General features: G+C 71.5%; 95 protein-coding genes, 3 tRNA genes and 1 pseudogene (2 of these 99 cut by a window edge). 42 read left to right on the top strand and 57 right to left on the bottom strand.

The annotated features are described in order from the left end of the window. The 3 genes in view from ACZOOI_RS19595 to ACZOOI_RS19585 are tightly spaced (at most 23 nt apart) and all read right to left on the bottom strand, a layout consistent with a single transcriptional unit that may run on beyond the window. A protein-coding gene (locus tag ACZOOI_RS19595; RefSeq protein WP_465277074.1) for a type ISP restriction/modification enzyme crosses the window boundary here: on the bottom strand, window positions 1–142 show its start. Its footprint begins 1031 nt before the window's first position; only the first 142 of its 1173 coding nucleotides appear in the window; it begins with the start codon at window positions 140–142; its stop codon lies beyond the left edge, outside the window. Further along, window positions 124–1587: a carboxylesterase/lipase family protein gene (locus tag ACZOOI_RS19590; protein ID WP_465277073.1), complete on the bottom strand. Its 1464-nt coding sequence runs from the start codon at window positions 1585–1587 to the stop codon at window positions 124–126. Before ACZOOI_RS19590 ends, ACZOOI_RS19595 begins: the two co-directional genes overlap by 19 nt. 23 nt (window positions 1588–1610) lie before the next feature. Then, window positions 1611–2156, bottom strand: coding sequence for a TrmH family RNA methyltransferase (locus ACZOOI_RS19585; RefSeq protein WP_465277072.1), 546 nt, complete (start codon window positions 2154–2156; stop codon window positions 1611–1613). 289 nt (window positions 2157–2445) lie between these two features. Here ACZOOI_RS19585 and ACZOOI_RS19580 point away from each other — a divergent pair, with 289 nt between their 5' ends. Continuing rightward, a complete protein-coding gene (locus ACZOOI_RS19580; protein WP_465277071.1) occupies window positions 2446–3756 on the top strand; it encodes a metallophosphoesterase in 1311 nt (436 codons plus the stop codon). Window positions 3757–3808: 52 nt separating this feature from the next. On the opposite strand, the gene ACZOOI_RS19575 is transcribed toward ACZOOI_RS19580, so the two are convergent. Then, complete coding sequence (locus ACZOOI_RS19575) at window positions 3809–4576, bottom strand: SDR family NAD(P)-dependent oxidoreductase (protein ID WP_465277070.1); 768 nt, start codon at window positions 4574–4576, stop codon at window positions 3809–3811. A 96-nt stretch (window positions 4577–4672) separates the two neighbouring features. On the opposite strand from ACZOOI_RS19575, the gene ACZOOI_RS19570 reads away from it, so the two are divergent. Both ACZOOI_RS19570 and ACZOOI_RS19565 read left to right on the top strand, forming a co-directional pair. Then, window positions 4673–5269: a 3'-5' exonuclease gene (locus tag ACZOOI_RS19570; protein WP_465277069.1), complete on the top strand. Its 597-nt coding sequence runs from the start codon at window positions 4673–4675 to the stop codon at window positions 5267–5269. 148 nt (window positions 5270–5417) lie between these two features. Continuing rightward, window positions 5418–7046: an amidohydrolase gene (locus ACZOOI_RS19565; RefSeq protein WP_465277068.1), complete on the top strand. Its 1629-nt coding sequence runs from the start codon at window positions 5418–5420 to the stop codon at window positions 7044–7046. Window positions 7047–7088: 42 nt separating this feature from the next. On the opposite strand, the gene ppgK is transcribed toward ACZOOI_RS19565, so the two are convergent. The 12 genes from ppgK to ACZOOI_RS19505 all read right to left on the bottom strand — a co-directional run bounded on the left by ppgK (window position 7089) and on the right by ACZOOI_RS19505 (window position 20706). Further along, window positions 7089–7817 (bottom strand): polyphosphate--glucose phosphotransferase, encoded by a 729-nt coding sequence (ppgK, locus tag ACZOOI_RS19560; RefSeq protein WP_465281238.1) that lies wholly within the window; start codon window positions 7815–7817, stop codon window positions 7089–7091. Between the two features lie 115 nt (window positions 7818–7932). After that, window positions 7933–10584: a right-handed parallel beta-helix repeat-containing protein gene (locus ACZOOI_RS19555; protein WP_465277067.1), complete on the bottom strand. Its 2652-nt coding sequence runs from the start codon at window positions 10582–10584 to the stop codon at window positions 7933–7935. Window positions 10585–10754: 170 nt separating this feature from the next. Further along, a complete protein-coding gene (locus ACZOOI_RS19550) occupies window positions 10755–11738 on the bottom strand; it encodes an LCP family protein (RefSeq protein WP_465277066.1) in 984 nt (327 codons plus the stop codon). A gap of 416 nt (window positions 11739–12154) precedes the next feature. Further along, window positions 12155–12808: an ACT domain-containing protein gene (locus ACZOOI_RS19545; protein WP_465277065.1), complete on the bottom strand. Its 654-nt coding sequence runs from the start codon at window positions 12806–12808 to the stop codon at window positions 12155–12157. Between the two features lie 299 nt (window positions 12809–13107). Further along, a complete protein-coding gene (locus ACZOOI_RS19540; RefSeq protein ID WP_465277064.1) occupies window positions 13108–14673 on the bottom strand; it encodes a tetratricopeptide repeat protein in 1566 nt (521 codons plus the stop codon). A gap of 142 nt (window positions 14674–14815) precedes the next feature. Beyond that, a complete protein-coding gene (locus ACZOOI_RS19535; RefSeq protein ID WP_465277063.1) occupies window positions 14816–16177 on the bottom strand; it encodes a YhgE/Pip domain-containing protein in 1362 nt (453 codons plus the stop codon). Next, on the bottom strand, window positions 16177–16836 hold the full coding sequence (locus ACZOOI_RS19530; protein ID WP_465277062.1) for an ATP-binding cassette domain-containing protein: 660 nt from the start codon (window positions 16834–16836) through the stop codon (window positions 16177–16179). The genes ACZOOI_RS19535 and ACZOOI_RS19530 overlap by 1 nt, the downstream gene beginning before the upstream one ends. Window positions 16837–16998: 162 nt before the next feature. Further along, window positions 16999–17301, bottom strand: coding sequence for a DUF397 domain-containing protein (locus ACZOOI_RS19525; protein ID WP_020550640.1), 303 nt, complete (start codon window positions 17299–17301; stop codon window positions 16999–17001). Window positions 17302–17465: 164 nt separating this feature from the next. Beyond that, window positions 17466–17541 (bottom strand) — tRNA-His (locus tag ACZOOI_RS19520). A 141-nt stretch (window positions 17542–17682) separates the two neighbouring features. Next, window positions 17683–18294, bottom strand: a complete 612-nt coding sequence (gene orn, locus ACZOOI_RS19515) for an oligoribonuclease (RefSeq protein WP_391582984.1) — start codon at window positions 18292–18294, stop codon at window positions 17683–17685. 4 nt (window positions 18295–18298) lie between these two features. Then, a complete protein-coding gene (locus ACZOOI_RS19510; protein ID WP_465277061.1) occupies window positions 18299–19594 on the bottom strand; it encodes a GlxA family transcriptional regulator in 1296 nt (431 codons plus the stop codon). A gap of 185 nt (window positions 19595–19779) precedes the next feature. Continuing rightward, complete coding sequence (locus ACZOOI_RS19505) at window positions 19780–20706, bottom strand: LysR substrate-binding domain-containing protein (RefSeq protein WP_465277060.1); 927 nt, start codon at window positions 20704–20706, stop codon at window positions 19780–19782. Window positions 20707–20717: 11 nt separating this feature from the next. Between ACZOOI_RS19505 and ACZOOI_RS19500 the strand changes: the two genes are divergently transcribed. The 3 genes from ACZOOI_RS19500 to ACZOOI_RS19490 all read left to right on the top strand — a co-directional run bounded on the left by ACZOOI_RS19500 (window position 20718) and on the right by ACZOOI_RS19490 (window position 24360). Then, window positions 20718–21830, top strand: a complete 1113-nt coding sequence (locus ACZOOI_RS19500) for a YeiH family protein (RefSeq protein ID WP_465277059.1) — start codon at window positions 20718–20720, stop codon at window positions 21828–21830. Window positions 21831–22490: 660 nt separating this feature from the next. Beyond that, window positions 22491–22988: a universal stress protein gene (locus tag ACZOOI_RS19495; protein WP_020550635.1), complete on the top strand. Its 498-nt coding sequence runs from the start codon at window positions 22491–22493 to the stop codon at window positions 22986–22988. Between the two features lie 175 nt (window positions 22989–23163). Next, entirely contained in the window at window positions 23164–24360 is a 1197-nt protein-coding gene (locus ACZOOI_RS19490; protein ID WP_465277058.1) for a MerR family transcriptional regulator, read from the top strand. Between the two features lie 22 nt (window positions 24361–24382). Here ACZOOI_RS19490 and ACZOOI_RS19485 read toward each other — a convergent pair whose 3' ends face one another. Beyond that, a complete protein-coding gene (locus ACZOOI_RS19485) occupies window positions 24383–25048 on the bottom strand; it encodes a TetR/AcrR family transcriptional regulator (protein WP_465277057.1) in 666 nt (221 codons plus the stop codon). A gap of 175 nt (window positions 25049–25223) precedes the next feature. On the opposite strand from ACZOOI_RS19485, the gene ACZOOI_RS19480 reads away from it, so the two are divergent. After that, complete coding sequence (locus ACZOOI_RS19480; protein ID WP_465277056.1) at window positions 25224–27689, top strand: beta-glucosidase; 2466 nt, start codon at window positions 25224–25226, stop codon at window positions 27687–27689. A 192-nt stretch (window positions 27690–27881) separates the two neighbouring features. Here ACZOOI_RS19480 and ACZOOI_RS19475 read toward each other — a convergent pair whose 3' ends face one another. Beyond that, a complete protein-coding gene (locus ACZOOI_RS19475) occupies window positions 27882–28085 on the bottom strand; it encodes a hypothetical protein (protein WP_465277055.1) in 204 nt (67 codons plus the stop codon). A 210-nt stretch (window positions 28086–28295) separates the two neighbouring features. Here ACZOOI_RS19475 and hemC point away from each other — a divergent pair, with 210 nt between their 5' ends. Then, complete coding sequence (gene hemC, locus ACZOOI_RS19470; protein ID WP_465277054.1) at window positions 28296–29195, top strand: hydroxymethylbilane synthase; 900 nt, start codon at window positions 28296–28298, stop codon at window positions 29193–29195. Between the two features lie 101 nt (window positions 29196–29296). Here the strand turns inward: hemC and ACZOOI_RS19465 are convergent, their stop codons facing one another. Continuing rightward, window positions 29297–29773: a hypothetical protein gene (locus tag ACZOOI_RS19465; RefSeq protein ID WP_465277053.1), complete on the bottom strand. Its 477-nt coding sequence runs from the start codon at window positions 29771–29773 to the stop codon at window positions 29297–29299. Window positions 29774–30124: 351 nt separating this feature from the next. Between ACZOOI_RS19465 and ACZOOI_RS19460 the strand changes: the two genes are divergently transcribed. Further along, complete coding sequence (locus ACZOOI_RS19460; RefSeq protein WP_465277052.1) at window positions 30125–30673, top strand: hypothetical protein; 549 nt, start codon at window positions 30125–30127, stop codon at window positions 30671–30673. Window positions 30674–30726: 53 nt separating this feature from the next. Here ACZOOI_RS19460 and ACZOOI_RS19455 read toward each other — a convergent pair whose 3' ends face one another. Further along, window positions 30727–30969 (bottom strand): hypothetical protein, encoded by a 243-nt coding sequence (locus tag ACZOOI_RS19455; protein ID WP_465277051.1) that lies wholly within the window; start codon window positions 30967–30969, stop codon window positions 30727–30729. A 132-nt stretch (window positions 30970–31101) separates the two neighbouring features. On the opposite strand from ACZOOI_RS19455, the gene ACZOOI_RS19450 reads away from it, so the two are divergent. Then, window positions 31102–31308: a hypothetical protein gene (locus tag ACZOOI_RS19450; protein WP_465277050.1), complete on the top strand. Its 207-nt coding sequence runs from the start codon at window positions 31102–31104 to the stop codon at window positions 31306–31308. Here the strand turns inward: ACZOOI_RS19450 and ACZOOI_RS19445 are convergent. Next, on the bottom strand, window positions 31299–32462 hold the full coding sequence (locus tag ACZOOI_RS19445) for a nucleoside 2-deoxyribosyltransferase domain-containing protein (RefSeq protein WP_465277049.1): 1164 nt from the start codon (window positions 32460–32462) through the stop codon (window positions 31299–31301). The two genes, ACZOOI_RS19450 and ACZOOI_RS19445, sit on opposite strands and share 10 nt — an antisense overlap. A 164-nt stretch (window positions 32463–32626) precedes the next feature. On the opposite strand from ACZOOI_RS19445, the gene ACZOOI_RS19440 reads away from it, so the two are divergent. Continuing rightward, entirely contained in the window at window positions 32627–34297 is a 1671-nt protein-coding gene (locus tag ACZOOI_RS19440) for a serine/threonine-protein kinase (RefSeq protein ID WP_465277048.1), read from the top strand. A gap of 15 nt (window positions 34298–34312) precedes the next feature. Here ACZOOI_RS19440 and ACZOOI_RS19435 read toward each other — a convergent pair whose 3' ends face one another. Continuing rightward, complete coding sequence (locus tag ACZOOI_RS19435) at window positions 34313–36034, bottom strand: class I adenylate-forming enzyme family protein (RefSeq protein ID WP_465277047.1); 1722 nt, start codon at window positions 36032–36034, stop codon at window positions 34313–34315. A 164-nt stretch (window positions 36035–36198) separates the two neighbouring features. On the opposite strand from ACZOOI_RS19435, the gene ACZOOI_RS19430 reads away from it, so the two are divergent. Both ACZOOI_RS19430 and ACZOOI_RS19425 read left to right on the top strand, forming a co-directional pair. Next, on the top strand, window positions 36199–37056 hold the full coding sequence (locus tag ACZOOI_RS19430) for an enoyl-CoA hydratase-related protein (protein WP_465277046.1): 858 nt from the start codon (window positions 36199–36201) through the stop codon (window positions 37054–37056). Window positions 37057–37243: 187 nt separating this feature from the next. Next, entirely contained in the window at window positions 37244–37741 is a 498-nt protein-coding gene (locus ACZOOI_RS19425) for a MarR family winged helix-turn-helix transcriptional regulator (protein WP_465277045.1), read from the top strand. A 206-nt stretch (window positions 37742–37947) separates the two neighbouring features. On the opposite strand, the gene ACZOOI_RS19420 is transcribed toward ACZOOI_RS19425, so the two are convergent. Together ACZOOI_RS19420 and ACZOOI_RS19415 are read right to left on the bottom strand one after the other, a co-directional pair. Next, window positions 37948–40206: a RelA/SpoT family protein gene (locus ACZOOI_RS19420; protein ID WP_465277044.1), complete on the bottom strand. Its 2259-nt coding sequence runs from the start codon at window positions 40204–40206 to the stop codon at window positions 37948–37950. A 243-nt stretch (window positions 40207–40449) separates the two neighbouring features. After that, window positions 40450–41586: a phosphotransferase family protein gene (locus tag ACZOOI_RS19415; RefSeq protein WP_465277043.1), complete on the bottom strand. Its 1137-nt coding sequence runs from the start codon at window positions 41584–41586 to the stop codon at window positions 40450–40452. Window positions 41587–41829: 243 nt separating this feature from the next. Between ACZOOI_RS19415 and ACZOOI_RS19410 the strand changes: the two genes are divergently transcribed. Together ACZOOI_RS19410 and ACZOOI_RS19405 are read left to right on the top strand one after the other, a co-directional pair. Beyond that, window positions 41830–42642, top strand: coding sequence for a phosphatase PAP2 family protein (locus tag ACZOOI_RS19410; RefSeq protein ID WP_465277042.1), 813 nt, complete (start codon window positions 41830–41832; stop codon window positions 42640–42642). Window positions 42643–42918: 276 nt separating this feature from the next. Further along, window positions 42919–43584, top strand: coding sequence for an HAD family hydrolase (locus ACZOOI_RS19405; protein WP_391583005.1), 666 nt, complete (start codon window positions 42919–42921; stop codon window positions 43582–43584). 255 nt (window positions 43585–43839) lie between these two features. Here ACZOOI_RS19405 and ACZOOI_RS19400 read toward each other — a convergent pair whose 3' ends face one another. Then, window positions 43840–44859, bottom strand: a complete 1020-nt coding sequence (locus ACZOOI_RS19400) for a transcriptional regulator (RefSeq protein ID WP_465277041.1) — start codon at window positions 44857–44859, stop codon at window positions 43840–43842. A 373-nt stretch (window positions 44860–45232) separates the two neighbouring features. Between ACZOOI_RS19400 and ACZOOI_RS19395 the strand changes: the two genes are divergently transcribed. Beyond that, window positions 45233–45670, top strand: coding sequence for a hypothetical protein (locus ACZOOI_RS19395; RefSeq protein WP_360307626.1), 438 nt, complete (start codon window positions 45233–45235; stop codon window positions 45668–45670). A 384-nt stretch (window positions 45671–46054) separates the two neighbouring features. Then, window positions 46055–46390: a hypothetical protein gene (locus ACZOOI_RS19390; protein WP_026218229.1), complete on the top strand. Its 336-nt coding sequence runs from the start codon at window positions 46055–46057 to the stop codon at window positions 46388–46390. Between the two features lie 60 nt (window positions 46391–46450). Here the strand turns inward: ACZOOI_RS19390 and ACZOOI_RS19385 are convergent, their stop codons facing one another. The 4 genes from ACZOOI_RS19385 to ACZOOI_RS19370 all read right to left on the bottom strand — a co-directional run bounded on the left by ACZOOI_RS19385 (window position 46451) and on the right by ACZOOI_RS19370 (window position 52396). Then, a complete protein-coding gene (locus tag ACZOOI_RS19385; RefSeq protein WP_465277040.1) occupies window positions 46451–47800 on the bottom strand; it encodes an AAA family ATPase in 1350 nt (449 codons plus the stop codon). Next, the gene (locus ACZOOI_RS19380; RefSeq protein WP_465277039.1) at window positions 47791–49326 is read right to left on the bottom strand and encodes a serine/threonine-protein kinase; all 1536 of its coding nucleotides are present in this window, start codon (window positions 49324–49326) and stop codon (window positions 47791–47793) included. Before ACZOOI_RS19380 ends, ACZOOI_RS19385 begins: the two co-directional genes overlap by 10 nt. Beyond that, window positions 49323–50522 (bottom strand): hypothetical protein, encoded by a 1200-nt coding sequence (locus ACZOOI_RS19375; RefSeq protein ID WP_465277038.1) that lies wholly within the window; start codon window positions 50520–50522, stop codon window positions 49323–49325. The genes ACZOOI_RS19380 and ACZOOI_RS19375 overlap by 4 nt, the downstream gene beginning before the upstream one ends. Before the next feature lie 80 nt (window positions 50523–50602). Beyond that, a complete protein-coding gene (locus ACZOOI_RS19370) occupies window positions 50603–52396 on the bottom strand; it encodes a helix-turn-helix transcriptional regulator (RefSeq protein WP_465277037.1) in 1794 nt (597 codons plus the stop codon). 256 nt (window positions 52397–52652) lie between these two features. Here ACZOOI_RS19370 and ACZOOI_RS19365 point away from each other — a divergent pair. After that, a tRNA-Lys gene (locus ACZOOI_RS19365) sits at window positions 52653–52726 on the top strand. Between the two features lie 200 nt (window positions 52727–52926). Here ACZOOI_RS19365 and ACZOOI_RS19360 read toward each other — a convergent pair. From ACZOOI_RS19360 to ACZOOI_RS19345, 4 genes are all read right to left on the bottom strand, one after another. Then, window positions 52927–53592, bottom strand: a complete 666-nt coding sequence (locus ACZOOI_RS19360; RefSeq protein ID WP_465277036.1) for a hypothetical protein — start codon at window positions 53590–53592, stop codon at window positions 52927–52929. Between the two features lie 805 nt (window positions 53593–54397). Continuing rightward, on the bottom strand, window positions 54398–55414 hold the full coding sequence (locus ACZOOI_RS19355) for a ComEC/Rec2 family competence protein (RefSeq protein WP_396005194.1): 1017 nt from the start codon (window positions 55412–55414) through the stop codon (window positions 54398–54400). Between the two features lie 47 nt (window positions 55415–55461). After that, the gene (locus ACZOOI_RS19350; protein WP_396005193.1) at window positions 55462–56178 is read right to left on the bottom strand and encodes a response regulator; all 717 of its coding nucleotides are present in this window, start codon (window positions 56176–56178) and stop codon (window positions 55462–55464) included. A 12-nt stretch (window positions 56179–56190) separates the two neighbouring features. Then, window positions 56191–58350, bottom strand: a complete 2160-nt coding sequence (locus ACZOOI_RS19345; RefSeq protein WP_465277035.1) for a sensor histidine kinase — start codon at window positions 58348–58350, stop codon at window positions 56191–56193. A 316-nt stretch (window positions 58351–58666) separates the two neighbouring features. On the opposite strand from ACZOOI_RS19345, the gene ACZOOI_RS19340 reads away from it, so the two are divergent. Beyond that, a complete protein-coding gene (locus tag ACZOOI_RS19340) occupies window positions 58667–59881 on the top strand; it encodes a cytochrome P450 (RefSeq protein ID WP_465277034.1) in 1215 nt (404 codons plus the stop codon). Window positions 59882–59931: 50 nt separating this feature from the next. Here ACZOOI_RS19340 and ACZOOI_RS19335 read toward each other — a convergent pair whose 3' ends face one another. The 5 genes from ACZOOI_RS19335 to ACZOOI_RS19315 all read right to left on the bottom strand — a co-directional run bounded on the left by ACZOOI_RS19335 (window position 59932) and on the right by ACZOOI_RS19315 (window position 64204). Further along, a complete protein-coding gene (locus ACZOOI_RS19335; RefSeq protein ID WP_465277033.1) occupies window positions 59932–61242 on the bottom strand; it encodes a cytochrome P450 in 1311 nt (436 codons plus the stop codon). Beyond that, on the bottom strand, window positions 61239–61862 hold the full coding sequence (locus ACZOOI_RS19330) for a GTP-binding protein (RefSeq protein ID WP_391583014.1): 624 nt from the start codon (window positions 61860–61862) through the stop codon (window positions 61239–61241). Before ACZOOI_RS19330 ends, ACZOOI_RS19335 begins: the two co-directional genes overlap by 4 nt. Beyond that, window positions 61843–62202 carry a DUF742 domain-containing protein gene (locus tag ACZOOI_RS19325; RefSeq protein WP_391583015.1) on the bottom strand — a complete coding sequence of 120 codons (360 nt, stop codon included), beginning with the start codon at window positions 62200–62202 and terminating at the stop codon, window positions 61843–61845. Before ACZOOI_RS19325 ends, ACZOOI_RS19330 begins: the two co-directional genes overlap by 20 nt. After that, window positions 62199–62663, bottom strand: a complete 465-nt coding sequence (locus ACZOOI_RS19320) for a roadblock/LC7 domain-containing protein (protein ID WP_465277032.1) — start codon at window positions 62661–62663, stop codon at window positions 62199–62201. Before ACZOOI_RS19320 ends, ACZOOI_RS19325 begins: the two co-directional genes overlap by 4 nt. An 83-nt stretch (window positions 62664–62746) precedes the next feature. Then, window positions 62747–64204 (bottom strand): sensor histidine kinase, encoded by a 1458-nt coding sequence (locus tag ACZOOI_RS19315; RefSeq protein ID WP_465277031.1) that lies wholly within the window; start codon window positions 64202–64204, stop codon window positions 62747–62749. A 1125-nt stretch (window positions 64205–65329) separates the two neighbouring features. Between ACZOOI_RS19315 and ACZOOI_RS19310 the strand changes: the two genes are divergently transcribed. The 4 genes from ACZOOI_RS19310 to ACZOOI_RS19295 all read left to right on the top strand — a co-directional run bounded on the left by ACZOOI_RS19310 (window position 65330) and on the right by ACZOOI_RS19295 (window position 69578). Then, window positions 65330–66589 (top strand): L,D-transpeptidase, encoded by a 1260-nt coding sequence (locus tag ACZOOI_RS19310; protein WP_465277030.1) that lies wholly within the window; start codon window positions 65330–65332, stop codon window positions 66587–66589. Window positions 66590–66773: 184 nt separating this feature from the next. Continuing rightward, window positions 66774–67958, top strand: a complete 1185-nt coding sequence (locus ACZOOI_RS19305; RefSeq protein ID WP_465277029.1) for a L,D-transpeptidase — start codon at window positions 66774–66776, stop codon at window positions 67956–67958. Between the two features lie 46 nt (window positions 67959–68004). Beyond that, the gene (locus ACZOOI_RS19300; RefSeq protein WP_465277028.1) at window positions 68005–68712 is read left to right on the top strand and encodes a class I SAM-dependent methyltransferase; all 708 of its coding nucleotides are present in this window, start codon (window positions 68005–68007) and stop codon (window positions 68710–68712) included. 200 nt (window positions 68713–68912) lie between these two features. After that, window positions 68913–69578, top strand: coding sequence for a DUF6629 family protein (locus ACZOOI_RS19295; protein WP_465277027.1), 666 nt, complete (start codon window positions 68913–68915; stop codon window positions 69576–69578). 65 nt (window positions 69579–69643) lie between these two features. Here ACZOOI_RS19295 and ACZOOI_RS19290 read toward each other — a convergent pair whose 3' ends face one another. Both ACZOOI_RS19290 and ACZOOI_RS19285 read right to left on the bottom strand, forming a co-directional pair. Then, complete coding sequence (locus ACZOOI_RS19290) at window positions 69644–70660, bottom strand: S-adenosylmethionine:tRNA ribosyltransferase-isomerase (protein WP_465277026.1); 1017 nt, start codon at window positions 70658–70660, stop codon at window positions 69644–69646. Continuing rightward, the gene (locus ACZOOI_RS19285; protein WP_465277025.1) at window positions 70657–71361 is read right to left on the bottom strand and encodes an SDR family NAD(P)-dependent oxidoreductase; all 705 of its coding nucleotides are present in this window, start codon (window positions 71359–71361) and stop codon (window positions 70657–70659) included. The genes ACZOOI_RS19290 and ACZOOI_RS19285 overlap by 4 nt, the downstream gene beginning before the upstream one ends. 134 nt (window positions 71362–71495) lie before the next feature. On the opposite strand from ACZOOI_RS19285, the gene soxR reads away from it, so the two are divergent. Next, window positions 71496–71969, top strand: a complete 474-nt coding sequence (soxR, locus tag ACZOOI_RS19280; RefSeq protein ID WP_465277024.1) for a redox-sensitive transcriptional activator SoxR — start codon at window positions 71496–71498, stop codon at window positions 71967–71969. Window positions 71970–72202: 233 nt separating this feature from the next. Here soxR and ACZOOI_RS19275 read toward each other — a convergent pair whose 3' ends face one another. Then, window positions 72203–73465, bottom strand: a complete 1263-nt coding sequence (locus ACZOOI_RS19275; protein WP_465277023.1) for a polysaccharide deacetylase family protein — start codon at window positions 73463–73465, stop codon at window positions 72203–72205. 283 nt (window positions 73466–73748) lie between these two features. Here ACZOOI_RS19275 and ACZOOI_RS19270 point away from each other — a divergent pair, with 283 nt between their 5' ends. Continuing rightward, on the top strand, window positions 73749–74543 hold the full coding sequence (locus ACZOOI_RS19270) for a YoaK family protein (protein WP_465277022.1): 795 nt from the start codon (window positions 73749–73751) through the stop codon (window positions 74541–74543). 230 nt (window positions 74544–74773) lie between these two features. Further along, complete coding sequence (locus ACZOOI_RS19265; protein WP_465277021.1) at window positions 74774–76399, top strand: ABC-F family ATP-binding cassette domain-containing protein; 1626 nt, start codon at window positions 74774–74776, stop codon at window positions 76397–76399. Window positions 76400–76775: 376 nt separating this feature from the next. On the opposite strand, the gene ACZOOI_RS19260 is transcribed toward ACZOOI_RS19265, so the two are convergent. Then, window positions 76776–77273 (bottom strand): pyridoxamine 5'-phosphate oxidase family protein, encoded by a 498-nt coding sequence (locus ACZOOI_RS19260; protein ID WP_465277020.1) that lies wholly within the window; start codon window positions 77271–77273, stop codon window positions 76776–76778. An 81-nt stretch (window positions 77274–77354) separates the two neighbouring features. Between ACZOOI_RS19260 and ACZOOI_RS19255 the strand changes: the two genes are divergently transcribed. From ACZOOI_RS19255 to ACZOOI_RS19245, 3 genes are all read left to right on the top strand, one after another. Next, the gene (locus tag ACZOOI_RS19255; protein WP_465277019.1) at window positions 77355–78329 is read left to right on the top strand and encodes a helix-turn-helix transcriptional regulator; all 975 of its coding nucleotides are present in this window, start codon (window positions 77355–77357) and stop codon (window positions 78327–78329) included. Between the two features lie 333 nt (window positions 78330–78662). Beyond that, a complete protein-coding gene (locus ACZOOI_RS19250) occupies window positions 78663–79421 on the top strand; it encodes an ABC transporter ATP-binding protein (RefSeq protein WP_391583089.1) in 759 nt (252 codons plus the stop codon). A gap of 22 nt (window positions 79422–79443) precedes the next feature. Continuing rightward, window positions 79444–82008, top strand: coding sequence for an ABC transporter permease (locus ACZOOI_RS19245; RefSeq protein WP_465277018.1), 2565 nt, complete (start codon window positions 79444–79446; stop codon window positions 82006–82008). 171 nt (window positions 82009–82179) lie between these two features. On the opposite strand, the gene nfi is transcribed toward ACZOOI_RS19245, so the two are convergent. Next, window positions 82180–82944, bottom strand: a complete 765-nt coding sequence (gene nfi / locus ACZOOI_RS19240) for a deoxyribonuclease V (protein WP_465277017.1) — start codon at window positions 82942–82944, stop codon at window positions 82180–82182. Between the two features lie 98 nt (window positions 82945–83042). Continuing rightward, window positions 83043–84050 (bottom strand): acetamidase/formamidase family protein, encoded by a 1008-nt coding sequence (locus tag ACZOOI_RS19235; protein WP_465277016.1) that lies wholly within the window; start codon window positions 84048–84050, stop codon window positions 83043–83045. Window positions 84051–84246: 196 nt separating this feature from the next. Here ACZOOI_RS19235 and ACZOOI_RS19230 point away from each other — a divergent pair, with 196 nt between their 5' ends. Continuing rightward, on the top strand, window positions 84247–85467 hold the full coding sequence (locus ACZOOI_RS19230) for an amidohydrolase family protein (protein ID WP_465277015.1): 1221 nt from the start codon (window positions 84247–84249) through the stop codon (window positions 85465–85467). Window positions 85468–86068: 601 nt separating this feature from the next. Further along, on the top strand, window positions 86069–86614 hold the full coding sequence (locus tag ACZOOI_RS19225; protein WP_465277014.1) for a hypothetical protein: 546 nt from the start codon (window positions 86069–86071) through the stop codon (window positions 86612–86614). Here ACZOOI_RS19225 and ACZOOI_RS19220 read toward each other — a convergent pair. Next, window positions 86601–88028, bottom strand: a complete 1428-nt coding sequence (locus ACZOOI_RS19220) for a DHA2 family efflux MFS transporter permease subunit (RefSeq protein ID WP_465277013.1) — start codon at window positions 88026–88028, stop codon at window positions 86601–86603. The two genes, ACZOOI_RS19225 and ACZOOI_RS19220, sit on opposite strands and share 14 nt — an antisense overlap. A gap of 191 nt (window positions 88029–88219) precedes the next feature. On the opposite strand from ACZOOI_RS19220, the gene ACZOOI_RS19215 reads away from it, so the two are divergent. The 3 genes from ACZOOI_RS19215 (at window position 88220) to ACZOOI_RS19205 (ending at window position 90407) form a co-directional block, all read left to right on the top strand. Beyond that, on the top strand, window positions 88220–88780 hold the full coding sequence (locus ACZOOI_RS19215; protein ID WP_465277012.1) for a TetR family transcriptional regulator: 561 nt from the start codon (window positions 88220–88222) through the stop codon (window positions 88778–88780). A gap of 315 nt (window positions 88781–89095) precedes the next feature. Further along, window positions 89096–89479 carry a BlaI/MecI/CopY family transcriptional regulator gene (locus ACZOOI_RS19210; RefSeq protein ID WP_391583037.1) on the top strand — a complete coding sequence of 128 codons (384 nt, stop codon included), beginning with the start codon at window positions 89096–89098 and terminating at the stop codon, window positions 89477–89479. Between the two features lie 4 nt (window positions 89480–89483). Then, window positions 89484–90407, top strand: a complete 924-nt coding sequence (locus ACZOOI_RS19205; RefSeq protein ID WP_465277011.1) for a M56 family metallopeptidase — start codon at window positions 89484–89486, stop codon at window positions 90405–90407. A 289-nt stretch (window positions 90408–90696) separates the two neighbouring features. Here the strand turns inward: ACZOOI_RS19205 and ACZOOI_RS19200 are convergent, their stop codons facing one another. The 8 genes from ACZOOI_RS19200 to ACZOOI_RS19165 form a co-directional block, all read right to left on the bottom strand. Further along, window positions 90697–91032: a type II toxin-antitoxin system Phd/YefM family antitoxin gene (locus ACZOOI_RS19200; RefSeq protein WP_465277010.1), complete on the bottom strand. Its 336-nt coding sequence runs from the start codon at window positions 91030–91032 to the stop codon at window positions 90697–90699. A 251-nt stretch (window positions 91033–91283) separates the two neighbouring features. Beyond that, a complete protein-coding gene (locus ACZOOI_RS19195; RefSeq protein ID WP_465277009.1) occupies window positions 91284–91694 on the bottom strand; it encodes a hypothetical protein in 411 nt (136 codons plus the stop codon). 1 nt (window position 91695) lies between these two features. After that, window positions 91696–94263, bottom strand: a complete 2568-nt coding sequence (locus ACZOOI_RS19190; protein WP_465277008.1) for an Hsp70 family protein — start codon at window positions 94261–94263, stop codon at window positions 91696–91698. Continuing rightward, a complete protein-coding gene (locus tag ACZOOI_RS19185; RefSeq protein WP_465277007.1) occupies window positions 94260–95498 on the bottom strand; it encodes a hypothetical protein in 1239 nt (412 codons plus the stop codon). Before ACZOOI_RS19185 ends, ACZOOI_RS19190 begins: the two co-directional genes overlap by 4 nt. Next, window positions 95498–95971, bottom strand: coding sequence for a hypothetical protein (locus tag ACZOOI_RS19180; protein WP_465277006.1), 474 nt, complete (start codon window positions 95969–95971; stop codon window positions 95498–95500). Before ACZOOI_RS19180 ends, ACZOOI_RS19185 begins: the two co-directional genes overlap by 1 nt. A gap of 7 nt (window positions 95972–95978) precedes the next feature. Then, window positions 95979–97253, bottom strand: coding sequence for a hypothetical protein (locus ACZOOI_RS19175; RefSeq protein ID WP_465277005.1), 1275 nt, complete (start codon window positions 97251–97253; stop codon window positions 95979–95981). Then, the gene (locus ACZOOI_RS19170) at window positions 97246–99276 is read right to left on the bottom strand and encodes a Clp protease N-terminal domain-containing protein (RefSeq protein WP_465277004.1); all 2031 of its coding nucleotides are present in this window, start codon (window positions 99274–99276) and stop codon (window positions 97246–97248) included. The genes ACZOOI_RS19175 and ACZOOI_RS19170 overlap by 8 nt, the downstream gene beginning before the upstream one ends. A gap of 53 nt (window positions 99277–99329) precedes the next feature. Continuing rightward, window positions 99330–100634, bottom strand: coding sequence for a hypothetical protein (locus ACZOOI_RS19165; RefSeq protein WP_465277003.1), 1305 nt, complete (start codon window positions 100632–100634; stop codon window positions 99330–99332). A 206-nt stretch (window positions 100635–100840) separates the two neighbouring features. Here ACZOOI_RS19165 and ACZOOI_RS19160 point away from each other — a divergent pair. Further along, window positions 100841–100914: transfer RNA gene (locus ACZOOI_RS19160), tRNA-Lys, on the top strand. Window positions 100915–101794: 880 nt separating this feature from the next. On the opposite strand, the gene ACZOOI_RS19155 is transcribed toward ACZOOI_RS19160, so the two are convergent. The 3 genes from ACZOOI_RS19155 to ACZOOI_RS19145 form a co-directional block, all read right to left on the bottom strand. Further along, a complete protein-coding gene (locus ACZOOI_RS19155; protein WP_465277002.1) occupies window positions 101795–103846 on the bottom strand; it encodes a UvrD-helicase domain-containing protein in 2052 nt (683 codons plus the stop codon). 123 nt (window positions 103847–103969) lie between these two features. Beyond that, entirely contained in the window at window positions 103970–105019 is a 1050-nt protein-coding gene (locus ACZOOI_RS19150) for a DUF4328 domain-containing protein (protein ID WP_465277001.1), read from the bottom strand. 182 nt (window positions 105020–105201) lie between these two features. Beyond that, a complete protein-coding gene (locus ACZOOI_RS19145; RefSeq protein WP_465277000.1) occupies window positions 105202–105762 on the bottom strand; it encodes a polysaccharide deacetylase family protein in 561 nt (186 codons plus the stop codon). Between the two features lie 11 nt (window positions 105763–105773). On the opposite strand from ACZOOI_RS19145, the pseudogene ACZOOI_RS19140 reads away from it, so the two are divergent. From ACZOOI_RS19140 to ACZOOI_RS19125, 4 genes and pseudogenes are all read left to right on the top strand, one after another. Next, window positions 105774–106163 (top strand): annotated as a pseudogene (locus tag ACZOOI_RS19140) (response regulator transcription factor); the annotation flags it as partial. Further along, window positions 106160–107332, top strand: coding sequence for a sensor histidine kinase (locus tag ACZOOI_RS19135; RefSeq protein WP_465276999.1), 1173 nt, complete (start codon window positions 106160–106162; stop codon window positions 107330–107332). The pseudogene ACZOOI_RS19140 and the gene ACZOOI_RS19135, both read left to right, overlap by 4 nt. Window positions 107333–108097: 765 nt before the next feature. Then, window positions 108098–109221, top strand: a protein-coding gene (locus tag ACZOOI_RS19130; RefSeq protein WP_465281237.1) for an IS3 family transposase whose coding sequence is annotated in 2 segments (ribosomal slippage) — window positions 108098–108302 and window positions 108302–109221 — 1125 coding nt in all. Because the reading frame shifts where the segments join, the coding sequence is not laid out codon by codon here. 249 nt (window positions 109222–109470) lie between these two features. Continuing rightward, window positions 109471–110058, top strand: a complete 588-nt coding sequence (locus tag ACZOOI_RS19125; protein WP_465276998.1) for a nucleotidyltransferase family protein — start codon at window positions 109471–109473, stop codon at window positions 110056–110058. Window positions 110059–110265: 207 nt separating this feature from the next. On the opposite strand, the gene ACZOOI_RS19120 is transcribed toward ACZOOI_RS19125, so the two are convergent. Continuing rightward, window positions 110266–110796: a cell division protein SepF gene (locus tag ACZOOI_RS19120; protein WP_465276997.1), complete on the bottom strand. Its 531-nt coding sequence runs from the start codon at window positions 110794–110796 to the stop codon at window positions 110266–110268. Window positions 110797–111349: 553 nt separating this feature from the next. Between ACZOOI_RS19120 and ACZOOI_RS19115 the strand changes: the two genes are divergently transcribed. The 3 genes from ACZOOI_RS19115 to ACZOOI_RS19105 form a co-directional block, all read left to right on the top strand. Then, window positions 111350–112096 carry a hypothetical protein gene (locus tag ACZOOI_RS19115; RefSeq protein ID WP_465276996.1) on the top strand — a complete coding sequence of 249 codons (747 nt, stop codon included), beginning with the start codon at window positions 111350–111352 and terminating at the stop codon, window positions 112094–112096. A gap of 64 nt (window positions 112097–112160) precedes the next feature. After that, window positions 112161–114770, top strand: coding sequence for a protein kinase domain-containing protein (locus ACZOOI_RS19110; RefSeq protein WP_465276995.1), 2610 nt, complete (start codon window positions 112161–112163; stop codon window positions 114768–114770). 239 nt (window positions 114771–115009) lie between these two features. Further along, window positions 115010–115343 carry the 5' portion of a DUF6325 family protein gene (locus ACZOOI_RS19105; RefSeq protein ID WP_465276994.1) on the top strand. 107 nt of this gene lie beyond the right edge of the window, so the window shows 334 of its 441 coding nt (coding positions 1–334); the start codon lies at window positions 115010–115012; its stop codon lies beyond the right edge, outside the window.

Here is a 115343-nt window from a genome sequence, read left to right as displayed (position 1 = left end):
CCAACCGGGCCCAGCGCCGACGCAGCGTCTCCCGTTCGGGCGCGTACACCCACGTCCGTCCCGTGCCGATCCCGCTCGTCCCCCACGGCATCAGGTCCGCGAGCGCGGCCGTCCCGACCGGGCTCACATCGCGTGGTCCCACACCCGCCGCTCCTCCCGATCCGGATCCCCGACCACCGTCGCCGGCACGTCGAGCAGCATCGTGTGCCGCTCGATCGGGTCGTACCCGGGCCACTGCGGCAGCCCGTCGGCCACCGGCGGCCCGCCCCGGACGAACGCGGCCCACGCCTGCTGGATCAGGTCGGACAACTCCCGCGCGGCGGGCGGCACACCCCCGGTCAGCCAGCGGCCGAGCGGCGTGTCGAGCGTGCCGAACACGAACGGGATGTCGATCGCGTGCGGCGACCCGAGTCGTTGCGGATGCGCCCTGGGCGCCCAGCGGAAGCGGTACATGTAGGCCGTGCCGCCGGCCGCGAGCTGCGCCTCGGCGAGCCGGACGGTCGGTATCCCGTAGGACTCGGCGGTGAGCAGCCGGATCCGCCGCGAGCGCCCGTTCAACTCCGGGTACAGCTCCGCGTACGTGCGCACCAGGTCGGCCAGCGCGTCCGGACGACGCAGATTGGCCAGGTCGGCGGGTACCGGCTCGGATGCGTCCGTGCCCTCCGTGACCACGAACATCTGCTCCTCGTCCTGGTTGGACCCGAGCAGGATCGGCACGTCGCCCCGGATCGCCCGCAGCGGGGCCACCGGCAGCGGTCCGGCGGGGTCGACCACCGGCCGGAACACGAACCGCGCCGTGCCGCGCCCGATCGCCTCGGCCTGCGCGTCGAGCAGGTCGGCCACGGGCACCTCGATCAGCTCGGCGGCCCGGTCCGGGGTGATCCCGAGCGCGGCCAGCACGTCGCCGGTGGCCTGCTCGGCCTCGGGCACGCTGCGCAACGTCTGCGCCCCGCCGCTCTGCACGATCGCCCGCCCGAAGAGCCCGCGCGCGGCGGGCAACGCGAGCAGGTTGGCGGTGAGCTTGGCCCCGGCCGAGACCCCGCCGAGGGTGACCCGGCCGGGATCCCCGCCGAACGCGCCGATGTGCTCGCGCACCCAACGCAGCCCTTGCACCACGTCCAGGAGCGCATTGGCCGAGGAGGCGGCGTACTCGTCGCCCAACAGGTGCCGCAGGTGCAACAGCCCCAGTACGCCGAGCCGGTAGGCGAGCGTGACCACCACCACGCCGCGCCGGGCGAACCCGCTGCCGTCGTAGACGCCCTCGAACGACGCGCCGCCAGTGTATCCGCCGCCGTGCACCCACACGAGCACCGGATGCGGGCCGGGTTCGGCGGGCGCGTGGATGTTCAGGTACAGGCAGTCCTCGTCGATGGCCACCGGTGCGGCCCCGTACTGGCCCATCGGCTGCGGCGCCGCGCGGGCGAACTCGCGGGCGTCCCGGTCCCCGTCCCAGGCCGCGGGCGGCCCGGCCGGCCGAAACCGGGCCGGTCCCAGCGGCGGCGCGGCGAAGGGCACCCCCCGAAAGATCCGGACCCCGTCCGACTCCTCGCCGATCAGGCCGCCCAGCGACGTTCGTACACGCACCATGGCACCGAGCATAGGACCCGCCGTCAGAGCAGGCCCGCGAGCTTGTACGCGACCAGGGACCCGGCCACCGCGACGTTGAGACTCGTGCCGGTGCCGATCATCGGGATCTCCACCATCTCGTCGAGGTGGGCCAACGCCTCGGACGGGATGCCGTCGCTCTCGTGGCCGAGCACGGCGATGGTGGGGCAGCGGGCGGGTTCGAGGTCGGCGAGGCGGACCGCGCCGTCGGCGAGTTCGACACCGACCACCCGGGCGCCGCGCTCTCGTCGGTTGCCCAGCCAGGTGAGCGGATTGCCGACCCGATGCACGCAGGTCGGTCGGCGCAGCGTGTTGCCCCGGGCCAGGGCCTCGGGGACCCAGGGCAGCCGCGGGACGACGAGGCACGCGCCGACCGCGTCGCACGTGCGCAGGAGGGTGCCCAGGTTGACGCCGTGCTTGGGCCACAGCGGCGCGAGGTAGAGGTGGTCCCAGCAGCCGTGCGCCCGGGGGCGGCGTTGCCGCTTGAGCTCGGCGCGGGTGTTGACGTGGAACGCGGGGTCGGCGGGGCGAATCCCGCCGCGCCCGGTCATCGCTCCCGGGAGGAGCGCCTCCCGTCGGCGTGCGGTGCGGTCCGACCGATGCGGTCGGACATGCCGTTGCTTCGCTGTATGCGCTTCGGACGCTTCATTCGCTTCACGCGTGGGCCACTTCGCGGCGTGGCCGGGCCATCGTCGGGTGTCGCTACCGCGTCAGGATACGGCGAACGGCGCCGCATTGCGCCCACGGGAGCAGGCTCGGATACTCCGCGAGCCGGATGCCGGTGCCGGCGCGGGCGTGACACGCTTCCCGGGAAACATCCATTCACCCGGGAGTCCTGCCTTGACCGTTGTCCTGGTGATCGTCGCGGCCGTGGCCGTGCTCGCGCTGCTGGTCGGCGTGCACCTCTACGTGTGGCGGCGGCTCGTGCGCGACACCACCCGGTCGGGGCTCGTGCGGCGGATCGGCGCGGGCGCGGTGATCGCACTCGGACTGTCGATGGTGGGTGCACTGGTGCTGCCCAAGGCGTTCGGCCCGCGCGGCACGGAGTGGATCGCGTGGCCGGGCTTCGTCTGGATGGCCCTGCTGTTGTACGTGGTGCTCGCACTCGGGGTGCTGGAGGTGCCCCGGGTGCTCGCGCTGCGGGCGCTGCGGCGGCGCGCGGCGGCCGAGCCGGTGTCGGCCGAGCGGTCGGCCGAACTGCCGGTCGCGGTGCCCGTCGGCGCGGACGGGCCGGATCCGGACGGCGGGGAGCCCGCCGCACCGGCTCCCGCGCCACCGGCTCCCGCGCCGCCGGCCGCCGCCGCGGGCACGCCCCTGGGGCCGGATCGCCGCCTGGTGCTGAGCCGGTCGGTCGCGCTGTTGGCGGCGGGCACCTCGCTGGGCACCGTCGGCTACGGGATGACGCAGGCCCTGGGCGCGCCGCGCACGGTGCGGGTGCGCATACCGGTCGCGCGGCTGGATCCGCGGCTGGCCGGATTCCGGATCGCGGTGGTCGGCGACATCCACCTGGGTCCGCTGCTCGGGCGCGCGCACACCACGCGGGTGGTGGAGACGATCAACCGGACCAATCCGGACCTGGTCGCCATCGTCGGCGACCTGGCCGACGGCACGGCCGGGCAACTGGGCGACGACGCCGCGCCGTTGCGGCGGCTGACCAGCCGATACGGCAGCTTCTTCGTCACCGGCAACCACGACTACATGTCCGGCGCGGCGGACTGGGTCGCCGAACTCGCCGAGTGGAACGTACGCACGCTGGCCAACGACCGGCTGGAGATCGCCCGGGGCGGCGCCGCCTTCGACCTGGCCGGAGTCAACGACGTCACCGGCAAGTCCCACCACGACGGCCCGAACTTCGCCAAGGCACTGGGCAATCGCGACCCGTCCCGCCCGGTGGTGCTGCTCGCCCACCAGCCGGTCCAGGTGGACGACGCCGCCAAGTACGACGTCGACGTGCAACTCTCCGGCCACACCCACGGCGGCCAGATGTTCCCGGTCCAACTCCTGGTCAAGCTCGACCAGCCGGCCGTCGCCGGCCTGCACAGGGTCGACGACACGATGCTCTACATCACCAGAGGCGCCGGCTTCTGGGGCCCACCCGTCCGCATCGGCGCACCCCCGGAGGTCACGATGGTGGAACTCCACCCGAAGTAGACGGGCGGTCGCGGGGTCCTCGAGTGGGCGCCGCGACCGCCGGGAGGTGGGCTCAGACCGTCTCCGTCATGCCTCCGTCGACCATCAAGTGTGTACCCGTGACGAAGGAAGCCTCGTCGCTGAGGAGGAAGCGGACCGCGCCGGCGATTTCCTCCGGGCGGCCCAGCCTGCGCAGCGGGGAGCTGTTCTCCATCCGCTCCCGGGTGCCGGGGCGGGCGAAGGAGCGGGCGAGCATCGGCGTCTCGATGTAGCCGGGGCAGACCACGTTGCTGCGGATGTGGTACTCGGCGAGCTTGGCGGCGATCGAGCGGTTCAGGCCGAGCATGCCCGACTTGGATGCGCAGTAGGACGGGTTGAGCGCGTTGCCGACGATCGCGTTGAGCGAGGCGATGCCCACGATCGCGGACCCGGCGTGTTCGCGCAGGTGCGGGGTCAGGGCCTGGACCAGCAGCGCGAACGAGCGCAGGTTGACGTCCAGGACGCGGTCCCAGTTCTCCGCGGTGACCTCGGTGATCGGGGTCGAGTCGACGATGCCCGCCGCGTGCACGAAGCCGCCGATCGTGCCCAGCGCCTCGGCCGAGGCGTGGATCGCGGCCGGATGGGCCTCGGTGTCGGTGACGTCCAGGGCCAGACCGAGCGCCGGCACCCCGTGCTCGGCCTCGATCTCCTTGGCCGCCTCCTCGACCGGGCCCGCGGCGATGTCCCACAGCGCGACCGGTCGGCCGGTCGCCGCCAGCGCCCGCGCGGTGGCCCGCCCGATGCCCGAGGCACCGCCGGTGATCACGACGCCGGTATCGGGTGATGTCTTGTGCGTACCCATTTCGAACTCCTCCGTGGACGGGTGGACCAAACATCTGACGTACCGTCAGAACAAAACCAGTGGTAGCACGCCCACCGAGGTGTTGTGCTGACCGGCATGGCAAAACGACTGATGGACCTGCTGCTGGTGATCGACGTCGAGGCGACCTGCTGGGACGGCCCGACCCCGGAGGGGCAACGCAACGAGATCATCGAGATCGGCCTCGCCACCCTCGACATCGCCACCGGCGAGCGCGTCGACCGGCACGGCATCCTGGTCCGACCCACCCACTCCACCGTCGGCGCGTTCTGTACCGAGCTGACCACGCTGACCCAGGCGGATGTGGCGACCGGCCACACCTTCGCCGACGCATGCGCCCTGCTGCGCGGGGAGTTCAGGGCCCACCAGCGCGTGTGGGCGAGCTGGGGCGAGTACGACCGGCAGCAGTTCGAGCGCCAATGCGCCGCCGAGGGCGTCCCGTATCCGTTCGGCACCCGCCACCTCAACGCCAAGTCGCTGTACTCGCTCGCGCACGGCCTGGATCGCGAACTCGGCATGGCCGCCGCCCTGGAGCACGCCGGCCTCCCGTTGGAGGGCACCCACCACCGAGGCATCGACGACGCGTGGAACATCGCCGCGCTGCTGGGCGGCATACTGCGTGCTTCGCGCCGGGATCGACCGGGTACCCGATCGGTGGCACCATCCGCCCCGTAGACCACACCCGCCCCACCGGGCCCACGACCCCGGCGCACCGACCACCGCCGAGCCCACGCCGGATCCCCCGGATCCCCCGGATCCTGAAGGTCCCGAGATCGCCCGGGATCTCGAAAGTTCCGAAAGTCCCGACAGGAGCAGCCGCACCATGGCCCAGGACACCCCGAGCGCCGACCTGGTCCTGACCGGAACCGTGATCACGGTGGACGAGGACCGACCCCGCGCCGAGGCGGTGGCGATCGGCGCCGGTCGCATCCTGGCCGTCGGAGACGCCGCCGACATGCCGATCGGGCCCGCCACCCGCGTGGTCGAGTTGGGCGAGCGCTGCGTGCTCCCCGGCTTCGTCGAGGCGCACGGCCACGCGGTGGCCGAGGCACTGCTGTTCGGCAAGGGATCCGTGGCGGACATCCGGGCCGCGTCGATGGACTCCGCCGAGGCCGTGCTCGCCGCGATCCGGGCGGGCGTCGCGAACGGGCACGAGCTGATGTACGGCTGGGACCCGCTCTCGTTTCCCGATCTGCCGCTCGCCGACCAGGACTTCCTGGACCGACTCGCCCCCGATCGCCCGCTGGTGGTGGTGCACCACTCGGGACATCTGGCCTGGTACAACCGCGAATCCGGCCGTCGACACGGCATCGACCGGAACACCCCGGACCCGCCCGGCGGCCGATACGGGCGCGACGCGCACGGCGAGCCGGACGGCTCGGCCTACGGCATCGAGGCGATCGCCGAGATCACCACGCCCACCGGACCGCTTTCCGGCAGCCGCGACGTGCTGCCGCCCGGCCTGGCCGACACCCTGGCCCACATGAGCGCCGTCGGCCTGACCATGGCCGGCGAGATGGCCTGTCTGCCGCCGTGGCGCGACGCGCTGCTCGACCCGGCCCGCAGGCCCGCGCCGAGCACCCGACTGCGCCTGTACGAACCGGCCTCCGCCGCCCTGCGCAGCACCGGCCGACCCGACGCCGGTGACGACCTGATCCGGCAGAACGGCATCAAGGTGTGGGTCGACGGCTCGCCATGGGCGGGCACGATCGCGGTGTCCTTCCCGTACCTGGACACCGAGCTGACCCACCGACTCGGCGGCGGCGAACGCCCGCACGCGAGCACCAACTACACGTGGGACCAACTCGCCGAGGTGGTCGAGGCGTACTTCCCGCACGGCTGGCAACTCGCCTGCCACGCGCACGGCGACCTCGCCATCGACATGATCCTGGACGTGTACGAGAGCGTGCTCACCCGCTACCCGCGCCCGGACCACCGGCTGCGGATCGAGCACGTCGGCGCGATGCGCCCGGACCAGTTCACCCGCGCGGCGGCCCTCGGGGTGACCGCGAGCGTGTTCATGGACCACGTGTACTTCTGGGGCGAGGTGCTCACCGACGAGCTGTTCGGCCCCAAGTACGGCGCCCGCTGGGCGGCGGCCGGCTCCGCGGTGGCCGCCGGCATGCGGATCTCGCTGCACAACGACCCGCCCAGCACGCCGGAGAACCCGCTGCACAACATCACCGTCGCCACCACCCGACGCTCGCGCCGGGGCAGGGTGCTCGCCCCCGAGGAGCGGCTGACAGTGACCCAGGCGATCCGCGCGCAGACCCTGGACGCGGCCTACCAGCTCTTCGCCGACGACATCGCGGGCTCGATCACCCCGGGCAAGTACGCCGACCTGGTGGTGCTGTCCGCCGACCCGTACACGGTCGCGCCGAGCGCGATCACCGACCTCGACGTGCTCGCCACCTTCCTGGCCGGCGAGCAGACCCACGGCGATCCGCTCTGAGTGCGTCGGGCGCGTACGGCCCTCGGCGTCAGTCGTCAGTCGTCAGTCGCCGGTGACCAGCATCGCCGCGCCTACGATGCCCGCGTCGTTGTGCAGCTTCGCGGGCACCAGGTCGGCGCGGACCTTGATGTACGGCAGGAACTTCTCCGGCTTCTTGCTGATCCCGCCGCCGATGATGATCAACGACGGGGAGAAGAGCATCTCCACGTGCCGCAGGTAGTCCTGTACCCGCCCGGCCCACTTCTCCCAGGACAGTGCGTGCGTCTCCCGGGCCACCGCCGAGGCCCGGTGCTCGGCCTCGTGGCCGGCCAGCTCCAGGTGGCCCAGCTCGGTGTTGGGCACCAGCCTGCCGTCCACGAACAGCGCGCTGCCGATGCCGGTGCCGAAGGTCAGCATCAGCACCGTGCCGCCCTGCCCCGCGCCCGCGCCGAAGCGCATCTCGGCCACCCCGGCCGCGTCCGCGTCGTTGACCATCGAGACCGGCCGGCCCAGCGTCGCGGTGAACAGCGCGTCGGCGTCCAGGTCGATCCACGACTTGTCCACGTTCGCCGCGGTGCGCACGATGCCGTCCCGGATCACGCCCGGGAAGGTGATGCCGACCGGCCCGTCGGTGTCGGCGAACTGTTCCAGCACCTCGCGGACCACACCGATCACCGCCTGTGGCTCGGACGGCTCGGGCGTGAGCAGCCGCACCCGCTCGTGGGTCAGCCGTCCCGCGTCGGTGTCCACCGGCGCGCCCTTGATCCCGGTCCCGCCGATGTCGATGCCCATGACCGGCACGTGAGGCTCCTTCGCCGTCGCAAACCATCCACAACCTTGCGCCCCATCCCCCTGCGGCGCGGGGCAACCGCACTCATCGGCCGTTACCCCGCCCACGCGGGCCGATTCACCGCAACTCGGGGAGATCCTCCGGATGCAACGTGCGCAACTCCTCCATGCCCGCGCCCGGCAGTTGGGCCAACCGGGTCGCATGCCGCTCGATCATCGCCTCGAACGTACGTCGCGCCTCACGCGCGTTGCCGAACGCGGCGCCGCGCGGCAGCCGGCGGAAGTAGCCGAGCAGCGCGTCGCAGGCGTCGTCGGTGAGCACGTACTCGTGCTCGCTCACCTGCTTGCGGGTGATCTCGACCAGTTCGTCGGCCGAGTAGTCCTGGAAGGTGATGGTGCGCGAGAACCGGGACCCGAAGCCGGGGTTGGCGCCCAGGAAGCGTTCCATCTCGTCGGTGTAGCCGGCCACGATCACCACGACGTCGTCGCGGTGGTCCTCCATCATCTTCACCAGCGTGTCGATCGCCTCCCGGCCGAAGTCGCGCGAGGGATCCGGCGGAGCCAGGCTGTAGGCCTCGTCGATGAACAGCACGCCACCGCGGGCCCGATCGAAGACCTCCTTGGTGCGCGGCGCGGTCGAGCCGATGTGTTCGCCGACCAGGTCGACCCGGGAGACCTCGACCAGGTGGCCCATCCGCAACACGCCGAGCGCCTGCGCGATCTCGCCGTACAGCCGGGCCACCGTGGTCTTGCCGGTGCCCGGGGAGCCGGTGAAGACCAGGTGCCGGCGCAGCGTCGGCGCCTTGAGGCCGGCCTCCTCGCGCCGCCGGCCGACCGAGATCAGGTCGATCAGGTTGCGCACCTCGGTCTTGACGCCGGCCAGCCCGACCAGGCCGTCCAACTCGGCGAGCAATTCGTCCACGGTGCGCCCGGACGTCTCGGTGACGTGTTCGTCGGCGGCCGCGCCGTCGCGCGCGCCCGGGATCGGCAGCGTGGCGGTGAGTTTGGCCACCCCCTGCGGCTGCGCGCCGGCCGCCGCGACCGGGCTCGGCGTACCCAGAATCCCGCCGGCGGCCGGTGTCTCGGCGCCGCCCCCGTCCCCCTGCGACGTGCACTCGACCGCCACCGGGCCCGGGCCGGCGAACTCGAAGCCGCCCTTGGCGTTGTCGCGCGTGGTGCAGCGGGTGAACACCGGGTGGCAGCCCTCGCGCACGTTGACGCCGTAGCCGCGCCCGCCGAGCACCTCGCAGTCCTCGAAGTCGCCGCGCCCGCCGCCGGAGACCCGAATGCCCTCACCGCTCGCCCGGTCCACCCGGACCCGGCGCACGGTGGGACCGGCCGCGCCGGTGACCGAGACGCCGTCGGTGGTGTCCTCGATCGTGCAGTCGGCGATGATGCCGCCGCAGTCCGACTCCATGAACCACACGCCGGTGGTGGCCTTGCGGACCTTGCAGGACTTGACCGAGACCACCGCGCCCGCGCCGATCCCGATGCCGGTCTCGTCCACGTCGTGGATCTCGCAGTCGTGCATGGACAGGCCGGTGCCGGAGCCGGCCACCTTGACCCCGTCCAGCACGTCGTGGATGCGGCACTCGCCCAGCGCGGCGTCGGCACCGTCGGCCACCCACACGGCCGGCTTGCCGCCCGTGGAGTCGTGGAACTCGCAGTCGATCGCGGACGCGCGGGCGCCGTGGTCGGCGAGGGAGAGGCCGTTGCGGCCGAAGCTGCGGATCGTGCAGCCGCTGAGGGTGACCTCGGAGTGGCCGTGCACGTCGACGCCGTTGCGGCCCATGTCGCGCAGCCGACAACCGACCAGGGTCAGGTTGGCCCCGCGGTCGACCGATACGCCGTTGCCCTCGGCATCGCGGATCGTGCAGTCGTCGAGCGAGAACGTGGCCAGGTCGTCGGCCTGGACGCCGGTGCCCTTGACCGAGGTGATCTCGGTACGCGAGAGCGATCCGGCGCTGCCCTGCCCGCCGACCGAGATGCCCGCCCAGCCGACCCGCTCGATCCGCGAGTCGGCGATGATCGGCGCGGCGCCGCCCGCGACGCAGATGCCGCCGCCGCCCACGTCGTGGATGTGCAGGCCGGTCAGGTGTGGCGAGGCCTGGTCGCCGACGAACACCGCGGGCTCCGCGTCGGAGCCGTCGTGGATCTCGCACTCCTGCACGCTGCCGGTGGTCCCCGGGCCGGTGAATCGCAGCCCGTGCCCGGACGCGTCGCGCACTCGCCCGCGACGCAGGATCGGCGCGCTGCCCTCGCGCACGTCGAAGCCCTCGCGACCGGTGTCGCCGATCTCGCAGTCCTCGAAGGTGCCGCGCGAGCGGCCGGTCACCCCGATGCCCACCCCCTGCGGGTTGCTCACCCGGCAGCGGCGCACCATCGGGTCGGCTCCCGCGCGCAGTTCGACGCCGACCACCGAGGCGGCGCGGACCACGCACTCCTCCAATATCGGCGCGCAGCCCTCGATCACGATGGCCGGCGACAACACGCCGGCGCCGCCCTCGACGACCAAACCGTGAACGGCCGCGTCCGACGTGATCGTCAGCGCGATGCCGTCGGCTGCGGTCAGCACCACCGTCCCCGGGCCGTCCGAGCCGACCACCGTCACCGGGACGGCGATCGACACGTCCTCGCGGTACGTCCCGGGCGCGACCAGGATCGAGTCGCCCGCCGCCGCGGCGGAGACCGCGGCCCCGATCGAGGTGTACTCACCCGCGCGCCGTCGCCAACGAGTGCCCTGCACCACCTGAAGAACCCGACCCGTCATGGCGCCCCTGCCACCAGCCCCTCGGTCCGCACCCAGCACCCTCGCGAGTCCACCGTAAAGCGTCGCGGGCGGCCCCATTACCGGGTCTGCCCCGAGGGCCCGGACGCTGCGTCGTCGGTGGACCCCTGCACCGTACAGTTCAACGACCAGGGGTCACGGCCGGGTGACGGTTAACGTCCCGCAGTGCCCTGATTCGTGCTACCCGGCGCAGCCGTTCCGGGCGCCACCGGGATGGGCGCCGGCGCACCGTCGCGAAGCCGGGTGAACAATTGAGCCCCGTCGGGCTGCTTGAGCGCGACCCGGTTGGGGTCCGGCGCGTAGTCGATCAGCGGTGTGGTGGTGAACTCGATCCGGTCCAACGGGATGCTGCGCAGGCCGTTGGCGAAGTCGTACAGGCTGACCAGCGAGTTGATCCCGGAGTCGGTGGTGATCGCCTTGGTCGCGGCATCCATCACGTTGTACGCCCTGGCCGGGTTGGTCAGCAGGTTCTCGTCCTGGACCTTCTTGATCAGGGCTTTGAGGAACTCCTGCTGACGGGCGATGCGCTGGATGTCGCTGCCGTCGCCCATGCTCTTGCGCACCCGCACGAAGCCGAGCGCCTGCTCGCCGTTGAGATTGACGTCGCCCGCGGGCAGTTGCAGATGCGCGGCCTTGTCGTCGATCGGCTGGTCGATGTGCATCGGCACACCGCCGAGCGCGTCCACGACCTTCTTGAAGCCGGTGAAGTCGACGGTGATCTGGTGGTCGATGCGGGCGCCGGTGAGCCGTTCCACGGTGGCCGCCACGCACGGCACGCCACCGACCTCCATCGCGCTGTTGAACTGGCCGAAGTAGGCGCGCTGGGTGCCACCCGCCGTGGTCCGACAGGCGGGCACGTTCACCATCAGGTCACGCGGGAAGCTGACCGCGATCGCGGTCTTCCGTCCCTCCGGCACGTGCAGCAGGATCGTGGTGTCCGAACGCTGGGTGCCGCCCTCGTCCCGGCCGTACTCGGCGTTGTCGCCGGCGCGCGAGTCGGAGCCCACGAGCAGCACGTTCATCCCGCCGGTGGGCGGCGGTCGATCGGTCAGCTGATCGGCGAAGTCCTGGGTGCGGATGTTGCCGTTGAGATGGTCGTACAACCACCAGCCGAAGCCCCCCGCGGCAAGCAGCACGGTGACGAGCCCTGCGGCGGTCCACGCGAGGATGCGACGACGTCGGCGCCGCCGATCCCGGACGCGCCGTTCTATGCGACCCGGGCCCCCCGGCCCCGGCTCCCCACCCGACGCTCCCGGGACGGCGTCGGCCGCCGGGGACGTCCCATCCTTGTCCTGCACGTCGTCGTCGCCTTCGTCGGGCCCCCGCGCTCGATGTGCGCTCGGCTCGATGCCCGAAGTGCGCGCACGATTACACAATCATAGTTGTTCCGATCGTTACACGCCGAATAGCGGCAAATGGTTCCCACCCAGGCATCCCAAAAACTCGCGAAGGCGGCCCGGAAGGCGGGCGTCGGGCATGGTGCCGGGCATGTAGGCGGCAGGGCCCGCCCGCCCTACCGCTCTGCCCGAGGTGCCCTGCCCCGACCGGGCTCCTACCCGGTGCCGCCCGCGGCCTTTGCCGCGCCGCGTTCGCCGAGGACGCCCAGGGCGACGTCCACGATGCGACCCAGGCGTTCGAGTTCGGTGCGGTGGAAGGCGGGGCCCTCGTGGCGGACCACGTACAGGGTCAGCCAGGATGCGCCGATCGGCGCCGCCGCGCCGTGACCGATCGCGTCACCCTCGTAGGCGAAGGCCAGCGGCCGCATCGGGGTGAGCGCGGGCAGCGCCGGCGCCTCCGGGGCCCGCCAACTCTGGTGTACCAGCTGCCGGCCGCGACCGCCGCGCGTGGCGACCGCCCAGTCGGCGTGGAAGAGCGTGGGCGCCGCGTCGATCAGGGTGGCCACCGCCCGTCCCGGATCGCGCGCCACCTGACCCAGCACGTCCAGCTCCGGCGCGGATCCCGGCACCTCGCCGGCCGCCCAGCAGCCCTCGACGCGAACCCCCACGGAGCGCTCCATGGCCGCGATCAGCGCGGCGATGTCCCGCTCACCACCCCAGGAGAGCGTGAACTCGTCGACCGCGCGGCCGCCGAGCTGTTCGAGCACGGTCATCTGCATCACGTCGGCGCCCGCCGCACCCAGCAACTGCGTGACCCGCGCGAGCGATCCGGGCCGATCGGGCAGCGACACCCTCAGTCGGTACAACACGCGACACCTCCTCCATTACCTGTCCTGCATCCTGACCTTTCCCCGTTTCGATCAGGTTGCGTACATATGACGGCCTCAAGTGATCATTACGGGCGCAAGGTTCTCGGCCGGAAGACGTCGGCGCACACAGCCGATCGGTCGGCGGACACAGGCGAACGGCTCCCGCCGCCGCGCAATCCGCGCGGCGGAGCGCCGGGTCGGACGAACCGGCCGCGACGGACGACCGAACACGTGTGTGGGGCGCCGGCGGATGACTCCGCCGGCGCCCCACACACGTCGTGACCCACTTCGTCTCGCGACTACTTCTTCTCGCCGGCCCTCTCGCCTGGTGTCTCGTCCGGCTCTTCGTCGCGTCCCCCGGCCGATTCCCCGACCGGGGTGACCTCATCCGCCGAGCCGGCCGAGGCAGCACCGGCCGGCGCCGACGTCGGCCGCGCCGGCGGACTCACGTGCGTCGGCTCGTCGTCGGGCGCCACGTTCGACACCCGAGTCACCGCACTCTCCGGCGCCTCGTCCCGCGCGGATGCGGATGCCCCGGCCGGCCGACCCGAATCGGGCTCCGGGGCCGTCTCCTCGGTCGGGAGGGGCCGCGCGGCCGGCGCCGCCGACCCGGCCGACACCGCTGCGTTCTCCTCGGTGTCCGAGGTGAGCCCGGCCACCGGCGCGAACGCGGTGACGTCCCCGTCCGGCTCCCCGGGAGGCGGCGGTACGACGCCCCCGGCCCCGACCGAGACCACCTCGGTCGGCGCGGCCGATGCGGCCGGCAACGGCGACGCGACGTCGGCCGACGGAATCGGCCCGCCGGCCTCCCCGGCCGGCTCGGGCCGCTTCGCCTTCGCCTTCGCCAGTCGAGCAGGCTTCGGCACCTTCGCCGCCTTCGCCGCCTTTGCCGGCTTCGGTGGCTTGGGCTCCTTCGCCGGCCGCCCCGCCCGCACCGAGCTGTTGCCCACCGCCGTGGCGAACGTGGGCGCCGGGTCGTTGGCCTTGGGCCCGTAGGTCCACCACATCAGCCCGCGTCGAGCGTTCTCGGTGTCCGGGTGCTGCTCGCCGAGCACCCGCGTACAGTCCGCGACCAACTGGGTCAGCAACGTCCGGGCGCCCAGCGGGTCGCCGGACTCGCCGGTCCAGTGCGCGTGGTTGTGCCGTATCACCAACGTGTCGTGGTGGTCCGGCCCCAGCACGCGCGTCGCATCCTCGACAAGGTGCATCAGCGCATCACGGGCCACCGACACATCGCCGGCCTCGCCCGCCCACATCGCCCGGTCGTGCCGTGCCGTCAACGCCGCGGGGTCGTCCGGCTCGTGCACCTCGCCGCGCTCGTCCGCGATCGCCGCCATCAACCGGGCAGCCTGGATCGTCTCGCCGGACCGGCCCACCCAGTGCGCGTGCTGGTGTCGGATGGTCAGCGTGTCCGGATGCACCGGACCGAGCGCGTCGGTCGCCTCCTCCACGATCGGCCGCAACATCCGGGCCGCGCCCGCGGCGTCGCCCGACTCGCCGATCCATCGGGCCCACCCGGCACGCACGTTGAGCGTCTCGGGATCGTCCTGACCGAGCACCAGGACACAGTCGGCCGCGACGTCGCGCGCCAGCGATTCGGCGGTGACCGCGTTCCCGGACAACCCCAGGCAGTAGGCATGGTTGTGCCGGGCCAGGAGCGTGTCGGGATGCTGCGGGCCGAGCACGCGCGCGTAGTCGCCCGCGAGCTCGCCGAACATCCGAGCGGCCTCTGCGGGCCTGCCCTCGTCACCGACCACCCGGGCCCATGCGGCGCGCGCGTCGAGCGAACCGGGGTGCTCGGGCCCGAGTTCCCGCACCCGGGTCTCGGCCTCGGCCCTCAGTTTCTGTATCTCCTGCTCGTTCATCGCCGCTGATTCTCCCTCCTCCACCACAGGTGGCAAACCCGCGGTACCCCCTGATTGTGGGCGACGTGCACGGAGCGGGCGTGGTTGCGCTCCCCGGGTACAACCGTACGGGGGAGCGAATTGACCCATCGGTAGTGCGTGCTCACAACTCCACGGCCGGTTTCAGCGACGCCATCGTCCACATCCGCCGATGCCGGACCACGAACACGGTTGCGATCAGCGCCACCACCAGATAGCCGCCGAGGACCGCGAAGGCGACCGCCAATCGTTCGCCTTCACCACCCGTGAGGGTGACCCGCAGACCGTTCACCAGGTACGTCATCGGCATCACCGGATGCAGCGCCTGGAACGGCTCGGGCGTCGTGGTGACCGGATACAACCCGCCGCACGAGGTGAGCTGGAGCATCAGCAGGACCAGGATCAGCACATCCCCCACCGCGCCGAGCGCGGCCCGCAGGAACTGCGCGATGGCCACGAAGGTGACCGCCGCCAGGGCGATCAACAGCAGGCTCAGTCCCGGATCGTCGGCGTCCAGTCCGAGCCCGAGCTGCACCACCGCGTACAACACGAACGCACCCGCCACGCCGAGCGCGGCTGCGGGCAACCAGCCGGCGAGGGCCACCTTGACCGCGCCCGCACGCCCCGCGAGCGCATGCGGGTTGTACGGTCGCAGGAGCAGGAAGCCGACCAGCCCGAACACCCACAGCGCGATGCCGAAGAAGAACGGCGCCAGCCCGCGGCCGTACAGGTCCGCCGAATGCAGGTTCGTCACCTCGATCGTCACCGGCGCGCCGAGCACCCGCGCGTCCTCGCCCGCGGCCTGCGCCGGCGGCGGAGCCGGCACCGCCTCGTTCAACCGGGTCAGGCTGCCGGCGAGCTGCTCGGCTCCCTCCCGGAGCTGATCCGGCGGCGCGGTGCCGACGCCGCCGGCCAATTGCCGCGCGCCGTCGGCGGATCGGGCCAGCTGGTCCTTGAGCTCCCCGGTCTGCCCGTACAGCTGCTGCACCAGGGTGCTCTGCGTGGTGGCCGAAACCTGCTGCTGGAGGCGGGTCTTGGCCACCTCGGCCATCTTGCCGATGATGAAGCCGTTGGCGTCGTCGAGGGTCATGAACAACTTCGCCTGCCTGGGCTGCGCCGAGGCCGTGGTTGCCAGCGTCGCGCTGAAGTCCGGCGGCACGGTGACCACGAAGTGGTAGTCGCCGTCCTCCAGGCCCTTGCGGGCCTGCTTCGCGTCGGTGACCTTCCACTTGAAGTTCTCGTCCGTGCGGATCACCTCGGTCAGCCGGCCGCCCGCGTCGATGTGCTGCCCTCGCACGTCCACCGGCCGGTCCTCGTTCACGAACGCGACCGGGACCTGGTTCAGCCGACCGTACGGGTCCCAGTTGGACCACAGGTACAGCGCGCCGTACAGGGTCGGCACCAGCATCAGCATGACCGGGACCAGCCGGGGCAACGGGCCCCGGAAGCGCCGTAGTTCGAGCCAGGCCAGGCGCAGCACACCCATCAGGCGGTACCGCCTCTCGGGTACAGGTGGTGTCCGGGCAGGTCCACCACCACGTCGGCGCCGCGCGGCGCGTCGGTCGCGGTGGCGACGACGGTGATGCCGGTGTCGGCCAAGTCGCGCAGGGCCCGCCACGCGCGCAGCAGGTCGGCGCCCGCGATGCCGCTGTCCACGTCGTCGACCAGGACCGCGCCGGGTCGGTCGGCCGCGGCCAGCGCGACCGAAAACAACAACTGGTCCACGGCGGCCAGATGCTCGACCAGGACCCGGTCGGGCGGGTCGATCCGCAACAACTCGTACATCCGGGCCAGCGCCGGTTCGGTGGGCCGGCCGCCGCCGACGGCCCGGCGCTCGGCGACCGTCTCGGCGACGAACAGGTGGGGTTCCAGGTCCAGGCCGGGCCGGGCGCGGGCCACCGCGGTGTGTGCCCGGGCGGTCGCGGCGCTGCGGCTGCCCGCGACCGTCACACTGCCGGCGTCGGTGCGGAACCGGCCGCCGAGCGCGAGCAAAAGCGAGGTGCGGCCGGCGCCGGCGGGCCCGACGAGCACGGTCAGGCCCGCCGCGGGCGCGGTCAGCCGGACGTCGCGAAAGATCGTGCCGTCCGGTCCCGATGCCGCCAGGCCGACCGCGCTGATCTCCACCCCGGAGGTGGTTGTGGACACGGATCTCCCTCGTCGGTGGGACGTCCACCGAGGGATAACCGATACACGGATTGCCAAACGGGCGAAACGGATGACGCCCGTGGGCCCGCCGTCCTGACGATGCGTCAGGTCAACCGCCGCGCGGGCGTCGGACGGCGTCCGGAGCGAACCTCGGCGAAGGCGTCAGCCGCGCTGTTCCGGCAGCGGCTCGGCGAGCCGGTCCAGGTCGAACTCGCCGTCGCGCACCCCGAGCACGAACGCGGTCCACTCGCCCTCGGTGAACCGCAGGATCGGCCCCTCCGGGTGGATCGAGTTGCGCATCGCCATGCCCCCACCGGGCAATTCGGCGGTCTCCACGATGCCTTCGCCGGTGGTGTCCTCGCCGTAGCCGATCCACGTGACACCGCTGATGTCCATGGCGTACAGCGCGGCCTTCTCGTCGTCCAACTGCTGCCGCGAAGGCTGCTCGGACTCGCCGGTGCTCATGATCGAAACCCTCCCGATGACGCATGCGTAACCCTCAGGTGACCGCACGCTACGCCGCGCGCGGCGCCGCACACAACGCGAACGGCGACATCGGGCACATCGAGGCGACAACCGGCGCAAAACGAGCGAGGTCCCGAGGCACTCGCGTGCCTCGGGACCTCGTCTGGGGTGAGTGACGGGACTTGAACCCGCGACTTCCTGGACCACAACCAGGTGCTCTACCAGCTGAGCTACACCCACCATCGCCGGGGCGTTCCGTCCCGGCGAGGAAAAGTGTACAGGTTCGGGGAGGCTGCTCGCCGCAGGGTTTCCGCGAGGCCGATCCGGCGCCCCGCGCGACACCGATTCCGGGCCCGGTCCGGCGGATCCGCCGGACACGGCCTAGGCGTGTTCGGCCGGCTTGTGGCCGTACTTGGCTGCGATCGCCTTGGCGGTGTCGCTGTCCGGACCGGGGTCCGGGACGAAGATCGCCTCGCGGTAGTACCGCAGTTCCTCGATGCTCTCGTGGATGTCGGCCAGCGCGCGGTGGTTGCCGGCCTTCGGCGGGCTCTGGAAGTAGACCCGCGGATACCAGCGGCGGGCCAGTTCCTTGATCGAGGAGACGTCGATCACCCGATAGTGCAGGAAGGCTTCCAGGTCGAGCATGTCCCGGGCCAAAAAGCCCCGGTCGGTGCCGATCGAGTTGCCGCACAACGGTGCCTTGCGCCCGTCCGGGACGTGCTTCCTGATGTAGGCGAGCACCTCGGCCTCGGCCTCGGCCAGGCTGACGCCCGCCTCCAGCTCCTCCAGCAGACCTGAAGCGGTGTGCATTTTGCGCACCACATCGGGCATGCCGGCCAGCGCCTCGGCGGGCGGACGGATCACGACGTCGACACCGTCGCCCAGGATGTTCAGCTCGGAGTCGGTGACGAGGGCCGCCACCTCCACCAACGCGTCCCGGGACAGGTCGAGTCCGGTCATCTCACAGTCGATCCAGACCAAGCGGTCGTTCATAGGGTCACCCTACGGCCCGGGCACACACCTCCTCGTCGCCGGTCTCCTCCGGGCTGCGGGTGCGGAAGGTCTCCCGATAGGAGGCCGGTGGGACACCCAGTTGTTTGCGGAAATGACCGCGCAGCGCGACCGGCGAGCGGAACCCGCACCGGCGGGCGATCTCCTCGACCTGGAGGTCCGTGGTCTCCAGCAGTCGCTGGGCCTGGAGCACCCGCTGGGTGAGCAGCCATTGCAGCGGAGCGCTGCCGGTGAGCGTGCGAAAACGCCGGTCGAAGGTGCGCCGGCTCATGTACGCGCGAGTCGCCAACTGCTCGATGTCGAAGCGCTCGGCCAGGTTCTCCAGCGCCCACGAGATGACGGTGGCCAGCGGGTCGCCGCTGATCTCCTCGGGCAGGGTCAAGTCCATGTACTGCGCCTGACCGCCGATCCGGTGGGCCGGCACGACCAGTCGGCGGGCGAGCGCGTTGGCCGCGTCCGGGCCGTGGTCGAGGCGGACCAGGTGCAGGCACAGGTCGATGCCGGCCGCGGTGCCGGCGCTGGTGAGGATGTCACCGTCGTCGACGTACAGCTCGCGGGGGTCGACCCGGACCTTCGGGTAGCGCTTGGCCAGCGCGGGCGCGTACATCCAGTGCGTCGTCGCCGGACGGTCGTCCAGCAGGCCGGCCGCGGCGAGCACGAACGCGCCGCCGCACAGGCCGACGATCCGGGCTCCCTCGCGGTGCGCCCGGCGCAGCGCCTCCAGCACGGGCGGCGGTGGCATCCGGGACGGCGAGTGCCACGCGGGCACGATCACGGTGCCCGCCCGGGCGAGGGCGTCGAGGCCGTACGGCGCGATCAGTTCGACGCCGCCGGTGGTGCGGAGCGGTCCGGGTTCGGCCGCGCACACCAGTAATCGGTAGTTCGGTACGCCGGCATCGCGTCGATCCACCCCGAACACCGATATCGGGATCGAACTCTCCAGGATCGGCGAGTTCGCGAACAGCAGCACCGCGATCGTGTCCGGGCGGCGTCGCCCGAGCAGCGGGCGCTCGCGTCCCGGAGCCAGGACGCCCTCGGCGTCGGGGTCGTACTCGCCGTCGAAGTCGATGTCGTCGGTGAGGTCGCCGTCGTCCTCGATCGAGTCGCTCTCGGGCGGAGCCTCGGACAGCACGGTGGACGCCGCGACGATCACCACCGCGTCCGCATCGCCGACCGGGACGGCATCGACGCCGTCGATCGCGGCGACCTCGGCCGGGTGGTCGGCATCGACCACGCGGGCTCGCCCTCGTCGCCGGTCCTTACGGCTGTCGATCCTGCTCATGGCCCCGATCGCCCCCTTCACCCCTCACGCCCCAGTAGGTCACAGGCGTCACTCACGTAACCCAAGATCGGAACTTACTCTCTCTTACCTTGTCTATGCATGGTGTTCTCTACGTGACGTTATGTAGATATGCGTGTTTGTGACGGTGGTCACATCGCGGAACTTATCGACATTAGCCGGAGCCGTCAGGCCCCGGGGCGCCTGCGGGCCGCGTGCAGCAGGTGCAGGGCCGCCTCCGGCAGCTCCCGACCGCGCGGCCAGACCGCCCGCAGGATCCGGTCGAGGGCGGGCAGATCGGCCATCGGCACGGCCACCAGACGCCCGTCGGCGAGGTCCTCGCGGACCGCGAGATCGGACAGCACCGCGGGCGCGGACCCGGCGATCGCCGCCGAGCGCAACGGCGCCGTCGCACCCAACTCCAGCGCCGGCACGGCGACTCCGTCATAGCCGGCGAGGGCCCGCTCCAGCGTCTCCCGGGTGCCCGAACCCGCCTCGCGCAGCAGCAGCGGCGTCGCGGCCAACTCGGCCGCGGCGATCGGGCGCCGCCGCCGGGCCCACGGGTGGGTCGGCGCGACCACCACCACGAGTCGATCCCGGCCCACCTCCGCGGACTGCAGATCGCGCGGGACCCACGGCCCCTCGACGAAGCCCAGGTCCGCCTCGCCCGCCCGCAGAGCCTCGATCACGTGCAGGCTGTTGGTCACCTGAAGGCCCACGTGCACTCCGGGCACCGCCTCGCGCAGCGCGGTCAGCCACCCGGGCACCAGGTGTTCGGCCACGGTCAGGCTCGCCGCCACCCGCAGCCGGTCCTCCTGCCGGGCCTTGAGCGCGGCCGCCCCCTCCACGAGCGCGTGCGCCTGGTCGAGCACCCCGCGGGCCCAGTCGGTGATCACCAGACCGGCCGCGGTGGGCACCGAGCCGGTGGTGCTGCGCTCCAGCAGTCGCACCCCGAGCCGCCGCTCCAGCGTGCGCATCCGCGCACTGGCCGAGGGCTGGCTGATGCCGAACCGGCGGGCCGCGCTGCCCAGGCTGCCGCTCTCGGTCACCGCGACGAGCAGTTCGAGCGTGTACAGGTCGGGCAGTCGGTCCGAGGGGCGCGCCGGCGAGGTCATAGTCAAACCCTATGACCTACCAGGCAATCGACCGCTACCCGGACGAGTGCGCCGGGTCGAGGGTGGTGGTCATGACCCTGACCGCCGCGCACCGCACGCACCCCACGCAGCTTTCGGCCGGCGCCGAGCCGGCGAAGCCGCGATTGTGGCCGGGGCTGCTGGCGGCGGTGCTCGCGGTGGCCGCGAGTTGGGGTGCGCATCGGATCTGGCCCGGCCTGCCGATGCTCACGGTCGCCGTCGCCCTGGGCATCCTCGCCGCCAACGTGCGTGCGCTGCCCGCCGCGACCGCACCGGGGCTGGGCTTCGCGGGCAAGCGGCTGATGCGCGCCGGGGTGGTGCTGCTGGGCCTCAAGCTCGCCCTCGGCGACATCGTCGGGCTCGGTTTCGCGCCGGTGGCGATGGTGATCGGGGTGGTCGTCCTGACCTTCTTCGGCACTCGGTGGCTGGGGCGGCGGATCGGTCTGCCCGGTGATCAACCGCTGCTGATCGCGACCGGCTTCTCGATCTGCGGCGCCTCCGCCGTGGCCGCGATGAACGGCGTCAGCGACAGCGACGAGGAGGACGTGGCCACCGCCGTCGCGCTGGTCACGCTGTGCGGGAGCCTGGCGATCGTCGCGCTGCCGCTGCTGCGGGCGCCGCTGGGCCTGGACGCGGTGCGGTACGGCGGCTGGGTCGGCGCGAGCGTGCACGACGTCGGCCAGGTGGTCGCCGCCGGGGGCGTGGCCGGGCCGGTCGCGCTGCACACCGCGGTGGTGGTCAAACTGATGCGGGTGCTGTTGCTCGCGCCGATCGTGGTGGGCACCGGGTACGCGCTGCGCCGCCGGGCCGCGCGAGCCGGCGACACCGGGTCTGCGGGGGCCCGGCGGCCGGCCCTGATGCCGCTGTTCGTGGTCGGCTTCCTGGCCATGGTCGGCGTGCGCAGCACGGGTCTGCTGCCGAACTCGGCGCTGGAGGTCGCGGGCACCGCGCAAGACCTGCTGTTGGCCGCCGCACTGTTCGGCCTGGGCAGCATGGTCGACCTGAATCGGCTGGTGCGCACCGGTTGGCGGGCGTTGCTCCTGGGCTTCGCGTCCTGGGTGCTGATCGCCGGCGCGGCCTACGGCGGCGTGTTGCTGACCATGTGAGCCCGCGAACCGGCCCGCCGGCGGACGAGTGGAGGCCGCCGACAGGCACGCGCGTCCGGGAGTACGTCGAACCCGCCGACGGCCCGGCGCGTGACGGGCCGTCAGACAGGTTCGACGTCGGCGCCGCGGCGCGGGTCGGCGTGAGGGAGGGTCGGCGTCCAACCTGCGGATCGCCGCCCGTTTCGACGCGGTCGCCCGGACGCACGGTGTCGTCCTGACCAACGCTCGGGCGGGGCCCGGGGTAACGCCCGTTCCCTCCTGCGGCGTCAGCGCGCACCCTCGAACGGACCCGAAGCCGCCCCGTGCCGCCCCCGCCGCCGGGCCCGAACGAGCCCGGCAACCGGCCCGAACCGGGCCGCCGACCGCCCTCGGTGAGCGCCGGGAACCGCCTGCGACCGGATCACAATCACCCACACGGCCGGCCGGGTCTCCCCATTCACGGCGTTGTCCGGCTAATGTGCGTGTCTCGCCGAGGCTTTGTCGGGGGCGCCATCCCCGTGCGTGGTCCGGCGAACCGCACCAAGCCCCGACCTGCACGCGTCGTGGTGTCGTTTTTGTCCGGGAGAACCCCGGTCGACACTTCGAATGTGCGGGTCGGCGCAGTAATCTGGTACCAGGAAGCCCCGAGGCGCCCCTCCACAGCAAAGACGCCCGATTCCCATGGCTGCTTTCGAGTTCAGTGACCTTCCGGACGGCACTCCGTTGCTCCGTCCCGACTCTCCTCATCAGCGCGATCCTGCGTTCCAACACCCCGTCGTGGTCGGTTTCGACGGGTCCGAGTCCAGCGAACGTGCCCTGGCGTACGCGTCCGGCATGGCGCGCAGGCTCGGCGGCGGGCTGGTGATCGTGCATGTGGCCAACCGGATTCCGGCCACCGTGTGGGCCGGCTGCGAGCCACCGGTCTTCATCGACGTGCCGGACAGCCGCTCCGAGGCCCTGGGCCTGGAGCTGGCCTGTGCGGATCACCTCAGCGACGTGCCGTGGATCCTGGTCGAGCGCGGGGGCGACATCTGCCACGAGATCGAGGACGTCGCGCGCGAATTCACCGCCGACGCGATCGTGGTCGGCGGGTCCACCGGGTTGGCCAGCCGGATCTTCGGTTCGGTCGCGTGCCGCCTGGTCAAGCACGCCAAGCGACCGGTCGTGGTGATTCCCTGACGGTCCCCGCGCGCCCGATCCAGGCTTCGCCGTGATCTCGCCGCTCGTTTCCGTGTCTTCCGGCGCCCTTCTCGGCGTCCCGTGATCGAACCTCGATCGGATCCGCATCGAACCTCGAACACATCTGCATTACGTTGGCCGCTGACACGGGGCACGAGGATCGTGAGGCACGAGGTTGGCGGAGTACCGGATCGAGGACCTCGCCCGCGAGGGGGGCACGACCGTACGCAACGTACGCGCGTACCAGGATCGCGGGCTGTTGCCGCGGCCGAGGCGACAGGGGCGGGTGTCCCTGTACGACGACGGCCATCTGGGCCGGCTCCGGCTGATCGGCCAGTTGCTGGAGCGCGGCTACAGCCTGGTGAGCATCAAGGAACTGCTCGACGCGTGGGACGGCGGGCGCAGCCTCGGCGCGGTGCTCGGGCTGGTCGCCGAGGCGAGCGGGCCGTGGAGCGACGAGACGCCGGAGCGGATGACCCGGGCCGAGCTGATCGCGATGTTCGGCGGCCTGTCCGATCCGGTCGCGCTCGCCGCGGCGGTGCGGCTGGGGCTGCTCGAACCCGAGGACGACTCGCTGACCGTGTTCCGGGTGCCCAGTCCGCGCGAGCTCGCGGTGGGCGCCGAGCTGCACGCGGCCGGCGTACCGGTGGCCGCGGTCACCGAGCAGTTGCGGATGTTGCGTGCGGCGATGGAGCACGTGTCCGAGGGGTTCGGTCGGCTGATGGAGTCGCATCTGCTGCCCGCCGACGGCGACGCGGACGAGACGGCGGAGATGATCCGCCGGATGCGACCGCTGGCGCTGCGGGCCGTGGAGGCCGAACTGGCCCGGGCGATGCGCCGTACGGCCGCGCGTCGGCTCGGCGAGGAACTCGGGAAGGTGCTGCGCGAGGAGCCCGAGCCGACCCGGGGCGGGCCGGAGCCGGTCGGCGACGAGGAGCCCGCGCTCGATCGGCACCCGTTCATGTCGGACGCGTGGATCGCGGCGGTGTCCCGGCTCAGCCGGCTGATCACGCCCGATCCGGAGAAGCGCACGCCGCATCCGGCGATCGTGGACATCGTGGTGAGCGACGTGCCGGATCGGGACGACCCGGCCGAGCTGCACCTGGACGTCTTCCAGGGCCGCGTGCTGGTGCGCCCGGGGTTGTTGCCGGGCCCGGATCTGGTGGTGCACATGGACTACGACACCGCGCGCCGGGTGATCCTGCTCAACGACCGGCACGCGCCGCGCGAGGCACTGGCCACCGGTCGGATGACCGCCCGGGGCGATCTGTTCGGGCTCACCGTCTTCCGCGAGGCGCTGGCCGGCCTGTCCAACTGGGACCTGGGCGCGGTGCTGCGCGAGCTGACCGCGGGCGAGGGCACGACCGCGTAGCCGGGCTCGGGCCGGGCTCGGATCAGGCCCGGATGCGGCGCAGCAGGTGCTCCACGTAGTCGCGGAACAGCGTTGCCATGTCCACGTGTTCGGGGTCGAGCAGCCATTGCAGTTGCAGGCCGTCCATCATCGCGAAGACCTGCGCCGCGACCGCGGGCGGATCGACGTCCGCACGCAGCTCGCCGGATGCCCGGCCGGCCTCCAGCGACGCGGTGATGCTCGATCGCAGCACCGCGTAGCGATCCTGGGCCCAGTCGTGTGCGGGGTGGTCGGTGGTCACCGCTTCGCCGGTGAGCACGGTGAAGAGCTGGACCAGCCCGGGGATGTTGCGGTTGTGCTCGGCGAGTTCGGCGAGCTTGCCCAGGGCCGCCTCGCCGCCGGGCGGAAGCACGCCCAGGTCCAGATGCTCCATGTCCATCCGGTCGCGCAGGTCGAGCACCGCCACCAGCAGCTCCTGCTTGCTGCGGAAGTGGTGCAGCAGGCCGGCCTGGGTCAGTTCGGCGCGCTCGGCGATCCGGGCCAGCGAGGTGCCGCGGTAGCCGTTCTCGGCGAACTCCTGGAGCGCGATGTTGAGGATGCGGGTGCGCCGGGCATCCCCGGACGCGTATCCGCGACCGCGCGGTCTGGCCCGGGCGGCCCGGCTCGGGGTCGGCGGGTTGACGGGAAGGTCCTCCGGTTGTGCGTCCATGTGGTCATCCTGCCGTGTCCCTGCGGGAGCCTGTCGAGGTGTATGTCACGTCGCCATAACAAAGCTACCGTGCCATAGGTTTTTGTGGCTACCGTACGACGGGATCCTCCGGGCGACTCGTTCGGCGGGTCGCCCGGACCGCGGGTCTATCGGCTACGCAAGCGGAAGGCAGACGATGGCGTCTCACAGCACCCCCACCGACAACGAGCCCGGCGACGACGAGCTGCGCGACCTGGTGACGCGGCTGACCCTGGAGGAGAAGCTCTCGCTGATCGTCGGCGAGGACTTCTGGTCGCTTCCCGAGATCCCGAGCATCGGCCTGCGCAAGCTGCGCGTCTCCGACGGCCCGGTCGGCGTCCGCGGCGTCACGTGGGACGAGCGCGACACTTCGCTCCTGTTCCCCAGCCCCACCGCGCTCGCCGCCGCCTGGGATCCCGAGGTCACCCGCCGAGCCGGCTTCGTGATGGGCGCCCAGACCCGGGACAAGGACATCCACGTCCTGCTGGCACCGACGGTGAACCTGCACCGCAGCCCGCTGGGCGGCCGGCACTTCGAGTGCTACTCCGAGGACCCGCTGCTGACCGCGCGGATCGCGACCGCCTTCATCGAGGGCGTGCAGTCCGCCGGTGTCGGTGCCACGATCAAGCACTTCGTCGGCAACGAGACCGAGGACGACCGGATGTCCTACGACTCGCGGATCGACGAGCGCTCGCTGCGCGAGGTCTACCTGGTGCCGTTCGAGGAGGCCGTGCGCACCGGTCGGGTCCGGCTCGTGATGAGCGCGTACAACCGGGTCAACGGCGAGACCATGACCGAGAACTCGCGCCTGGTCAACGGCGTGCTCAAGGACGAGTGGGGCTTCGACGGGGTGGTGATCTCGGACTGGATGGCGGTTCGCTCCACCGAGGCCGCGGCCGCCGGCGGCACCGACATCGCGATGCCCGGTCCGACCCCGGCGTGGGGCGAACCACTGCTCGCCGCCGTGCGCGAGGGCCGGGTCGCCGAATCGCTGATCGACGAGCGGGTCACCCGGATCCTGCGCCTCGCCGCCCGGGTGGGCGTGCTGGGCGAGCGCACGCCGGCCACGACCACCACGCCCGCGGACGCGGTCGCCACGCTGCGCGCGATCTCCGCGCAGGCGATGGTGCTGCTGGGCAACGACGGGACGCTCCCGCTCGACCCCTCGGCGCTCTCCCGCGTCGCGCTGATCGGCCCGAACGCGCTGCGGCTGTCCGCGCAGGGCGGCGGCAGCGCACACGTGAACCCCGCGCACGTGGTCTCGATCCCCGAGGGCCTGCGGGCCGCACTCGGTGAGAACGTCGAACTGACGCTGACCGAGGGTGCGTTCACCCATCGTGCGCTCGCCGACCTGTCCCTGGACACGGCCGTCGACCCGGAGAGCGGCGAGCCGGGTCTGCGCGCCGAGTTCCTCGACGCCGCGGGCACCGTGCTCTCCTCCGAGCACCGGTTGGGCTCCAGCCTGATGTTCTGGCCGGACAACATTCCGGCCGGGGCCGCGGTGATCCGGCTGCGCACGACGGTCACCCCGACGGTGTCCGGGACCAACATCCTGGATGTGCGCGGCGCGGGCCGGTTCGAGGTGAGCATCGACGGCGCGACCCGCACGGTGGACATGACCGCTCCCGAGGGCACCGACGTGATCGAGATGATCATGCGCCCCGAGGCCACCCGCATCGAGGTCGAGGCGACGGCCGGCACGCCGATGCAGATCCGGGTCGACTTCAGCCAGGGCGAGCAGTTCTTCATGGCCGCACTCGGTCTGGGCTGGGCGGATCCGCGCCGGTCCGAGGAGGCCGAACTGGAGGCCGCGGTCGAGGCCGCGCGCGCCGCCGACGTCGCCGTGGTCGTGGTCGGCACCACCGACGACATCGAGTCCGAGGGCTTCGACCGGGAGAACCTGGCGCTGCCGGGCCGCTCGGACGAACTGGTGCGCCGGGTCGCGGCGGTCAACCCGAGGACCGTCGTGGTGGTCAACGCGGGCTCGCCCGTGCTGATGCCGTGGCGGGACGAGGTCGCCGCCGTGCTGTGGGCGTGGCTGCCCGGCCAGGAGGGCGGCGCGGCGCTGGGCGACGTGCTCACCGGGGTGGTGGAGCCGGGCGGCCGGCTGCCCACGACGTACCCGGCGGCCGAGGCCGACGTACCGGTGTACTCCACCGCCCGGGTGAACGGCGAGCACCACTACGCGGTGCAGTCCAGCAACATCGGCTACCGCGCCTGGGCCCTGGGCGACGCGGCGCCGGCGTACCCGTTCGGGCACGGTCTGGGCTACACGACCTGGGCGTACGAGGGGATCGCGGTCAAGGGCGACGCGAGCGGCGTGAGCGTCGAGATCACCGTGGCCAACACCGGCGAGCGGGCGGGTCGCGAGGTGGCGCAGGTGTACCTGGAGACTGCCGACGGCACGCTGATGGGTCGGCCGGAGCCGATCCGCCTGGTCGGCTTCGCCGCGATCGACGCCGAGGCGGGCGCACGGGTCACCACCACGGTGGAGATCGACGCACGCACACTGGCCCGCTGGGACGAGCAGGGCGCGGCATGGACCACCACGCCGGGCACATACACCCTGCGCGTCGGCCGCTCGGTGGGCGACCTGCGGCTGAGCGCGGACCTCGTGCTCTAGGACGGCGCGGTTCCCGGGTCGAGGCGCCCTCGGCCCGGAGCCGCACCCGGTGTGGCCGGGACGGCGCACCACCGGAACACGGCCGCATCGGGCCGGGGAGTCACGGCACCGCCCGGTGCGGCCGTCCGCGCGGGCGCACCCGGGGCCCGTTCGGGCGAGCACATCGGCGCCGTGCCGCCCGCCGACGGAGCGTCAGCAGCGCGGCGCGAAGGCCGGGTTGACCAAGGCCGGCACGTCGGCCCCGGTGCCGCAGATGCCGCCCGCCGTGTCGATCGTGTCGGCTCGGACCGTGTGCGTGTCGGCGCCGGCCGGGTCGGCGACCACCACGGTCGCACCGACGATGGGAGTCGCGATGACGGCCGTGCTGACCAGAAGGCCGCGGACGATGCGCTGCATGGGGCGGTTCCTTGTCTCGATACGGGACGGTCTCGAACGCCGAGGAGGGCGCAACCGGCCAACGCGGCGAACCGCCCGAAGGACACGAGGATTGAGCCGAACGGAAGGTCCGGCCGACTTCCCGACGAACCCGCGGGTCGTCCCACGTTCGAGGGATCGGGCCGGGGGAAAATGCGGTGCCGGGCGCGCCGCAGGCCTACCGTGTCGGCCATGCAGCTCCGCATCGGTACCCGGTCCTCCCCCATGGCCCTCGCCCAGGCTCGGCTCGTCGCCTCCCTGTTGCCCGGACGTCCGCACGAACCCGTCGTCGTCCCGATGTCCACCAGCGGCGACCGCTGGGGCGGCAGCCTGGCCGAACTCGGCGGCAAGGGCGCGTTCGTCAAGGAACTCGACCGCGCGCAGCTCGACGGGGAGGTGGATCTGGTCGTGCACTGTCTCAAGGACATGCCCGGCGACGTGCCGCTGCCCGAGGGGCTCACCGTCGCCGCCTACCTGCCCCGGGACGACGTGCACGACTGCGTGGTCGGCGCGCGGTTGGCCGACCTGCCGCCCGGCGCCCGGGTCGGCACCAGCTCGGTCCGGCGCGCGGCGCAACTGCGGCGCAGCCACCCGCAACTGACCGCGGTTCCGATCCGCGGCTCGGCGAACACCCGGCTGGCCAAGCTGGACGCGGGCGAATACGACGCCCTGATCCTGGCCGTCGCGGGTCTCGAACGCATCGGCCAGGGGCTGCGCATCACCCAGATCCTGACCACCAGTCAGATGTTGCCCGCGGTCGGCGCGGGCGTGTTGGCCCTGCAGTGCCGCATCGACGACGCGCCCGTCCTGGCCGCCGCACGGGCCCTGGACGACGCACCCACCCGGGCCTGCGTCGAGGCCGAGCGCGCCCTGCTGCGCGAGTTGCGCGGCCACTGCCACAGCCCGATCGCCGCCTACTGCACGGGCACCGAGACCGGCCTGACCCTGCACGCGGCGGTGTACTCCACCGACGGCGCGGACCTGCTGGAGGCCACCGACCACGGTGTCGAGCCGGACAAGCTCGGCGTCGTGGTGGCCGGTGAACTGCTCGCCCGCGGCGCCCGGGCGCTGATCGACGCGATCGCCCACTGAACACGGGCCGTCCCGCCGGCCGCGTCGGGTCGCGGCGGCGGGACGGCTCGTTCACACCGGTCCGCCGCGCCCCCGCACGGCTCGACCGTCGTCCGGCTTGCTCAGGTGTTCAGGCACTTCTGCACGGCGGTCTGCAACTCGGACGGCAGCTTGTTGGTCCGGGCGTACTCCTGGTCGAACGCGTTCATCTGGGCCTGGCTGTACTTGCCCTGGAGTTCGGTCAGCGCGCACTGGCAGTACCGGGTGTTGTTGTTCGACGTGCTCAGGCAGCCGTTGAGGAAGTTCGTCGAGTAGAGCGAACTCCAGTCGTTGCCGCCACCGCTCGCACCGGTCGACGTCGGCGAGGTCGGCGCCGTCGTGCGCGGGCGCGACGTGGTGGGTCGGCTGCTGGTGGGCGGCGGGGTGTCCTCGTCGGTGGCCCGGCTCGTCGGAGTCTTCTCCGTCGCCGTGGCGTCCGAACTCGCCCCGGTGGTCTTCGGGGCCCCGAGCCCACCGAAGCCGCCGTCCCCGTCGCTTCCACATGCCCCGACCGCGCAGGTCAGCATCACCGCGATCAACCCGACTCTGATGGTGCGCATGCATTTCCCCCTAAAACGATGTTGGTCGTGACTCTCCTCCCCGGCTCCGCCGGTCACAAGGGAATCTTTTCGGCCATTGCGTAATGGTTACGTCGCCGCGACCGTTACGACGCCGAGGACGTACCGCCGCCACCGTCGTCCCGCACTCGATTCCGGGTCGAACCGGCGCGAACCCGGCATGCCGGCCCGCGCGACCCCCGACGGTGGGCGACAGAGCGGTCTACCGCCCGACAAACATGAGCAAACCGGTCACCAACGTGCTGATCGTCACATTCCATGGCGTTTATCGACCGAGTCTGTTCACTATGGACGGGTTGCCTCCCGTCGGACGGCAGAAAGGAACGGCACACCATGACCTTGACGCCCGAGCACGTGGCCGCGCTGCGCGGCCTTGCCGCCGATGTCTCGGCCCTCGGCGCCGACGGCGCCCAGCGGCACCCCGCCTTCGCCGGCTCCGCCGGTTCGATCGCCGACCGCGCGGACGCGCTCGCGAGCGAGGCACCGCCGTTCCACAAGGTCGCGCTGCGCCGCATCGGCGACGCGATGCGCGCCTGCGCGGAGTCCCGCGAGGCGGGCGACCCCACCCGGGTGGCCATCACCCAGCGCACCGCCGCGCACCTGGCCGACCGGCTCGTGCACGCGCTCGACCGCTACGCCTCGGCCTCGCCGACCGCGACCCCGGCCACCTGCACCCGCTGCAACGAGCCGTACATCGCTCAGCTGATCCCCACCCAGCGGCGCTACCTCTCGCGCATCGACGCTCCCGTGTCCGGGCACGTGTTCAACGCGGCCGGCACCACCTACGTCGTCGAGCGGCACGTGTTGTGCCCGCTCCAGGACGTGCCCGGCCCGGCCGACATGTCCGAGTTCGAGAACCTGGACGACCTCGACAACGCCTGAGCCCGGGCGCCGGGCGCACACGACCGAGGCCGGGTCCCCGAGGGGGCCCGGCCTCAGTCGTCGCCGTGGTCCTTCTTGTCCTTCTTCAGTCGGCGCAGGTACTCGCGCGTCCACCCGGTCACCTTGACCACCTCGGACTGCTTGACCCCCGCGGTCATGGCCCGCACCGCCGCCCGTTTGAGTTCTCGACGCGCCTCTTCGTGCGCCTTCTCGGTCCTTCGATACGCCTTGGCGGCCCTGACCAGGCCCGCTCCGGCGGAATCGGGGTGCTCCCGGTCGACATCCTCGTGATCCACCCTGTCAGGATGCCATATGGGCCGCCACCCTCGTAGGCCAACACAGTTGACATTTCCTCATACAAGAAGGAAACTGGGGACCGAATCAAAGGTGAACGGAAGGTTAACGTCACCAGTCACGGAGGAGCCGACATGCTCAAGACCCTCACCGCCCCCGCCATGTGCACCCGTTGCGGCGAGCCGTACGTCGCGGCGCTCAGCCCGCGCCCGCTCGTCACCGTGCAGACTCCGGTGTTCCGCACCCCGGAGATCGTCGGCGGCCGGCTGATGACCATCGACGACACCGTCTGCCTGGTCGAGCGGCACGCCCCCTGCACGGGCCTGGGCAACTACCGCTGATCCTCGGCGGCGCCCGCCAACACCGCCGCCAGCATCCCCAGCGTCGACCAGTCGACGCGCTCGCACCGCAGCAGTTCGCCGTACGTCGTGATCTCGACGTCAGTGCGTTCCCCGTCCCCGGCCACACCATGTGGGCCGGGGTCGCTGCGTAGTACGGCCAGTTCCGCCTCGGTGAGTTCGGCCGAGTACACGTGCGCGTGATGCGCCGTCAGGGTGCCCGCGAGTTGCCGCGAGCCGTGCGGGCGCAGCCGCTCCGGCGACAACGCCAGACCGGTCTCCTGGCCGACCTCGGTACACCCGTCCGCCGCCGTGTACCCGCTCCCGCCCGGAAGTTCGTGCACGAAGCCGTCCTTCGTACGGGCCGCCGAGCGGAACTCGCGCACCAGCACCACGGTGCTCGCCGTGAGCGGCTCGGCGCGCCGGTAGAGCACCACCGCGGTCACGTCCGGCCGGCCGAGCACCACCTCGTCGTCCTTGACCCGACCGCCCTCGGCGGCGATCGCGACCCGCACGTGCGCCGCCCACAACCACGTGGCCGCGCCGCGCCGCCACACCCACGCGATCCGGCCGCCGAGCAGCGTGTTGCCCGCCGTGCGCTGGGCCGCGTACCAATCCTCGAAGGCCCGGGTCAGCCACACGTTCAGCGGGATGTCCCGCTCCCCGTCCGTGCGCGGCGCGCCGGACCCGAGCGCGTCCAGCGCGGTGTCCACCGTCGCCGGCAGCGTGTCGCGTACCGGCACGTCGTGACCGAGCGCATAGGCCCGCTGATAGCGCACGTGCGGCGCGTCCGGCGGAGTGCCCAGCACCGCGCGGCCCGAGTCCTTGAGCCAACCCCACTCGTCGTTGGTGGTCAGTCCGGGCAGGTCGCGCAGATCGCGCGGGATCCAGAAGAGCACCCGATCGCTGCGGTCCAGGTTGCGCAACTCCCAGTCCCGCTGCACCTGATGCGTGGGCCACGACTGCCCCTCGCCGGGCTCGGGCACGAACACCACCAGGCGGCCCGGCCCGCGCCACCGCTCCCGGATCAGTTTCAGCGCCGCCGGTCGCCAGGAGGACACGTGCGCCGCGCGGGGGGTGGGGCCGGCCAGGAAGACGCTCGCATCCCACGCGTTCGGCGGCTCGTCGGGCGAATTCACAACCACGATCTCGGTCATGGCCTCGACCGTAGTGGTCGTCACCGCAGGTGATCGAGGGTCACCGCGATCTCCGGGGGGCCGACCCGATCGGCGTGCGGGTGGTGATGTCGCATACCGTTCCCCGCACGCACGCTGCTACGAAAGAATCACATCCATACGGCGCGTACGGGGAGGCGTTTGCGGTGGCTCAGTTGTGGCTTGGCAGCCGATATCGGCTGGACAAGAGGCTGGGCTCGGGAGGCAACGCGACCGTGTGGCGGGCCTGGGACCAGAAGATGCAACGGTTCGTCGCGGTCAAGGTGCTCAAGGAGTCGTTCGGGGCGTCCAACAACAGCGTGGACCGTTTCGGCCGCGAGGCGATCATCGTCGGCGGGCTGTCCTCGCCGAACATCATCGTCGTGCACGACCAGGGCCGGAAGGAGCTCGTCGAGCGCCGGACCGGTCCCGGGCCGACCGAGCCGGAGCTGTCCGACCGGGAACGGCTCGATCGCGAGCGGCTCGATCCCGAGACCCGGGTGTTCACCCACGAGGCCGAGACGGTGCACGACGCGCAGATCACCTCCGCGCTCGGCCCGGGACCGGCCGAGATGCGCCGCACCGACGGCAAGGTCATGTATCTGGCGATGGAGCTGATCACCGGCCGCTCGCTGGCGCAGCTCGTCGCGGACGGCGCATGGCTGCCGCTCGGCCACGTGGTCGGGTGGGCGATCCAGCTGTGCGAGGGCCTCGACGTCGCGCACTCGGGCGGCGTACTGCATCGCGACATCAAGCCCGCGAACGTCATGGTGACCTCGCGCGGCGTGGTCAAGGTGCTCGACTTCGGCATAGCCCGATACATGGAGAAGGTGTCCTCGCGCGCGGGCATCACGATGCCCGGAAGCATGATCGGCACGCCCGCCTACATGTCGCCCGAGCAGATCCTCGGCGGGCGCATCGACGGCCGCGCCGACCTGTACAGCGTGGGCTGCGTGCTGCACGAATTGCTGACCGGTGCACCGCCGTTCGGCCTGGACCGTCCGCATTCGATGATGACCGCCCATCTGCAACGCCCGCCCGAGTCGGTCCGCAACACCCGGCTGGAGGTGCCCGAGGACCTGGCCGCGCTCGTGCTCGCGCTGCTCGCCAAGCGACCGGAGAACCGGCCGGCGAGCGCGGCGGAGGTGTGCGATCGGCTGTTGGAGCTGTCCGTCGTGCCGCCGCGCAACCTCGCCCCACAGCCGTGGGGAGTAGCGACCTCGGACCCGATCGTGGAGGAGGATCCGCGACCGACGGGGGACGAGCCGGTCCGGCTGGTCCCGAACGTGGCCGAGCCGCGCCCGGTCCCCGCGAGCGACTCGCTCCAGGCGCTGCGCGCCGAACTCGGGCAGCGGATGCGCGAGTTCGGTGTGGACCACCCGGATACGCTGCTGCTGCGCGAGCAGTTGGCCGCGCGGCTGGGCAAGGACGGGGATCCGGTCGCGGCGATAGCCCTGCTGCGCGGGGTGATCTCCGACGGGGGACGGTTGCGCGGCGCGCTGTCCCCGGACACGCTGCGCGCCCGGCGGGCACTGGCGCACTGGACCGGGAAGGCGGGCCGCCCGGCCGACGCAGCGCAGTTGCTGAAGAACCTGCTGCAGGATCAGGTCCACGTGCTGGGCACCGACCACCTGGAGACCCTGCGGGTCCGCCGCGAACGGGCCCGCTGGGACGGCGAGGCGGGCAACTACGTGGGCGCGGTGCTGCATCTGCGTGCGCTCGTCCCGGACGTGATTCGGGTGCTGGGCCCCAATCACGAGCTGGTCATCGAGGTCTGGGACGACCTCACCCACTGGGAGCACCGCCTGGACGGCTACGGCTTCCGGGACGAGGCGTGAGCGGCGCTCCCGGCGTCACAGGGTCAACATGTCGCGCAGTTCGCGCTTGAGGACCTTGCCCACCGCGTTCCGCGGCAGCGCACGCTCGGTGAACCGCACCAGCGTGGGCACCTTGAACGCGGCCAGCCGGCGCGCCACGTGCCCGCGCAGTTCGGCCGCGGTGACGGCGCCCGCCACGTGCAGCCGGACCACGGCGGCCACCTCCTCGCCGAGATCGTGGTGCGGCACCCCGACCACCGCGACGTCGGAGACGGCCGGATGCTCGAACAGGACCGCCTCGACCTCGGCCGAGTAGACGTTCTCCCCGCCGCGGATGATCACGTCCTTGAGCCGGTCGACCACGTACAGCAGCCCGTCGGCATCGGTGTAGCCGAGGTCCCCGGTGCGGAACCACCCGTCCGGGAACGCCTCCTCGCTCTCCCGCGGCCGGTTCCAGTAGCCGCGGACCACCTGCGGGCCGCGGAAGCGGATCTCGCCCGTGCGCCCGGTCGGCAACTCCTCGCCGGTCAGCGGATCGGCCACCCGCAGATCCGTCGTGGGCACCGGTCGCCCGACGCTGTCCGGGTGGGCGTAGTAGTCGTCGCCCGAGTTCGCCACCACCACGCACGTGGTCTCGGTCATCCCGTAGGCGTTCAACGGCACGATCGGGTTGCCCGACATGGCGCCCACCTGCCCGACCAGGTCCGGCGGCACCGGCGAGCCGCCGGCGCCCAGGCTGGTCAGGCTGGACAGGTCGCGCCCGGCCCGCAGCGGTGACTCGACCAGGCGACGCAGCAGGGTGGGCACCATGTTCGCGGTGGTGATCCGCTCGGTCTCGATCAGCTCCAGCGCGGTGGCGGTATCCCAGTGGTGCATCAGGCACAACTTCGCGCCCTGCGCCGCGCCGATGTACAGACCGGCCAGTCCGGCGATGTGGAAAAACGGGTAGACCTGCAGGTTGCTCGGCGTCGGCAGGCCCGCCCCCAGCTCCTCGAACACGGCCGGGCCCTTGGCCAACTCGGCGGCGGGCAGGCCCAGTCGGACCAGCCCGACGGCCTTCATCAGCTGCATCGTGTGCAGGTTGGTGGTGTGGTTGTGATGCGTGGCGACCGCGCCCTTGGGCCGTCCGGTGGTGCCGGACGTGTACAGGATGGTCGCGTCGTCGAACGGCTCCGGGCCCTCCGCCGGCAGCGCACACTCGCCGGTGAAGGAGCGCAGCAGCGCGGACAGGTCGGTCTCGCCGGCGGCCGGCGGCTCCTCGGGACGAACCACCAGCAGCCCGGGCGCCGTACTCGGGACCGGCCGGCCCCGGAGCAGGTCGGCGCGTTCACCGTCGCAGATCAGCACCGTGCTGCCGGAGTCCTCCACGGCGTACAGCAACTCGTCGGCGGTCCACCACGCGTTGAGCGGCACCGCGACCGCCCCCATGACCTGGGTCGCCCAGAACGCGAGCGGCCATTCGAGGTGGTTTCGCATCGCGATGGCCACCCGGTCGCCGCGCCGCACGCCGCACTCGACGGCCAGGTGCCGGGCCAGGTGGGCGACCAGTCGATGCTGCTCGGCGTAGTCGATCCGCTCGTCGCCGGCGACCAGCGCGTCCCGGGTCCCGTATGCCGCCAGGTCCTCGAAGACCGCGCGCAGCGTCGGCGGAGCCTTGCTCAGAACCCGCCAGGGGATGCCGTCGTGGACGACCTCCTCGATCGCGTAGGCCGATTCGGGTCCGGTGAGCTCGGCCAGGGCCTGTGTCCGATCCAGCATCCGGTGGGTCCACCTCCTGCACACTGCGAGCGACTTGTACCGGGGTAGGAGCGCATCAAAGCTAGTGCGGAGATCGCATCGCGGGAACCCTGGCAATCGACATGATCACCCGGCAGGGTGGCCGGACGGGTACCACCGACACGCGTGCGAACCGGGGGGCTTGGGTGGACTACGAGCAGATCTCGACGGCCGTCGAGGACGACGTGTTGACCGTGACGCTGGACCGACCGGACCGCCTCAACGCGTACACCTACCGGATGCGCCGGGAGATCTCACACGCGTTGGACCGGGCGGACGCGGACGACGAGGTCCGGGTGGTGGTGTTCACCGGGAGCGGGCGGGCGTTTTGTGCGGGAGCCGATCTGGAGATGGGCGCCGACTCGTTCGACCCGGGCGCACACGCGAAGCGCTTCGAGGACGCGGTGGACGACGCGGACACGTTCCGCGACGACGGCGGCCGACTGGTGCTGCGGCTGTACCGCTCGAAGAAGCCGCTGATCGCGGCGATCAACGGTCCGGCGGTGGGCGTGGGCGCGACCATGACGCTGCCGATGGACATCCGGATCGCCTCCTCCGCCGCCCGCTTCGGCTTCGTCTTCGCCCGCCGCGGGATCACTCCCGACGGTTGTTCGACGTGGTTCCTGCCGCGGGTGGTGGGCCTGGACCGGGCCCTCGAATGGTGCTTCACCGGCCGGGTCTTCGACGCGGCGGAGGCGAAGGAGGCCGGCCTGATCCGCGAGTCGGTCCCCCCGCAGGACCTGCTCCCGCGCGCCCACGAAATGGCCCGCACGATCGCCGAGAACACCCCGGCGGTGGCCGTCGCGCTGACCCGTCGGCTGTTGTGGGGCATGCAGACCGTCTCCGACCCGGAAACCGCCCACCTGCACGAGTCCCGCGCCCTGCACTGGACGGGCGGCTCGGCCGACGTCCGGGAGGGCGTGCTCGCCTTCCTGGAAAAACGCCGCCCCGACTTCGCCCTCCGGGTCAGCACGGACCTGCCGGACCTACCCGGGATGCCGTGACCCCGAGCAGCGGGGTCCGGATGCCCGAACCGGGCGGACGAAGACGGGACCGGAGGCGCCCGGCCGGGGTGGGTTCGGGGGCTTCTGGGCGCGGCACTCGGATGGCCCTTACAGCTTGTTGTGTTTTGCAACTGTTTCAGGCACTCTTGGCGCACATTCAGGGCGCATGGTGTTGAGGAGCAAGGCGATGTCGGACAGCGTTGAGCGGCGAGTGGTCCGCGAAGTGGGTGCGGCCACCCGGTTGATTCGGCTGTTGATGGGTCCCCCGCTGCATGCGGCCGGGATCACCCAGGCGGAATACCACCTGCTTGCCCACCTGGAGGAGCGCGGTACCTCCACCGGCAAGGAACTCGCCTGCCGACTGAGCCTGGACAAGACCACGATCAGCCGACAGCTGACCGCGCTCGAAGAGGCCCGGCTGATCACCCGGACCACCGATCCGACCAATCGCCGGTCCCACCTGATCACCCTCACCGACGCCGGCCACCAACGCCTGGCCGACGCCCGGCAACGCAGCCTCGCGGTGATGGCGGAACGGTTCGCCGCCTGGCCCAAGGAGGAACTGGGCGCCCTCGCCGACCACCTGGCCCGGTTCAACGACGTCCTGCGCGGCGACACCGGGGACCCCGCCGCCCCCGCCGAGCAGGAACAGCACGAAGCGCACGAACAGCAACCGCAGCAGTAGCCGAAACGCCGCCCGACACCTGGGGCGGCGGACCGACCGGCCTAGGCCGTGTCCGGTGGATCTTGGTGGATGAGGTCGCGTCGTCTGGTGCCGTGGCTCGGCGTGCCGGAGAAGCAGCCGCATAGTGGTTCTATTCGGCTGTTTCTCCGGTGCGGCGAGACGCGGTGCCAGGCGGCGCGGCCCCGCCAAGATCCGCCGGACACGGCCTAGTTGTCCGCCACCCGCGGGTGCACCCGCGGACGAGCCCGGTACACGTCGTAGACGCCCTGCACCCGACGCAGCGCCCGCAGCAGCTTCGGCAGGGTCGCGAGGTCGGCCAGCCGGATCGTGTACGTCTGGCGTACTCGCATCTGCTGCGGCGGCGCGATCGAGGCCGAGGTGATGTCGGCGCCCTCCGCGTCGATCGCGGCGGTCACGTCGGCGAGCAGTCGGGGCCGGTCCAGGGCCTCGATCTGCACGGTGACCCGGTAGCCCTGGTCGGCCTGGTGCGGCAGCCACGTCGCGGCGACCACGTCCCGGCCCGCGCGGCGCATCTGTTGCACGTTGGTGCAGTCGGCCCGGTGTACCGCGACCGTGCCGCCTCGGATCACGAAGCCGGCGAGTTCGTCCGGCGGGACCGGGGTGCAGCAGCGGGCCAGTCGGACGGGGGCTCCCGGCGAGCCCGGCACGCTGACCACGGCCTCACCGGGGTCGGACGGCGGACGCCGGGTCCGGGCCGGGGCCTGGGCGGCGTCCCCGGCAGGTGCGGTCGGGCCCGGGGCGGGCGCGCCCTGGGCGGCCTCGCCGGTGGCGGCCAGATTGCCCAGCGGCGGGGCGAGCAGGGGGTCGATCCGACCCTCCATGCCGTGCGGATACTTGGCCAACCAGGCCTCGATCGCGACCCGGGCCAGTGGGCTGCGGACGAACGAGAGCCATTCCTTGGACGGCGCCGCGGCGCCGGGCGGCGCGGTGATGATGGAGACCGTCTCGCCGTCCGCCAGCACCGAACTCAGGGCCACCAGGCGGCCGTTGATCTGCGCGCCGATACATCGGTGGCCGGTCTGCTCGTCGATCGCATAGGCCGCGTCCACACACGTGGACCCGGCGGGCAGGGTGAGCGGGCGGCCACCGGGGGTGAACACCAGGAGCTCGCGGTCCGCCGACAGGTCGGCGGTCAGCGAGCTCCAGAAGACGTGCGCGTCCGGGATGCCGCCCTGCCAGGCGAGCAGCCGGTGCAACCACGCGAGCTGCTCGGGGGCGTCCGGCCCGGTGTCCGGTTTGCCGGTGTGCGCGACCACGCCGAACTCGGCCAGGCGATGCATGCGTCGGGTGCGGATGAGCACCTCGACCTTGTCGCCCTCGGGCAGCGTGATCGCCGTGTGCAGCGACTGGTACAGGTTGAACTTGGGGGTTGCGATGTAGTCCTTGAACTCGCCCGCGATCGGCGACCAGCAGGTGTGCAGTACGCCGAGCGCGCCGTAACAGTCGGTGTCCGCGTCCACCACGATCATCAGCCGGCAGAGGTCGAACGGGCCCAGGTCCTCGCGGCCGCGCCGCTTCTGCACCCGGCGCACGGATACGTGGTGCCGCGCGCGCGGCGATACCTCCGCTTCGATCCCGGCGTCCCGCAGCGCACGTTTGACGGTCGTGCACAGCTTGGACACGGCCTCGTCGGTGGCCGCCTGGCTGGCGCCGACGGTGCGCGCGGTCGCGGCGTGCTCCTCGGGTCGGAGCGTGGCGAAGACGATGTCCTCCAGCTCCGACTTGAGCACGTGGATGCCCAGCCGCTCGGCGAGCGGGATGAACACCTCCTGCGTGGCCTCGGCGGTGCGGATCTGGCTGGCCCGGCGGCGATATCGGATCGTGCGCATGTTGTGCAGCCGGTCGGCCAGCTTGATCACGGTCACCCGCAGGTCCCTGCCGGTGGCCACGATGATCTTGCGCATCGTCTCGGCCTCGGCCCGGTCGCCCAGATCGACCCGCTCCAGCTTGGTCACGCCGTCGACCAGGTGCGTGACGTCGTCGCCGAACGCCGCGCGGACCTCTTCCAGGGTCAGGTCGGTGTCCTCGACGGTGTCGTGCAGCAGCGCCGCGACCAGCGTCGTGGTGTCCGCGCCCAGCTCGGCCAGGATGGTGGCCACCGCGAGCGGGTGCGTGATGTACGGCTCGCCGCTCTTGCGCATCTGCCCGCGATGGGACAACTCCGCGACCGCGTACGCCTCCTGAATGGCCGTCACATCGGCCTTCGGGTGGTGCACACGATGCACCTGGAGCAGCGGTTCGACCGCGTCCGGCGTGCGTCGACGACTTCCGGTGAGGAAGGTGACAGCGGCCAGACCCAGTCGCTGGATGGGTTGTTGGACAGGCCGGCGGGAGAGTCGTCCGACGCGGTCGGACATGCTCCGGCTCGGAACGTCACCCGCGGCTCGCGGTGCACCCTTGGGCACACCTGCACCGGCCGGCGGGTCGAGTCCCCCGATCGTCATGCGGCACCTCCGGCAGCTACCCCCGGAGTCGCCCCCGGTGATTCATGCTACCGACAACAACACGGACCGTGTCCGCGTGATGTCGCCCGTCACACACGATCACCCGCACGGGTCATGGCGCCCGCTACGGATGATGGTGAAGAGCCCAGCCTAACCCCTCGGGATCTTGTCCGGGTGCGCACCCACCGGGCTCGGGGAGCGCACCCGTCGCACGGCGGGCGTGCGGGTCGCCGCGACGGGGCGTCAGCTCCCGTCGGCGCGCTCCCCGTACGTGCCGGCCATCATCGCCTCGATCAGTCCGCGGTGCAGCACCGTCTCGTCCAGGTCGGCCGGCTGCTCGCGCTCGCCGAAGTGCCACTGGCGGTGTGCGATGCGGGCCATCACCACGCCGTGGCGCACCGCCGCGTACATCTCGAAGTACCGCATGTCGCGCGGTGTGTAGCCGGTGAGCTTCTCGTAGTGCGCGCACACGTCCTCGGTGCGCATGAAGTCGGGCAGGCCCGGCAGGCCGTAGCGGGTGGCGATGTCCTGGAAGAACGCGTGGATGAAGATCATCCAGGCGATGTCCAGCTCGCGCGGGCCGACGGCGGCCATCTCCCAGTCCAGTACCGCGGTCGGCTCGAAGTCCACGTACAGGATGTTGCCGATCCGTGCGTCGCCCCAGCTGATCACGTCCGGGCCGACCTCGGCCGGGAAGTTGTCCTCCAGCCACTCGAACGCACGATCCAGGAGCGGGACGCGCTGCCCCTCGATGCCCCACTCGTAGAACGCGCGCAGGTCGTCCAGATGCCGGCGCAGCGCGGTCTCGCCGGTGCCCTCGTACTGGAGGAAGGCCAGTTCCTCGGGGCTCGCGTCGATTTCGTGGATCGCGGCGACGACGGCGACCGACTCCTCCTGGAGCCGGCGACGCTGCTCGGGCGTGGCGGCGAGCATCCAGCCGTCGATCGTGTACGGCATCACGTCCGGCGGCGCGGCGCCCTCGGCCCGGCGCATCACGAAGAACGGGGCGCCGAGCGGCCCCTCGTCCGGCTCGTTCCACAGCAGCGCGGGCACCGGGATCGGACAGCGCTCGCCGACCAGGGTCATCACCGCGTACTGCTTGTCCAGGTCGTAGGTCGGGAAGACCGGCTTGGCGTCCATCGAGGGACGCATCCGCACCACGCAGCGCTCGGTGCGGCGTTCGCCGTCCACCGTCCAGGTCGCGTCGAACAGCAGCGTCTCGCTGGACATCCCGTTGCCGGAGGGGGCCTTGAGCTCGGAGATCTCCGGAGCCGCGCCCTCGGGCAGCCGGCCGCTCAGCCACGCGAGCAGTTGGTCGTGCACCGTCGCCAGGTCCCGCGTGCTCGTCTGCGGGCGGGTGACCTCGTCGGGGTCGGCCACGACAACCTCCGGTGTCCACGTCGCACGGGTGCGACCGGCGTGGCCGGGCGTCCCTGCCGACGTCCGGTCCCCGCCCTGCTGTCGGCGGCTGCCCGCCGGACAAAAGTGAAACACGTTCTATCATGTGTGACACGTGTCATCAATGGCCCGGAAGCCCCGCCCCACCGGGCCCGGCGTCGGGTGCCGGCCGGACCGTCCGGCCGCGGCACCGGGTTCGGCCTGCGGGTATTGCAGACTGGACGGATGCCTCCGACCCCCGCCGCGACCCGCCGGCGTCCGCGCTGGTGGACCGAATTGCTGCTGATCGCAGTGCTGTACGAGGCGTACTCGCTCAGCCGACTCGTGGTCCGCGGCGACGTGGACGCCGCGCTGCGCAACGCCGAGCGAATACTGCACGTCGAGTCGCTCACCCACCTCGATCCCGAACGGGTGCTCAACCAGGTCGTCACCGACCACGTGCTCATCGGCGTGGTCTGCGATTACGCGTACGCGACGCTGCACTACGTGGTGACCCCGCTGGTGCTGTTCTGGTTGTGGCGGCGGCGCCCCGAGCGCTACCGGGGTGCGCGCACCACGCTGGCGATCGCCACGGTGGTGTCACTGGCTGGCTTCATGCTCTTCCCGACCGCGCCGCCGCGGATGATCGACGGCTTCACCGACACCATGGCGCACTTCGCGTCCTGGGGCTGGTGGGGCGGGGGTGCCAGCGCGCCGCGCGGCATGGAGCACATGACCAACGAGTACGCGGCGATGCCGTCCCTGCACGTGGGCTGGGCCGCCTGGTGCGGGTGGCAGTTGTGGCGGCACGGTCGCGGTCGGGTGTCGCGCGTCCTGGGTGTGCTCTATCCGCTCTTCGTGGTCGTGGTGGTACTGGGCACCGCGAACCACTACCTCGCGGACGTGGTCGCGGGACTCGCGGTGATGGGGCTGGGCGCGCTCGCGTCGCCGTGGGTGCTGCGCGGGGTGGACCGGGCACGCGACGGGGTGGCGATGCGCCGGGCCGAGTCGAAAGAGACCATTCAACCGATCGATGTCGATCAAAGAAACGCCGCCTGATCACACCGAATCGCGCCCAATGAACGATTTCGATCAAGGCCAGCCGGATACGACTTCCGAACGACGCTTGCCTCCCAGGCAAGCGGTACCTTCTGGGTGGTCCCGCGCCCGAGAACGGCAAGGATTCCGTCATCGGGCACATGCCGATCGGACAAGCCGCCACAACGGCGGCCGAACCCGGTCGGGCTCGGCCTGACAGGCCCAGACCCCGCATGGTGGACGGAGGCACGGCGAACCAGAGACGGGGCCGACAGGCGACGACAGCGGGGAGCGGTAATGCGGATCAGCGCCGTGGTGTTCGACGTGGGCGAGACCCTGGTCGACGAATCGCGGGAGTACGGCACCTGGGCCGACTGGCTCGGGGTGCCCCGACACACGTTCGCGGCCACCTTCGGGGCGGTGATCGCGCAGGGCCTCGACTATCGCGAGGTGTTCCAGCGCTTTCGGCCCGGCTTCGACCTGACCGTGGAGCGGGCCGCGCGCACCGAGGCGGGCTTTCCCGAGTGGTTCGGCGAGGAAGACCTCTACGCCGACACCCGACCGTGCCTGAAGGCCCTGCGCGACCAGCGCCTGTGGCTGGGCGTGGTCGGCAACCAGACCGTGAACGCGGGCGTCATCCTGCGCGGCCTGGACCTGGGCGTGGACCTGCTGGCGACCTCCGACGACTGGGGCATCAGCAAGCCCGAGCCGGCCTTCTTCGAGCGCCTCGTCGCCGAATGTCCGTGCCCGGCCGAGGAGATCCTGTACGTCGGCGACCGCCTCGACAACGACGTCCGCCCAGCCCACCTGGCCGGCCTCCGCACCGCCCACGTACGCCGCGGCCCCTGGGGCTACCTGGTCGCCGAAGACCCCGAACTCATCGCAGTCACCGACCTACGCCTGGAGTCCCTCGGCGAACTCCCCGCCGCAGTCGCCCGCATCAACGGCATCACCGAACCCTAAAAAAAACACCCTCAAACGCCGGCCACTCAGCCCGGCCGGCGTTTGAGGCCACTCAGCCCCGCCGGCGCTTGAGGCGAACCAGCCCGGCCGGCGTTTGAGGCCACCCAGCCCCGCCGGCGCTTGAGGCGAACCAGCCCGGCCGGCGCATGAGGCCACCCAGCCCCGCCGGCGCTTGAGGCGAACCAGCCCGGCCGGCGCTTGAGGCCACTCAGCCCGGCCGGCGCATGAGGCCACCTCGTCCGCAGACCGGGCGCGTCACGCCGAGCCCTCCATCGACCGCGCCCCGCCGCCCGAGCGCAACCGATCGTCAACCTCCCGCACGAACGACTCCCGCGCCCACGGCGCCAGCGACGCCCGCACCGTGCGCACCCGATCCACCGCCGTCGCATACCCCTGCACCCCGACCAGATCGAGCGCCTCCTCCAACAGCCGACAGGCGTCTTGCGGCTCGCGCGCCCCCACCGCCGTCGCCGCCAGTTCGGCCAGCGTCATCGCCCGCTGCTTGTGGCTGTGCGCAGGCAACCCGGCGAGCGTGCGCTCCAGGCTGGCCCGAGCCTCGGCCGAGCGCCCGGCGGCCACCTCCGCGGCACCCCGGAAGCCCTCCAGGCGGGCCGCGGAGAACCAGTCCAGCCAGGCCGGCGGCCCGTCCGCCGTCCACGAGCCGGGCGTCTCCGGCGGCGCGTACGTATCGGCGGCGCGATCCAGCAACGGAAAGGCCGCGTCCGGCGTGCCGAGCCGGACCTCCGCCTCGGCCGCGATCGCGTCCAACCACGCCCGCAGCGTCGGCCCGGCGTCGCCGCCCGTGGTGCGCTCGCGCGCCGCGGCCAGGGTGTCCCGGGCCTCCCCGCCCCGCCCGGTCCAGGCCGGCGCGAACGCCATGTGCCCGAGCACTGCGGCGGCCAGCGAGCCGTCCCGACCCCGGTCCGCCGCATCCAGGGCGAGGTCCTGCCAGCGTCGCACGTGCGGCCCGCGCAGGCTCAGGTCGAAGAAGGCGATCCTCGACGCGAGCAGCGCGGTCTCCGCGATCGCGGAGTAGTGCGCCCCCTCCGGCCCCTCGGCCAGCAGCCGGGCGCCGTTGCGGGCGTGTTCGGCCACCACCGGCAGCAGTCGCCCGGGTTCCTCGATCCAGTAGCGGGATCGCAGCCGGGCGGTGGTGGCGACATAGGCGGTGGGATCGGGGAGCGCGGCTGCCGACCCCGAGGAGGCGTATGCGCCGGAACTCTTGACGGTGAGGCCGGCGACGGCGGCGCCGGCCAGAAAGGTACGTCGTTGCACCGCGTCCTCCCATACGCGTCGTGGTGACGGACAGTCGTGGTGACGGACATGACTGCGCGGACCCGGTCACGCGGTAGACCGGGCCCGACCGCTCCGTGCTGGATCTCGATCGTGACCCCGTCCCACCTGCGGCGTCATGCCTCTAGCCCGTTAGGGCGGCAAGAGTCCTCAGCGCGTCCTGCAGGAGTCCCACCGCGGGCCTCGTCACACGGTGTGCCGACCTGGTTGCATCTAAGGCAGAAGCGGACGCCCCGAAGTCGGACGCTTCGGGCTTGTGCAGGACGAAGAGGACGCTTCGAGGACCTCCCGGCCCCCGAGGACGATTCCGTTTCCACGACGAAACGAGAGGACCGCCTCACCGATGGACGCCGACGTGAACCGAACGACGCTGGCAGCGCTGCCGCAGGACGCGCTTCGGAACCCGTACGCCCCTCGCCTGGTCGCAGCCGGCGAGACGTTCGACGTGATCGAGGTGGAGGACCGGCTCGGCCGCGAGGCCCTGGCGACGCTGCACGCGCACCGCGTGCCGGTCGGTCCGGTCATCTTCGACCGCCGTTACCGCCGGATCGGGTTCCTCGTACCGCCGACCACCGTGATGCCGATGCGGCCGCGCGAGCGCCGGCTCGGCCCGCGCCACCACGGGCGGGGTGCGTGGATCACCTTCCCGCCGCCGCCGGAGCAGAACGACGGGCCGCTCGTGTGGCTCGTGCCGCCGACGCCCGACAACCGCCTGACGACGCTGCGGCACGTGCGCGCGGCGATCGCCGAGGCCGCCCGCGCGCTCGCCGAGCGCCACCAGCAGGCGATCTGAGATCGCCCCATGGACGTACCGGTCGGGGACCTGACATCACGAGCGGCTCCCCCAATACCTGCTCGACCCGGCCGGTACCGGTAGGACGCGATGCGCCCCCTCGCCACTGTGCGAGGGGGCGCATCCGCCTGTGCGGACCGGCGCCGGGAGGTTTACCGGCCGCCGAAACCGCCTGCACGGCCCGGTTCGTGCCACCGATTCGGGGTTTATCGGGGCATGTGCCGGGCTGTCGTCCCTCTTTCGGGCAAGGGTCTTTCGGATGGCGTCCGGTTGGCGACAATGGCAAGGGCGCGGGATCTTGCGGGCCGGTTTCGGCCGATCCCGCCGCTCCCCCGTGTCCGTGTTCGTCGTCAGCACGTCTGCACTGTCGGAAGGAATCCGCGCATGCCGTCCGAGTCGCGCAAGCCCCGCATGCGGCCCGCGCCGCTGTTGTTCGAGCCCGCGGTACCCGAGCCGCCCGACGAACGCTTCTTCGACCTGGACGATCTGACCGATCCCCAGGAGGTGCTGGCCCGCTCGACGGACCTGGCCGAGGCGTTTCGCGCGGCGGCCGACCGGGCGGTGGACTACCAGGCGATGGCCGCGGCGCGGATGGCGGATCCGAATCGTTTCGACCACCTGACGACAGCTCAGGTCGCGGCGCGGGCGGGCTGGGGCGAGGAGTACACGGCGAAGATGATCGAGCACGGCCGAAAGCTGCTGCTGGAGCGCGGCGAGTAACCGACGCCGGACCGGGCCCGCGCGCCGGTCGGGCCCGGCCCGTCCGGCGCGCACGTGTGCTCAGCCGGACAGTGCGACCCGGTGCCGGGCGAGTTCGGCCAGCACCGCCTGATTCGCCTCCCAGCCGTCCGGGAAGCTGACCGGCACCCCGAGGTGGACCGGGTCGGCGGTGGGATGCGCGTCGAGCAGTTCGGGGATGCCGGCCCGGGCGACCACCAGACACGCATGCCGATGCCGCGAGGCCAGCACGCACAGCCGGCCGGTCTCCAGGTGGAACTCGGTCGCGTCGCGACGACCCGAGAGCGGATGCAGCACCACGGTCACGTCGAATTCGCGACCCTGGAGCCGGTTCGCGGTGTCCACCACGATTCGGGACGCGCCCAGGTCGCGCAGCGCCGACTCGACCCGCGCCCGCTGCTCGCGGTGGCTGACGCCGATCGCGATCCGGGACGCGTCCAGCGGCACCCCCTCCGGGGTGCGCTCGCCGATCGCGGTCCCACCCCGGGCGAGCAGCCGCGCGGCCAGCGTGGCGACCGCCTGTACCGCCTCGTCGTCGGCCGCCGCGGTGAACCGCGCGGGCAACTCCAGCAGGCCCCACCCGGACTTCGCCGCGACGTCCACGGCCGCGTCGTACGCGTCGTGGGCGCGGGCCGCGCCGAAGTGCAGCAGCCGCTCGCCCGGACCGGTCCCCGACCGGAACGGGGTGAACGGGTAGAACGCCTCCGACACCAGCGGCGCCGCGCTCGCGGGCAGCCGCCAGGACACCGGGAGTCGATGCACCGGCAGATCCGGGTTGTGCCGCCGCAGCACGACCACCGCACTTTGCGACGGGTCGTAGCTGAGGCTGTGCCAGCGCGAGGTGTCCACGGTCGCGAACGGGTCGAGCTGGCCGGGGTCGCCCACGAACAGCGCCCGGTCGAACAGACGGGCCACCAGCAGCAGCGCGTCCGAGCGCATCTGGTACGCCTCGTCGACGATCGCCCACGGCCAGCGCCGATCCTGCACGAGCGCCCACTTGGCGGCGGTGGCCACCACCACCGCACACGCGTCCAGCGCCTCGGCCTTCTCCGCGTTCAGCACCGACGTGCCCACCAGCACGGGCGGCAACCGGTATCCGGTGGCGGACAACCGACCCACGGTCAGCCCCGGGTGGTCCTCGACCAGCCGGACCAGCAGGTCGTCGACCTGGTTGTTGGTCTGCGCGACGATCATCAGCCGCTCGCCGCCTCGGGCCAACTCCCCCGCCGCGCGCACCACCAGCGTCGACTTGCCCGCGCCGGGCGGCGAGTCGACCACGACGCCGCGATGCGCACCGGAGCCGAGGTCGGCGAGCACGGCGTCGGTCGCGGCGGCGGCGAGCGCGGCCGGGTCGCCCTCGGGGTGAGCGGTGTGCACGGTCGTCACGACCACTCCTCCAACGCGTCGTCGTCCGCTTCCGGGGCGGCCTCGGGCTCGGGCTCCGGCGGCGGGCCGCCGTGGGTCCAGGGGGTGTCCTCGACCGCGGGCCAGTCCGGGCCGCGCCGGAATTCGGCGATCAGCGAGGTCCAGCACAGGACTTCGCCCGGTTCGGGCACGCTGCCCGGCTTGGGCGCCTTGCCGCCGCCCATCCCGCCGCGCAGTTCCAGCACGACGTGGCCGGGCTCGGTCCGAAGGACCCGAGCCTTCGCGTCCGGGCGTTCGACGCACGCGAGGTCGGTGCCCGGCCCGAACAGCGGTTCGTCGTCGGTGGCGAAGGTCAACATCGGGCGCGGGCGGGCGGTCTTCTTCCCGGGCTCGGTGACCGTGCGCTCGGCGTCCACCGCGATCAGCTCGCCGCGGAACGCCTCCCCCGCGAGCCGGACGGCGGCCATCAACAGCGGGTCGTCGCGGACCTGTTCGGCATCCAACCGGGCCTGTGCCCGTTCCCGGGTCGCCAGTTGCGCCGCGGCCGAGACCGCACCGGGCACCCGCGGCTGCGGACGCGACTCGGGGTCGGCCAGATCGGCGGCGAAGAAGCTGTACGAGGCCCGATCGGCCTCCCAGCGCCCGGCCACCGACCCGCCCGCGGGAAGCGCGCCGAGCAGTTCCACACCGCGCCACATGCGATCCCAGGTCGGCAGCAACTCGGCGGCCAGCGCGGTGCGAATCGCCTGCTCGGCATCCCGACCGCGCGGCCCCAGATCGGTGCGCGCGCCAATGTCCGCCGCCTCCCGTTCCGCGGCCACCGCCTCGTCGAATGCGGCGATCAGCGGCACCAGGCGCTCGTCGAACGCCGGATCGGTCGCGGGCCCCGCGGTCGGGCCGCCCTCGACCTCGCGGGCCGCCTGATCCCCGCGCTGCCCGGCCGGCGGGTCGATCCAGGCGAGCAGCGCGGCCAGGTCGCCGTCCTCCAGCGCGCTCTGGCCGGTCACCCACGCCTGGGTGAGCAGATCGGTCATCGCCAACAGCACGCTCGATCCGGGCACACCGGCGCGGTCCGCGAGCCACGTGCTCCACCGGCCGAGCAGCGGAACCTCCTCGGCCACCGCGAACTCGCCGTCGGTGCGCCGGAATCGGGTGGACCGGCCGAGCAGGCGCAGATACTCGACGCCGCCCGCCGTGGGCACCAGCACCTGCGGCGCGTCCACGCTGCGCTCGTACGGCTCGTCGCCGCGCCGCTCGATCGTCTCCGTCTCGGCCGCGAACGCGCCCAGGTAGGGCAGCAACAGCCGGCCCAGCTCCGCCGCGTGCGCGAACCGCCGGTCTCGGTCCCGTGGTTGCGGCACCGCGAGCAGGTGCGGCCGGTCCCGGTCGGTGCCGACCAGCACGGCCAACGGTGCGAACGCCTCGCCCGCGAGCACATAGGGCACCAGCACCAGGGGCCGGGCGGACAGATGCCGATGGCGCACGGTCGCGGCCGGTTGGGCCGCCCCGGTCGCGGCGGCGCGCAGTCGGCCGAGCGCGGCGATCGCGCTCACCCGGCGCCGCCCGGGACCCGAGTGCGCAACGGCTCGGCCGGCGGCGTCGCGGCACCCGGCGGCGCGGTTCCCAACACCTCGGACCGCAGTGCCTGGGCCCGGCGCAGCAGCCTGGCCACGTCCTCCTCGCCGGGCCGGGCGGCGCGGGTGCCGTCGGCCAGGGCCAGCGCGTCGGCGATGTCCTCGATCCCGCCCAACGCGCCGCGCACCGAGGTGCCCAGCGTGCCCACGCTGCCGCCGCCCGGACCGCAACCGCGGGCCTCCTCCCGGCAGAACAGCGCGAGTTCGCACGCGGACAGGCAGTCCGGAACGTACGCCGCGGGCACCTGCGCGACGGCCGCGCCGACCAGTTCGCCGTCGACGTCGAAGGTCAGCGTGTCCGGCAGTTCGCCGAGCAGTTCCTCCACCCCGGACAGGCGTTCCAACCGGCGCCGGGTGGTGGCCAGTTCGCGCCGCACGTCGAGCACGACGGCGACCGGGCGGTTGGAGAAGTCCTGCGCGCACACCAGCACGATGTCGGTGGCCACCACGTCCGGGTCCAGACCCAGTTCGGCGGCCAGTCGGCGCAGCGCGTGCACGTACACCGCGGCCTGGCGGGTGGCCGAGGCGAGCTTGCCCGGGTCGGCGGACCCGTCGATGATCGCGAACGACTTGATCTCCACCACGTACAGCCGGCCGGCCACCCGGCAGGCCATCGCGTCCGGCTCCAGGTAGGCGCGCCGGCCGGCCACGTCCAGCGGCAGCAGCGGGTGGTCCAGGATCGCGCAGGCGTCCGGCTCCCCGCGCGCCGCCCGGGCCAGGGCGTCGCGGGTGCGGGCCACCCGTTCCTCACGGCTCGGCCGGCCGGCGCCCTCGTGGTCAACGTCGACCAGTGCGCCGGCGTCCGGGTTCGCGCCCAGCGTCTCGGCGAGCAGTCGGCGCAGCTCGGTGCCGCCGTCCGCCTTGACCCGGGCCTCGAACACGTTGCCGCGCCCGATCGCGAACGGCGAGCGACCGCCGTACCGGGCCGGGAAGCCGAGTCGGTCGGCGAGCACGGTCTTCTCGATGCCGGCCGCGTCCAGCACGCCCCGGCGGGCGCAACCGGGGTTGGCCGCGAGGGCGGCGACCGTGCGGGCGTTGTGATTGCGGGTGGGCAGTGTGCCGCGCAACTGCTCCAGCCTGCCGGCGATCGCGCCGGTGGTACCCGTCGTGCGCATGTCTCGTGTACGGCTTTCGTCGTCGAACCGTCCGGTCCCGGGTCAGTGTGGACCATGTCACCGACACGGGGCATTCGGCGCTACTCGTCCGCCCCGGGAAGTGCCACGAACCCGGTTTCGTCGGTGGGTGCCAGTTCGCTGAACGACTCCAGCACCTCGTCGAGTTGGCGGACCGCGACCGAGTTCTTGTAGGGCTCCAACTGCCTGCGGGTGACCCGCACCCGGTCCATCGCCATCGAGTACCAGTGCACCCGCAACATGTCGACGGCCTGGAACAGCCGGCCGCACGCCTCGTCCACCTGACCGGCCTGGAAGGCCGCCTCGGCCAGGTCGGCGTACATCACCGCGCGCTGTTTGTCGCCGTTGGGCGGCAGGTTCTGCAGCGCGTCGTTGAGTGAGCCCTGGGCCTGGTCCATCCGGCGCGCGGTGAGTTCGGTCTTGCCCCGAAAGCCCCACAGCCGGGAGGCGTCGAAGAAGTCCAACCACGGCGGTGTGGGCGTGTTGTCCGGGTGGCACAGCAGGTCCTCGGCCCGGTCCAGCAGGTGCAGTCCGCGCTCGGGGGTGCCGCGCAACGACTCGAATTCGGACTGCACCGCGTCGAACCAGGCGAGCATCACCATCGGAGCGCCGCGCGTGGCCGTCTTGCGGGCGAAGTCGAGGATGTCCTCCGCGGCCGAGGGGGCCGCGTCGAAGGCCGGGATGAACGCGGTGTGGGTGAGCACGGCGGCGGCGAGCAGGGTGTCGCCGGCCTCGTTGGCGGCGCGGTAGGCGACCAGGTAGTGGTCCTGCGCGTCGTGCGGGCGGTTCAGGTCGAAGAAGGCCATCCGGCCGGCCAGCATCGCGGTCTCGGCGAGCGACGCGCCCAGGATCCGGCGGGCCCGGGCGGGGCCGGGGGCATCGAGCAGCTGGGTGCCCAGGCGCACGTGGGCGATCACCGACGGGTAGGCGATGGCGGCGGGGGCGACCCAGTACATCTGGCGATAGGTGCGGGTGAGCATCGCGTACTGGTCCGCGCCGACCACGGTCAACTGGCCGGCCCGCGAGTGCATCGGTACCGCCAGCGGGCCCGGGTCGGGGGTGTCCCGCAGCAGTTGGCGCAGCACCGCGGGGGTGGCGATCTCCAGCGTGGGGGCCGGCGGCTCGGCGGCGGGCGGGCCGATCGCGCGCAGCGGCGGGCGCACCGGCAGCCCGCGCGGGCCGTCGCCCTCCAGTCGCCGGCCGCCGACCACCGTGGGGCCGGTCTCCGAGCCGGTCCGGGGAGGTACGACCGCGGGTCCGGGCGGCGGCACCGGACCGGGTGGTGCGGCCGGTCGCGGGGACGGCACGGGGCCCGGCGGGGGCACCGGACGCCGGGAGCGCGCCGGCGGCACCTGGCGGCCGTCCGCGGGTGCCGGGTGGGCGGGCGCGGCCATCGCCCCGTCGACCGGGCCGCCGGCCGCCGGCGGCCGGCGGCGGACCCGGGCCTCACCGAAGCCCTGGTGCTCCACGCGATCGAGCGCCCGCCCGGTTTCCCGAGCGGGCGCGGGGAACGCCGATGGAGCGCTCGGTTGCTCGGCCACGGGGTGCGCATCGGTGAAGCCCTCGCCGTACTCGGCCAGCTCGGCCTGCCACGGCGGGGTGAACCCGAGGTCGGTCAACGGCCGCTCGAACAAAGCCTGCAGAACCTGCTGATAATCGGGGGTCGGCCAGGGCGGGTCCGCACTTTCCCACCGCCGCACCTGCCGCACGCTGACGCCGAGACGAAGCCCGCATTCGAGTGCCTTCTTCTCGAAGGCATCGGCCAATTGTTGCTGGGAAACCCAGCCATGCGAGTGCCGTAGGGCCTTGAGCCGGACATTCCCGGACGAAGGACCGGCCCCCTGCCGCATGGCCATCGGCCCTCCCGGTTACGACGTGCGGTGTGCTGTGCAGGCTGTGATGCCGACGGTACCCGCCGTGAGACGGCCCGGGGGACCTCTTTGCGGATGTCTGGAAAAGGGCGTCCTCTCCGTGTCCTCAAAGAAGTCCTACGAGGGACCTTGCGCGCCCTCGATACGCTCCCTGCGCGCCCCCGGCCGCCATCCGAGCGTGTCGAAGGGTGTCGATTTTCGATCACCGCCGACCCCTGCTAATGTTTCCCACGCAACGCAGGCGCCGCTAGCTCAGTTGGTTAGAGCAGCTGACTCTTAATCAGCGGGTCCGGGGTTCGAGTCCCTGGCGGCGCACCTTGCGAAACGGCGATGGGGCCCTCGGTTCACCGAGGGCCCCATCGCCGTTTTGTCGTCGTTGTGGGGGCGTGGCATGAGCCAGTGAGCGGCCGTCTGCCGCCGTCGCAGGTGAGCGACAACCAGCAGTACTTCTCCGCCTCGGAATCGGCCGAGGCTGTGCCTCTGGTTCCTCCCTGGGACAAGAACATGCGGACCGGTCATCCAGCCCATGGGATCGCCTTTGCCGCCGAGACCGTCAGATGCCGACAACGAATGCGCTCGTCCAGCCACTTGGCGGTCGACGGGCTGCCGAGCGTGCGCAACAGATCTCGACACTGGCGCACCCCGCGGCCCACCCGCTTCGTCGGAACCAATGTGATCAAGTGGTTGTCAACAGCCAACGGTTGATCACCCAACACCAGAACTCCCGCGCCACGCGGACGTCCGCCGACGCCCTGTCCTGGACGAGAGGTGCGGCGTACCACCACGAACGGGGGCGTTAGAAGTTTCCCGTTGAATCGACGCGTACGCTCAGGCATTCCCATCGAATCCGAGGGAGGGAGTTGGCGTGCAGTCAGATACGGCACCAGGGGACCCTCTCGCACGTCACGATTGTCGACGACGGGTCCGACGGACACGGTAAATGAATCGCCGACGGTCGCAGTACCCTCGTCTCCCGCTGCACCGGTCTGCCATCCGGCATCACGCGACACGACCGCACCGGTACGACGAACCGCCGTCATCGTGAAGACATCGATGTCCGTGTAGTCATCGAACTGTCCGTTCGAACGGATCCCTTCCACAGACACGCGCTCGTCGATGTAGGCACGCCAGGCTCGGTATCTGCTGCCGCTGCGAAGCACATCGGGGAGTACGGCAGTCATCCGTCCTCGTCGGCCGAGCACATCCACCGCCGCCGCAGTGAACAGTGCGGCCGAAGACGTCCTACCAGTTGACCAAGAACAGGCAGCGGGTGCGGCAGCGGGTCCATACGGAGGATTGAGCAGCAGGTGGACCGCCCGTCCGGGGCGCCCCCCGGCTGCCATCCGCAGCTCAGTCAAGCCGTCGCCCTGTGTCAGTCCAGGGAACGCGCGCGCCACCTGGGCCGCGGACAGACCCCCAAGGTGACCACGTTCACGATGCCGATACAGAACGAGTAGCAGAAGACGGAGCCGAGCAGCATCAATAAACGGCTGATGCAGATCGGTTCCCCTGAGTCGGGAAGCCCACCTGTGCACCGTCAGCGCTGGGCTTTCGGCCAACGGCAGTCCGCCGGCCGCAGAGAGCAACAGGTCACCGGCGCCGCACGTGGGGTCCCAAAAGAGTTCCTGTCCATCATGTTCCGACCGCATAAGAGTGTCGAATTCGCGTCGAATCAGTCCTGCGGTGAAAAAGCATCCAATCGCACGGCGCGTTTCGCGAGGCACCAGACGACGTGCCTCGGATGCGGCCTGCCCGTTGAGCGCATGGTGCACGTCGTCTTCGATACGTGACCAGCGATCCGACGCGGCGTCTTCGACGAGCTGCGACAGCCCGAACACGAACTCCGCGTACTTTGCGGTCCCCACCCTCAGTCCCCTGTCCCCAGGTGCGATCCGGCAACATTCACGCCGTCGATCTTCGTGCATCGCATTCTGCAGCATCCAGGGGCCGCGATACACTGCGGTCGGCAATACAGGCTGTCCGAGGTCAGTAGCCCGGGGCGTCACCCACGCGCGGCATCGGCAGGACGGGCGTCCGACACATCGGCGCGTTCACGTGCTGCGAGACGAACAACGCGTGTTCCGGCAGAAGGGGTTCGAACTCCAGTCCCGCGTCGGTCTTGGTCACTGTCAGACTCCCGACACAACAACGGCCTTTGCTGCGACCCGCTGCCTCCCCGGCAGCCAAGTGGTCGTCGGGCAGGGGTCCGGCGAGGCTGTGGCAGTGCCGTGACACCTGTGTACAGGCGATGTGGGCATGCGGGGCGGCCTTGCGTACCGCTGCAACCACGTCAGGATGCGGATTGTTGGTACGCCCGCCGCTGAGAATGGAGAAGACCACCACCTTCGGCGCGACCAGTTGCGTCATTCGTTCGGCGAAGCGTGCCGGGTCGGCGTGACCCGGACGACCTCCATGATGCGGAAACACCAGGACGGGTGCCGACAAGTCGCTCTCGACCTCCTCAAGCGCCCGCAACGCAACGGCGTCGATGTCGGCGGCAAGGAGCACGGCCGGAACCTTGTCCAAGTGCACCTTGACCACGACCGAGACTGTGTTGGCCGTGAGGCGCCCCAACGTCCGATGGCGTTTGGTCGGTCCGGTGCCAGCCATGACGATGCTCGGATGTACGACTTCCAGCCAGGCCCGCCCGTTGTGCAGTTCCTGACCGATCTCGGTATGGATGGCCTGGTGGCCGTCCAGACCCCCCATGCGCTTGCGTGTGTAAATCGCGCGGTGAAGCCTCTCCCAGACCGCCGTGTTCTTGTCGCCGTCCGCGTTGTACCAGACCGTGCCGATGGTCCGAGCATCATCCACGATCACGTTGCCCGCCCCGCCAGCGTGGTCACTGTCGGAATGTGAGACGACTAGGTGCTCGATCCTAATGCAACCCAGGCGCTGGAGCTCGGACTTGACCAGATCGCCCGGCGCCACATCCACGACCGAACACGTCGTCCCATCCCAGATCACCGCGCTGTTGCCGTGCCCGACATCCAGGATCCTCATCCCCAGCCCATTCGTCCCGGGCATCGCAGATGGGGGTCGAACTCCAGTCATGAGGTGAACCAGTCCTCCGGCAGATCGGGAGCGATGGTGATGTCACGGTAGTAGAGGTCGTCGGGACGCTTCGCGTTGCAATTGACCTTCGCTTCCAGCCAACGGCCCTCCAACTGAGCAGCGTTCAGGCCGGTGGCTGCCAGGGCCGGCTCCAGTGGCATCCAAACGCTCTTCTGCATGTGCCAACCCACCACGACGACTCGGGCACGCTTCACTTCGCCGGTGGTGAAGACTTCGAGCACCTCGATCGGAGTCAGGAAACAGCGGCGCTCCTCGCTGAAGTCTCCGCGTAGTTCGCGGACGGTGTAGTCGAGGGCCGGCACGATGCCGTCGGTCAGTTCCGGCTTGTCGACGACGGCCGGGATGCCGGACAACCATCGACTGATCGATCCGGTCTGATCGGTACCGCGATGACTCGTAAGCAGCACAGCCGGTAACGGTCGGTCTGTGCGCTGGTTTGCACGACTGACCAACTCCGCTCCGGTGAACCCGAATCGCCGATCGCGGCTGAGCACGTGGTCGCAGACCAAGGCGTCATAGCCCGCGCAGACGTCGGCCAAGAAGGAATCCACACTCAGTCCGGCCGCGTTGTCACTGAGCGAATCGGCTCTGAAGTCGGCGTCCCGCAAGGTGCCGGCTGCAGCCTCGGCATCCTCGACGTCGTCGTCGAGAACAAGGATCCGGGCTCCTGGGTCGAGTGTGGCTACACCCATGTGATCCCCCGGTCAGGTGTCGGTATCCACCACGTCGGTGGCAGGCAGCTCGATCAGGATACTGGCTCCACCCAACTCCCCTGTCTCTTCCGCTATATGGCTCCCATTGAGATCGGCGACGATGTCCCGAACGATCGTGAGACCAAGTCCGGTCCCGTTGTCCCGCGTGGTTCGGCCGGGCTGCCAGATCTCGTGGACCTTCAGGCCCCGAATGCCGGGCCCGCTGTCGTGTACGGACAGTGCCACGACGGCGCCCTCTCGGCGAGTGCTGATCCGGATGATCCGATCCCGATCACTTTCATCCTCACGAGTGAACGCGTGCGCGGCATTGGCAAGCAGGTTTGACACGATGGATTCGACGTCCGCAACCGTCGTGCGCACTGCAGACTGCCGGGCATCCAAGTCGAGTTGCACATCGATCCGCCCCAGGCGCAGATACGGCATGAACAGTTGCACGGTCTCCCGGCAGGCGACATCGACGTCGACATCCTCCGCACGACGCTTACGCTTGGCCAGCAAGTCCAATGGCAGGCGGGCAAAGGTGTTGACGGTTTCGGCGCTACTGATCGAGCTCTCGATTGGGTTCGCGAATCCGGCCTCGTAGTCTTCGCCGGTGATCACACGCTGAAGCCGCGTTCGCACGGACTTGAGGAGGGTAACGATGCGAGCCGCGGGCTTGATGGACTCGTGGGCGAACACCGCAGTGCTGGTGCCAACCGTCGCCAAAGTTCGGTAGAGCAGTAGGTCTTCGCGCAGCGCCTGGATCTCCTCCTGCTTGGTCGCAACCAAGTCACGAGCGGCGATCTTGATGCGAGCTACGTCGGAAGGTGCGGCTTCGTTGTCGAAGAGTGTCGGAGCGCGGTCGGAGGCCGCTTCGAGGACTCGGTTCAGCTCCTCTTCCGCCGCCTCGGCCTTGTCCCGGGTCTTGCGCACCTTCCCGACACGGCGAGCCTCCCGTCTGTCGAGCCGTTTCTCGGCCGCCCAGTCCAAAGCATGTCGTGCAAACGCCTGTAGTTCGAGGAAGGCAACGTCGTCGACGAAGCCGCTCCGGTCCGTCTTCGGCCGCAAGACGTCACCAGGGTCCTCGACCCAGATTCCACCAAAAGAGTTGTTTGTCGAAGGACGCCCCTCGGGACTGCCCGCCCTTCGGACGTTGATGGCAAGCCAGTCGTCGCCGCGATCCCCATACGGCTGCACCCGAAGGCCCCGATGGAACAGGTGAATTCCGCCCACTTGCTTCAACCAGGACTTCAGTCCCTCGGTGTCCTGCTGCACATGGCGAAGCTCGGCTGACGCCCCAGGGTTGAGGTTGAACGTCCAAACCTCCAGGAATGCTGCAGGCGCCTGGAACTGAAGGACAGGGGGCTTGCCGCGTGCATCCCGTGTACGACCGCGTCCCACGTCGGAGTGATCGCCCTGATACTCGGGCTCGCCACGCCAGTTGTAGAGTACCGCCCTGGCCTGGCCGTTCTCATCAAGCTCGGCGACCAGGCGAAACTCGACCGCCTCGGTGAACTGCTCCCAGGGACTCATCACATCGCGCTCAAGAGCGGCGAACCCCGGGGCGTCACAGGTGATACGGAACGTGGTGGCACGCGTCGGCGGCCCGCTCACCAGAAGCAGTCCCCTCGCCAAACGGGACGCGTGCGCTTCGGCGAATCCCTTACGCAGGTCATGTACAACGATTTCAGTGCCGGGCGCCTCTGTCGTTTCGGTGCGCCGTACCTCGTGAAGCACGTCCTCGACTGCTTGGGCCTTGTCGATGCGGTCCCAGTCGATGTCCAGGGCGTATTCGGCACCGGGTTCCGAACGCGGCTTGGTGCGGACGGACACACGGTGACCCAGGCGCAGCGCCGAGATTCGGCCCAAGCCCTTCTCCCCGACCTTCCGCCGCCCCGACCGCGTGTACCGCGCACCATCGTGCGTCTTGCCGGAACTCCCGATCAACAGGAAGCTCGAGGCGAGATCCTCGGCAGTCATTCCGTCGCCGTCATCGACCACACGGAGGCTGCCGCCTGGCTCGGCAGCGTCGGCAAGGCGGATGTGGCAGTTCCTTGCATCCGCGTCGTATGCATTGCGGACCAGTTCCATGACCCCGTAGTCCGGGTGCTGGACGAGTTCTTCACCGATGCGCCGCAGGATCTGCGGAGAGAATCGCAGCGAGTGCCCCATGAGTGCGACTCCTCTTCCTCCGGAGGCCGCGCGTCGTTCCGGCCCTGTCCATGGTCTGCCGGACCAGGGTAGTCGGATCGCGGAACCGGTCCTCCACAATCCAAGATTCCACTGCCCATGCCCACGCATCGGTCAACCGCGTCGGTGTGGCGGGACACATCCGGGGGCATCGCCACGACCGGAACGCCACGGGAACGTTTGTTCGTCTCGGTGAATACGGCACCGCATGGACGGGGGTGGACCCCGGCCGGCGCGGTCCATAGCCTGGACGGGTTGGTTGATGATCTTCGATTGCGTTGTGGGACAAGGGGATTCGATGACCACCCTGGATGTGCCGGACATACTTTCGCCCGAGTTCGCGGCCGATCCGTATCCGCTGTACCGGAGCATGCGTGACGAACACCCGCTGTTGTGGCACGAAGGCATGCAGAGTTGGATCATCTCGCGCTATGCGGACCTGGAACGGGCTTTCAAGGAACCGGTGTTCACCACCGACAACTATGACTGGCAGTTGGAGCCCGTCCACGGGCGGACCATCCTGCAGATGAGCGGGCGCGAACACTCGGTGCGGCGCGCGCTGGTGGCGCCCGCCTTTCGCGGCAACACCCTCCAGGAAACCTTCATGCCGGTGATCGAACGCAACGCCCGGCGGCTCGTGGACACCTTCCGCGAGCGCGGTTCGGTGGACCTGGTGCCGGAGTTCGCCCAGCGCTTCCCGGTCGATGTGATCGCCGACATGCTCGGCCTGGACCAGGCGGACCACGAGCGCTTCCGGGGCTGGTACACGGCGGTCATCGCGTTCCTGGGCAACCTGAGCCAGGACCCCGACGTGGCCGCGGCCGGGCTGCGCACGCGCGAGGAGTTCGCCGCGTACCTGCTGCCGCTGATCGCCGAGCGGCGCGCGAACCCGGGGAGCGACCTGCTGTCCACGCTGTGCCTGGCCGAGATCGACGGCACCCGGATGAGCGACGAGGACATCAAGGCGTTCTGCAGCCTGCTCCTGGCCGCCGGCGGCGAAACGACGGATAAGGCGATCGCGAGCCTGTTCAAGAACCTGCTCGAACACCCCGAGCAACTCGCCGCGGTACGCGCGGACCGGTCGCTGATCCCGCGGGCCTTCGCGGAGACGCTGCGCTTTTCACCGCCGGTGCACATGATCATGCGCCAGCCCGCCGAGGACGTCGAACTCAGCGGCGGCGTGGTGCCCGCAGGCAGCACGCTCACGTGCCTGATCGGCGCCGCCAACCGCGACGACCGGCGCTACGCGCACCCCGACCGGTTCGACATCTTCCGCGAGGACCTGACCGCCAAGACGGCGTTCTCCGCGGCGGCCGACCACCTGTCCTTCGCGCTCGGCCGGCACTTCTGCGTCGGCGCGCTGCTCGCGGTGGCCGAGGTCGAGGTCGGCACCAACCAACTCCTCGACGCCATGCCCGATCTGGCCTTCGCACCGGGGTTCGCGCCCGCGGAGAAGGGCGTGTTCACCCGCGGCCCGGTCGCGCTGCCGGTGACGTTCACGCCGGCGGCCTGAGTCCGGTTCGGGGCGGGCGGGCACCCCGCCCACCCCGAATCGACCCGGGATCAGCCCACGTACGCGGGGGTGAACTCGACCGGGAGCTTCTCCAGGCCGCGCATCCACACTGAGTCGCGCCAGACCAGATCCCGGGTGGGCACCGAGAGGTTGACGTCCGGCAGCCGGTCGAGCAGTACCTCGATCGCGGCGCGCGCGATCACCTCGGCCAACTCGGGGGCCGGGTAGGGGCAGCGATGCTCGCCGTGGCTGAAGGACATGTGCGCGTTGTTGCCCGCGGCGCCGACGTAGGAGTCCGGCCGTACCTGTGGGTCGGTGTTGGCCGCCGACAGGCCGAGCACGAGCAGGTCGCCGGCCTTGATCTTCTGGCCGCCGAGCACCGTCGCGCGCACCGCCCAGCGGCCGATGAAGTTCTGCGTGGGCGTGTCCTCCCACAAGACCTCGTTCAGCGCCTGACCGACGCTGCGCCGGCCGCCGAACAGGGTCAGCGCGAAGCGGTCGTCGGTCAGCATCAGCCGCAGCGTGTTGCCGATCCAGTTCGCGGTGGGCTGCTGGGCGGCGGCCATCACCACGAGCATGTCCTGGATCAGTTCCTCCTCGGCCAAGGCGGCCGGGTGCGCGAGCAGTCGCGAGGGAACGTCGGCACCCGGTTGTTCCCGCTTGCGCTCCAGCAGCCGGGCCATCGTGGCCCGTACCCGCAGGTGCGCCTCGACCGCCCCCTCGCCGCCGTCCAGGGAACCGGCCAGGTCCTGCACCAGCGCCGGGGTCTCCTGCTCGGGCAGCCCGAACAGCCCGGCCACCACGAGCGAGGGCAGCCGGTGCGCGTAGTCGGCCATCAACTCGGCCTCGCCCACCCCGGCGAACTCGTCGACCAGGTGGTCGGCGATCCGCTCCGCCTGGGCCCGCAGCTCGAACTGGTCCACCGCCGCGAGCGCGTCGCTGATCGCCCCGGAGCGGCGCTGGTGTTCGGCCCCCTCGGTGAACATCACCGACGGCTGGTAGCCGACGAACGGCATCAGCGGCCAGTCCGGCGCGATCCGGTCCCACGCGTGCCAGCGCCGCGAGTCACGGGCGAACAGCTGGTCGTTCGCGGTCACATGGTGCACCTCGCGGTAACCGAGCACGAACCACGCGGGAATGTCGCCGTCGAGCAGGATCGGCGCCACCGCACCGTGCTCCTGCCGCAGCTTGCGGTACATGCCGTGCGGGTCCTGCCACAGGCCCGGGCCGGACAACCGCGCGGCGTTCGCGTGCGAGGCGTCGATGGGTGCCGCGGCCGGCCGCCCGCCGGCCGCGTGCGCCGGGCAACCCTCGGGCGGCGCGGGGGCGTTCGGGTCGTTGAGGTCCGAAGGCGTGGTCACAGGGCGCGCTCCCGGGCGGCAGACAACGTGTAGAGGTGGTTCACCAACGCGATCAGCACGGCCTTGCTGGACTCCCGACTGCGTGCGTCGCAGTCGACCATCGGTATCTCCGCGGGCAGCGACAGCGCGTCGCGCACCTGCTCCAGCGTGTGCTCGGGCGGACCGAAGTTGTTGCGGGCGAGCACGAACGGCATGCCGTGGTGCTCCAGCCGGTCGATCGCGTACCAGGAGTCCTCCAGGTGCCTGGGATCCACCAGCACGACCGCGCCGAGCGTGCCCGAGAACAGCCGGTCCCACAGGAACCAGAAGCGTTCCTGGCCGGGGGCGCCGAACAGGTAGAGCACCATCTCGTCGTTGAGCGAGATCCGACCGAAGTCGAACGCGACCGTGGTCGTGGTCTTGCCGTCCGCGCTGCGCGCGTCGTCGATGCCCACGCCCGCCCGGGTCATCGTCTCCTCGGTGTTGAGCGGACGTATCTCGCTCACCGAGCGCACCATCGTCGTCTTGCCGACGCCGAACCCGCCCACGATGGCGATCTTGAGCCCGTCACGCGCGGTGCTCGCCAGGGGGGTACGAACGGCCGGCTCGGACGTGGCGAGCTCAGAGGTTGTGGAGTCCAACGAGCACCTGCTTCAGGATCTCGGTATCGGGTAGTTGCGCCCGGCGCGGGGAGGTGCGCGGGTGCCGCGCGGTGATCCGCCCCGTGTCGAGCAGGTCGCACAGCAGGATCTTCACCACGCCCACGGGCAGGCCCAGTTCGGCGGCGATCTCCACGACGGCGGTGGGGCGATCGCACATCCGCAGGATCCGGACGTGCTCGGACTGCATGCCCGGGCTCGGTTCGCACTCGCTGACGATCAGCGTGACCAGGTCGAACGCTTCCTCGTTCGCGTGGGTCCGACCGTTGGTGACCGTGTACAGCCGGTCCGGGTCCCCGCTGTCGACTGGCCGCCGGATCATGCCGATCGGCCGCCTTCGTCGAACTGCCGGGCCGGCGCGCTCAGGTACTCGCCGATCTGCTCGACCAGTTCGTTCATGTTGTGCCCGACCACGCCGGCGTCCGCGTCGTCGTCCGCGATCACCGCGAGGTGGGCGCCCTCGCCGGCTTCGACGATGAACAGGATGCCGCCGTGGAACTCGGTCATCGACTGCCGGACGCCGCCGCTGCCGTCGCCGAACTCGATCGAGGCGCCGTGCGACAGGCTCTGTATGCCGGACGCGATGGCCGCGAGTTGGTCCGCCTGGTCCACCGTCAGGCTCGCGGTACGGCACAACTTGAGGCCGTCCTTGGACAACACCAGCGAGTGCCGGGTGCCCGGGGTGCGCTCGATCAGGTTCTCCAGCAGCCAGTCGAGATCACGCTCGGGCTGCCGCTGGGTGCCGATCCGCTGTGCGTCGGTGCCGTGTGCTGTTGCGCTCATAGGGCTTCCGAGGTGGACATCCGGTCCGGATGGCCGACCCCCGCCTCCGTTCTCTCGTTGCGTACGACCCGGCGATGGGGCGATCAGGAATTGTCGTCGGGGGACGCCGTCACGTCCCGACCCGGCCGTTCGCCCTGGACCGCCTGGCGGAACGCGCCGAAGCGGGCGCCGGGGGCGGGACGTGGCTTGGCCGCGCGCGGGGCGGGATCCGGGCGCGACTCGGCCCGCTCCGCCGCCCTGGCCGCGGCGGCCAGGGTCTGCCCGGGACGGCGCTTGGCCAGCCCGGAGAGCGTGGGTGCGGGCGCCGGCTCGGGGGTCGGCTCGACCACCGATTCGAAGACCGGGGGTGCCGCGGCGGCCGGCGCCGGCTCGGCCGGCTTCGCCTCGACGGGACGCGCCTGGGCCGCACGTGCGTCGGGGACGGCCCGCTTGCGCGGCTCGGGGCGGGCCTCGCCGACCAGTTGCCGAGGAATCATCATCACGACGCCGGTGCCGCCGCGCGAGGAGGGCCGGAAGGACACCGTCAACCCGTGCTTGCGGGCCAGACAGCCGACCACGGCCAAGCCCAATCGGGTCCCGGACAGCGTGGTCAGGTCCAACGCCTCCGCCGCGACCGCCTGTTCCGCCCGACGCAGCGCGAACTCGCCCATCACCAGGCCGCCGTCCTCGACGGTGACCACGATGCCCGCGGGCACGTCCTCGACGTAGACGTGCACCTGCTCGGAGGGCGGCGAGAACTTGGTCGCGTTGTCCATCAGTTCGGCGAGCGCGTGCATGACGCCCTCGGCCGCGTAGCCGGCCACCGCCGCCTCGCTGGTCGAGTGCACCCGCACCCGCTGGTAGGCGCTGATCCGGCCGACCGCACCGCGCAGGATGCTCTCCATCACGATCGGCTTGGTCCACCGGCGACCCGAACGCGCGCCGGTGAGCACCGCGATGCTGTCCGCGAGCCGACCCGCCTGGGCGGTGCTGTGGTCCAGCCGCAGGAGGTCGCCGAACACCTCCTCGCCGTGTCGGCCCTCCATCTCGCGCAGGTCCGCGAGCATGCTGGTGGACAGCGCCTGCACCCGGCCGGCGGCGTTCGCACACGCGGACATCGCCGCGGCGCGCATCCGCTCGCCCTGTCCCACCTCACGGGCGACGGTGGCCAACGTGCGCTGCAATGCCTCGTGTCGCGGGGCGGGTACGCCGGCGAGCGCGGTGTCCACCGACGCACCGTCGCGCAGCAGCGCCACCAGCGCGGGCAGCGTCTCGTCGGCGAGCCGGGTCGCCTCGGCCTCGTACGCGGACATCCGGTCCCGGTTGTCGTCGTTCCACCGGGCCGCGTCGCCCTCCATCTCGGCGATCCGGGCACGCAACAGGTCCGCGGTGCCGATCGCGTACACGGTGGCGGCGACGGCGATGGCCAGCGCGAGCGCGACCGCCACACCGCCCACCGCCACCGCGGTGCGGTGGTTCGACCCGACGGCGGACACCGCCCACCCGACCGCGCCTGCGGTGATGATCGACACGGCCGCGAAGGCGAGCAGCGCCCGTCCCATGGGCGGTCGTTCGGACCGGGCGCGAGGGGGCATGTGTGCAGCTGACATCAAGCGGATCCTCGTTGCCGGGGGCTGGTCGGGCGTGAGCCTACCGGGCCCGCTCCGGACGTGCCCAACACCGACCTTCCGGACGCATGCGTAGCCTGACGTGTGGCCAACCGCCCTGATATGTCCGCGACTTACCATCTCTGCGCAGGACGGATCGGCCCGCCGAAACTCCCTTCGGCAGCCGGCGCCGACCGCCCACCGGCGGCTCGCCGGCACGATCAGATCGGCGCGGCCGAGGGCCTGCGACGGACTTGCGCCGACGCCGCGGATCGGCCCGCCGCACCGGCCGAAAACGCCGGATTCCCGCCCGCCGACCGGCTCATCGGCACATCGGCCGGCCGCCCGGTCGATCCGGACCGGCCGACCCGGGAGCGACGACCGACCCGGGCACGGGTGGCCGCGACCATCTCGGCCGAGCCCTCGGGCCGGCCGGCGCGGGGCGGTTCGGCCGGGCACCGCGCGGCGCCGCGCACGCCGGTCGCACCGGGCCGCCGGGACGGCGATGCCACCGACGCGCCCCCGAACGGTGATCAGTATCACGTCGAGGAAGGCCCCGCGAACGCATTTTCGGAGACGCGCGGTGGAGACGAAGGGTGAGCACACGGGCCGCGACTCCCGCGCCGGATGACCCCGAAGGCCCGGGCCGGATCATTCGAACCCGCGCACGATCGGCCGGATTTCTCCGTCCGACGCCGGTTTTCGGCCACTGTGCCGCGCATCCGGGCATTCCGCTTCCACGACGACACGGTCGCTATATCTTTGCCAACGTTGCCCGCGCAAGCCGGGCGCCGGAGCCGGTTCGACCACCGGTTCGCTCGGCGCGAGGCGCCCGCCACGGCGGGCACGAAGCCGGGAATCCCCCGCCGTATCGGCCCTCGGCCGGTGCCTCGGACCCCGCGAAGGGGCTTCGATCACGGCCCGAAGCGGGTTCCCACGTTCGATACGAGACGCACATCACATCCCCCAGGGAGCAACCTGAGGGGGCCTCCGGAAGTCAATGATGCGGAGACTCGCATCGCGCGGCCTCCATTTTCTCGACCCGTTTGAAGGGAACCCCGAAAAGTGGCAGGTAAAGCGATGCGACGGCGCACCGTTCCGGCCGTCCTGGTCGCCGGAGCGATCCTGTTCACGGGGGCCTGCGGGCTGCTGGACGGCGACGACAAGGGCGACAAGACGAGCAACGCGGGCAGCGAGTCCAAGGTGGCCCCCGGAGCGTCCGGCGGTGCCGCGGGCGGCACCGAGTCGGGCAAGCCCCAGGAACCGGCCAAGGGCGCCGCACCCCAGGTGAACATGACCCCCGAGGACGGCGCGACCGGTGTGGACCTCGGCGACCCGCTGACCTTCGCGGTCGAGGGCGGAAAGATCACCGCGGTCAAGGTGGTCAACGCCAAGGGTGAGCCGGTCGACGGCACCCTCGCCGCGGACGGCAAGTCCTGGAAGCCGAAGGTCCCCTTCACGCCCGGCGGTCAGTACACGGTCAGCACCACCGCCGCCAACGCGGACAACCAGCCGACGACGGTGTCCACCCGGTTCACCACCCAGACGCTGGGCAAGGAGGTGACCGCGTCGATCTTCCCGGACGGCGGGACGGTCGGCGTCGGCCAACCGGTGTCGGTGCGCTTCGACCGGCCGATCACCAACAAGGCCGAGGCGGAGAAGGCGATGAAGGTCACCGCCACTCCGGCGGTGTCCGGCGCGTGGCACTGGTTCGGCAACACGCGCGTGGAGTGGCGGCCGAAGGATTACTGGAAGGCCGGCACGAAGGTCAAGGTCGACCTCAACCTGCGCGGCGCGGACCTGGGCGGCGGCGCGGGCTCCAAGCAGTACAAGAGCTTCAACTTCGCGATCAGCAACATCGCCCGGATCTCCACCGTCGACGTGGCCGCCAAGACGATGACCACGACCGAGAACGGCAAGGTGGTCAAGACCACCAAGGTCACCACCGGCGAGTCCCCCAAGTACGACACGTGGGGCGGCGTGATGGTGGTGATGGAGAAGTACACCCAGACCCGGATGAACTCGGCCACCGTGGGCCTGGGCCAGGAGTACAACATTGCGGACGTCCCGTCGGCGGTCCGGATCACCACCTCCGGCACCTTCGTGCACGGCAACTACTGGTACGACAAGTCGAATCCGCCGTTCGGTCGGGCCAACACCAGCCACGGCTGCGTGAGCATGACACCCGAGGACGCCAAGTGGTTCTACGACCATGCGGATCGCGGCGACGTGGTCAAGGTGATCAACTCCAAGGAGCGCGCCGTCGCGGCGGACAACGGCTACGGCGCGTGGAACCTGACCTGGTCGCAGTGGCTGGCCACGAGCGCGACCAAGCAGTGACCCGGGCCTGACCGCCGGGGGCGCACCGCGGTCGCGCCCCCGGCGGCCCGATCGAGCGATGCGCACCGAGCGTCACGCGTCAATTGAGACGGCGATCACACGGTCCCCCGCGCAACGGCGGCAGCGCTGCCGGCGTCCCTTTGGTGAATCCACCTGAGGGAACGAGCACCGGGGGACCCTGTCCATGAATCGAACCACCCGACGCGTCGGAGTCGCCACGCTGGTCGCCGCGTCGTTGCTGCTGACCGGCGCCTGTAGCAAGGACGACGCGAAGAAGGCGCCGAACCCGGGCAAGGCCGCCGGCGAGAACCGCGCCGGCCCGGTGGACCCGGCCGTCGTCACGCTGACCCCCGCGGACAAGACCACCGGCGTCGAGCCCGGGATGCCGATCACGATCGCGGTCGGCGGCGGCAAGATCGCCGAGGTCAAGGTGATCAACGCGAGCGGTGAATCGGTGGACGGCGCGCTGGCGGGCAACACGTGGAAGCCCAAGGTGCCGTTCATGTACGGCGGCAAGTACACGGTGACCGCGACCGCGACCAACGCGGAGAACAAGCCGACCACCGCAACCGCCGCGTTCACCGTGCTCAACCCCACCCAGGCGGCCACCGCGACGTTCATGCCGGACGCGGACTCCACCGTCGGCGTCGGCCAGCCGGTCTCGATCACGTTCGACGAGCCGGTGAAGAACCACAAGGCGGTGCAGGAGGCGATCAAGGTCACCGCCACCCCGGCGGTGGAAGGCGCGTGGCACTGGTTCGGCAACTCGCGGGTGGAGTGGCGGCCGAAGGACTACTGGCAGGTCGGCACCCAGGTGAAGGTCGACCTCAACCTGCGCGGTGTGGACCTCGGCGGCGGCGTGATGTCGAAGCAGTTCAAGAGCTTCTCGTTCAAGATCTCGGACACCAAGCGGATCGCCGTCGTGGACGCCAATGCGCACACGATGACCGTCTCCGAGAACGACCAGGTGGTCAAGACGATTCCGATCACCGCGGGCGAGGACCCCAAGTACACGACGTGGAACGGGATCATGGTGATGGAGGAGCGCTACCCCACGCTCGACATGAACTCGCAGACGGTGGGCTTGGGCAACGAGTACGACCAGAAGGCCGTGCCGAACGCGATCCGGATCACCGAGTCGGGCACCTTCCTGCACGCGAACACGTGGGCGACGACGAACCCGTTCGGCAACGCCAACACCAGCCACGGCTGCATCAGCATGACGCTGGAGAACGCCAAGTGGCTGTACGACCGTTCGATCCGCGGTGACATCGTCCAGGTCAAGGGCAACGAGGAGAAGCCGGTCGCGGCCGACAACGGCTACGGCGCGTGGAACCTGACCTGGGAGCAGTGGACCGCCGGCAACTGACCCACCGGCCGACGGCCGACCCGCACGCTCTCCCTAACCTGTCCGCATGACCACCCCCGAGGACCCACCGCTGCTGGACGACGCAACGCTGACCCGCTCGCCGGTCGTGGCGAACAACGCGATGAACCGCGAGCGGGGTCTGCGCGGAGTCAACAGCTACGCACCCGAGTTGGGCTTCGACCCGCTGTCCCGGTTGGGCCCCGGGACGGCGTGGCTCGACCTGTGTTGCGGGTCCGGCAGAGCGCTGTTCGAAGCGGCCGCTGATCCGCGTGCCGAGGGCGTACGGATCACCGGCGTCGACCTCGTCGACTTCTTCCTCCCCGCCGCCCGCCCGGCCGGACTCGACCTGATCGCGGCCGACGCGACCGGGTGGACCGCGCCGCGGCGCTACGACCTGATCACCTGCGTACACGGTCTGCACTACGTGGGCGATCGACTCGGGCTGCTCGCCCGGATCGCGTCCTGGCTGACGCCCACCGGCCTGTTCGTCGCCGACTTCGACCCGGCCGGACTCGCACTGGGTGCGCTGCCGGGCGGCGCGGCCCCACCAGGATCCGCCGGAGGTGCCCCGGCCGCCGACGTGCCGGGCGAGTTGCGCCGCCAGGGCTTCGAATACGACGCGCGTCGGCGGCGACTCGTGCTGCGCGGGGCGCGGCAGGTGGTGTTCCCGTACACCTACCTGGGTGCGGACGACACGGCCGGGCCCAACTACACGGGTCAACCGGCGGTACGTGCTCACTACACCGGGACGTGACCGATACCACGGCGGTGACTGCGCCCGAATGAGCGTATGAAATGTTGAACACACCGACGACGGGTACGCCTGCCCACGGAACAACCCTTCCGACCGCGTTCCGACAGTCGTTCAGGCAACCGTTTCGAAGTTTTTCCCGACAAACCCTCCCCTGGCGAGACGAGGCAGCCGTGTGTTGGAGCGCCGAAGCCGATCTCGTGATGGGCAGCGCCATCACGGCCGTGGGCATAGCAAGCGTCGCCTCGGTACGACGGATCAACGATCTGCCGATGGCGATGTTGCCGGTGATCCTCGGCGCTCATCAACTGGTCGAGGCGGTGGTGTGGAAGGGCGAGCGGGGTGCGGTGTCCGCCGGCACCGCCGAGATCGCCCGCGAGGCCTGGGCGGTGATCGCCTTCCCGCTGCTGCCCGCCTTCGTCCCGCTCGCCGTGGTGGCCGCGCAATGGCCGCTGGAGCGCGGCCGGGAGCGGGTCCGGGCGACCTTCTTCGTGCTGCTCGGCCTGGTGGTCGCCGGCGCGCTCGGACACGCGCTGGTATCCCGCCCGGTGAACGCCGAGATCTGCGGGAACACCGTGCGCTACTCGGTGGGCATCCCCGGCGCCCCGTGGGTGATCGCCGGCTACCTGGTGGCGACCCTGGGATCGCTGCTGCTGGCCCGGGATCGATTGTTGCGCTTTCTGGGCCTGGTCTGCGCCGTCGGCGCGGCCGTCACGATGCGGCTGTGGTTCCACGCCTTCGCCTCGACCTGGTGTGCCGTGGCGGCCGTCGCGAGCGTGATCGTGCTGTGGTGGGTGCGCTCCCGACGCGACCTGCCGGCGGGAGGCCCCGGGCACAGACACGGGCCGATTTCCGAACTCGTGCGCTGAGACCGGCGATCCCGGCACGCCCCGCCGGTGCCGACGGCGGGGGGATCGTGTGCCGGTGCCGGCGATCAGGGCAACAGCAGTGAACTGTCGCCGAACTCGTGCCACAGGTAGCCCTCGGCGAGCGCCTCGTCGTACGCCCGGCGCACCACCGCCGGACCCACCACCGCCTCCAGGAGCAGCAGGTGGGTGGCCTCCGGCGCATGCAGACCGCTGATGATGCCGTCGACCACCCGGGCCGGTCGGTCCGGGCCGAGCAGCAGGTCGGTCCAGCCGCGCGCGGCCGCGATCTCGCCGTCGGGTCGGACCGCCGACTCCAGCGCCCGGGTCACCGTGGTGCCCACCGCGATCACCCGACGGGCCTGCCGGACCAGGTTCGCCGTGTGCTCGGGCACGCTGAACCACTCGCGCAGCGGCGGCTCGCCCACGTCCTGCGAGGACACCCCGGTGTGCAGCACGATCGGCGCGACCCCGACGCCGCGGGTGATCAGGTCCACCACGAGTTCGTTGGTGAACGGGCGTCCCGCGCTCGGCATCTCGGCGCTGCCCTCGTCTCGCGCGAAGACCGTCTGATACGCCGTCAGCGGCCACCGTTCGCGCACGTAGGCGTAGGTGATCGGACGACCGCGATCGGCCAGGAAGGTCTCCACCCGGGCGTGCGGCACGGTGATCCGGGCCTTCCACAACCGCTGCGGGGTGTGTTCCGCCGGATACGGGTCCAGCAGCAGTGCCATCCCGCATCCGGTGCCGGGAAAGCGCACCGCCTCGAACCGGCGCACGCCGTCCACCGGCCCGGGTGTGCCGTCGGTGTGCCGCAGTTCGAGCACCCAGGTCTCGGCGTCGATCCGGGTGGCGAAGTGCACGGTCACCGGCGAGCCGTCGGCGCGATAGCCGTCCACCGCGGCGGGCAGCGTCGCGGAGGTGTTCACCACCAGCAGGTCGCCCGGGCCCAGGTGCCGGCCGAGGTCGCGGAACACGGTGTGCTCGACTCGCCCCTCGGCGTGCACGAGCAGCCGGATCCCGTCCCGGGTCAGGCCGCGTGCCTCGGCGGGTTCGGTCGCCGCCTGGGCGACGGGGGTGCTCACGAGGTCACCGCCGAGGCGAACTCGGCGACGGTGTACCGGCCGCTCGCGGGACGCTCGTCGAGCAGCCGCAGCAGCGCCGGCGCCACCGTCTCGGCGGCCGGCCGATCGGAGACGTCCTCGCCCGGGAACGCCTGTCGGTGCAGGTCGGTGTTCATGTCGCCGGGGTCGAACGCGTAGACGTCCAGGCCGGGTTGCTCGGCGGCCAGGGTCGCGGTGACGTGGTCGAGCGCGGCCTTGGTGGAGCCGTAGCCGCCCCAGCCGGGATAGGCGTTGACGGCGGCGTCCGAGCTGACGTTCACGACGGCGCCGCGATCGGGTCGTTTGAGCAGCAGGGGCAGGGTCAGTTGGGTGAGCGCGAGCGGCGCGAACACGTTCACCTCGTACGCTCGGGCCAACTCGGCGAGCGGGTAGCCGGCCAGCGGCGGCATCGGGCTCGGGCCGAGCACGCTCGCGTTGTTGACGAGCAGGTCGAGCCGACCGGACTCGCGCACCACGTCGCACAGTTCGCGGCGGTGCGCGGGGTCGGACACGTCGCCGGCGACGGCGATCACGTCGGTGTCGCCGCGCAGTTCGTCGGCGGCACGGGCCAGATCGGCGGCTCCGCGAGCGTCCAGGACCAGGGTCCAGGAGCGGGCGGCGAGCGCGTGGGCCAGGGCCAGGCCGAGCCCCCGCGAAGCGCCGGTGATGAGTGCGACAGGCATGGTGTTCTCCAGGGGAATTCCACACCCCACCCGGTGATGGGCTGCCCGTCTACACTGCAAGTTCAAGTGCACTTCAGGTCAAGCGGACGAAACCGGAAATCGGCCGGATCGTGGACCGGACTTCAGGAGGCGGCGTGCTCACCGGGACGGACTTGTTGACGGTCGGCCAGATGACCGCGCGCAGCGGATTCGCGGCATCCGCACTGCGCTACTACGAGGCGGAGGGCTTGATCAGCGCGAGCCGCACGTCGGGCGGGCAGCGCCGCTACGAGCGGCACATCCTGCGCCGATTGGCGTTCATCCGCGCGGCGCAGAACATCGGCCTCTCCCTGGAGGAGATCAAGGACGCCCTCGGCAAGCTCCCGGAGGGCCGAACGCCCACGCCCGCCGACTGGGCCAAGATCAGCCGGGCCTGGCGCGGGCGTCTGGAGGAGGAGATCGAGGCACTGATACGACTGCGGGACGGCCTGGAGCAGTGCATCGGCTGCGGCTGCCTGTCGATGAAACGCTGCCGCATCTCCAACCCCGACGACGTCGCCAGCCGCTACGGCTCCGGCGCCGTAGCCCTCCCCGAACTCCTCCGCGAAGACCGCCGCACACACGGCTGACACCCCCGAACCCCCCTCCGTCCACCAACCCCAAACACCGGCCGAACCGCCCCCAAGCCCAACCGGCACATGAAACCAACCAGCCCGGCCGGCGCATGAGGCCACTCGGCCGAAGGCCGGGTCACATCAGCCCGGCCGGCGTTTGAGGCCAAGTAGCCCGGCCGGCGCTTGAGGCCACTCGGCCGAAGGCCGGGTCACAAGCCCGGCCGGCGCATAAGGCCAAACAGACCCGATCAGTACCGGTCCCGCACAACCGCAGCCCGCCCCCCACCGGAAGCCCCCACCGGAACCGCGGGAGCGGCAGGTGCGGCGAGTGCCGACCAATTCGGCTTCACCCCGACGTCATACGTCCGCAACTTCGAGAGCACCGCAGGATCTTGCACGTCGAGCCAGTCCACCAGATCGCGGAAGCTCACACACTTCGTCTCCGGCCGCGTGCACGCGGTCCGCATGGTGCGCTCGACGGCCTTCATGTAGATGCCGCCGTTCCACCCCTCGAAGTGGTTGCCGATCATCAGCGGCGCCCGGTTCCCGTTGTACGCGCGGTCGAAGCCGGCCATGTAGCTCGCATACGCCTGGTCCTCCCACTCCTGGAACTTGGCCGGATCGCCCTTGACCGTGCGCGACTGGTTGAACATCACGTTGTAGTCCATCGACAGGACCTCGAACTTGCGTCCCGGCAGCGGGATTTGCTGCAACGGCAGGTCCCACACCCCGTTCACCTTGTCCGGCCACACCTGCCGCCCGCCGGGCGAACTCGCGTCATAGCGGAAGCCCAGCGACGGCGCGGCCGAGAGCAGCGCCTTCTGGCCCTCAAGGCACGGCGCCCGGCCGCCGATCAGTTCCTTGTCGTAGTCGAACGGAAGCGCCGGCATGTCGGTCCACCCGGTGTTGGTCTTCCAATTCTTGACGAACGCCTTGGCCTGATCGACCTCGCTGCGCCAGTCGTCGGCCGACCACGAGCCGCCGCCGGTCGGCCCGCAGAAATGGCCGTTGAAGTGGGTGCCGATCTCGTGGCCCTCGTTCCACGCGGCGCCGAGCTGTTCCAGCGTCATCCGCAGGTGGGTGTCGTCGAGGTAGCCGATGTCCGAGGCCCCGATCGGCTTGTGCGGCGGCTGGTATCGGGCCTTCCTGGCCTCCGGCAGCACGTACACCCCGGACAGGAACAGCGTCATCTTCGCGTTGCTCTCCTTGGCCACCTGGCGGAAGCGGGAGAACAACTTCTTGTCGTCCTCGCCGGCGCCGTCCCAGGAGAACACCACGAACTGGGGCGGAGCCTGGCCCGGCGCGAGCTTCTCCGGCTTGAGCCGGCCCGGCTGCTCCCCGGTGTTCGACGTGGAACCGTCGCCGATCAGGGTCGGTGCCTGCGCAGGCGCTCCCTGGGCACCTCGGGCCGGCGCCGCGGCCTTCTGCTTCGGGTCGTCGCCGTGCCCCCGCGCGAGAACGATGAAGCCGATGGCGGCGACCACCGCCACCACCAGAACGATTACGGCCACGCCGCGGGATGATCGCACGAGTGCCCCAAATGATCGTAAATGTGTGAAATCCACAGCAGGCTAAGTCGCCCGTCGACACGGTTGGTGGCACGCCGAGCCGCGCGATCGGTCATGTCACCGCATGGGATGAACCGGTACGGCCACTCGGCGGCAGGGTGATCGCGCTCACCGGCCCGTCGAGGTGTCCACAGGCAGCGAACGGGCTATGGATAGCCCGGGTCGGAGTCGGCCCGGGCCCGCGTTCGAGGCCACCCGGAGCACGGCCGATCCGAAGGGCGCCTCGATGCACCGAACGCTTCGGGAGGCGAGGGACACCCTCGTACCGCCCCGCGAGGTGGGCCCACTCCCGCCGCTGCTGATCGTGCTCACCATGGTGACCGGCCTGGTGGACGCGCTCAGCTACCTCGAACTGGGCCGGGTGTTCGTCGCGAACATGACCGGCAACGTGGTCTTCACCGGCTTCGCCCTGGCCGGCGCCCCGGGATTGTCCGTGGCCGCCTCGATGGCCGCGCTGGCCGCGTTCCTGGTCGGCGCCGCCGCCGGTGGCCGACTCGGCGCCACGTTCGGCGACCGGCGGCTGCACCTGCTCCGGGTCGGCTGCACGCTCCAGGCCGTGCCGATCGCGGCGGCCCTGGTGGTGGCCGCGGCGGTGAGCGGGCAGGGCACCGGCGAGCGGTACACGCTGATCGTGCTCCTCGGCCTGGCCATGGGACTCCAGAACGCGGTGGCCCGGCGGCTGGCCGTACCGGACCTGACCACCACGGTGTTGTCCCAGACGCTCACCGGCCTGGCCGCGGACATGCGCCTGTTCGGCGGGCCCGGCTCGCGCGCGGGCCGCCGACTGCTCTCCGCGTTCGCGATGGCGCTCGGCGCGTTCTCCGGCGCGACGCTGGTGCTCCAGGTACACGTCCTGGCCGCCTTCGCCGCGCCGCTCGTACTGCTGATCGGCACGGCCGCGTTCGCGTACCGCCTGGATCGCCCGACCGGCCCGGCCGAGGCCCGGGACGAGGGCGCGCGCTCCGCCCGCACCGACGCCGATCCGGAGCCCCCCGCCCCACCGGACGGGAAAACCCTTTGAGGTCCGCGCCGGCCGGGGTTACTCTGGCTCGGTCACATTGTCGTCCGTTTGGATGGTCTGTTGCGCATCTGAGGTCCGGACATCGCGCCGCTTGAGCCCTTCGTGCTCGCGGTCGCGTTCTCGACCTCGGTGTGGCCGTCCCGGACGACTTCTTCATGTCCGGCCCCTCCCGATCCCGCCGCGCGGTGTCCCACGCGATCCGTTCACCACGTGTCCCAGGGAGCCGCCCCATGTCTTTTCCGACCACCCCCGCGATCGTCTGTTCCGACCTGTCCTTCGCCTGGCCGGACGGAACCCCCGTCTGCACCGGCCTCGATCTCGCCATCGGCAACGGCCGCACCGGCCTGGTCGGGGCGAACGGCGCGGGCAAGTCGACCCTGCTCAAACTGATCGCCGGCGTCCTGCGGCCCACATCCGGGTCGATCACCGTCGGCAGCGACCTCGGCTACCTGCCGCAGCACCTCCCGCTCGACGCGGCCCGGCGCGTCGACGACGTACTGGGCATCGCCGAAACGCGCGCCGCACTGTTGGCGATCGAGGCCGGCGACGCGGACGTACGGCACTTCGACGCGGTCGGCGACGACTGGGACGTCGAGGAACGCGCCCGGGCACAACTGGACCGGCTCGGGCTGCCGCACGTCGACCTCGACCGCACGGTCGGCACGCTGTCCGGCGGCGAGTCGGTACTGCTCGGGCTGGCCGCGTTGTTGCTGCGCCGTCCCAACGTACTGCTCCTGGACGAGCCGACCAACAACCTCGACGCGTCCGCGCGCGAGCGGCTGTACGACGCGGTGCGCGGCTATCCGGGCGTGCTCCTGGTGGTCAGCCACGACCGGGTCCTGCTCGACCTGGTGGACCGGATCGTCGAATTGCTCCCGGACCGGGCCCGCACCCACGGCGGAAATCTCAGCGCCTATCTGGAGGTCCTGGAACAGGAACGCGCGACCGCCGAGCGACTGGTCCGCACCGCACAGACCGACCTGCGCAAACAGAAGCGGGAACTGGCCGAGGCCCAGGTAAGACTGGCCCGCCGGGTCCGGACCGGCCGCAAGGCCCAGTTGGAAGGCGGCGTGCCCCGGATCGTCGCGGGCAACCTCAAGCGGGCCGCCGAGGTCTCCGCGGGCAAGCTCAGGGGCACCCACGAGGGCCGACTCGACGATGCCCGCACGCGGTTGTCCGAGGCGAAGGACGCGGTACGCGAGGACAAGGAGATCCGGATCGAGCTGCCGGAGACCGAGGTGCCCGCCGGGCGCACGGTGCTCGTCGCCGAGGGCCTGAACACCGCGGACGGCCTGTACGGCCCGGACGGCCTGGACCTGATCGTGCGCGGCCCCGAACGCATCGCGCTGACCGGCGACAACGGCTCGGGCAAGACCACGCTGCTTCGGCTGCTCACCGGCGCGGAGCAACCGGCCGAGGGCACCGTGCGAATCGACGTCGAGGGGGTGCGGCATCTGCCCCAGCGGCTGGACGTACTGGACGAGGACGAAAGTGTCCTGGCCAACGTGCGCCGCTTCGCGCCTTCGGCGTCGGACGCGGAACTGCGCGGCCGGCTGGCCCACTTCCTGTTCAGGGGCAACCGCTCCGAACAACCGGTGGGCACCCTCTCCGGCGGCGAACGTTTCCGCGCGGTCCTGGCCGCACTCCTGTCCGCCGACCCGCCGCCACACCTACTGATCCTCGACGAGCCCACCAACAACCTGGACCTGGCCTCGGTCCACCAACTCGAACAGGCCGTCAACGCCTACCGAGGAGCCCTCCTGGTAGCCACCCACGACCGCCCCTTCCTCACCAACATCGCCATCACCCGAACCCTCCACCTCCACCGAGGCCAGGGCCTCACTCCCCCCACCTGACCCCCAGCCCCACCCACGCCTCAAGCGCCCGCCACCCCAAACCCACCCCGGCCGGCGCTTGAGGCCACCCAGCCCGGCCGGCGCATGAGGCCAAATAGCCCGGCCGGCGCTTGAGGCCACCTGAGCCAACTCCTCGCCCACCGCCGGCAAAAATCCAGCCCGCCCGGCGCTTGAGGCCACTCAGCCCGGCCGGCGCATGAGGCCAACAGCCCCGCCGGCGCTTGAGGCCACCTGAGCCAACTCCTCGCCCACCGCCGGCAAAAATCCAGCCCGCCCGGCGCTTGAGGGCACTCAGCCCGGCCGGCGCATGAGGCCAACAGCCCCGCCGGCGCATGAGGCGAACCCAGCCCGGCCGGCGCATGAGGCCAAACGCGCCTCAACCCTCCTCGCGCGCAGGCGCCCCATCGTTGCCCCGCCGAATCGTGCGTACCGGCGCCCCCGGCCGCCAGACCCGAATGACCATCTCCTCCCCCTCGACCCCTATCCGACTCACCTCTTCCAGCTCCACCCGAAACAAATGAAACGGCTCCGGCGGACTCGTCTCGGCCGCATACCCACCCTTGACCGCTTCGTCCACGACCTCCACCGCCCGCCCGCTCACCCGCACGTCCCCGTGCTCCATCTCCGCGCCCTCCCCCGGATTCGCGAAGATCGAGAACCGTGGGTCGCGCAGCAGATCCCGCGCCTTCAACGAACCCGGCATCATGCCGAGCCACATCTGCTCGAACCGGAAGTCCACCTCCAGCCCGCTCAGCCGAGGCGCGCCGTCCCGCCGCACCGTGCCCAGCACGTGGTGTTTGTACATCCCGAACCGCTCCCGCACCGTCGCCGCGAACTCCGGCTCGGCCTTCTCGAACTCCGCCCAACTCGTCATACGCAGATCCTGCCTCACCATCCCTGACAACCGTTGGCAAGGATTCCGGGCTAGTTTCGATTCATGCGATCCGGTCGACTGGTGGCTCTCCTCCTCCACCTCCAGAACCGCCCCGGCGGGGCCACCGCCGCCGAGCTGGCAACCGAGCTGGAGGTGTCGGTCCGCACCGTCTACCGCGACGTCGCCGCGCTCCAGAGCTCCGGCGTACCGCTGTGGACCGAGACCGGGCCGCGCGGCGGGATCCGGCTGGTCGAGGGGTGGCGGACCAGGCTGGACGGGCTCACCGGCGACGAGGCCGCCGCGCTGTTCCTGTCCGGCGCGCCGCACGCCGCGGATGCGTTGGGCCTGGACACCGTGCTCGTCGCGGCGCAGACCAAGGTGATGGCCACGCTGCCCGCCGACCTGCGCACCCGCGCGGGTCGGGTCCGGCAGCGCTTCCACCTGGACGCGCCGGGCTGGTTCCAGCACGACGAGGACGTCCCGTGCCTGACCGAGGTCGCGAGTGCGGTGTGGACCGGTCGCCGACTCGACCTGCGCTACGCGCGCCGCGACCGCGAGGTGACCCGCCGGCTCGACCCGCTCGGCCTCGTCCTGAAGGCCGGCGTCTGGTATCTGGTCGCCCGCCACCGCTCCGACATCCGCAGCTATCGGGTGTCCCGTGTGGTGGCCGCGAGCGCCCGGCCGGAGCGCTTCGACCGACCCGACGGCTTCGACCTCGGCGCGTGGTGGACGCACAGCAACGACGATTTCGCCCGCTCGCTGATGCGGTCGGCCTGTGTGATCCGGGTGTCACCGTTCGGGTTGCGCCAACTGCCGCGGGTCTTCGGCCCGGTGGTCGCCGCGGACGCGCTCGCCTCGGTCGGGCCGCCGGATCCCGCCGGTTGGCGCGAACTGCGACTGCACACCGAGTCCGAGGAGGTCGCAGTGGGCCAACTGGTCGCGCTGGGTGCGCACATGGAGGCCGTGTCCCCGCCGAGCCTACGCCGCGCCCTGGCCGAGATCGGCGCCGCGATCGTCGCCAACCACAGGCCCGCGGAGGGTCCCTCGCAAGACTGACGGCACCCCCGCCCGGGGGGCGCCGAGGCCGGTCGCGACATTTCGGGAACCCCGGTCCGGATGCGGATCGTTGGTACAACCGAGGTGGACGCAGTGTGACGAATCCTTCACTCCGCTTCGAGACGTACCTCACCGGTACGGGCCTCCCCTAGGGGCAAGGGTCGATCGGCGTACTCGGGGTCCTCCCTGCGTAGGACGAGCGGGTCTGTCCTTCGAGAGGATTCGCCGGGCCCTCATCCCCCCTACGGTGATCCTGTGCACTGCAAAACGCGGAGCGCGCCACCATTACCACCTCAACTGGGGGACAGACTCGTGACTACGGCCACGGCTGCCATGACCGACGCGGACTCCAGGGGCACGATCGCCGCCCGCGCGCAGCAGCTCACCAAGGCGTACGGCGAAGGCGAGACCCGGGTCGTCGCTCTCGACAGCGTGGACGTCCAGATCGGCCGCGGTCAGTTCACCGCGATCATGGGCCCCTCCGGCTCCGGCAAGTCCACCCTGATGCACTGCCTCGCCGGTCTCGACTCGGTGAGCAGCGGCCAGAGCTGGATCGGCGACACGGAGATCACCGGCCTGAAGGACAAGGCGCTCACCAAGCTCCGTCGCGACAACATCGGCTTCATCTTCCAGGCGTTCAACCTGCTCCCGACGCTGACCGCACTGGAGAACATCACGCTGCCGATGGACATCGCGGGCCGCAAGCCGGACAAGGCCTGGCTGGACACCGTGATCGAGACCGTCGGCCTGCGCGACCGGCTCAAGCACCGCCCGAGCGAGCTCTCCGGTGGTCAGCAGCAGCGTGTCGCGTGCGCCCGCGCGCTGGCCAGTCGGCCGGAGATCATCTTCGGTGACGAGCCGACCGGCAACCTCGACTCGCGTTCCGGCGCCGAGGTGTTGGCCTTCCTGCGGCGCAGTGTCAACGAGCTCGGTCAGACCATCGTGATGGTCACCCACGACCCGAACGCGGCGTCCTACGCGGACCGGGTCCTGTTCCTGGCAGACGGTCGAATCGTCGACGAGATGCTGCGTCCCACGTCCGACGCCGTCCTGGAGCGCATGAAGCGCTTCGACGGCGCCCGGACCAGCTGAAACAGGCGGAGAGTCCCCCACCATGTTGAAAGCCACGTTCCGCAGCTTCCTCGCCCACAAGGGGCGAATGGTGCTGTCCGCCCTGGCAGTGCTGCTGTCGGTCGCGTTCGTCTCCGGCACCCTGGTATTCACCGACACGATCACCAAGACCTTCGACGACCTGTTCAAATCCACGGCGTCGGACGTCTCGGTCAAGCCCAAGTCCGAGTTCGACAAGGACGACCTCGCGCTCACCGGCGAGACGCCCACACTCCCGCGATCGGTGATCGAGAAGATCGCCAAGGTCGACGGGGTCAAGGAGGCGCACGGCGACGTCAACCTCGAATCGCTCACCGTGGTCGACAAGAACAACAAGTCGGTCGGCCCGTCCTCGGGTGCCCCGACCATCGCCACGAACTGGTTCGAGACCGACCGCACGCCGGTCAAGATCACCAGCGGTGCCGCGCCCAAGGGCCCGGCCGAGGTGCTGATCGACGCCGACACGGCGAAGAAGAAGCACGTCAAGATCGGTGACGAGCTGCGGGTGATCGCACCGAACGGCGACTTCCCGGTCAAGGTCAGCGGCATCGTCACCTTCACCACCACCAACCCCGGCGCGGCCCTGATCTCGTTCGACGACGCGGCCGCCTCGCAGCGACTGCTCGGCGACCCGAACGTCGTCACCTCGGTGTCGGTGTCCGCCGCGAACGGGGTCAGCGACCAGGACCTCAAGCAACGCGTGCAGCAGCTGCTCAACGACCCGAAGACCTTCGAGGTCCAGACGGCCGCGGAGTCCGCCAAGGACGCCAACGACCAACTCGGCAGCTTCCTGAACGTGATGAAGTACGCGATGCTCGGCTTCGCCGGTGTCGCCGTGCTGGTCGGCATCTTCCTGATCTTCAACACCTTCTCGATGCTGGTCGCCCAGCGCACCCGCGAGTTGGGCCTGATGCGGGCGATCGGCGCGAGCCGGGCGGACGTGAACCGCTCGGTGCTGCTGGAGGCGGTCCTGCTGGGCGTGGTCGGCTCGACGCTCGGCCTGCTGGCCGGCCTCGGTCTGGCCGTCGGACTCAAGGCGTTGATCAGCGCGGTCGGGATCAACCTCAAGGGCACGTCCCTGGTGATCAAGACCTCCACCCCGATCGTGGCCTACCTGGTCGGCGTGATCGTCACCGTGATCGCCGCGTACGTCCCGGCTCGCCGCGCGGGCAAGGTCGCTCCGATGGCGGCCCTGCGCGAGGCCGGTGCGCCGCCGCAGAAGTCGATCAAGACCCGCTCGATCATCGGCGCGGTGCTGTTCGGCCTGGGGGCGCTCGCGCTGGTCGCGGGGGCCACCGCGGAGAACGGCGGACAGGGCGGCGGACTCCTCGGCCTGGGCGTGCTGTTCACGCTGCTCGGCTTCATCGTGCTGGCGCCGCTCCTGGCTCGCACGGTGGTCCCGGCGCTGGCCTCCTGGTACCCGAAGCTGTTCGGCTCGATGGGCCGGCTCAGCCGGGAGAACGCACTGCGCAACCCGCGTCGTACCGGCGCCACCGCGTCGGCGATCATGATCGGCGTCGCCCTCGTCAGCGGTATGGCGGTCGCGGCCTCGTCGATGTCGGCCTCCTTCGACAAGCAGATCGACAAGTCCCTGGGCGCCGACTACACCGTCCAGTCGCTGACCGGTACCTTCCCCGAGCCCATCGTCCAAGCGGTGCGGAAGACGCCCGGCATCGGCGAAGTGGTCGCCTCGACCCTGAGCAACGCGACGATCACCGCGGACGGCAAGTCCAAGAAGGACTTCGTCCTCGGCTCGGACCCGGGCTTGGACGGCACGGTCAGGACCACCTACCTCCAGGGCAGCGGCGACGCGGCCATCTCGGCGGGCAAGGCGGCCATCGGCGAGGACTTCGCCAAGGATCACCACCTCGGCATCGGCGGCAAGATCGAACTCGCCTTCCCGAACGGGCAGAAGACCACGGTCGAGGTCGGCGCGATCCGCAAGAAGTCCGACGATGTCATCGGTATGGGCGACACCCTCGTGATCCCGAACACGATCATGAAGAAGTTCGTCCCGAACGTGCAGTACCAGAGCGTGAGCATCAACGCGGCCAGTGGTCAGGACGAGAAGAAGGTCGGCGCCGCGCTCAAGGCGTCGCTCGATCCCTTCCCGCAGGTCAAGGCCCGCGACCAGAGCGACTACAAGGAACTGATCGGCAAGCAGATCGACACGTTCCTGTACCTGATCTACGGTCTGCTCGGCCTGGCGATCATCATCTCGATCCTCGGCGTGATCAACACGCTGGCGCTGTCGGTGGTCGAGCGCACCAGGGAGATCGGCCTGATGCGGGCGATCGGCGCCTCGCGCCGGCAGATCCGCCGGATGATCCGCCTGGAGTCCATGGTGATCGCGGTGTTCGGCGCCCTGGTCGGGCTCGCGCTCGGCATGGCGTGGGGCATCGGGGCCCAGCGTCTGCTGGCCAAGCAGGGCCTGGACGTCCTGGAGATCCCGTGGGGCACGGTCATCGGCATCGTGATCGCCGCAGCGGTGGTCGGCCTGCTGGCCGCCGTGATGCCGGCCTTCCGGGCGGCGCGGATGAACGTCCTGCGAGCGATCGCGACGGACTGATCCGCACCGGGTGATCCACCCATGAAGCAGCCGGCTCCCCATCCTCCCCCCTTGGGGAGCCGGTGATCGAAGAGCCCCCGAACCACCTTGCGCAGGTGGTTCGGGGGCTCTTTCGCGTGCCACGCGAGAAGGCCGGGGCGCGGATCGGCCCGCCGTTCGGGATGGCTACAACTACGGCCGAGGGGTTTCCCGATCGGCCTTCAGTGCGCTTTCCCGACGGGTCTTCAGGGCCCGGCGGCAGACCTGGTCGGCCTGGCGGGTGGTTTCCGGGAGGCGGTAGCGCGGGGTGAGGGCCAGCACGTGTGCGCAGGCCGTGTCCAGGTCGACGCCGTGGCCGATCGACACGAACACCGGCTTGATCGCATCGCGGGTGCGCAACGCGCGCCCCACCACGTCCCCTTCGTGCACGAGGTCGGCCGCATCCCCGCGCTTGTCCCCCAGCGTCTCGTACGCGCCGACGAAGGGCGTCTTCCCGACCCCGACGGTCGGCAGCCCGGTCAGCACGCCGAGGTGGCAGGCCAGCCCGAACCGGCGCGGATGGGCCAGCCCCTGCCCGTCGCAGACCAGCAGATCCGGTGCGGTGTCGAGCTGTTCGAGCGCGGCCGACAACGCCGGAACCTCTCGGAAGGCGAACAGCCCGGGCACATACGGAAATGTCGCCACGCCGTGCACGACGGACCGCTCCACCACCGCATGCGTGCGGGCGTCCAACACCACGACGGCGGCGGCCAGTTCGTCCGAGTCCTCGGCGTAGGCCACATCCAGCCCGGCCACGAGTCGCACCTGCGCCGGCCCCGGTCCGGGCCCGACGGTGTCCACCGACGGCCGCAACCGATCCTGCACGGCCAACGCCTCGGCAACCGTCCGGGGCCAGGGCTCGGTCGCCTCGGTGGCGTCCGTCGCCCCGGTCGCCCCGGTCGCGGAAGAAGTGCTCATCCCGGAACGCTACCGCCCGAGCGTTTTCGCGAAGCCGCTCGATAACGCCGATCGGCGCCGTCCGCGTGGCGAGCCGGTTCGTGGCCGGGAAGGCCCCGCTACCCCGGCAGCGGTACCCGGGCGTGCGCGCCGGTGCGGCCGGTACCGAATACGGCGGTGGCGCCCAGGTAGGTGCGGGCCTGATCGCGGGTCAGGCCGTGGCCGGCGACCAGGAGCTCCTCGCCCTGGGCGGCGCACTGGCGCAGCGCGAGGGCCGGATCGGCGGCGATGCCCAGCGGGATCAGCGCGTCCGCCGTGGTCGCGAACGGACGGCGGGGGTTGCCGAATCGCGTGCGGGCCGCCTCATACGAGATCACCTCGACGCGCAGGGTGACCCGAAGCGGCCCCTCCAGCGCCGCGCCGTGGCCGTGCGCCAGGCGCGGGCCGCCGAGGTGGAGCAGGGCACCGGCGGTCTGCACCGGCAGGTGGAGGGTGGTGCCCGCGCCCAGGATCGGCAGGTCGAGGTTGCCGCCGTGCGACCCCACCCGGGTGGACAGCCGGCGCAGGCCGTCTGGGGTGGCCACCCCGAGCACCGCCAGGCTCGGCCGCAGCCGCAGCGCCAGGTCGCCGGCCGCGGTGGGGATCCGGGCGAAGCCGTCCCGGATCGGGCACACGGTGACCGGCGGGGTGCCGCGGCCCCGCCCGTGCCGCTCGGTCAATACGCCGTAGGAGGTGCGCGGGACCAGATCGAGCAGGTGCACCGCGAGTACGTCGCCCGGACGCGCGCCGGCCACCGAGATCGGACCGGTGATCACGTGCGGGCCGTCCACGACCGGATCGTGCGCGACGTCGGATGCGGCCAACGCACGGTGGTCCTCCGGCACACGCTCGGCCGGGATGTGGTGCCGGCCGAAGAACGCCACCGGGTCACGGCCCTGTTCGCCGAGCAGCCCCTCGTGCGACACCGTGTCCACGGTCAACGTCTCGCCCGAGGCGGCGAGCAGCACGGGGCGATCCCGAGCACCGGGCAGCCAACCCCACAGCACGGTGCCGGGCCGGGACGGCAGGTGCTGCCGGCGGCGCCGGGGGCCCGGTACGGCGACGGGGGGCGCCTCGGTGATGGTCATGGGGACGGTTGTACGGCTTCACCGTTGCCGGTCGGCGTCGGTCGCGTTACGTACCCGTTTCGCCCACGAAGGGTGGTCCGTAACGATGCCGAAACGCCACCGCAACAGCCCCCGGCCACAGTGGGGCCGGGCGGCACGAACGCGGTACGAGGTCCGCGCCGGCCGGCCCGCGCGGACGGAGTCTCAGGGGGTAGCGATGAGCGACAGGATCACCTTGTTCGGCGCCACCCTGCCGGATGGGCGTACGCGCGACGTGGTCTTGCGCAACGGCCGGATCGGCCTGCTGCGCGAGCCGGGCCGACTCTCCCGAGGAGCCGGCGCCGGGTTGGACCTGACCGGCTACCTGCTGCTGCCGGCACCTGCCGAGCCGCACGTACACCTCGATCGCGCGCTGACCTGGGAGCCGGTGGGCTCCGACCCGGACGGACGCGACGGCGCGTGGCGATCCTGGCTGGTCCGGCCCACCCGCTACCGCCTCGGCGACCTGCGGCGACGCTCCCGCGAGGCGTTGCGCACGCTGGCCGGACACGGGGCGACCGCCGTGCGAACGCACCTGGACGTCGGCGAGGGCCGTACGCCCCTGCGCGCGGTCGAGGTGATGGCCGAACTGCGCGCCGAGTTCCACCGTGTGCTCGACCTGCAAATCGTCGCCGTCCCGGTGCCGGGAACGAGCGACCGCACCATCATGGACGCGGTGAGTGCGGGCGCGGGCGTGATCGGCGGACAGCCGAGGTTCGCACCGGATTGCCGCCAGGAGATCCGCCGATTGTTGCGCCTCGCGGACCGCGCCGGGGTGGGCCTGGACCTGCACCTGGACGACGGCTTCGACCCGCGGCTGCTCGCCGTCGGCGACCTGGCCCGACTGCTGCGCGCGTCGGGCTTCGACCGCCCGGTGACGGCCGGTCACCTGGCCGGCCTGAACCGCCTCGCCCCGTCCGCCCTCGGACGGGTCGGCGAGACGATCGCCGCCTCCGGCATGCGGGTCGTGGCACTGCCCTCCGAGCGCGGCTGCGGCCTGCCGATCCGCGAACTGATCGCGGCGGGCGTCACCGTCGCAGCCGGCGGCGACCACCTGCGCAACGCGGGGCATCCCATGGGCCTGGCCGACCCCCTGGCCACAGCCGCCGCCACCGGCCTACCGCCCACCCAGGCCTGGGCCGCGGTGGCCGGCCACGCCCGAACCGTCCTGGGCCTGGAACCCGGTGGCCTCGAACCAGGCGCCGCAGCCGACCTGTTCGCGGTCCGGGCCGGCTCCCTCGCCGAAGCCCTGCAAACCCGCCCACCGAACCGAATCACCCTCCGCGCCGGCCGAGTAATCACCCACAACGGCCGCACCCCCACCCCCCACCTCAACCAAAGCCCATCCCCCACCAAGCCCACCCAGCCAACCCGACCCCCCATACCAACGGCCGCATAGCCCCGACCACCCCCGACCACCCCACCCACAAACCACCCAAAAACTGCCGTAGCGGACGGGCACCCCATCCCGGAGCGAGCAGCAAACCGCAGCCGCGAAGCAAACGAGCAACCCACCCACCACCAAGCAACCACCCGGCCCCACAAACGCCCATGGCCCAACCCCAACGGCCGCGTAGCGGACCAGCACCCCATCGCGGAGCGAGCGGCAGCCGCGGCTGCGAAGCAGACGAGCAACCCACCACCCGCACCACCAAGCAACTAAGCGACCAAGCGACCAAGCGACCAACCAGCCCCACAAACACGCACGGCCCACCCCCCAACGGCCGCGTAGCGGACCAGCACCCCATCGCGGAGCGAGCGGCAGACCGCGGCTGCGAAGCAGACGAGCACCGGGTCGCGGTCGTCGAGCACGTGGTGTGGGCCGATGACGACACCTGGTCGCTGAGCCCATACGTGCCGGGTGCCACGGTCGTCGGGTCGGCCTGATCCGGGTAAGGAACGCGCTCGGATCGGTGTCCCGAACGCCAAGAGCGCGTCAACGAGTGCCCCGGGCGGCCGGGTTCGGGGTGAGGCTTGGAGGTGGTCGAAGGGAGGCCGCCATGTTCGCCGCTATCCGCCGGGTCACCGCTATCCGCCGGGTCACCGGAATCCGCCGCATCGCCTCGATCCACCGGGCCGACGCACGCCGGGTCGAGGGCGGTCCGCAGGCCGTCGTGGTGCCGATCGCCCGGATGGACGCCGCCGCCGTCGCCGCGTTGTGCACCGCGCGCAGAACGGCCGGTCGGGCGATCGCCGTACACGTCACCCGGGCCGGCGAACAGGCTGCTCGGGATGCCCTGGTGGCCGCGTGGGATGCGTCCGGCGTGGATGCGCCGCTGAGCGTGGTGTACGACGAGCACGATCGGCTCGTCGAGGCACTGGCGACCTTCGTCCGCGGGCTGCCCGAGCGGCGGGTGGCCGTACTGCTTCCGGCCGACGCCGACTCGGCCCGCGGGCGTGGTCGGCGGCACGACGTCCTGGTCGACGCGCTGCGTGCGGAGGGCTGTGCGCTCCGGGTGGACCGCGCCGCCGCGCCGGCCGAGGCCGCGTCGACCGGGAGCGCTCCGGTCGAGGATCCTCGTCGTCCGCTGGTCACCGCGGCCTGACGCCGGTCCGCACCGGCCCGGCGGAGGCAGCCCGCGGCCGGTCCCGCACCATCGCCAACGCCGCCGCCACCGCCGCCGCGCCCGCACAGCCCGCCGCCACGGCGAAGGCCACCGCGTACCCGTGGGCGAGATGCGCCGGTGTCGGCCGCGCCCCGGTGGCCTCGGCCGCGATCGTGCTCAGTACGGCGAGCCCGACCGCGCCGCTCACCTGCCGGGTGGTGTTGAGCACGCCCGAGGCGAGTCCGGCGCTCTCGCGCGGCACGCCGGCCGTGGCCGATTGCGCGATCGGCGTGAAGCAGGCTCCGATGCCGAGCCCGAACAGGGCGCCCGGCAGGCCGACCGTCGGCCAGTACGAGGCGTGTTCGCCCATCCCCAGGGCCAGCCACAGGAAGCCCACCGCCGCGATCGCCGCCCCGCCGACGGTGATCCGCCGGGTGCCGTGTCCGGCCATCAACGCGCCGGCCCCACGTGCGCCGATCATCAGCGTGCCGGCGATCGGCAGGAAGGCCAGACCCGCCTCCAGCGGCGAGTAGTGGTGCACGCCTTGCAAGTAGAGCGACAGCAGCACCGGACTGGCGAAGAAGCCGAGGCCCATCAGGAGCATCACGACATTGGCGCCGGACACCGAGCGGGCCCGGAAGATGCCCAACGGGACCAGCGGCTCCCGGGCCCAACGCCACTGGTGGATCAGGAAGACGGCGAACAGCGCGAGGCCGCCGGCGACCGAGCCCCAGACCTCCGGCGCCGACCAGCCCTTCGGCACCGACTCCATCGTCCCGTAGACCGCCAGGGTCAGACCGCCGGTCGCAAGCAGCGCACCGACCAGGTCGATCCGCCCGCGCCGCCCGGCCCGCGGCCGGACCGGCAGCACCCGCCACGCGACCGACAGCGCGAGCACGCCCAGCGGGACGTTGACCAGGAACACCCAGCGCCAGTTCAGAAAATCGGTGAGCACCCCGCCGAGTACGGTGCCCGCGCCGCCGCCCACCGCGCCGACCATGCTCCACACCGTCAGCGCCCGGGTCCGCCGCGGCCCGTCCGGGAAGGTGTGCTGAAGCAGCGTCAACGTGGTCGGCATCAGCAGCGCGCCGCCCAGACCCTGTACGGCGCGGGCCGCGAGCAGCGTCCCGGGTCCGTCCGCGAGACCGCAGACGAGGCTGGCGAGAGTGAACAGGGCCAGGCCGGCCAACATCATCCGCCGGGTGCCGAAGAAGTCCGCACACCGACCGCCGATCAGCAGGAAGCCGGAGAAGGCGAGCGTGTACGCGTTCACCACCCACGGCAGCGCCGAGTCGGAGAAGTCCAGGTCGTCCCGGATCTCGGGGAGCGCGACGGCCACGATCGTGGCGTCCAGGATCACGATGAACACGGCCAGACAGGACAAGCCGAGCAGAACTCTCTCGGGTGTGCGCATGGGGTACTCCTTCGCCCGCTGGCGGATCGAGGCAGCCGGATGGCCGCCGACGAAGCAAAAGATTAGGCTCCCCTAAGTCATTTGTGAAGCCCTTTCACTAAGCACCCCGACCGGCAGACCCCCGGCGACCCGACGCCTCCCGGGCGTACCGTCGCGCCTACCGACACACGCCCGCCGGCTAGGCTTGACGCATGTCAGAGGCCCCGAGACCCGCGCTCCGCACGCCCCGGCTCGGCCGGCCGGCCCGCCTGGACCTGGACCGGATCGTGGCCGCCGCATCGGCCATGGACCTGGACACGCTGACGATGCAGGCGCTCGCCGAGCGGCTCGGCGTGGCCACCTCGGCGCTGTATCGATGGGTGGACGGGCGTGAGGGACTGCTCGATCTGGTCAGCAGCCGGATGGCGGAGCGGGTCGTGCCCGCGGTGCCGCCGACGGCCGAGACCTGGCAGGTGTGGCTGCTCGACCTGGCCCGGTCGGTGCGCCGCGAGTTCGGTGCCATCCCGGGCTTCGCCACGCGGATGCTCACCGGGCCGCACCGGGTCGCGGGACACCTGCCGATCGAGGAGGGCGCGGTCGCCGCGTTCATGCTCGGCGGCGCGGATCGCGAGCGCGCGCAGCAGTACTGGTACGTGTTCGCCGCCGCCGTGCTCGGGTGGACCTCGGTCGAGGAGGGCGGGCGCTTCCCGGTCGATCCGCCGATGGACTTCGAGGTGCTGCTCGACGTACTGATGCGCGGCTACCGGGCCTGAACACGCCCATCCGGGGTACCGAATCCGCACCCCGATCCGCACCCGAATCCGATCCGGGGTACGGAATCCGCACCCCGATCCGCACCCCAACCCAATCCGGGGTACCGAATCCGCACCCCACCCAGCACCCCAACCCGCACCCGAATCCGCATCCAACCCACCCCCCAACCCAAGCCCGGTCCCACCCCGCTTCCGAGCCCGCCCCGGCCGCGTGCACACCGGCGCCCGCGGCCGCCGGAACGGGTACGTGTCGCCGATCCCGGAACACGACCGTTTAGGCTGCCGGGGCGCTGTGCCCATCCACCGGAGGCCGAAGTGACCGAAAGCAGAGCAGGCGGACCGCCCGCGCGGCGTGGCCCCGGCGAGTTGGAGTCCGAGATCCTGTCGCTGCTGTGGACGTCGCCGACGGCGATGGGTGCGGGCGCGGTCCAGGAGCAACTGTCCGGCGAGCTGGCCTACACGACGGTGGTGACCATCCTGTCCCGCCTGCACGACAAGGGCGTGCTCCGGCGCACCCGGTCGGGCCGCTCGTACGTGTACGCGCCGATGTACGACGAGGCCGGGCTGGCCGCGCGGCGGATGCGACAGGTGCTGGACAAGGAGGGCGACCGGCAGGCGGTGCTCGCACGGTTCGTCTCCGACCTGTCCACCGACGACGAGGCGCTGCTGCGCCGGTTGTTGGAAGAGGGCGGGTCGTAGTCGCGTGCGCTGGATCGTCTACCTGCCGCTGCTCCTGCCGATAACCGCGGTACCCGTGGCCCGACTCGCGGTCGACCATCTCGCGCCGCGCCGCGTGGTGGGCCTGCTCACCGCGCTGACCTCGGTACTGGCGCTGTGCGCGACCATCAGCCTGGGCCTGCTGACCGTGGTGGGCACCGCGCAACTCCCGGGCGTACCGCTGCCCGACCACTGGTCGGACCCGCAGGTGCGCGCCTCCATTCCCAATGTCCAGGTGATCGGCTCGCTGGCGAGCGCGGCGTTGACCGCGGCCCTGGTGTGCGTGGCGGTCGTGTCGTGGCGTCGGCGGCGCGCGCTCGCGGTGCTGCGCGCGGGGGTCGCGGCGGCCGGCGACACGGAGTTGACCGTGTTGCCCACCGGGCCGCCGACCGCCTTCGCGCTCCCCGGGCGCCGGCCTCGGATCGTGGTCTCGGCGTCGATGCTGGCCCGGCTGGACGCGGACGAGCGACGGGCGCTGCTGGCCCACGAACGGGCCCATCTGAGCGGCCGACACGATCGGGTGCTGCTGGTGGCGACGCTGGCGATGTGCGCGCATCCGCTGCTGCGGCCGATGCGTACGGCGATCGCATACGCGCTGGAGCGCTGCGCGGACGAGGCCGCGGCGCGCGTGGTGGGCGATCGTCGGGTCGTGGCGCATGCGGTGGGCAAGGCCGCGCTGGCCGGGCCCATCACGCCGCGCGGTGCGATGGCCGCGACCGGCGGCCCGGTCCCGCGCCGGGTGGCCGCCCTGCTCGCGCCGACCCCGGCCGACCGCTGGCCCACCCCGTGGAGCCGACCCGGCGCGGCCACCCTGGTCGCCCTCGGCGGCGCCGCGCTCTCCACATGGGCCACCTGGGACGCGGCCATCGACCTACACGCCATCCTCCTGACGGCCGACCACATGTTGTGAGGTCGGCAGCCGCGATACGCGTCCGAACGATGCGCGATGCGATGGACGATACGACGTGCTGCACCCGGTCGACGCGATACAGGATGCGGTACGGGTGAACGCGAGCCGAGTAGTACCCCTGCAGCGGTTCCTCCAGGGGTTTTCCCAACCGGAACGGGTGCAGGAGCAGATCACCGGTCAACAGGCCCCGGACGGCCAATGCCTCGGCCAAGGGAATCTTCTCGGCCAAGGCACGGGCAGCTCCCGACGAGAGCTTGAGGCGGTAGGGGCTCGGGGGTGGGCGCCGAGGTCACGCCACATCCTGCGAGCCGGGTTGTTCGCGGCGGGCCCGGTCGGCCAACATCGCGTCGAGTTGCTCGGCTGTGACGCCTTCACCCTCCTCGAACTCGGCTTCCGTCCGAGCCAATTCCTCCAGGACACCACGCTCGCGCAACACGGCGAGGATCTCTTCGAGGGACTCGATGCGGTCCTCCAGGGCCTCCAGCTCACCGAGTGACACCAGTGCGACTGCGCCCCTGCCATTGCGGGTCACCGCGACGCGGCGACCGCTGCTTTCGACAAGGGAGATCAGCTCGGAGAAACGGCTGCGAACCTCTGCGATAGGCAGAATTATGGGCATACTCATGTACTTAGATTAGGACAGAATGCGAAGAACGGCATGCTGCGTCACTCGAATGGCGGTAGGGCTCGACTTACCGTCCTCGAGCGCCGGACAGGCCGATCGCCACCACCTCGGCTGATCGACCCCGCCTTCGGCCGAAGGGGCTCGACCGCCCGGCCGGGTCGTCTTCCGGACCCTGCCGGCAAGCAGTCCGGGGTGCCCTGCGCATTCGTGTGTTCGCATGGTCGTGAGGCGGTCGCCGGTCCGCCCCGCCCTCACCCCGATTTTCGTGCCGCCGCCAGCCTTCTCCCCGCCACCTCCAGGAAGCGGCGCAGGTCCGCCTCGCGCGGCAGCGCCGGCGGCAGGCGTTCGCCGTACGGCAGGCGCGTGCGGGCCTTGCGCCACAGGCGGTCCGGGAGGGTCTTCGGGTCCTGGTGGTAGCGCACCTTGGTGAGCAGTCGGCGGGCCTCGGCGTCGGCCGGGTTGAGCGCGAGGGTGACCGCCAGGTGTTCGGCGGCGGTGTTCCATCGGCCGCCGCGCGCCGCGCGTACCGCGTCGTTGAAGTGCCGGTCGGCCAACTCGACGAGGCCCGCGAGCGCACCCAGGTCGCCGCCACACGCCGGGCAGCGCTCGGTCAGGTCGGCGATCCGGCGGCGGCACAGGGGGCAGGTGATCGCGAACGCCATGTCATTTCTCCAGGGAGCTCTTCGGGAGCCGCAGCCCGATGTGCGGGGAGCCCTCCCGGATCTGTTCCATCCAGCGGTCCGCCCGGGCCCGCAGCGGCATGATCCGACCTCGATAGATCTCCACCAGCCGGCGATTGCCCGCCGCCTCGTCGCGCACGTCCACCTCGGCGGCGTCCTCGGCGATGGTGTCCAGCTCGCGCAGGTAGCCGTCCGCGTCGGCCCGGTGCCGGCCGGCGGAGGCCTGGTCCATCTCCTGGATCGAGCGGCGCAGGTGCTCGACCTCCTGAAGCACCGCGACCTGGAACTCGGCGGCGGTGAACTGCTGCGGCGAGCGGCCGCCGTGCAGCATGCGCTCGGCCGCGTTGATCCGATCCCGCACCGCCTCGTTGGCCAGGTGCCAGTCCATCTTGTTGCCCGCCGCGTAGGCCGCCCGACCGGTCGCCCGCAGGCCCGGGATCGCGCCGCGGAAGCGCTCCGCCTCGGCCGGGTCGTGATCCACCAGTCGGTCCGCCAGCCGGGCCAGAAAGGCAAGGTTGTCCTCGAACTCGCCGATCGCGGGGTTCAGCGCGCTGCCCGCCGTGGTGGCCACCCGCAGGCCCTGGACCAGCGTCTCCGCCTCCAGGATCTTGTGGTGCGTCTTGCCCGCGTCCACCCGGTCCCGGACCAGTTCGGCGATCTCGGCGAGCAGCCGGTCCAGCGCCGGACCGACTCGGATCGCGTCGGCGGCCGGGATCGCGTCCCGCTTCTCCGCCCAGCCGGTCAGCACCTGGCGGTGCCGCTCGGCCAGTTCCGGCCAGCCCGGGATCTCCCGACGGGGGATGTCGATCACCGCGCTGCCCTCGGCGCCGACCTGCGGCAGTCGTGCCTCGGCCCGGATGCTCCAGCCCGCCTCGAATTCGAGCGTCACCTCGACCGTCGAACCGACCGGCACATCCGTCGGCAGGTCCCGGATCGAGACCTCGCCGATCGGCACCAGGCCCTCGACCAGGCCGACTCGCAGACTGGACCCCTGCGACGCGGTCTCCAGCCGGAAATCGGTGCGGTAGGGCACCATCGTCCCGGCCCGGACCACCACGTGCAGGCCGTCCACCAACTCGACCGAGAAGTCGTGCGCGAGCACGTCGCCGGTCGCGTCGGAACGCGGCTTGCCGTCGGATTCGATCAGCAGTTGCCGGGCCTCGATCTCCCGCCCGTTCACCACGACCTGCACGGTGAAACCGTTCTCGCCCTCGCGCAACGGCACGTCGGCGAACAGGAATCGGCCCTCGGCATCGGCCGTTTCGGCCAGCTGTACCCGCCCGTCGTGCGAACCGAGCAGCACCTGCGCGCCCGCCGGCGAGGCCAGTTGCGGACCGGCCAGCACCCGACCGCCGATGTCGGTCTCCGGCGGCAGCGCCTCGGGCCGGTCCAGCTCCAGGTGTCCGCTGCGGCTGGGCACGTTCGCGGCCTTGAGGGCCGCGCCGAGCGCGACGCACAGGTCGGGGTTGAGCAACCGGGGCCCGCGCCCGAAGTGTTCGGTGAGCATCGTGGCCACCAGCGGAATCCGGGACGAGCCGCCGACCATGACGATCTCGTCCAGGTCGGCGGCACTCATCCCGGCCCGCAGCAGCGCCCGATCGCAGTCCTCCAGCGTGCCGCGGATCCGGTCCGCGATCATCTCCTCGAACTCCTCGCGGCGGATCGGCAGTCCGATGTTCATCGGGGTGCCGCGCCGGTCCTCGCAGTATTGGCTGACGATCTCGGTCTCCGGATAGCGGGACAGGTCGTGCTTGGCCCCCTCGGCGACCGAGAGCAGTTGCGCCTCGACCTTCCCGTCGGCCGGGTTCTCGGTGTCGATCGCCAGGTCGTACTCGGGCAGTTGGGCGGCGATCCAGGACACGATCCGGCGGTCGAAGTCGAACCCGCCCAAGTAGCGGTCGCCGCTGAACGAGCGGTTCTCAAAGCCCACTTCGGGATCCCACGTGACCACGGAGGTGTCGAACGTGCCACCGCCGAGGTCGTACACCAGGAACGTCTGCGGCTCGGTCAGCTCACGGGCCCGCTCGTGGGTGTAGGCGAGGGCCGCGGCCACCGGCTCGATCAGCGTCTCGACCACCTCCAGGCCGGCCGCCTGTCCCGCGCGCGTGGTCTCGTTCTTGGCCCGGGTCTCGAAGAACGCCGGCACGGTCACGATGGCGCGCTCGACCGGCACGCCCAGGGTCTCCTCGGCCACCTGCTTGAGGTGGCGCAGGATGTGCGTGGACGCCTCCAGCGGGGTCAGTCGCGCATGTCCGGCGGTGACCACCTGGTCGGTACCCATGTTGCGCTTGAAGAACATCGCGGGCGGCGCACCCGGCAGCCGGGCCTTGTTCTTGGCCAGCTGGCCGACAATCGCCCTGCCGCTCGGATCGATCCACACCGCCGAGGGCGTGGTCGGCGAGCGGTCCGGATTGGCCACGATCAGCGAGTCGCCGACCGGCCGCAACCGGCGGGCGGCGATCAGCTCCTCCTTCCCGGGGATCTCCGCGTCGGCCGGTATGGCGATGCACGAGTTGGTCGTGCCGAGGTCGATGCCGACCACGATGCTCATCTGGTGGTACCGCCTTCGTCGTTCGGGTCGTTCGGGTCGCTCGCCGGGCTCTGGGGGCTCGGGGCGTTCTCGTGGCTCGGGTGGTTCGCGTCGTTCGCGTCGCCCGCGTCGTTCGCGTCGCCCGCGTCGCTTGCGTCACCCGCGCCGTTCGCGCCGTTCGGGTCGTTCAGGTCGCCCGCGTCGCTCGAGTCGCCCGCGTCGCTTGCGTCACCCGCGCCGTTCGCGTCGTTCGGGTCGTTCGCGTCGTTCGCGTCGTTCAGGTCGTTCGCGTCGCTCGGGTCGCCCGCGTCGTTCGCGTCGCCCGCGTCGCTTGCGTCACCCGCGCCGTTCGCGCCGTTCGGGTCGTTCGCGTCGTTCGCGTCGTTCAGGTCGTTCGCGTCGCTCGGGTCGCCCGCGCCGTTCCGGTCGCTCGCGTCGCTCGGCCGGCTCGCGTCACCCCGGTCGCCGGCATCGCGCGAGTTGCCCGCGCCGTGCGAGGAGTCGCGATGCGGCGTGGCCGGCTCGGATGCCGCCGAATCGGGACCGTCGTCCGGCAGTTCCGCGCCGCCGGCCGACCCACCCGGCGCGATCGTCGGCTCCGGCCCGGCCTGCGCCGTCGGGCCGTCCGTCTCCCCCGGCTCCCCCGGCTCGCCGGACGCCTTCCCGGCCGGGCTCCGCTCGCCGCGCGCCCGCGCCGCACCCTCGCGCCGGGCCGGGGTGGGCACAAAGCCCAGCACGACCTGGGCGCGCCGGATCACCTCGCCGTCGTCCAGGAGCACACCCGGCCGCAGCGTCTTGGTCACGATCATCGCGCCCTCGTCGCCGCTGTCGGGCGCGTGCGCGACGTCCACGCGACGCCCCACCGCCGCGTACGCCTCGCCCACCGGATCGTCGAATCGCACCCCCGCTCGGTCCAGCGCGGTGGCGAACCGCCGGGCGATCGAGGCGAGCACGGTCGGCACCGGCTCGCCCTCCAGGCTGCCGCGCAGTTCGTGCAGCGCGACCGCGGCATCCGCGGCCAGGCCGATGTACCGCTCGTGCGTCGACTCCAGCCGCTTGCGCATCTCCTCACGGCCCGACTCGCGTTCGCGTGCCGCACGCCGCACCACGTCGTACACCAGCGCGAACGGCGGATCGAGCGGGCGCTCGGGGACCGGCCGTTCGGTCTCGGTGATCGCCATCGGGTCCGCCGCGAAATCCGCCGGCTCCGTCGGTGGGTCCGCCGCGAGGGGGCCCCGCTCGGGTGTCGCTGCCATCAGTGCGCCCCTTCTTCCGTCCACAACGGTACGAACTCGCGCGGCGCGGGAGCCGGCACCAGGCCGGCGAACACGCGCCGATCGATGCCGATCCTGGCCGGGCCGGTCGACTCCGGCGGGTCGAGTTCGGCGAACTCCTCGGCCAACTCCTCGGCCAGTTCCGCCGGATCCGGCCCGGGTCGCTCGGGCCGATGGGTGAGCAGTTCGGCGAGCAGCCGCCCGGCCGGGTCGGCCAGCGTCTCCTCCGCCGCGTTCACCTCGGCCGCACCGAGCACCCGCCCGTGCACCGGGAAGCGGTCCGCGCTGCGGGCGATCCGCTGTCTGCGCTTGCGCACCCGGGCCTTGATCGCCGCCCGGCCGGCCAGGTCCGGATCCAGGTCCAGGATCTGAAAGGCCGTACCCCGGTAGGGATTTCGACCCGCCTGCCAGGCCCAAGGGTTCTCCCGGGCGTTCTCGTTCGCGGCGCTGCTCATCGGGCGCTCAACTCCATTCGGACCCGCGCGCCGACGCCAGGGACAGCACGACGCCGCGGAGCGCGTTGACGATGTCGGGTTGGTTCGCCTCCGGATCGGCGGCCACCTCGTCCGCGAGCCGGCGAGCGGTGGCCAGGTCGTCCGGCAGCACGGTGTGCAGGTTGATCAGCACCCGCGCCATGAACAGCCGACCCCACGGCCCCGGCGCGGACATCGCCAGCGCCCGGCGCAGTGCGTCCCGGACATGGCCGTCCGGCAGGCCCTGGCGTTGTCGGGCGGTGGCGGCCAGGGCCCATTCCTCGGCGGCGAGTTGTTCCACGTCGCGGTACATGTTCTTGACCGCGAGGTCGCGGTCGAGTTCGAGCGCGCGCAGCAGGTGCCGGCCCGAGCGCAGGGTGGCCTGTTCCAGCGCGGCGGGTTCTGTCGCCGGGCCGGATTCCAGCTCGCGCACCACGATCCCGCGCCAGTATTCGTGCCTGGCCAGCTCGACCGCGAACGAGCCCTCCGGGGTGCCGATCTCGTCCCAGGCCGGCAGCACCAACCGGGCCACCCGCTCGACCAGCGGCTCGATCTTTCGGGCCCAGCCCGGTGCGGCGACCACGATCTCGATATGCCGCCGGGCCGCGTACAACAGGGCCCGGGCCAAGCCGAGGTTGCCCGGGTCCACCGCGAGCCACGACGCGAGCAGCTCGACCACCTCGTCGAAGCGGCCCTCCTCCACGTCGCGGGACGCCTCGGCGAGCACCTCGCGCACCAGGTCGGCTCGGGCCCCCAGGACCGCCGAGCGCGGGAAGCCGGACTCGCGGACCAGGTCCACGTGCGAGCGTGCGCGCAGCGGATCGTGGAGGCGGTGTTCGGCGGCCAGGGTCAGATGCGGCGCGAGCAGGTCGCGGGGCAACCGCTCGCGCACCTCCTGCACGGTCGCCGCCGGCACCTCGGTCCCGCCGACCGCCTCCAGGTGCTCGTGCATCCGGTCCCAGAACGCGCTGTCGTGGTAGAGCTCGGCCCAGTGCGCCAACGCCCTTTTCCAGTACGGGAATGCGGCCTCCGGATCACCGGCCGCCTCCAGGTCGTAGGCCCGCGCGTGCAGCGCCACCGCGAGATGGTGGGTGCGCCACGCGCCGCCGCCGCTCGTCCACAACTCCTCGGCCCGCGCGCTCCACGGTTGCGCATCGCCGCCGCTGCCCAGACTGGCGTACGCGTCGCCGTCCACCGTGTCCTCGCCGACCCCGTGTTCGCGCAGCCGGGCGGCGAACGCGCGCAGCGTCGCCCGATCAGTCATCGCCGCTCCCCACCACGAGCGTGTCCGCCGCGACCTCGACCCGGACCGAGGTGATCGGCCGCCCGGCCGCGTCGCCCTCGTCGAGCAGCCGCAGAATGCTCGGCACGACCGCGTTGACACAGCGGTTGACCCCGCGTGCGGCCTCCTCGGGCCGGCCGCGCCAGGCCACGGTGGCGATATGGTCGGCGGCCTCGTCGGTCCAGTGCAGTTCGACGCCGATCTGCTCGCGCAGCCGCGCGGCGAGCCGGACCAGGCCGTTCTCGGCGATCCCGCGCAGTTCGGTGGGGCCGAACGGCGAGTACAGGATCACCTCGTCCACGCGGTTGAGGAACTCGGGCCGGAAGAACCCCTCCATGGTGCGGCGCAGTCGCGCGCTCGCCGCGGTGTTGCCGGTGGAGCCCTCGGCCAGGATCGAGCCGATCAGGTTCTCCACGCTGTCCACGTCGTCCTCAACCGCCTCGGCCGCCGAGTGGGTCGCGCCCAGGTTGGTGGTCAGGATCACCACCGCGTCGTGCGCCTCGCGGACGGGGCCGGCCGGGTCGCTGATCCGACCCTCGTCGAGCAGCCGCAGCAGCGCGTCGAGCACCCGTGCGTCGGCCTTCTCCACCTCGTCGAACAGGAAGACCCGGCGCGGGTCGTCGCGCAGTCCGTTGGTCAACTTGCCCTCGCCGAAACCGACATAGCCGGGCGGCGCGCCGATGAAGTTGTTGATCGACTCGCGCGCGCTGAACTGCCCCATCTCGAAGACCAGAACATCATCCTCCGAGCCGTAGACGACCTGGGCGAGCAGCCGCGCGGTCATCGTCTTGCCCGACCCGCTGGGGCCGCACAGCAGCAGCGCCGCACGCGGTCGGTCGTCCGGTCGGAAGCCGCGGGCCAGCGAGCGCTTGATCAGCTCGATGTGGAAGGCCAGTCGCTCGACCACGCTCTCCTGGCCGATCAGCCGGGACCGGACCCAGCGCACCGCCTCCTCGGGGGAGAGCGGTTCGGCGACTCGGGTCGGCTCGGGCTCGGCGGGTTCGCGGTAGTAGGTGTCGGCGAAGCGGCGCAGCCGGTCCAGATCCAGGCCGATGTCACGGAAGAAGCCGGCCACCAGGCCGCTGGGAGTGTCCAGGAGCGCGGCCAGCAGGTCGCGTTCGGTGATCGGGCCGGCCGTCTGCGGGTCGGTGCCCGGGCCGGTCCCCGGGTCGGCTCGGGTCGCGGCGAAGGTCGCCGCCCGGCGCAGGGTGGACCGCAGCGACTCGTCCGGCCCGGCCGGCCCGGTGCCCGGCGCGGCGCGGCCCCGGGTGCCGGTGAGCGCGATGGTCTGTTCGCGCAGTGCCCGCACGTCGCGGCGCAGGAACAGGAAGGCCTGTTCGAGCAGGCCGCCCGGGGTGGTGGCGAGTGCGTGCAGCAACAGCGCGATGCCGCAGCGTTCGTGGCCGAGACCGGCCGCCTCGGTCGCCATCATCGCGAGCACCCGGCGGGCCCCCGGGCCGAACGGGCCGGGATCGATCGTCCCGTCGGCCCGCAGCACCTCCACCGCCGGGCGCGGCGCGGCCACCTCCGCCTGCCAGGCGGCCAGGTCGACCCGGCCGTAGCCGACGAGCAGGTCCACCGCGCCCACCTCCAGCCGCGGCAACAACTCGGCGAGCAGTGCACGTTCGTCGACGTATCCGGTGTCGGCCGCGGCCGTGAAGGCGAGCCGCAGATCGCCGGTGACCGGCAGGCCGCCCAGCAGGCCGGCGGCCGACCGACCGTTGTGGCCCGGGTCCGCGCCGGCGCCTGTGGCGGCCCCGCCGCCGAGTCCGCCGGCGCCGAGCAGACCGGCCGCGAGCACGTCGGGCGGGATGCCCTGGCGGTCGAACAGACCTGCCGCGCGCCCGCCGTCGATCCGGGCCAGCGCGATCAGCGCGTGCGCGACCTCGACGGTGTCCGCGCCGAGTTCGCGCGCCACCGCGGCGGCGCCGGCGAACCGACGGGTGGCCGCGAGCAGCGCGCTGTCGAACACCTGCTCCGGCACCCCCAGGATGTCCGTGTCCACGTCGTCGTCTCCCCCGCCTCGCTCGCCCGGCCCGCCGTCCACGTCGCCCCGGTTCACGCCTCGTCGCCGTCGAGCAGTCGCTCGGCCAGGTCCGCCCGGGCCCGGGCCACCTCCGGCCTGCCCGCGCCCAGGGCGCGTACACCCGAGGCCAGTATTCGGTACGCGGCGGCCGTCGAAACGGCCCGGCCGAGCCGCCCGGAGCGCAGCTCGGCGGGCAACGACTCCACCAGCGCGGCGGCCAGTTCGGGGTCGGCCCGGGTGACCCGGTGCAACACCAGGCCGGGCCCCAGCGGGGTACGCCGGGACCAGGCCGCGCCGTGGAGCTCGAACAGGTCGCGTGCCGCGCCGGCCACCATCGCGTCGTGGTCCTCCAACGCGCCCAGCAACAACCGCACCGGCCACGTGTCCGGATCCGGCCCGCCGGCGTCCCTGTCCTCGGCCTCGCGCAAGCCGCGCCGCAGCAGCCGGACCGCGCCCATGTCGTCGCCGCGCTCCAGCAGCTCCGCCGCCGCCGGCACCAGGGCCGCCGCCGAGCCGGATCGGGCGCCGGCGGCCGGTCGACCGTCCCGAGCCGCGACGGCGGCCCGGTGCAGCTCGCCGTACTCCGCGTGGTCCGGGTCCAGCATCGCCGCCTCGTACAGGAACCGCACCGCCCGGCCCGGGTCGCCGCCGACCAGTTCCCGATGCCCCTCGACGGCGAGCCGGTGGGCCAGCCGCGGGGCCGCCGCGGCGCACCCCCGCTCGAAGGCGAGCCGGTAACACGTCCGGGCCTCGGTCTCCGCGCCGCGGGCCGCCGCGCGATCGCCCAGCACACACGCCCAGTCGCCGCGCCCGGTCGGCGCACCCGGCGGCGCAACCACCGGCAGCAGCCGCCACAGGTCGTGGTCGAGGTGTCGGCAGGGCTGTTCGAAGCGCTCCTCCAGGCGTTCCAGCACGCGCGCGGTGGCGGCCACCCGCCAGTGCCGAACCGGCGCCCGCGGGTCCAGGCCGCCGAGCACCTCCAGGAGCGCCCGCTCCAGCGGGCGCGGCCCGTTCGCCAGCGCCTGCTCCAGGGTGCTCCAGGTCTCGACGAAACCGTCGCCCGGCTGCACCACCCACCAGCGCAGCACCGCGTCCACCGCGCGCGGGTACCGACCCTGTGGATCGCGCGCGAGCACGTCCGCGAGCATCCGCGCGGCGGTCTCCGCCTGCTGGGTGGCGACCGCCTCGACCTGACTCTCGATCAGTCCCCGGTTGCGGGCCACCTCGACGTCGGAGGCGTTGGCCAGAAAGTCCCGCATCGCGACGAGTCGAGGCTCCACCCCGTCCTCCCGATGCGTGGCCAACCGGAACGCCCGTACCGCCCCGGCATCCGACATGGCGTCTCCCCCGCGAACACGACCGGGCCGACGGCACCGGTCGCGACGACGTACAAGCAGCACGGTACTCGGCCACACCAACTGCGGGGAGCGCACCCGGCGAACCCGTCCCCGTAACGTGATCGTCACCGATGGTGAGTCCGCTTGCACCGGAAAACCCGGGTGAGAGCGGTCCCGAACATCGGGTAGTATTTCTCTCGCAGCAAGCGCCGCTAGCTCAGTTGGTTAGAGCAGCTGACTCTTAATCAGCGGGTCCGGGGTTCGAGTCCCTGGCGGCGCACAGCAGCAACACCGAGAAGGGCCCGCCGGTTTCCGGCGGGCCCTTTTTGGTCGGGCATCTTTCGCGCGGGCGCCTCGTGGGGGCACGTTTTTTTCTTTTCCCCCCTGTGGGGCGGGGTGGGGTGGGGTCGGGGGCGCGGCTAATCGGGCGCGGCCCGGGACGCGGGGCCCGCGAGCGGGGCGACCCGAGACGCGGCCGCAGGGAAGCAGGCGCGAGCCGGATCGCGGGCGCAACGAGGCGCCGACCCGAGACGCGCGCACAGCGACCCAGGCGTAACCCGAGGCGCAGGCGCAGCGGACGAAGCCCCGGAGTCGGGGGTGCGGCGAAGCGGGGGCGCCGGAGGCGCGAGCGCGGCGAAGCGGGGCCGCCGGAGTCGCGAGCGCGGCGAAACGGGCACACCGGAGTCGCGAGCGCGGCGAAACGGGCACACCGGAGTCGCGAGCGCGGCGAAACGGGCACACCGGAGTCGCGAGCGCGGCGAAACGGGCACACCGGAGGCGCGAGCGCGGCGAAACGGGCACACCGGAGGCGCGAGCGCGGCGAAACGGGGCCGCCAGAGTCGGGGGCACAACGCAGCGGGGCCGCCGGAGTCGCGAGTGCGGCGTTGCTGCTTGTTGGGCGCCTTCGGCGCCGGCTCGCGAGGCACCGCTTTTTCTTTCCCCCGCTTCGCTCCTCCAAGAAAAAGCGGCCCCTCGCTCGTGACTTCGTGTCCCTCCGCTTCGCTCCGGGCCACGAAGTCTTGGGTTTGCGGCTCCGCCGCTCTCCGCGCTTCGCGCGTCGATCACTGGGGCGGGCTGGGTCGGGGGCGCTGACGCGCCGGGGGTGGGCGTCCGGTGGGGTCGGGGCCGGGGGGGCGTCGGCGATCGGGGGGTGGGGGTGGTCAGCCGATTCGGCCCTTCCAGACCGACTCGCGGGCGCGGGAGATCGCTACGAACAGTTGCCTGCGTGCCAGCTCGTGGTGCTCCGCCAGGACCGCCTCGCTTGCGTCGACGAAGCCCGGCGCTCCGGCGGTTCGCACCGCGGCGTCGTACCTGGGCAGGAACACGTGCTTGAACTCCAGTCCCTTGGCCCGGCGATAGCTGCCGAGCTTGATCGCGTTCGCCTCCACGCCGTGGTAGCTCTCCAACGCCAGGACGGGCAGCCGGGCCTTGGTCAGAAGGCGGCGGTAGTGCTCGATGTCCTTGCGGGAGGGGCACAGTACGGCCGCGTCGCCGATCGCCCCGGCGTCCGCGAGCGCGCGCAGCGCGGCCACCAGCGCGCCGTCGTGTTCGGCGCCCGTCGGCCAGGTGCCCTCGAAGGTTTCGCCGTCGTGGTAGGTGAGTTCGACATCGCGGCGCCCGGAGAGCCGATCGCCGTCGAAGTCCTCGAAGTCGTCGTCGGCGACCACGGCCAACGCGGTCCGCAACACCCGCTCCCGGTTGCGGTAGTTGACCCGCAACACCTGGCCCCGGTCGCCGCGGATGTCGATGCCCGCGTCGGCCAGTCGGAATCCGCCCGGATAGACCGCCTGTTGCCCGTCGCCGATCAACAGCAGACCGTTGGGGGCGTCACCCACCAGAGCGTGCAGCAACTGCACCCCGACCAGAGTCAGATCCTGCACCTCGTCGACGATCACGGAGGTGTAGGACGTGCGCCCCGGCTCGCGTCGCACCTCCTCCAGGGCCATCCGCAGGACATCCCCGAAATCGTGTACGTCGCGCTCGATCCGCAACTGCTCGTACAGCTCGTACAGGGCCCAGACCGCTTCCCGGTCCGGCCTGCGCAGCAGGGTCTTTCGGCCGCGGCGGGGCAGCGCCGCGTACTGCGCGAAATCGGTGATGCCGCGGCCCTTGATCACGTACTCGATCTCGTCCTGCCAGTACTTCGGCGAGGGTGACAGCTCGGGGAGGCGGCCTTCGCGACGCGACCGCAGCCAGGCCAGGCCGAACGCGGTGTCCGCCGTGCCGCTGTCCAGCCGAACGCGGACACCGCGCTCGGCGAGCAGTTCCCGTGCCCAGGCGTGCAGGCTCCGAAAGTCCACCCGCTCGGCGACCCGCGGTGCCATCACCCGGAACAGCGTGCCCTGCACGCGCGGCAGGTTGTTGGCGAAGGTGACATAGAGGATCCGTCCGGTGCTGCGCTGGGCGAGGTGCGCGGCGCGGTGCAGCCCGACCACGGTCTTGCCGGTGCCGGCGGGGCCGCTGATCCGGGCGGGACCGGTCCAGTTGCGCCGGACCAGGCCGACCTGGTCGGGATGCAGCACCGTCATCCACTGCTCGATCGGGCCGCGCCGCTCGGCGTCGAGGGTCGCCGCCAGCAGCGCTTCCCCGTCGAACAGGGCCGGCTCCTCGGCGACCTCACCAACCTGGCTGCCCTCGCGCCGATCGGGCGGCGGGATCGCCCACGGCCGGTGGTGCGGAAAGGTTCGACCCAAATGCTCCGCGACGGCACGCACGGTCGCGACCCGCAGCTTGTGCGTGGCGCCGGCCAGCGCGGGAGCCAGCTCGCGTTCGCCGAGCAGCCGGACCCGGCCCAGCCGCCGGTCGACGGGGTGACCGGCGAAGACGATCAGCGGTTCGACGGCGATCGGCGCCAGACCCAGTTCCTGGACGGCGGACTCGGTGCTCCGGGTGGCGGCGAGAAGGGCGTCCACCACGTGCTCGCGGCTTCGACCGTCGACCCGCAGACATCCGTCGACCAGTTCCGGAGCGGCCGGCTCGTCCTCGACGTGGAGCACGAACACCCCGCCGGGACCCACCGCCAGTAGACCCGCGGGCGAACTCTCGGCCCCCGGCCGCCGCCGGTCGATCAGCAACCGCCAACCCTGGCCGGTCAACACGAGAAGTTGCGCGACGACCCGCCGTTCCCCCTCCGAGCCGGCCGACCTCCGGGCCTCCCGTCGAGCCACCGCGGCCCGCTCCCGAAGCTCCCGCTCCCGCGTCCGCCGCCGCATCGCATCATCGGATGACACATCGCACCCCCGCCCCCACGACGAGTTACGACTGTAGTCGGCAGCACACCACCCCGGAAGTGGGTCGACCTCGGCCGAGCGGCCGTGCGGGACCGGCGCCGCTCCTCAGCCCTTGCGCAGTTCGTAGCGGAGGCTCCGGTCCGGATCGCCGATCTCGGTGAACAGGCGGGGATGTCCGTGCGAGCCGCGTGGCCGGAGAGCCTCCAGGATGAACTCCCGCGGCGCAGACGGCGACTGCGAGCCGTCGGCGGCCGGCCCGGACAGCGTGAGCGCACCCTTCTCGTAGGTCCAACGGCCCTCCCCCGACCACCGCTCACCGAGCGGCACGGGCAGGTGGTCGGGCTCGCTCTGTTGCCACGGCAATCCGGGCAGGCCAGTCGCAACGAATCGCCCGTCGGCGGTCAGCGTCACCACGGCACCGGCCCTGTCGTGCCAGGTACCGACGAATTCGTCGTGGGACAGAGTGACCGAGAGCGGGCCGGTGGCCACGTACACCGAGCCGACCCAGCACACCGGGAGCGCCAGGAAGCAACAGGCCACGACGGACGCACGGCTCGCGAAATCGAGCCCGTCCCCGCGCAGTTCCGCCCAGGTCCGGTCCACCGCGGGTTCCGCTCGACGACCGGTCCGGGCCCGGGTCAGCCCGACCACCAGCACGATCGCGGCGAGTGCGGCGAGCACCGCCACCGCGCGAAAGGCCGCGTCCGCTCCGCGTACCCAGGCGTCGGCACCACGGCCCGCGGAGTCCGCGGACAGGCCCACTCCGACCGAGGTCCACCAGGCCACCCACATCCCGATCCACGACGTCCACCACGCCCGCAGTACGGCCCGCAACCACGCGGCGGTGGCGGTGGCGGCCACGATCGCCCGCATCAGGCCGAAGGGGGCCCACCACTGGTGGACCGGGATCAGCCAGGGCACGACCGCCGACCGGGTCAGCTCCCGGGAAAGTTCACCCGGGCGAAAAAGGGCGTCGGACCGCATGACGGCCACCCAGGCCAGGAACGGGACGCCCGCGACGACGAGCCCGACGATCCATCGCGGTCCGTCGTCCCCGTCGTACTGGCGACCCGTCAGCGCCTCTCGGAACGCGAGCGCGTGATCCCCGGCGACGACGGCCAGGGCGAGCACCGTGAGCAGCGCCCACCCTCGCATTCCGGACCGTGGCCGCGGTGGGCGCGGTGGCGGTGGTCCCTGCGCCGCCACCCACGGCGTCGACCCGCTCGATCCGCTCGTCCCGCTCCGCATCGCGCAGCCCTCCCCGGTGGCGCCCCCGCCCGGGTCGCATTGTCCTCACACTTGCCCGCGGGCCGGCCGGCGGGAGGGCGGGCCGGCGGCTATCGCAGGTAGTCCTCCAGCAGGGCCGGGGTCAGGCCCGCGGCGCGGGTTTGGTCCACGAAGGACTGGATGTCCGCCTTGAATTCCTTGCGGAAGTGCATGAGCACGATGTCGCCCGGGCGGAGTCGGTCGCCGACGGCGAATTGCATGCTGCCCTTGCGGATCTCGGCGCTCCAGTGCACGACCTGCCCGATGGCGCAATCGCCCGCAGCGCGCATCGTCTTCTCGTCGTGGTTTCCGTACGGCGGGCGCAGCAGCGTCGGGCGCTTGCCGAATTCGCGTTCGTAGGCGTCGGATGTGCCGCAGATCTGGTTCTTTTGCAGGTCGTACGGCTTGCCCTGGAGATCGGGGTGGTCGAGGGTGTGATTCTCGATCGCGCCGCCGGTCTCGTCGCGCATCCGCCGGAAGAACTCCGCGTCCTGCTTCGCGTATTGATCGGTCAGGAACAGCGTCGGCCGGATCCCCGCCTCGCGCAGCACCCGAATCATCTCCGGGTCCTTGTACGCACCGTAGTCGATGGTCAGGAACGCGACCCGGTCCCGGGTCGATATTCGATACACCGGCTTTTCCGGTCACCAAGCCGTTCGACACCGTGGTCCTGCCGGCCCGGATCCGGGCCCTGCTGCGACGCGCGCAGCGCACCGAGGGTCCGGACGCGGACCCGGGGCCGCTGCGGTTCGATGACCTGGAGATCGACCCGGACGGCGTCCAGGTGCGTCGGGGCGACGCGGTGCCGGCGCTGACGCCGACCGAGATGAAGCTGCTGCTGCGGTTCGCCGAATCGCCGGGCACGGTGCTCAGTCGGGACACCCTGCTCGAAGGCGTGTGGGAGTACGCGTGGGGCGGGGACACGCGCGTGGTGGACGTGCACGTGCAGCGGCTGCGCAACAAGATCGGCGCGCACCGGATCGAGACGGTGCGCGGCTTCGGCTACAAGTTGCGGCCCGGGTCGGCCGGGTGAGCCTGCGCTGGCGCATCTCGGCGGTGGTCACGGTGGTCAGCGTGGCGGTCGCCCTCGCGCTCAGCCTGACCGTGCACTTCGCGTTCGAGTACAAGCAGGCGGACGAGGCGCGCAAACTCCAAGTCGACCGGATCGACCTGGCCCTGCGCGAGTTCGCCCGGACCGGGCAGCCGACGTTCGGCAGCCGGGTGGACGATCCGCAACTGCCCGGGGCGCTGCGACAGGCGGTACGCGGCGGCGATCGGGCCACCGAACTGTCCGACGGCTGGATCTGGGCGGCGGTCGGGGTGGACGGGCACGTGTTGTCGCTGCGATCCAGCTACCGGGATCGGACCAGCGACCTGGCCTCGCTGGACCGGGTCCTGATGCTCGGCGCGGTGTGCGTGGTGGTCTGCGGCGCCGGGGTGGGCGTGCTGATCGGGGCGCGGCTGTCGCGTCGACTGCGCCGGGCGGCCGATGCGGCCCGGCGGGTCGCCGCCGGCGAGCGCTCGATCCGGGTCCGGTCGGCGATCGGCGGCAGCACCCGGGACGAGGCCGCCGAACTGGCCACGGCGGTGGATGCGATGGCGGACGCCTTGCAGGCTCGGCTGGACGCCGAACGCCGGGTCACCGCCGACGTCGCGCACGAACTGCGCACACCGCCGACCGGGTTGAGCGCCGCCGCCGACCTGCTGCCCACCGATCGGCCGGGCGAGTTGGTCCGGGACCGGGTACGGGCGCCGCGCTCGCTGGTGGAGGACGTGTTGGAGGTCGCACGGTTGGACACCGCGACCCAGCGCGCGGACCTGACCGAAGTGCCACTGGGCGCGTTCGCCGCCCGGCGGGTGGCGGCGATCGCACCCGCGGCCGAGGTACGGGTGGCGGACGACGAGGTGGTGATCACCGACCCGCGACGCCTGGAACGCATCCTGGCCAACCCGGTGGTGGTCGAGGTGGACGGCCCACGCATCGGAGTCCGCGACGCGGGCCCGGGCTTCCCACCCACCCTCCTCCGCGAGGGCCCGAGCCGCTTCCGCAAAGGCACCGACGACCGAGCGTTAGGCGGCCACGGCCTGGGCCTCACCATCGCCGTGGGCCAAGCAGCAGTACTGGGCGCCTCCTTGACCCTCACCAACCCACCCACAGGCGGCGCCCTCGCAGAACTGACCCTGCCTTCGGGCCCCACGTAACGCCGCCCCCTCCGCGCCCTGCGCCACACACGAACCCTGCAAACCCACCCCACTCCGCAGCAACCCACCGAGGCAGTCCCATGTGGACGGGTTGGCTGCGCTAAGCACCCGGCCTCCCCCAGGCCGCCGACCTCGCCCACCCCCGGCGCGTCAGCGCCCCCGACCCAGCCCGCCCCCAGTGATCGACGCGCGAAGCGCGGAGAGCGGCGGAGCCGCAAAGTGTGGACGGTGTGACCCGGAGCGAAGCGGAGGGACACACCGTCCCGAGCGAGGGGCCACTTTTTTCTCGGAGGAGCGAAGCGGGGGAGAGAAAAAAGTGGTGCCTCGCGAGCCGGCGCCGAAGGCGCCCAACAAGCAGCAACGCCGCACTCGCGACTCTGGCGGGCATGCTTCGCCGCGTCCTCGACTCCGGCGCGCCCGCTTCGCCGCACCCCCGACTCCGGCACACCCGCTTCGCCGCACCCCCGACTCCGGCACACCCGCTTCGCCGCCCCCACGACTCGGCCCGCCCCCGCTTCGCCGCACCCCCCGACCCTGCCCACCCCGATTCGCTCCCCCACGCCCCCGCAGGCCCCACTCGCCGCCCTCACGACCCGCCCAACAAACCCGCCCAAGCAAACCCACCCAACCAACCCACCCCACCCGCAACCATGTGAGGTGCCCTTGATCTTCCGGACAGCGACCCACGTAGGGTTGCAGTGAACCGGAAAGAGAAAGCACGTGCCGCAAAGATATACGCAGCAGTTCAAGGACGAGGCCGTTCGCATGGTGTTGGACGGTCCTCGCCCGATCATCCACGTCGCGCGCGAGTTGGGGATCAGCGACACCACTCTCGGGAACTGGGTCGCGCGATACCGCAGGGCCACGACGGAACCCGTGTCGACGTCGCGAGGCGACGAACCCGTGACCGCGCGGGAGCGGGAACTCGAACGCGAGAATCAAAAACTCCGCGAAGAGAACGCCTTCCTGGTAAAAGCAAGCGCCTTCTTCGCCCGCAACCATCGGTGAGTTCCCGTTATGAACTCGTCGACGCGGAGAAGGCCGACTTCCGCATTGCCGACATGTGTCGATGGCTCGACGTCTCCCGATCCGGATATTACGAATGGAGGACCCGTCCGGAATCCGCCACGGCGCGGCGACGCCAACGCCTGACCACGGCGATAAAAGAGATCTTCGCGGCGAATCACGAGACCTACGGATACCGCCGGGTCCACGCCGTCCTTGCCCGCTCCGGCGAGACCGCCTCGCCGGAGCTCGTCCGCGCGCTCATGCGTGCCCAGGGCCTGACGCCCTGCCAGCCCCGGCCATGGAGGGTCCTCACCACGCGGCCCGGCGACGCGCACCCGCGCATCCCCGACCTGGTCCGCCGCGACTTCACCGCGGACCGGCCGGGAAACAAACTCGTCGGCGACGTCACCTACATTCCGACCTGGCAGGGATTCCTTTATCTCGCCACGGTCATCGACTGCCACAGCAAGGCGGTCGTCGGTTGGGCAATGGCGGATCATTACAAGACCTCGCTCGTCGTCTCGGCACTCGACATGGCCCGAGGGCGCATGAAAATCGGGAAGGACGCGATCTTCCACTCGGATCGTGGCAGCAACTACACGTCGGAGGAATTCGCCCGGACTCTGAACCGTCACGGCATGCGCCAGTCGGTCGGACGCACCGGCGTATGCTGGGACAACGCGATGGCGGAGTCGTTCTTCGGCGCGCTGAAGAACGAATGCCTGAACCGTTACGTCTTCACGGACCATGCGAAGGCACGCCGCGAAGTTGTCAGATACATCGAGGGCTTCTATAATCGCCGACGAATCCATTCGGGTCTGGGATACCGTACGCCGCTTGAAGCTCTCCGGGACCACGACAAACTCGGTCTCGCGGCGTAAAAGACAGAGAAGCCAGGCGTCCGGAAAAGGAAGGGCTCCTCAATGGCAGACTGCCCCACTCCCCCCCGGCGCATCAGCGCGCCCTCGACTCCGCCCACTTCCGCCCACCTCCGCCCACCCCCAAAGATCGACGCGTGCAACTCCGAGAGCCGCCGAGCCGCAAGCGTGGACCTCGCGCCCCGGAGCGAAGCGTGAGGACACGAAGTCCCGAGCGAGGGGCCAACGTCGCCCGACAAGAAGGAGCGCCCCGTGAGTCATGTGGTCGGGTTGTTGTTGGCCGCCGGGGGTGGGCGGCGGCTCGGGGGGCGGGCCAAGGCTCGGTTGCGGCACCGGGGGCGGCCGCTGGTCGAGTTCGGGGTCGGCGAGTTGCTGCGCGGCGGGTGCGACCGGGTCGTGGTGGTGCTCGGGGCGGAGGCCGACGCCGTGCTGGCCGAGGCGGATCTGGGCGGCGCCGTCGTGGTGCGCAACGACGACTGGGCGAGCGGCATGGGCTCCTCGCTCGCCGCCGGAGTCGCCGCCCTGCCCACCGACGCCGAGTCCTTCGTGGTCACCCTCGTGGACATGCCCGGCGTGGGCGCCCCCGCCGTCGCGCGCCTGATCGCAGCGTCCGGCACGCCCGAGGACCTGATCGCGGCGGCCTACGCCGGCAAGCGGGGCCACCCCGTCCTGTTCGGCCGCGCCTGGTGGCCCGAACTGGCCCGCACGGCCGAGGGCGACGCCGGCGCCCGGGTCCTGCTCGCCGAACAGCGCGCTCGGCTACGGCTGATCGAGTGTGCCGACATCGCCGATCCGTTCGACATCGACACACCCGGCGACCTGGACCGACTCGACCCCTGAACGACGTACGGACCCGGCCCACCCGGGCCCGGGTCCGTACCGTCCTGCGTGGCGGCAACCGGTCCAAGCCACCGACCACACCCGGCGGCCGACCACGCCGAACACCAACCAAAACAGACCAAAGCAACCAAAATCGACCGCCGACCACGCGCCCGGCACCCGACCACCGAACACCAACCAAAGCCAACCGCGCCCGCACCCCGTCGGCTACGCCTGGTTGAAGAACCCGTCGTGGTTCTGCTGGGTCGGGTCCCCCGTCAACAGGCGTGCGTCGGCCGGCATGAGCAGGAAGACCCGCTTCGCCAGCCGCTCGATCGCACCGCGGCGGCCGAACGTCAGCCCCGAGGCGAAGTCGACGACCCGCTTGGCGTCCGACTCGTCCATCGCCGTCAGGTCGATCACGACCGGAATGTCCTGCCGGAAGTATTCGCCTATCGCTCTTGCCTCGTGGTAGCTCTTCGGGTGAACGACGGCGATCCGCGTGCTCGGCCGAGCCGGCGCCTCCGAGGCGGCTGCCCGCGCGGCGAACACCTCCGACGCCGGCACCACGCTGCCCTCCAGGGCGCGCGAACGCGACTCCTCGGGCTCGTCGTCGTAGACCCAGCGCGACCCCGTGTCGTCGTCCTCTGCGTCGTATGTACCGGTCTCGTAGGCACCCGCGCCGGTGCGGTACAGGTCGTCGTCCACGTCCCCCGAACCGATCCCGAGCCACGAGCCGGCCTTGCGCAATGCGCCCATGGGCACCTCCGCGTCCGCTCGTCCCGGCCCCGTCCGGGCTATCTCGTCATCCTCCACTCGACCGAACTGTATGCGAGTGCCGGGTCTGGTGCGTCGAACGACGCGCCTATAAACGGACAGATCATCCAACCGACCTCGAACGGGCGTACCCAGTGCGGCTTCTGACGCCATTTGAGGTTTTTATCCGCGCATTTCGAATCGAACCGCATCGAAAGTCCGAGCGCGCCATTCGAACACGATAACTCGAACTGTTGTACGAATACCCGAATTTCCGCCACGTCCCCAGCCCCAGAAAAAACGTCGCCCGTCTCCACAATCGTGCGCGGTCCGCCGAACGAGCGCCGAACGAGCGCCGAAGGACGACGAGGACGACGAGGACGACGAGGACGACGAGGACGACGAGGACGACGAGGACAACGGAGGACGACGAGGACAACGGAGGACAACGAAGAACGACGAAGGACGACGAAGGACGACGAAGCACGGCAACCGACCCCTACCGGTGGACCGGGCGCAAGTCGCACACTCGGATGCGACATCTTCGGAGGTGAGCATGGATTCGCCTTTCCGCATCGTGCGGCCCCCTCGTCCGCTCGAAGAGCCGTATCCCTCGCGTTCCCGCATCAACGAACAGGTGGGCGTCGTCTGGGAGTGGGGGATGCGCGAGGATCCCGCGGCGGCCGTCCGGCTCTACCACCAACTCGGCGAGGTCGCGAGCCGGGTGCTCGGCAGCACCGATCGCGACACGCTCAACATCCGCCGCGCATACGCCCACTTCGTCGGCCTGGACGGCGATCCCCGGCGCGCCGCCCAGTTGTTGGCCGGCCTGATCCCGGTCGCCGCGCAACACCTGGGCGCCGGCGACTGGGTCACCCTGGACATGCGGCTGTGTCACGCCCGATTCACCGGCGAGGGCGGCGAACCACCACGCGCCGTAGCCCTGTTCACCCAGCTCGTGGCGGACATGACCCGCGCGCTGGGCGCCGAGGCGGAGAGCACGCTGACCGCGCGCAGCTTCCAGGCCCGGTTCACCGGCGAGTCCGGCGATCCGCTCCGGGCCGCCGCGATGTACGGCACGCTCGCCCTGGACTCGATCCGGATCCTGGGCGCGGACTGCCTGGAGTCGCTGGTCGCCCGCGCGGGACACGCGGTCAATCGCGGCCTCGCGGGCTATCGCGGCGAGGCACTGGCTCTGTACGGCCCGCTGATCGCCGACTTCGCCCGAGTGCTGGGTCCGGATCATGCCGAGACCCGGCAAACCCAGATCTGGCAACAGTATTTCCGAGGGGGAAGCAGCTGATTCCCGCTTCCGCGCGGCGGCTAAAGTGGCCTCGCCTGTACGACCGGAACGGGGAACGGTGGTCATGGAAGCACTGCGCGACGGGGATCCGACGCGGCTCGGGCCGTATCGGCTGCGCGGCCGGTTGGGCGAGGGCGGGATGGGCGAGGTGTTCCTCGGCACGTCTCCGAGCGGGGTCCGGGTCGCGGTCAAGACCGTACGCCCGGAGTTCGCGACGGACCACGGCTTCCGGGACCGCTTCCGGCGCGAGATAGACCTTGCCCGGCGGGTGGACAGCGCGTGGACCGCGCCGATCGCCGAGGCCGACCCGGACGCGCAACCGCCGTGGCTGGCCACCGAATACCTGACCGGACTGTCGCTGTCCGAGGCGATCACCCGGTACGGCCCGCTGCCCGAGGGCGCGCTGCGTGTCCTGGGCGCGCAGTTGGCCGAGGCGCTGATGGCGATCCACCGCGCCGGCCTGATCCATCGCGACCTCAAGCCGTCCAATGTCGTGCTCGGCCGGGATCGGTTGCGGGTGATCGACTTCGGCATCTCGCGTGCGGTGGACGACGGCGGCCAGGGACTGACCGGGACGGGTCGCGTGGTGGGGTCACCGGCGTTCATGTCGCCGGAACAGGCGGCGGGCCGTGTCCTCGGGCCGGCGAGCGACGTGTTCTCGCTCGGCTCGGTACTGGTGTACGCGGCCACCGGGCGCGGGCCGTTCCACCAGGATCCGCCGCTGCCGCAGCTGCAGATGATGTTGCGAGTGCTGCGCGAGGAACCGTCGTTGACCGATGTGCCGGACGGGGTCCGGGACTTGCTCGCCGAGTGCCTGGACAAGGACCCGACCCGTCGGCCCGAGCCGATCGCCGTGCTGGAGCGCTGCATCGGCGACGACGAACCGCCGCCCGCGACTTCGTGGTTGCCGGCCGGACTCGCCGCCGAGCTGGAGCGGCGGCACCTGGGCGATCCGACAACCCCGGTCGAGGTGACGAACTACGCCCCGGAGCCGCCGACTCGGGCCCTGGGCATCGGGGCGGACAACGGCCCATCCGCCGCGACGACCCGGGCAGCACCCATCGGCTCGGGCGCGCCGGTCACCCCCGATGGGTCGTCCGGCCCACCACCCCAGCCGAGCCTGCCACCGACCGTCGGCATGCCGGACCCACCGACCGTTGACATGCCGGACCCGCCGACCGTGGGTGTCCCGGACCCGCCGATCGGCAAGAAGGCATTGGCCCGCCGCACCTTCCTGTTCGGCAGCGGCGCACTCGCCGTGGCCGCGGCGGGCGGCGGCATCGGGTGGCTGCTGATGGGCGACGAGGCGAATCCGGGCAAGCAGGTGTGGTCGTACCAGGCCGGCCCCGCCGCCGGTTCCTCGCTGAGCGTGCAGGGCGAGCTCGTCTACCACGTCGCGGAGGGCACGGGTGGCGGCAAGGGCCAGGTCACCGCGATCGACGCGGAGTCCGGCAAGCAGGTCTGGCGCAAGGCCACCGCGGGCAGTTCGGTGTCCGCACCGCTGACCACGAAGGACCACGTGTTCGTCGTCTCCTGGACGGTGGACACCTCGGCGTCCGTCCCGGAGCCGTCCCAGCCCTCGACCTGCACCGTGCACGCCTTCGACCCGATCAACGGCGAACAACGCTGGTTCCTGGAATACGCGGCCCGCTGGGTCAACCTGCCGGCGGGCCTGGATGGCGGATTGTTGTATCTGGGCGTCGCCGAGGCGAACACGCTCGGCGCCGGCCCCGGGCGGATCGTCGCGATCGACGCGGCCACGCACCGGGAGGTGTGGAAGGCGGACATGTCCCGGGATACCGGACTGCCGGCGACCCCGGTGTTCGCCGGCGGCCTGGTCTACGTGGTCGCCGAGCCCAAGAGCTCCTCGAACCCGGTGGTGATCCACGCCTACGACCGCAACGGCGTTCCGAAGTGGGAAATCCCGTTCAAGGACTGCCCGTGGGGTCGCAACGTGGTGCCGGCCGGCGACCGGGTGCTCGCGCTGGTGACCTCCGGCCGGTTCAACGGCGTGTACACCTGGCAGCGCTACGCCCGCGACGCGAACACCGGCGCCGCGATCTGGGGTCCGATCCCGGTCAAGGGAGGAGCCTGCAACGGCCTCACCCTCGCCGGCGACACCGCGTTCCTGGTCTACGACGCGGCCAGGTCCGGCGTGGTGGCGGTGGACCCGCTCACCGGGGCGCAGGCGTGGAAGTACGAGATGGAGACCCGCTACGTCACCGGCATCACCCGAGTGGGCGACGTCGTCTACGTGGCGAGCCACCCCTCCAAGCCGCAGGCCGGTGTGCTGTCCTCCGCCACCGTCACCGCATCGCCCACGAACGGGCCGGCCACGTCGGTGGACAAGGGCGCCGTCCACGCGCTGGAGGCGAAGACCGGCAATGTCGTCTGGAAGCGCGAGATGCCCTCCTACGGTGCGCTGGAGACGCCGGTCGTGGCCAACGGCAAGGTGTACGTCTCGATGGACGCGACGTCGACCGGCGCGACCGGCGAGGACGGCGCCCAACTGTTCGCACTTGAGGCGAAGACCGGCAAACCGGCCTGGCAGGTCGCGTTGCCGGCGGAGGTGTCCGCACGGGTGGTAGCGGCGAAGGGCAACGTGTACCTCGGGCAGTGGCAACGCGCGGACACCCTGAAGCCGGCGGCATCGGTGGTCGCGTACGAAGGGTGACGCCGGGGCGGATCGGGACCGGGCCGGTCCGGCGGACCTGGTGGGGTCGCGCGGCGACAGCGGCGACACATGAATGTGCGCGAAGCGGGAACGGGAACGAAGTTGCGAGCATGCTCGGCTTCACCACCGCAGCCGCGCCTCGCACCGCCGCACCCACGTCACCCGCTTCACCCGCTTCACCCGCTTCCACTGCCGCATCCACCCTCCACCGCCGCACCTACTCCCCGAGACGAGGAAGCATGGCCGAGTTGGGACCCGTCGACGCCATCGTGTTGGGCTTTCCGGGCCAACGGCTGACCCCGGCCGTGCTGGACGCGTTCGAGTCGGTCGAGGAGCGCGGCGACGTGCGGTTGATCGATGCGCTGATCGTGGTCAAGGACGTCTCGGGCGAGGTGAACAGCCACGAGGTCAGCGAGTTCGAGGGGTTGCGTGACATGGCGGCGGAGTTGGCCGCGCGCGAGATGCTGGGGCTGGCCGGGGACGAGGACGCCGATCAGATCGGGCAGGTCATGCCGCCCGACTCGCTGGTGGTCGTGCTGTTCGTGGAGAACATCTGGGCCCGCGAGGTGGCGA

The sequence above is a fragment of the Embleya sp. L77 genome, from assembly GCF_055557415.1.
This window is presented reverse-complemented; position numbering and strand designations above follow the sequence as displayed.

Excerpts from the sequence above, each read along its gene's own strand:
- ACZOOI_RS19410 (WP_465277042.1), top strand. The coding sequence starts at position 41,830 with ATGCCTCCGACCCCCGCCGCGACCCGCCGGCGTCCGCGCTGGTGGACC.
- ACZOOI_RS19235 (WP_465277016.1), bottom strand. The coding sequence starts at position 84,050 with ATGACCATCACCGAGGCGCCCCCCGTCGCCGTACCGGGCCCCCGGCGC.
- ACZOOI_RS19225 (WP_465277014.1), top strand. The coding sequence starts at position 86,069 with ATGTTCGCCGCTATCCGCCGGGTCACCGCTATCCGCCGGGTCACCGGA.
- ACZOOI_RS19340 (WP_465277034.1), top strand. The coding sequence starts at position 58,667 with ATGACCACCCTGGATGTGCCGGACATACTTTCGCCCGAGTTCGCGGCC.
- ACZOOI_RS19230 (WP_465277015.1), top strand. The coding sequence starts at position 84,247 with ATGAGCGACAGGATCACCTTGTTCGGCGCCACCCTGCCGGATGGGCGT.
- ACZOOI_RS19425 (WP_465277045.1), top strand. The coding sequence starts at position 37,244 with ATGTCGGACAGCGTTGAGCGGCGAGTGGTCCGCGAAGTGGGTGCGGCC.
- ACZOOI_RS19355 (WP_396005194.1), bottom strand. The coding sequence starts at position 55,414 with ATGAGGATCCTGGATGTCGGGCACGGCAACAGCGCGGTGATCTGGGAT.
- ACZOOI_RS19480 (WP_465277056.1), top strand. The coding sequence starts at position 25,224 with ATGGCGTCTCACAGCACCCCCACCGACAACGAGCCCGGCGACGACGAG.
- nfi (WP_465277017.1), bottom strand. The coding sequence starts at position 82,944 with ATGAGCACTTCTTCCGCGACCGGGGCGACCGGGGCGACGGACGCCACC.
- ACZOOI_RS19570 (WP_465277069.1), top strand. The coding sequence starts at position 4,673 with ATGGCAAAACGACTGATGGACCTGCTGCTGGTGATCGACGTCGAGGCG.
- ACZOOI_RS19585 (WP_465277072.1), bottom strand. The coding sequence starts at position 2,156 with ATGACCGGGCGCGGCGGGATTCGCCCCGCCGACCCCGCGTTCCACGTC.
- ACZOOI_RS19260 (WP_465277020.1), bottom strand. The coding sequence starts at position 77,273 with ATGACGAGTTGGGCGGAGTTCGAGAAGGCCGAGCCGGAGTTCGCGGCG.
- ACZOOI_RS19110 (WP_465276995.1), top strand. The coding sequence starts at position 112,161 with ATGGAAGCACTGCGCGACGGGGATCCGACGCGGCTCGGGCCGTATCGG.
- ACZOOI_RS19345 (WP_465277035.1), bottom strand. The coding sequence starts at position 58,350 with ATGGGGCACTCGCTGCGATTCTCTCCGCAGATCCTGCGGCGCATCGGT.
- ACZOOI_RS19540 (WP_465277064.1), bottom strand. The coding sequence starts at position 14,673 with ATGAACGAGCAGGAGATACAGAAACTGAGGGCCGAGGCCGAGACCCGG.
- ACZOOI_RS19215 (WP_465277012.1), top strand. The coding sequence starts at position 88,220 with ATGTCAGAGGCCCCGAGACCCGCGCTCCGCACGCCCCGGCTCGGCCGG.
- ACZOOI_RS19370 (WP_465277037.1), bottom strand. The coding sequence starts at position 52,396 with ATGGCCATGCGGCAGGGGGCCGGTCCTTCGTCCGGGAATGTCCGGCTC.
- ACZOOI_RS19155 (WP_465277002.1), bottom strand. The coding sequence starts at position 103,846 with ATGCGGCGGCGGACGCGGGAGCGGGAGCTTCGGGAGCGGGCCGCGGTG.
- ACZOOI_RS19450 (WP_465277050.1), top strand. The coding sequence starts at position 31,102 with ATGCTCAAGACCCTCACCGCCCCCGCCATGTGCACCCGTTGCGGCGAG.
- ACZOOI_RS19300 (WP_465277028.1), top strand. The coding sequence starts at position 68,005 with ATGACCACCCCCGAGGACCCACCGCTGCTGGACGACGCAACGCTGACC.
- ACZOOI_RS19115 (WP_465276996.1), top strand. The coding sequence starts at position 111,350 with ATGGATTCGCCTTTCCGCATCGTGCGGCCCCCTCGTCCGCTCGAAGAG.
- ACZOOI_RS19460 (WP_465277052.1), top strand. The coding sequence starts at position 30,125 with ATGACCTTGACGCCCGAGCACGTGGCCGCGCTGCGCGGCCTTGCCGCC.
- ACZOOI_RS19175 (WP_465277005.1), bottom strand. The coding sequence starts at position 97,253 with ATGACTGATCGGGCGACGCTGCGCGCGTTCGCCGCCCGGCTGCGCGAA.
- ACZOOI_RS19360 (WP_465277036.1), bottom strand. The coding sequence starts at position 53,592 with ATGACTGCCGTACTCCCCGATGTGCTTCGCAGCGGCAGCAGATACCGA.
- ACZOOI_RS19405 (WP_391583005.1), top strand. The coding sequence starts at position 42,919 with ATGCGGATCAGCGCCGTGGTGTTCGACGTGGGCGAGACCCTGGTCGAC.
- ACZOOI_RS19420 (WP_465277044.1), bottom strand. The coding sequence starts at position 40,206 with ATGACGATCGGGGGACTCGACCCGCCGGCCGGTGCAGGTGTGCCCAAG.
- ACZOOI_RS19435 (WP_465277047.1), bottom strand. The coding sequence starts at position 36,034 with ATGCTGGATCGGACACAGGCCCTGGCCGAGCTCACCGGACCCGAATCG.
- ACZOOI_RS19445 (WP_465277049.1), bottom strand. The coding sequence starts at position 32,462 with ATGACCGAGATCGTGGTTGTGAATTCGCCCGACGAGCCGCCGAACGCG.
- ACZOOI_RS19245 (WP_465277018.1), top strand. The coding sequence starts at position 79,444 with ATGTTGAAAGCCACGTTCCGCAGCTTCCTCGCCCACAAGGGGCGAATG.
- ACZOOI_RS19475 (WP_465277055.1), bottom strand. The coding sequence starts at position 28,085 with ATGCAGCGCATCGTCCGCGGCCTTCTGGTCAGCACGGCCGTCATCGCG.
- ACZOOI_RS19350 (WP_396005193.1), bottom strand. The coding sequence starts at position 56,178 with ATGGGTGTAGCCACACTCGACCCAGGAGCCCGGATCCTTGTTCTCGAC.
- ACZOOI_RS19525 (WP_020550640.1), bottom strand. The coding sequence starts at position 17,301 with ATGAGCACCGGCGAGTCCGAGCAGCCTTCGCGGCAGCAGTTGGACGAC.
- ACZOOI_RS19535 (WP_465277063.1), bottom strand. The coding sequence starts at position 16,177 with ATGGGTGTGCTGCGCCTGGCCTGGCTCGAACTACGGCGCTTCCGGGGC.
- ACZOOI_RS19150 (WP_465277001.1), bottom strand. The coding sequence starts at position 105,019 with ATGCGAGGGTGGGCGCTGCTCACGGTGCTCGCCCTGGCCGTCGTCGCC.
- ACZOOI_RS19375 (WP_465277038.1), bottom strand. The coding sequence starts at position 50,522 with ATGCGCACGACGGGTACCACCGGCGCGATCGCCGGCAGGCTGGAGCAG.
- ACZOOI_RS19195 (WP_465277009.1), bottom strand. The coding sequence starts at position 91,694 with ATGGCGTTCGCGATCACCTGCCCCCTGTGCCGCCGCCGGATCGCCGAC.
- ACZOOI_RS19590 (WP_465277073.1), bottom strand. The coding sequence starts at position 1,587 with ATGGTGCGTGTACGAACGTCGCTGGGCGGCCTGATCGGCGAGGAGTCG.
- ACZOOI_RS19185 (WP_465277007.1), bottom strand. The coding sequence starts at position 95,498 with ATGGCAGCGACACCCGAGCGGGGCCCCCTCGCGGCGGACCCACCGACG.
- ACZOOI_RS19555 (WP_465277067.1), bottom strand. The coding sequence starts at position 10,584 with ATGACGGGTCGGGTTCTTCAGGTGGTGCAGGGCACTCGTTGGCGACGG.
- ACZOOI_RS19190 (WP_465277008.1), bottom strand. The coding sequence starts at position 94,263 with ATGAGCATCGTGGTCGGCATCGACCTCGGCACGACCAACTCGTGCATC.
- ACZOOI_RS19485 (WP_465277057.1), bottom strand. The coding sequence starts at position 25,048 with ATGGACGCACAACCGGAGGACCTTCCCGTCAACCCGCCGACCCCGAGC.
- ACZOOI_RS19220 (WP_465277013.1), bottom strand. The coding sequence starts at position 88,028 with ATGCGCACACCCGAGAGAGTTCTGCTCGGCTTGTCCTGTCTGGCCGTG.
- ACZOOI_RS19305 (WP_465277029.1), top strand. The coding sequence starts at position 66,774 with ATGAATCGAACCACCCGACGCGTCGGAGTCGCCACGCTGGTCGCCGCG.
- ACZOOI_RS19265 (WP_465277021.1), top strand. The coding sequence starts at position 74,774 with ATGTCTTTTCCGACCACCCCCGCGATCGTCTGTTCCGACCTGTCCTTC.
- ACZOOI_RS19565 (WP_465277068.1), top strand. The coding sequence starts at position 5,418 with ATGGCCCAGGACACCCCGAGCGCCGACCTGGTCCTGACCGGAACCGTG.
- ACZOOI_RS19285 (WP_465277025.1), bottom strand. The coding sequence starts at position 71,361 with ATGCCTGTCGCACTCATCACCGGCGCTTCGCGGGGGCTCGGCCTGGCC.
- ACZOOI_RS19165 (WP_465277003.1), bottom strand. The coding sequence starts at position 100,634 with ATGTCGGATGCCGGGGCGGTACGGGCGTTCCGGTTGGCCACGCATCGG.
- ACZOOI_RS19325 (WP_391583015.1), bottom strand. The coding sequence starts at position 62,202 with ATGATCCGGCGGCCAGTCGACAGCGGGGACCCGGACCGGCTGTACACG.
- ACZOOI_RS19465 (WP_465277053.1), bottom strand. The coding sequence starts at position 29,773 with ATGCGCACCATCAGAGTCGGGTTGATCGCGGTGATGCTGACCTGCGCG.
- ACZOOI_RS19270 (WP_465277022.1), top strand. The coding sequence starts at position 73,749 with ATGCACCGAACGCTTCGGGAGGCGAGGGACACCCTCGTACCGCCCCGC.
- ACZOOI_RS19295 (WP_465277027.1), top strand. The coding sequence starts at position 68,913 with ATGGGCAGCGCCATCACGGCCGTGGGCATAGCAAGCGTCGCCTCGGTA.
- ACZOOI_RS19390 (WP_026218229.1), top strand. The coding sequence starts at position 46,055 with ATGCCGTCCGAGTCGCGCAAGCCCCGCATGCGGCCCGCGCCGCTGTTG.
- ACZOOI_RS19575 (WP_465277070.1), bottom strand. The coding sequence starts at position 4,576 with ATGGGTACGCACAAGACATCACCCGATACCGGCGTCGTGATCACCGGC.
- ACZOOI_RS19320 (WP_465277032.1), bottom strand. The coding sequence starts at position 62,663 with ATGAGCGCAACAGCACACGGCACCGACGCACAGCGGATCGGCACCCAG.
- ACZOOI_RS19495 (WP_020550635.1), top strand. The coding sequence starts at position 22,491 with ATGGCTGCTTTCGAGTTCAGTGACCTTCCGGACGGCACTCCGTTGCTC.
- ACZOOI_RS19250 (WP_391583089.1), top strand. The coding sequence starts at position 78,663 with ATGACCGACGCGGACTCCAGGGGCACGATCGCCGCCCGCGCGCAGCAG.
- ACZOOI_RS19120 (WP_465276997.1), bottom strand. The coding sequence starts at position 110,796 with ATGGGCGCATTGCGCAAGGCCGGCTCGTGGCTCGGGATCGGTTCGGGG.
- ACZOOI_RS19510 (WP_465277061.1), bottom strand. The coding sequence starts at position 19,594 with ATGAGCAGGATCGACAGCCGTAAGGACCGGCGACGAGGGCGAGCCCGC.
- hemC (WP_465277054.1), top strand. The coding sequence starts at position 28,296 with ATGCAGCTCCGCATCGGTACCCGGTCCTCCCCCATGGCCCTCGCCCAG.
- ppgK (WP_465281238.1), bottom strand. The coding sequence starts at position 7,817 with ATGGGCATCGACATCGGCGGGACCGGGATCAAGGGCGCGCCGGTGGAC.
- ACZOOI_RS19180 (WP_465277006.1), bottom strand. The coding sequence starts at position 95,971 with ATGAGCAGCGCCGCGAACGAGAACGCCCGGGAGAACCCTTGGGCCTGG.
- ACZOOI_RS19505 (WP_465277060.1), bottom strand. The coding sequence starts at position 20,706 with ATGACCTCGCCGGCGCGCCCCTCGGACCGACTGCCCGACCTGTACACG.
- ACZOOI_RS19315 (WP_465277031.1), bottom strand. The coding sequence starts at position 64,204 with ATGGGACGGGCGCTGCTCGCCTTCGCGGCCGTGTCGATCATCACCGCA.
- ACZOOI_RS19310 (WP_465277030.1), top strand. The coding sequence starts at position 65,330 with ATGCGACGGCGCACCGTTCCGGCCGTCCTGGTCGCCGGAGCGATCCTG.
- ACZOOI_RS19500 (WP_465277059.1), top strand. The coding sequence starts at position 20,718 with ATGACCTACCAGGCAATCGACCGCTACCCGGACGAGTGCGCCGGGTCG.
- ACZOOI_RS19200 (WP_465277010.1), bottom strand. The coding sequence starts at position 91,032 with ATGAGTATGCCCATAATTCTGCCTATCGCAGAGGTTCGCAGCCGTTTC.
- orn (WP_391582984.1), bottom strand. The coding sequence starts at position 18,294 with ATGAACGACCGCTTGGTCTGGATCGACTGTGAGATGACCGGACTCGAC.